We start from the raw sequence: 113,727 nt of genomic DNA, 5'->3' as shown, positions 1-113,727 counted from the left end.
GCGCCGCCCGGCGCGGACGATTTCGTCTTCGGCGGCTGGGGGCCGGAAGGTTCTGGTTTGCCCCGACCCGTCAGCACACGAGTCGCAATGGCCACTGCGATGGTCGCGGCAGTCGCGGCTCCTAGGGCCTGTGCCCAGCCGAGCGGTCCGAGTGGGGTGCAGCCCAGCAGCTGGCTGACCACCGGAATGCTGATCAGGATCGCCACCAGGGCGAGTGAGCCCAGCGCGGTGAGCACCACCATCGGGGCCTGGGACTCCAGCAGGGTTTGGCCCAATTCCGCGGCCACCAGCGCAACCAGGGCGACGGTGGACGCGTGTCGTGGCAGCCCGGTGACGCCGGCCATCGCCCACGCCGCCGTCGCCGCTGCCGCCGTGGTGACACCGCGGATCGCGACGGCGTGCCACAGCGCCGGCTGATCCGCGCCGCGCAGCCTGGGGTCCACTGTGCCGCGCGGCTTGCTGACCGCGAGGGCAGCGGCCGGCAGCGCATCGGTCAGCGTGTTGACCAGCAGCAATTGCCGGGTGTTCAGCGGCGAGGTCCCCGTGATCGCGCTGCCGATGACCGCGAAGATCACCTCGCCGGCGTTGCCGCCGAGCAGGACCGACACCGCCGCCTGCACCCGCCGCCAGAGCTGGCGTCCTTCTTCGATGGCCTCCAGGAGAGCATCGATCCGGCCGTCGACCAGCACGACGTCGGCCACCAAGTGTGCCGGGTCGCTGCCGTGGGCGACCACGCCGACACCGACCGTGGCGGCGCGGATGGCGGCGGCATCGTTGGCCCCGTCGCCGACCATCGCGGTGCGCACACCGGCGTTCTCGAGCGTCTGAACGACCTGGACCTTGTTCTCCGGTGTCATCCGGGCAAAGATCACCCGCTCGGTCACGACGCGCTCCTGGTCCTTGCGCGACAGCGAATCCCACTCCGCACCGGTGATGACCGCTGCGGCCATCACCGGCAGGCCGAGTTCCTCGGCGATGGCCTTGGCGGTAATCGGATGGTCACCGGTGATGAGCTTGACGCCCACCCCCTGCCGGTGCAGGGTCGCCAGCACGCCGGCGGATTCGGCGCGCGGGGTGTCGGACAATCCGAGGAACCCGGCCAGGGTCAACCCGTCGGCGCAGAATCCGGCGATCTCGTCTGGGTTGTCCTGGATCGCCCGGGCCTGTTGTGGGCTCAGCCGGCGCCGCGCCACGGCAATCACCCGCAACCCGCGGGCGGCCAGCCCCGCGACGGTGGTGTCCATCGACGTGACGTCCCCGCACGCGGCCAGCACCACCTCGGGTGCGCCTTTGACGGTCAGCTCGGTGCCCGTCACCGAGGCCGAAAACGACCTGCCGGAGCGGAACGGTAGGTGCGCGGTAGGGCCCGAGCCTTCGAAGCCGACGGGGGCGCCCGCTGCGGCAGCGGCCTCGACGATGGCGACGTCGGTCGCGTGCGCCTGGCGGCCGCCGTTCGTCACCGGCGCGGCGTGCGCCGCGCAGCGCAGTACCTCCGCACGCGAGTAGCCCGGCGCGGGGTGGACCTGCGACACCCGCAGGCGGTTCTCGGACAGCGTCCCGGTCTTGTCGAAGCAGACCACCTCGATACGGCCAAGCGCCTCCACCGAACGCGGAACACGAACTAGCGCACCGAATTTCGTCAACCGTCGGGCCGACGCAGCCTGCGCCAGCGTGGCCACCAGTGGCATCCCTTCGGGAACCGCGGCGACCGCGATGGCGATGGCGCTGGACACCGCCTGACGTAGCCCGATGCGGCGCACCAGTCCGAGCGCGCCGACCAGCGCACCGCCGGTCACGCTGACGGGAAGCGCCCGACTGGTGAGCTGACCGAGCTGATGTTGCAGGCCGATATCCGACGACAACTCCCCGGATATGAGATCGGCGGCGCGCCGCTGCTGGGTGTCGGCGCCGACCGCGGTCACTAGCGCGACCGCGGTACCGGCCACCACGGTGGTTCCGGCGAACAGCATGCAGCGACGCTCGGCGAGCGGGACGCCCGGCGTGGCCTCGACCTGCTTGTCCACCGACAGGGACTCACCGGTGAGTGTTGACTCGTCGACCTCGACGTCGACCTCCTCGACGACCCGGGCGTCGGCGGGCACCACCTCGTGGGTGCGCACTTCGATGACATCGCCGGGCCGCAGGTGCGCGGCGTCGACATGGGCGTATGCCCGTTCGCCGTCGGCGCCGGCGACCACTTTCCGGGCCGGCGGAACCTGCTGGGCCAGTAGGTGATGCAACCGTTTCTCGGCTCGTAACCGCTGGGCAGCGGCCAGTATCGAGTTTCCCGTCAGGACCGTCCCGACCAGCACCGCATCGACCGGCGAGCCCAGCACCGCACTGGCCGCCGAGCCGAGCGCCATCACGGGGGTCAGCGGGTCGGACAATTCGGCGCGGACGGCTTTGACGAGCTGCCAGACGGGTTGTATCGGCGATGCAGTCAATATCGGCGCCCGCTTGGCGACCGCTGCATGTCGGTCGGCCTCCGCGCGCGTGTCGGGCTCGGGCGGGGGCAATGCCTTGCGGACTTGTTCGACCGACATGGCGTGCCATTCGTGGCTGGCGGCCGGGCGCGGCGTTTGTGCGCCGATGACCCCGCGCGCGAGCAGATATCCCGAGAGCATGCCGGCGGCCGCACCCACGGAAACCGGGCCGGTCCCAAGGCCGCGGACACCGGGAATCAGAAAAAGCGAGCCCATAGCCGTTGCGCCAGCGGATATTCCGACGCCCCGCTGGGTTGCCGACCTGGCCGCCGGCAGCGCGTGCAGGACCCGCCAGGCGGCGGCTAGGTCGGGCAGCAAGAGGTCGGCATCCCAGGGTGGTGGACCTTGCCGGGGCATAACACCCAGCGCCACGTCGGCGGACGACATCGCTTGCGCGCCAGACGATGACAACACGGCCACCGTCCGGCCCGCCTGCTGCAGGTCGGTCACCGCGCGGGCGAGCGCCCTGTCGAGGGCCTTGTCCGGGGATCCGTTCGCGGCGCTTCTCAGGGGCCGGATGTCGTCGAACGCGGGTCGCAAGTCGTCCAGCGAGTCGGCGTCCACCGTGATCAGATCCGCCCCGGTGCGATGTGCCTCGGCAACCACGGCCGCGGCCAGCGGGTCGTGCGCGGGAAGAAGAAGCGCCTCGACTTTGGAATCCGGCGGAGCACCCGACACGCCGGGCACCGGCCGCCAGCCCGGGCGCAGACCGTTTCCCTCCAGCACGAGCTGGGCACGGTGCCAGGCCGCCGACAGCTCGTGCTCGTCGGCACCCCGGATGCGCGCCACCCGCATGCTGTCGGTGCACAACACCCGGGGATCGACGACGATCGCATCGACCCGGTCCAACCGTCTCAGGCTGTTTGCCCGCAACGGCAGTACCCCGTGGCGGTCGGCCAATCCCTGCCCGAGCGCCGCGGCGAACGCCTCGGGCGTGGTCCGGCTTGCCTTGGGGGCGGTCACCAGCGCAGCTGTGGCAGCCATATTCACGTTGCGGGTGCCCACCCCGATGAGGCCGGTGCTGAGCGCCTGGAGCAGCGCGAAACGACCGGCGTTGCCTTCGGCGGCGGCTGGCGGCGGCCGCTTTGCACGTGGGGCCGGTTGGTCGGCGTGCCGCGCCAGCTCCGGTTCATGCCGTTGCCACGCCCGCGCCTCGGCACGGCATTCGGCCGCTTTGAGCGACTGCATCACCAGGCCCACCGACAATGACGCCGGTGACTGGGTGAGGGTTTCGGCGGCCGCCAGGGCCAACGTCATCACCGTGTCCGTGGCGGGCCCGCCGATGCGGTCCTCGATCAGACGGCGCAGCCGGGGCTGGTAGTCCACCGCCACCACGCCCGCGAGGACGCTGATCGGCAATCGGGGCAAACGCAGCATCCGGCCGGTGAGCGCCGCCCCCAACCCGGCCGCGTTGGCCGCCACGGTCAGCGCTCGAGTTGCCAGCACCACGCCGTCGCCCGGCAGACTTGTCGGAGGTGCCGTGTCAACGTCTTGGTCAGGGCCGCAACGCTTTTCGGCGTCGTCAACAATGCGGCAAAGATCGCGCAGCGAGGTGTCCTTACCGTCGATGCCGACAACGACGCGCGACAACGGATAATTCAGGCTGGCCGACGTGACACCGGGGTGGGCGCGGACCGCGTCGAGCACGACACGCCCTAGTTCACCGTCTCCCGTGTCGTCGAGACCGCGCACCTCGATCCAGGCGCGGTGCTCGCCACGCCAACAGTGCCGGCTGAGTGTCTCGCGGGAAAGCTCACCGGAAAGCGCCCTGGCCCCTTCCCGCAGCGGGATGCTGGCGATCTCGATTCCGGCCTTGGCGAACGAACCCGCCTTCTGCCCCAGGGTCCCCGCGGTTGCCTGCACGCTTGTCGCGACGGCACGAAACGGCACAGACCTTCTGATGGACGCGGCAATGCTCAACGGCTGCTCAAGGGTGCCGACTAGTTGGTGCTGCGCAACTCGGTGGTGCCCGCCCGGCGGCCGGCCGCCTTCTTGGCCGCGGTCTTACGTGGGGCCGGGGCCTTGCGCGGCGCGGCCTCTTCGTCCTCCTTCGCGGTGGGTACCGTCGTCAGCTTCGCCTTCACCGGCGGTGCGGACACCTCTGGTTTCTGGCTCAACTTGTGCAACAACAACGCTCCGCCGCCGACGGCCAACAGGATTGGCCAGTCGACGAGGCCGGCCACCCCGATCGCACCAATGGCCAACGCGGCCGCCGCGGTCGACTTGCTGCCGCTGCTAAGCCCTTTCTTGATGCCTTTGGTGGCGCCGGTGACGCCGCCGGCGATCCCGTTGACCGCCGCGCCGCCCACCGCGCCCGCGGCGGCTGCGGTCGCATCCGCCGCGCGACCTACCGTTCGACCCACCCCGCGAACTGCCCCGCCGACGACACCCATCATGACTCCCTGGCCCAGATTAGTTTTGTTCCAAAAGGGTATAACTACCGTTTTACACTTGTTAACCCGCGCACTGCGCTCGCAGCGCTGAGATTCTGGTCAAACGCATGTGCCATGCAAGCCTGCCACGCCGTGAACTCACAGGCAACGCGACGCCGCTGCGCGGCCGCGCATCCCGGCGGCTTCTCACCCGGCGCGAAAGTCGGCCAACACCGGAGCGTGATCACTGGGCGCCTTGCCTTTGCGCTCCTCGCGGACGATCTGCGCGTCGGTCACCCGGTGGGCCAACGCCGGCGAGGCCAGGATGAAGTCGATGCGCATGCCCTGCTTTTTCGGAAACCGCAGCTGCGTGTAATCCCAGTAGGTGTAGACCCCGGGCCCGGGGGCGAAAGGCCTTACCACATCGGTGAATTGCAAATCGACGATAGCGTTGAACGCCTTGCGCTCCGGCTCGGACACGTGTGTGCAGTCCCGATAGAACTCGGTGCTCCAGACGTCGTCGTCGGTCGGGGCGATATTCCAATCACCGACCAGTGCGATCGGTGCCGCGGGATCATCGCGCAACCAGCCTGCAGCCGTATCACGCAGTGCGGCAAGCCAATTGAGCTTGTATGTGTAGTGGGGGTCGTCCAGGGTGCGGCCGTTGGGCACGTACAGGCTCCACACCCGCACACCGGCGCACGTGGCGCCCAGGGCGCGGGCTTCTGCCGTGGCTGCCGCCCCTGGCTTACCGCCCCAGGTGGGTTGACCGTCGAACTCCACCTCTACGTCCTCGAGGCCGACGCGCGACGCGATCGCCACGCCGTTCCACTGATCGAACCCGACGTGCGCGACCTCGTAGCCGAGTTCGAATAGCGGCAGGGTGGGGAACTGGCTATCGGCGCACTTGGTCTCCTGCATGGCCAGCACGTCGACCTCGGCGCGCGCGAGCCAATCGACGACACGGTTCAAGCGGATGCGAATCGAGTTCACATTCCAGGTGGCCAGCCGCAGCTGCGGCGATCGCTTGCGCGGCGAAGCCGGGCGCTGGGGGTCGCTGCCATCAACTGCGCCGTCAGGCAAGGGTGTCTCCTATCTCCAGTTATCGGGCGGTCGGACATAGCGGCTGCGATGGTGCAGCCGGAAACCGAGCGACTCGGCGGCGGTGTTCGCTTCGGTGTCGGAGACGCGTAGGTAGCCGCGGGTTGCGCCGCGACTCGCCCCCCAAGCCAATAGCGCCTCATACAGCCGGCCGTGGTCGGCGTCCGCGCCGCGGATCTCCGACAGGCCCACCCAACGGGTGCCGTCCGGTGCGCCGGTCACCGCCGCGCGTGCGGCCGCAACGCCCGGGTAGGCGCCGAACGCCAGCTCGCCGTCGAGGACCGCGGTAAGGACATCGACCGGTATCTCGCGCTGGTAGAGCTGCAGCCAGGTGTCGTCGGGGCGGGCCGACAGGGTGATCGACGGGTCGGGTTCGTGGGCAGAAAGGTCGCGGACGTCGCGCACCAGGACTCGTTCCGTGTGTTCGCTCGTCAGCCCGGCCGGCAGCGGCAACAGACGGTCGGGGATGGCCAGCCGCGGCGTCAGGTCGCGGTGCGCGTACCAGGCGACGATCGCGGGGATCGCACCGGCGTGAGCCGAAATGTCTAGCGGCACCGCTGAATTGGCGGCGAATGTGGCGCCGTGTCCGGCCCGCAGTAGCCAGCCGTCCAGCCAGGCCTGTTCGATGCCGGGCCAGCCGGCGGCCGCGGCGCGCTCGAGCGCCCGGATCTGGGAGGTGCGCACCGGCGCGTCGGTGAGTGCCCGCACTGCCACCACGTCGGCGGCGGCGAATTGGACTACCGTTCCGGTCTTCGTCCGCACCCGCACCATCGGGTCGAGCGCGAGCAGCTGGCCGACCGCGTCGGTCAGCGGCGGGACCGAACCGGCCGGCCGACGATAGCGGACGGTCACCCGTGTCCCGAGGTCCGGCCACGAGACCATCAGTGGCCGAACGGGTCGGCTACCTCGCCCGGCATCCACGACAGCCCGGGAACGCCCCAGCCGTGGGATTTGACCGCCCGCTTGGCGGCGCGTGCATGCCGGCCGATGAGACGGTCCAGGTAGAGAAATCCGTCGAGGTGCCCGGTTTCGTGCTGCAGCATCCGCGCGAACAGGCCGGTGCCCTCGATGGCGACCGGATTGCCGCCGGCGTCGAGTCCGGTGACCCGTGCCCATTTCGCGCGTCCCGTGGGGAAGGACTCGCCGGGAACCGACAAGCAGCCTTCGTCGTCATTTGTCGGGTCGGGCATGGTCTCCGGTATCTCGGAGGTTTCCAAGACCGGGTTGACGACCACGCCGCGGCGGCGGTTGGTCAGACCGCGATCCTCCGAACAGTCGTAGACGAAGAGCCGTAGCCCGTAGCCGATCTGGTTGGCCGCCAGGCCGACGCCGTTGGCGGCGTCCATGGTGTCGTACATGGTGGCGATCAACTCGGCCAGGTCGGCCGGCAGCGATCCGTCGGCGGCCACCGGTACCGGCTTCGTCGGAGTGTGCAAGACCGGATCTCCCACGATGCGAATGGGTACGACTGCCATGGTCGGCTAGCTTATGCCCGCAGACCCCGGACTCTTGAGCGGGCCGGAACGGCCCGAGGTGGGCGCGGGCAATCCGGGCAAGTCGGCCGACTCGCGGGTCTGGATTACAGCTTGAGGGTTCCCGGCATGGTTCAATATTCGCCGGAACATGCCCCTTTGTAGGTCAAGTCATTCGAGCTAATTGAGCATTCGCCGGAAGGGTCCAGGGGAAGCGATATGGACGGCGCCATGGCGCGGGCAAATCGATCGGGGGACGACTCTGAAATCACGGACGGGCTGACCCGCCGCGAGCACGACATCCTGGCCTTCGAACGTCAGTGGTGGAAGTTCGCCGGCGTCAAGGAAGAAGCCATCAAAGAGTTGTTCTCGATGTCGGCGACACGCTATTACCAGGTACTCAACGCGCTGGTCGATCGGCCCGAGGCGCTGGCCGCCGACCCGATGCTGGTGAAACGGCTCAGGCGGCTGCGTGCCAGCCGCCAGAAGGCGCGGGCGGCGCGTCGACTGGGCTTCGAGGTGACCTGACAACCTCCGTGCGGGTTTTGCGGGTTCTGGCGCTCCCCTGGCTACAGTGGGCTCGATGAGTGAACGCGTACCCGACTCTTCTGGGCTTCCCCTGCGCGCCATGGTGATGGTGCTGCTGTTCCTCGGCGTCATCTTCCTGCTGCTCGGCTGGCAGGCCCTGGGTTCGTCCGGGAACACCGACGATGACTCGTCGGCGGTGTCCACCATGACCACGACGTCGCCGCCGAGCTCGACCAGCGGCAAACCCGCGCCGAACCACGCCGAGGTGCGCGTCTACAACATCTCCGGGAAAGAGGGCGCCGCCGCGCGGGCGGCGGACCAGCTCAAGGCGGCCGGCTTCAAGATCACCGACGTCGGGAACCTCTCGCTGTCCGAGGTCTCGGCCACCACCGTGTACTACAGCGATGCCGCCGGTGAGCGCGCCACCGCCGATGCGGTCGGCCAGAACCTGGGAGCACCGGTCGAGCCGCGCATTTCCGCGCTTGCCGACCAGCCGCCCGGCGTCATCGTCGTGGTGACCGGCTGAGTTAGGCTCTCGCTATGCCTAAGCCCGCCGGTCGCCGCCATGCCGCCGCTGTCACCGTGTCCGCGTTGTCTCTAGCCGCGTGCGTCGCGCTGCTCAGCGCGTGCTCGTCGCCCCAGCACGCGTCGACAATCCCGGGCACCACGCCGTCGGTCTGGACGGGGTCACCCGCGCCGTCGAGCATCTCGGGTCGTGAGGGGCCGGCGGCGTCAGAGAGCCTGACCACCGTGCTGAAGGGACCTGACGGCACGCAGGTCGCGACGGCGAAGTTCGAATTCGCCAACGGGTTCGCGACCATCACCCTCCAGACGACGACCGTCGGCGTGCTCTCGCCCGGTTTCCACGGCGTGCACATCCACAAGGTCGGCAAGTGCGAGCCCAACTCGGTCGCCCCCACCGGTGGCGCACCCGGCGACTTCCTGTCCGCCGGTGGGCACTTCCAGCCGGGGCGTACCGGACGCTCCGCCGGTGACCTGACCTCGCTGCAGGTGCGCGGCGACGGTTCCGGGACGTTGGTGACCACCACGGACGCGTTCACCATGGAGGACCTGTTGGCCGGGAGCAAGACGGCGATCATCATCCATTCGGGCGCGGACAACTTCGCCAACATCCCGGCGGAGCGCTACACCCAGGCCAACGGGACTCCGGGACCCGACGAGACCACGATGACCACCGGTGACGCCGGAAAGCGGGTGGCGTGCGGTGTCATCGGTGCCGGCTAGCCCGCCGGTAAACAGGGCCAGCACCCGAATCGATTTCGCCCGCTCACCGCGGCCGACCGTGGGCGTGGAATGGGAGTTCGCGCTCGTCGACGCGCAGACCCGCGACCTGAGCAACGAAGCCACGGCGGTCATCGCCGAGATCGGCGAAAACCCGCGCGTGCACAAGGAGCTGCTGCGCAACACCGTGGAAATCGTCAGCGGCATCTGTGACTGTGCCGCGGAGGCGATGGAAGATCTGCGCGAAACGTTGGGTTCCGCCCGCCAGATCGTCCGGGCCCGCGGCATGGAGCTCTTCTGCGCCGGCACGCACCCCTTCGCAACGTGGTCCGCCCAGAAGCTCACCGACGCGCCGCGCTACGCCGAGTTGATCAAGCGCACCCAGTGGTGGGGCCGGCAGATGCTGATCTGGGGGGTGCATGTTCACGTCGGGATCTCCTCGGCCAACAAGGTGATGCCGATCCTGTCGTCGCTGCTCAACTACTACCCGCATCTGCTGGCGCTGTCGGCGTCGTCGCCGTGGTGGGCCGGCGAGGACACCGGATACGCGAGCAACCGCGCGATGATGTTTCAGCAGTTGCCCACCGCCGGGCTGCCGTTCCAGTTCCAGACCTGGTCGGAATTCGAAGGGTTCGTGTACGACCAGAAGAAGACCGGGATCATCGACCATATGGACGAAATCCGTTGGGACATAAGGCCTTCACCGCATCTGGGTACCCTCGAGATACGGGTTTGCGACGGGGTGTCCAACCTGCGTGAGCTCGGCGCGCTGGTCGCGTTGATGCATTGCCTCGTGGTCGACCTGGACCGCAGGCTGGACGCCGGCGAGACGCTTCCGACCATGCCGCCCTGGCACGTCCAGGAAAACAAGTGGCGTGCCGCCCGCTATGGGCTGGACGCGGTGATCATCCTGGACGCCGACAGCAACGAGCGGCTGGTCACCGACGATCTCGAGGACGTGGTGACCCGGCTGGAACCGGTCGCCAGGTCCCTGCATTGTTCCGACGAGCTGGCCGCGGTGTGCGACATCCCTCGCGTCGGCGCGTCGTACCAACGGCAACGGCGGGTGGCCGAGGAGCACGACGGCGACCTGCGCGCCGTCGTTGACGCGCTGGTTGCCGAGCTGGACATCTAGCCATGGCGCCAGAGCCCTTTGAGCTGGCCATGTTTCCGCTCGAAGCGGCGCTGCTGCCCAACCAGGATCTGCCGCTGCGCATCTTCGAGCCCCGCTATAGCGCGCTGGTGGCGGACTGCATCGCGACCGGTGATCCGCGCTTCGGGGTAGTACTCATCTCGCGCGGCCGCGAGGTCGGCGGCGGCGAGTCACGTTGTGACGTCGGGACTTTAGCCCTGATCGACGAATACGTCGATCAGGGTGCGGGCCGATATGTGCTGCGCTGTCGAACCGGCGAACGGATCCGGGTGTGTGACTGGCTGCCCGACGATCCCTACCCGCGGGCGACCGTGCGAATCTGGCCCGACGAGCCGGGAGATCCGGTGACCGAACCCCAGCTGCTGGAGCTCGAGGACCGGGTGATGGCGCTGTTCGAGCGGATCGCGACCGCCCGCGGCGCTCGGTTGCCCGACCGCGATGCGGTGCTCGGCCACCGCGACGCCGACGCCGGGCAGCGGCTCTACGCGTTGGCCTCGCGCGTCCCGATCGGTGCGGCCGACCGCTACGCGGTACTCGCGGCGCCGTCGGCCGCCGATCGGCTGGCCGCGCTGCACGAGGCTGTGGATTCCGTCGCCGCCATCGTGGAGTTCGAGCTGTCCGAGTAACGCTCCGGCGGCGGCCCGAGCGCTACAGGGCTTTGCCGAACGCGCGTAACGATGCCACCTGCACGGCATCCAGTGAGGGGCGCACGGTTTCGCGCGCGGCGGCCAGATCGGCGGCGGTGACGTCGGCAGCATCGATGGAACGCCGCATCGCGGTGAGCGCGGCCTCCCGCAGCAACGCCACACAGTCGGCGGCGCTGTAACCGTCGAGTTCGGCGGACACGACGTCGAGGTCGACGTCGTCGCTCAGGGGGATCGACTTCCCGGCGGTGCGCAGGATTTCCCGGCGCGCGGTCGCGTCGGGCGGTTCGACGAACACCAGCCGTTCCAGCCGCCCCGGACGCAGCAACGCCGGGTCGATCAGATCGGGCCGGTTGGTCGCGCCCAGCACGACGACGTCTCGTAGCGGGTTGATGCCGTCGAGCTCGGTCAACAACGCGGCCACCACCCGGTCGGTCACACCCGAGTCGAAACTCTGGCCGCGGCGGGGCGCCAACGCATCGACCTCGTCCAGGAACACCAGCGACGGTGCGGAGTCACGGGCGCGGCGAAACAGCTCGCGCACCGCCTTTTCCGACGAGCCCACCCACTTGTCCATCAGCTCGGAGCCTTTGACGGCGTGCACGCTGAGCCGCCCGGTGCTGGCCAGCGCGCGGACCACGAAGGTCTTGCCGCAGCCGGGCGGGCCGTACAGCAACACCCCACGGGGCGGGTCAACCCCCAACCGCGCGAAGGTGTCCGGGTGCTGCAACGGCCACAGCACCGCTTCGGTCAGGGCCTGCTTGGCGCCGGCCATGTCGCCGACGTCGTCGAGCGTGACGCTGCCGACGGTGACCTCCTCGCTCGCCGAGCGGGACAGCGGCCGGATGACGGTCAGCGCACCGGCCAGGTCGTCCTGGTTCAGGGTCGGTGGCCGGCCGTCGGCGCTGGCCCTTGACGCCGCCCGCAGCGCGGCTTCACGCACCAGCGCGGCCAGGTCGGCGACCACGAAACCCGGTGTGCGGTGGGCGATTTCGTCGAGATCGAGGTCACGTGTGGGCACCGGCTTCAGCAGCGCCTCCAGCAGCGCCTTGCGGGTGACGGCGTCGGGCAGCGGCACGCTCAGCTCGCGGTCGCACAGCTCGGGTGCGCGCAGCCGGGCATCGAGCTGGTCGGGCAGGGCCGACGTGGCGATCAACGCCACCCCGTCGGTGGCCACCGCGGTGCGCAGCTCGCCCAGGATGAGGCTGGCCACCGGCTCGACGGTGGCCGGCAGCAGGGCGTCGACGTCGGCGATCAGCAGCACCCCGCCACCGTTGCGCACCGCCGCCACCGCCGAGGCCACGGCCTTGAGCCGGTCGTCGGCGGCCAGCGCGCCGACCTCCGGGCCGTCCAGCTCGACAAGCCTGCGGCCCGCGCACACCGCGCGCACCAGGGTCACCTTGCCGACGCCGGCCGGACCCGACACCAGGACGCCCAGGTTCGTGCTCGCGCCCAAGGTCTTCAGCAGGTGCTGCTCGTCGAGGGCAAGCTTGAGCCATTCGGTCAGCTTGGCGGCCTGGGGCTGGGCGCCCTTGAGTTCCTCGACTTGGATCTGCGGGGTGGCGGCGCTGTCCAGTTGGTGCGAGGACGCCCCGGCGCTGTGCGGGATACCGGTACCCCACGTCACCAGCGTGTTCGGTTGCACGCTAACCGGTCCGTCGGGGTCGACGCCGGTGACGGTCAGCAGCTCGGATGTCCAGCTGATCCCGACCGCCGAGGCCAACGCGCGGCTGGCCGCCGACGTGGATGTGCCCGGACCCAGGTCGCGGGGCAGCAGCGACACCGCGTCGCCGACCGTCATCACCTTGCCGAGCAAGGCCTGCCGCAGGGTGACCGGCGGAATCGACTGCGTGGTCAGTGCCGAGCCGCTCAGCGTCACCCACCGCGCGCCGTAGACCGTGACCGTGCCGACGATCACCGCGGTGCCCTCCCGCAGGCCGGCATTGGACAGCGTCACGTCGTCCAGCAACACGGTGCCGACCGGGGTGTCCTGGCTCGCCAGCCCGGCCACCGCCGCGGTGGTCCGCGACCCGGTCAGCGACACCGCATCCCACTCCCGGATGCCAAGGGCGGCAACGGCGCTCGGGTGCAACCGGATGACCCCGCGCCGCGAGTCGACGGCCGACGTGTTCAGCCGGGCCGTGAGCGTGAGCTGACGCGCCAACTCAAAGCCGCCCGCCCGGCTTACGCAGGCCCAGCCGCGCCATCGACCGGCGATGGGGCTGCGCCCGGCGGATCGCGCGCCGCGCGGCGCGCCGCTGCTTGGGCTTGTCGCCCCATGCTTCGGGATGTGCGGCGAGCCAGCGCCGGTTGCGCACCGCGAACGGGATATGGCACAGGTAGGCGATGATGATCACCCAGATCAGCATGTAGGGGACCAGCACCGCGGCCGCCGCGCAGATCGCCAGCAGCGCGAGCAGCGCGGCCGCGTAGTTGGGCGGCACCGACACGGCGTGCATCTTTTTCATCGGGATCCCGCTGACCATGAGAATCGACGTCCCCGTGACCCAGACGCACAGGAACCACACCGAGGTCCACCAGCCTTCGCCGAACTGCATCTTGAGGGCCAGCAGGCCGATCATGGAAACCGCGCCCGCCGGCGCGGGCATTCCGACGAAGAATTCACGGGCGTACGCGGGCTGGGTTCCGTCGTCCTGCAGCGCGTTGTACCGCGCCAGCCGTAACACCACGCACACCGCATAGAGCAGCACGACGACCCAACCGACCGGCCACTTCGACAACATCGTCACGTAGAGCACCAGCGCGGGTGTCACTCCGAAGTTCACCGCGTCGGCCAGTGAGTCGATTTCCGCGCCCAACCGCGACTGGACGTCGAGGATGCGGGCCACCCGACCGTCGAGTCCGTCGAGGATGGCGGCCGCGGCGATCAGTGCCATCGCGGGCACCGGCTGGTGGTCCAGGGCGAACCTGATCGCGGTCAAGCCGGCACAGATCGACAGCACCGTCATGGCGCTGGGCAGTATCTGCAGGTTTACCCCTCGCCTGCTCCGAGGCTTGGTCGTCATGGCAATTCGGCCAGCACGGTCTCGCCGCCAGTCGCGCGCTGGCCCACTCTGACGGCCGGTTCCGCGCGTGGCGGCAGGTAGGTGTCCAGCCGGGAGCCGAATCGGATCAGGCCGTAGGTGTCGCCGATCGACAGCTTGTCCCCGACGTGTGCGTCGCACACGATCCGGCGCGCCAGAAGCCCGGCGATCTGGACCGCGACCACCTCGGCACCGCTGGCCGTGCGGATCCGCACGCTGGTGCGCTCGTTGTCGTCGCTCGCCGCGGGCAGATCGGCGGAGCCGAATCGGCCCGGCCGGTGGTGCACGGCGATCACCTCGCCGGTCACCGGGGCCCGCTGCACGTGGGCGTCGAACACCGACAGGAAGATGCTGACGCGCGGCAGCGGCGCGTCACCCATGGCGAGTTCGCGGGGCGGGGCCGCGGAGTCGATGACGCAGATCACGCCGTCGGCGGGCGCGACCACCACACCGGGCCGGGTGGGTGGCACCCGCGAGGGGTGACGGAAGAACGCCGCGCAGGCGGCCGCCGCCAACAGACCCGCCCGGCGCAGCCACCGGTAGCGGTATCCGACGGCAGCCACGGCCAGGCCGGCGGAAATGAACGGCCGTCCCGCCGGGTGCACCGGCGGAATGGTGGATCGCGCCAATGCGAGCAGGTGCGCGGGGCCTTCCGGGCGGGGGCGTCGTGCCACGCGGTCATCTTACGGACGCCGCGGTCCGCGTGGTGTCGCGGAATGCGCGCTAACTCAGATCCCAGACTTGCAGCTGGGTACCGGCGGACACCTGCTCGACATCCTCCGGGATATCCAGCAGGCCGTTCGCCGATGCCAGCCAACGCAGATGATGCGATGCCGGCGGGCCGTAACTGATGACCGTGTCGACCCCGCCTTTGGAGCTATCGAGTATCGCGCGCCGAAACTGGCGCTTGCCCCGCGGCGAGGTCAGCGACTCGGTGAGGATCGCGGCCCGGTGCGGACGCTCGGGATTCGGCAGGCCCATAGCCCTGCGCAGCGCGGGACGGAGGAAAACCTCGAAGGACACCAGCGCGCTGACCGGGTTGCCGGGCAGCGTGACGATCGGTGTGCCGGCCACGCGCCCGATGCCCTGCGGCATTCCCGGCTGCATCGCCACCTTGACGAATTCCACTCCCCGATCGCCGTCGCGGCCGAAGGCGTCCTTGACCACCTCGTAGGCGCCGGCGCTGACTCCACCGCTGGTGATGATCAGGTCGGCCTCGGCGGCGTACCGGTCGAGGACCGCGCCGAACTCCGCGACGTCGTCACCGGCGGTCGCGGTGGCGACCACGATGCCGCCCGCATCGCGGACGGCGGCGGCCAGCATGATCGAGTTGGACTCATAGATCTGCCCCGGGCGTAGCGGGTGGCCCGGCGCCACCAGCTCCGAGCCGGTGGAGATCACCAGCACCCGCTGCCGTGGGATCACCGTCAGCTCGGCCAGTCCCAGCGCCGAGGCCAGGCCGAGCACCGGCGGCGTCACCGGCTGACCGTTGCGCAGCACGGTCGTCCCGGCGGCGACGTCCTCGCCGGCCCTGCGGATGTGCCTGCCGGGCTCGCAGTGCTGCCGGATCGTCACCGACTGCACGCCGCCGTCGGTGGCTTCGACCGGCACGATGGCCGTGGCCCCGGCCGGCACCGGCGCCCCGGTCATGATCCGGTGTGCGGTACCGGGCCGCAGCGTCAATTCGTCGGTGCGGCCGGCGGGAATGTCCTCGGCGACCGGCAACACCACCGGGTGTTCCGGCGTCGCACCCGACGTGTCCTCGGCGCGCACCGCGTAGCCGTCCATCGCGGAGTTGTCGAAAACCGGCAGCGACAGCCGCGCGACCACGTCGTCGGCAAGAACCAGCCCTTGAGCCTCGGTCAACGACACCGTGACCGCCGGGCGGGCACGGATCATCTCTCCTACGACGCGCTGATGTTCTGCGACGGACCGCACCCGGCCATTATCGGCCCGTCAGATCGGAAACCCGACGCCGGTGGCTCTTCGGAGACGGTGCAGGGCCGGCGTTGCGGGTCCGCGTCATGGGCCTGGGGGCTGGACTGGACGACCTTCGAGTGAACAGCAGGTTGGCCAACTTGGACTGCCCGTAGGCGGCGATCCGGTCGCAACGGCGTTCCCGGTGCAGATCGTCGAAGTGGATCGTGGCGCGAATCCGGTGGCCCACGCTGCTGACGGTCACCCCCCGCGACCCGCGCACTGGCAGCAGGTGGTCGAGGAGCGGTCCGGTCAGCGCGAAATGGCCGGGTGAGCAGACGCAGAATCGCACGATTTCGCCCGGCGAAATGCGATTCTGTGTCTGTTCGCCCGGCTTGCCAGTTCACCGGCAAGACGGCGATTACTCGATCCAGTAGTTGTCGTGGCGGATGAACCACTCGCGGCGTTCGTCGTCGGTCATATCGGCCAATGCGGTGAAACCTTCGAAATAGGCCTCGCGCGGTGCGCCGGGAGCGAACAACATCAGGGTCGATGCCGGCTCGTCAGCCTCGTTGCGGAAACCGTGGATCCCGCCGGGTGGGACATAGAGGAAGTCGCCCGGACGCCCGTCGGCCCACTCGTTGCCGTCGTAGAGCTTCATCGTCCCGGAAAGCACGAAGAACGCCTCGGACATTGCGCGGTGGAAATGCGGCCCAGGTCCACCTGCAGCCGGCGCGATGTCGACGCGGTAGAGCCCGTAGTCGCCGGTGGTGGCTTGCTGATTGGCCAGGTAGTGGTACTTGACTCCGGCAACCTCGTAGTCGGGTGCCTCGTCGGCCCGCTTGAGCCAGGCGCTGACTTCGGGTTCGGCCTCGGTGTAGCGGGGTTTCGGGTAAGGCGGCACGACGAGCGACATATCCCTAGCTTGCCCGCTGACTCGCCGAGCGTAACGGCACGGCGAAAATCCGCGCGGAAAATCACCGTGCCGTTGCATTCGCGGCGGTGTATTGGTGACGGACTGGGCGTCCTTGCACTCGGCATAGGCGAGTGCTAAGAATGACGTTGGCACTCGCGACGGGTGAGTGCTAGGTCGGGACGGTGAGGCCGGGCCGTTGTCGCAGCGACGACGACCTGAGCCGTCCGTCGCGGGCACTGCGCCCGGCCAGCGTAAGTAACGGGGTTGTCGCCACCCGGTGGCCCCAGTTTCATTCCCAATCCGGAGGAAGCACTTCGCAATGGCCAAGACAATTGCGTACGACGAAGAGGCCCGTCGCGGCCTCGAGCGGGGCCTGAATGCCCTCGCCGACGCGGTAAAGGTGACGTTGGGCCCCAAGGGTCGCAACGTCGTCCTCGAGAAGAAGTGGGGTGCCCCCACGATCACCAACGATGGTGTGTCCATCGCCAAGGAGATCGAGCTGGAGGACCCATACGAGAAGATCGGCGCCGAGCTGGTCAAGGAGGTCGCCAAGAAGACCGACGACGTCGCCGGCGACGGCACGACGACGGCCACCGTGCTGGCCCAGGCGCTGGTCAAAGAGGGCCTGCGCAACGTCGCGGCCGGCGCCAACCCGCTGGGCCTCAAGCGTGGCATCGAGAAGGCCGTCGAGAAGATCACCGAGACGCTGCTCAAGGGCGCCAAGGAGGTCGAGACCAAGGAACAGATCGCTGCGACCGCGGCCATCTCGGCCGGTGACCAGTCGATCGGCGATCTGATCGCCGAGGCGATGGACAAGGTCGGCAACGAGGGCGTCATCACCGTCGAGGAGTCCAACACTTTCGGCCTGCAGCTCGAGCTCACCGAGGGTATGCGCTTCGACAAGGGCTACATCTCCGGCTACTTCGTCACCGACCCGGAGCGGCAGGAGGCGGTACTGGAGGATCCCTACATCCTGCTGGTCAGCTCCAAGGTGTCCACCGTCAAGGACCTGCTGCCGCTGCTGGAGAAGGTGATCCAGGCCGGCAAGCCGCTATTGATCATCGCCGAGGACGTCGAGGGTGAGGCATTGAGCACCCTGGTGGTCAACAAGATCCGCGGCACCTTCAAGTCGGTGGCGGTCAAGGCTCCCGGCTTCGGTGACCGGCGCAAGGCGATGCTGCAGGACATGGCCATCCTCACCGGCGGCCAGGTCATCAGCGAAGAGGTCGGCCTGACGCTGGAAAACGCCGACCTGTCGCTGCTGGGTAAGGCCCGCAAGGTCGTGGTCACCAAGGACGAGACCACCATCGTCGAGGGCGCCGGTGACACCGACGCGATCGCCGGCCGAGTGGCCCAGATCCGCCAGGAGATCGAGAACAGCGACTCCGACTACGACCGCGAGAAGCTGCAGGAGCGGCTGGCCAAGCTGGCCGGCGGCGTTGCGGTGATCAAGGCCGGCGCCGCCACCGAGGTCGAGCTCAAGGAGCGCAAGCACCGCATCGAGGACGCGGTCCGCAACGCCAAAGCGGCCGTCGAGGAGGGCATCGTCGCCGGTGGCGGCGTGACCCTGCTGCAGGCGGCCCCGGCCCTGGACGAGCTGAAGCTCACCGGCGACGAGGCGACCGGCGCCAACATCGTCAAGGTGGCGCTGGAGGCTCCGCTGAAGCAGATCGCCTTCAACTCCGGCCTGGAGCCGGGCGTGGTGGCCGAGAAGGTGCGCAACCTACCGGCGGGCCACGGTCTGAACGCGGCCACCGGCGAGTATGAGGACCTGCTGAAGGCCGGCGTCGCCGACCCGGTCAAGGTGACCCGTTCGGCGTTGCAGAACGCGGCGTCCATCGCGGGGTTGTTCCTGACCACCGAGGCCGTCGTCGCCGACAAGCCGGAAAAGGAGAAGGCCGCGATGCCCGGTGGCGGCGACATGGGTGGCATGGACTTCTAGTCCGACGACGATGCGGGCCGCGCAGTGGCCCGAGGAGGAGTCGGACAATCGGCAGAAGTCCGCACCACGAAGAAGCCCGGTCCCCCGAAAAGGCTTGTGGGGCCGGGCTTCTTCGTTTAGGCCGGTTCGGAGAACACGACGCAGTCGTGCAGGCAGCCTTTGGCCGCCGTGGGGGAGTCGGCGTCGCGGTGCAGTAGCGCACGGGTGGGCACGACCCGCAGCCGGGCGGTCTCGGCGCCGGAATCAGTGACCACGGCGCTGCCATCAACGATCAGCGAGTAGCCGCCGGGTTTGGACGGCGGCCACAGCAAGGTGACGTCGCTGCGGTGGGCCAGATTTTTGCGGGTGCGCCCGCCGATGAGCCCGACGTCGAGGAGGGCTCCGCGCAGCACCGGTTCGACCGTCACGGTGTGGATGCGATAGCCCTCATCGACGGTGATCAGGTAGGCGAACGGGAAGTCGGGTAGAGCGCCCGCGAGTCGTTCGAGGTCAACCTTCTTCGCGTGCTTGTCGCTCATGGTTTCGAGGATAGGCCGCGCTACTCGGACGGAATCGGCTGCCTGATGCCCGGGTCGGCGTCAGCGGACTGGCGGTCGCCCGTCAGGTAGAAGTTCGATTTGGGGATGCCCGAGCCAGGGGCACCCGAGCTGGCGATGCCTGGCTCACGAGCGGCCGTGCCGCGCGGGCCTGAGTCGCTGCCGCCGGAGTTGTAGAAGCCCGTGTAGCCGCTGCCGACGTTTCGCAGGCCGGCGTTGGCGGCGTTGCTCGCATTAGCGACACCGCTGCCCGGGTCCAAGCTGCCGGTGGGGGTGGCGACGGGCGTGCCGGCCGCGTTCGGGGTGACGGCGCTCGAGCCCGCGATGGCTGGGTTGAGGCCACCCGTATGGGCGAGGGCCGAGTTGAGGATGCCGGAGCTCATCGTTGCGGTGCCCAGGCCGCCCGTGGCGTAGCCGGCGGAGCTGAGCAAGGCCGCCTGTGAGCTGGCCTGGGTCGCCCCGATGGCGTCTGGCGTCCCCGAGTGCCCGAAGCCGGCGTTCATGCTCCCGGCATTGGCGAAGCCCGCATTGACGGCGCCCGAGTTCCCCAGACCGGTGTTGAGAGACCCCGAGTTGCCGAGGCCCAGGTTTCCGCTGCCGGAGTTGAAGAAGCCGACGTTTCCGGTGCCCGAGTTCCCGAAGCCCAGGTTTCCGCTGCCCGAGTTGAAGCCGCCGAAGCCGATCTGGTGGTCACCGGTCAGACCGAAACCGATGTTGCCGGTGCCCGTGTTGCCGAAGCCGATGTTTCCACTGCCGGTGTTGCCGCTGCCCAGGTTGCTATCGCCGCTGTTCCCGAGGCCTAGGTTTCCGCCGCCGGAATTGCCGAAGCCCAGGCTGATTTGGCCGTTGCTTTCGATCTGGATGCCCAGGCTCTGCAGGACCTTCTGCCAAGGCGCCAGCTGTGCGGCCGCCGCCGAAGCGTCGACGTGGTAAGCCGCCATCGCCGCGACGTCCAATGCCCACATCTGTTCGTATGCGGCCTCGATGTCCATGATCGCCGGGGTGTTGAACCCCAACCAATTCGTGTTCGCCAAGACTTGCATCAGGCCGCGATTGGCCGCCACTACCGCGGGTTGCACCGTGGCGGCCAGGGCTGCCTCGAACGCGGCCGCGGTGGCCATCGCCTGCCCCGCCGCGAGTTCCGCTTGCGCGGCCGCGGCACTGAGCCACCCCAAGTATTGAGTCGCCACAGCCATCATCGCTGCCGACGACGCACCCATCCACGCGCCACTGGCCAGGTCGGAGGTGACCGATCCAAACGCCGCCGCAGCTGACGCCAGGTCCGCGGCCAGCCCGTCCCAGGCCGCGGCCGCGGCAAGCAGCGGCCCCGCTCCGGGGCCGGCGTACATGAGTGCCGAATTAATCTCTGGCGGCAACCACGCAAAATGCGGGTTTGTCACTAATCAAACTTAACCGGCTGAGGCCGTCGCCGTGGCCATATCGGCCGAGCGCGTGCGATCTGGCTACCAGGTTGTCTCAGCCGGCGGGGCGAACCGACGCCCGCGGACCAACTTGCCCGGGCGGGCGCTGGTCGGCACCCCGTTTTCGGCGATGATGTGACCGGAAACCACGGTCGCGACGTAGCCGTCGGCGGCCTGGTCGAGCCGGCGCCCTCCGGCGGGCAGGTCGTAGGTGATGACCGGCTTGTGCAGCCGCAACGCGGCGTGGTCGATGACGTTGAGGTCGGCCTTGTAGCCGACGGCGATGCGCCCGCGGTCGCCCAGCCCGGCGACACGAGCCGGCACGGAGGTCAGCTCGCGCACGGCTTCGGCCACCGAGAACCGCCCCGACGCCCGATCGCGCGACCAATGCGCCAGCATGAACGTGGGGTAGCTGGCGTCGCAGATCATGCCGTAGTGCGCCCCGCCGTCACCGAGGCCGAGCACCACGTCCTCGCGGTGCAGCAGCTCGCCGACCGTGTCCAGCGAATTGTTGTGCAGATTGCTGGTCGCGACCAGCAGCATGGCGTGGCCGTCGTCGTCAAGCAGTCGGTCGTAGGCCTCCTCCATCGGGTTCACCCCGCGAGCGCGGGCCCGGGCCCCGATGCTGTCCGACGGGTCGGGCTCGTAGTTGGGGTTGTCGCCCAGCGGGAAGATCCAATCCCACGCCTGAGCCACATAAAGGATCGGATGACCGACGCCGGGCTTGTCCGCCAGGATGCGGGCGCGGACCCCGGGCTTGCGCATCTCGGCGACCCGCTCGGCCAGCGGCAGGTGCGCGATCTCGCGGTAGCTGGGGTAGAGCACGAACGGGTTGGCGGACAGTTGCAGCCCGATGATCAACCCGATCGGGCGCGGCAGCAACTGCGCGGTAAAGTGTGCGCCACCGGCCCCCGCATTTTTGTTCGCCTTTTCGATCATGGTGATGGCGTCCGGCCAGGTCGGGTCGCCGGCGTTGGCGACAACGAGCGTGAAGGTGACCGGCAGCCCGACCTCCTCGGCAACGTCGAACACCGTCTGCAGCACCGGCTGGTAGCCGCCGGCCGGGATGTCGGGCACGAACTGCAGCAGACCGCCGCCGCCGTCGACGACGCCCCTGGCGATCTCCTGGATCTCCTCCCGGGCGGCGTCGTAGCTCGGGATCGGTGCACCGCTCTCGGTCTTGTGGATCATCAGCCGCGACGACGCGAAGCCCAGCGCGCCGACCTCCATCGCCTCCTTGGCCAACGCCCGCATCTTGGCGAGGTCGTCGGGGGTGGCCGGTTCGCGGTCGGCGCCGCGCTGCCCCATCACGTAGACCCGCAGCGGGGAGTGCGGGAGATAGGCGGCGACATCGATGTCCCGCTGTCGCGACTCCACTGCATCCAGGTACTCCGGGAAGGTTTCCCAGGTCCACGGCAGGCCGTCGGTCATGACGACGCCCGGGATGTCCTCCACCCCGGCCATGACGTCGACCAGCACGTCATGGTCCTCTCGGCGGCACGGCGCAAAGCCGACCCCGCAGTTGCCCATCACCACCGTGGTCACCCCGTGCGCCGACGACGGCGTCAGCCGATCCGACCAGATCGCCTGGCCGTCGTAATGGGTGTGCAGGTCGACGAAGCCCGGGGTGACCAGCAGCCCGGTCGCGTCGATCTCGCATCGTGCCGTGGCGCCATCGATGGCACCCACCGCTTTGATGATCCCGTCTTGCACCGCGACGTCGCCAACATACGGTTCACCTCCCAGTCCGTCGACGATGGTGCCCTTGCGGATGAGGAGGTCGTAGGTCATCTAAATAATCTACGACCGTGTCGGCGGGGGGCGCACTCCCGTAATGTCGCCGGTATGGCCAGCATCGACGCCGCCGCGGCCGCACAGGAGTTGCTGCGCGACGCGTTCACCCGGTTGATCGAACACGCCGACGATCTCACCGACGGCCTGACCGACGAGCTGGCCGGTTACCGGCCGGCACCGGGTGCCAACAGCATCGCCTGGTTGCTTTGGCACAGCGCCCGGGTGCAGGACCTGCAGGTTGCCCATATCGCTGGCGTCGAAGAGGTGTGGACCCGCGACGGCTGGGTGGACCGCTTCGGGCTGGACCTGCCGCGGCACGACACCGGATACGGGCACAGCGCCGACGACGTCGCGAAGGTGCGGGCGCCCGCCGGTTTGTTGTCGGGCTACTACCACGCCGTGCACAAGCTCACCCTCGAGTACATCGCCGGCGTCACGGCGGACGAGTTGGCCCGGGTCGTGGATACCAGCTGGGATCCACCGGTGACCGCCAGCGCGCGATTGGTGAGCATCATCGACGACTGCGCCCAACACCTCGGCCAGGCCGCCTACGTGCGCGGGATCGCGCAGTAGATTTCTGGGCGTGCGATTCGCGGTGACCCTGTTGTTGTGGCTGGCCACCACGGCCGCCCTGGTGGTGGCGGTCCCGGCGGCCTGGGCGCAGCACAACCTCGTCGATGAGGACGGCTACGCCGCGATGGCACAGCAGGCGGCGCGCGATCCGGCCCTGCAGTCCGCCGCGGCGGCCGAGCTCACCACTCGCGCGACGGCACTCATCGCCGAGCACGGCAGCCGCTACCCCGTCGACAGCTCACGTGTGCACGATGCCGCCGCGGCTTTCACGGCCAGCCCGTCGTTTCCGCCGCTGTTCGCTGCGGCGAACCGGGCGGCGCACGGCTGGTTGTTCTCCGACCCGCGGTCCGGCACCGGGGACGCCTGGGTGGTCGACCTGGCCCCGATGCTCAACGACAGCTCGTTGCAGCGGATGTTGAGCGATTACGGCGTGAGCGTGCCCGCGAAGCTGACGGTTCCGCTCACGGTTTCGGTGCCGTCAAGGGCCGAGGCCCTGCACCAGGGCCAGCTGAGGCGGCTGGCCGCGTGGGGGCCCTGGGCGACCGCTGGCCTGCTGGCCCTCACTGGCGGCTGCGGGCTGCTGACGCTGGTCGCCGCGCGGCGCCGGGGCAAGGCGCTGAGCAGCCTCGGCGTCTCGGCGTTGCTGGTCGGCGCGGGTGGCTGGGCGGCCATCGAGGTCGGCGGTCGATACGTCAACGACGCGCTCAATCGCACCACCGGAGACATCCGCCGGATCGCCGACGTGATGGTCAGTCACGCCGAGGGCAGCTTGCACCGATGGCTCAACCTGACGCTGCTCGCCGGCGTCACCCTGGTGGTGGTGGGCGTGTTGGTCGCGATGTTGGGAACGTTGTTCAAGCGGGGTTAGCTCAGCGGCAGCTCGGCCAATATGGGGGTGGTCGGCTGTGGCGATCCTTTGCCGGGTTCGACGGTGAACGCCAGCGCCGTAGCGGCGCCGAGGTTGTCCAGCGTGGCCTTCGTCGAGGGCGACACGGCCGCGGTGCCCATGGTCCCGGCCGAGGTCGGGCCTTGGGCGCCCAGCAGCCACATCTGATACACCGTGCCCGGCGACGGCGGCGGCACATTGTTCATCACCAACACCCCGGCGTTGCGGTCGCGGGAAAACATGACCGTGGCCGTCCCGTTGGCCAGCGGGCGAGAGACCGTCCGCACGTCCGGCGCCGCAAGGACTTGCTCGGCGACCGTCGGTGTCGCGGACGGTCGCGTCAGCACGCCGACGCCGAACGCCGCGAGCCCGATCGCGACCGCCGCTGCGGAAGCCAAAATGGCTGTGCGCCAACGTGACTGGCTCTTGGCAGGTGGTGCTACAGGTTCGGCCACGGCCAGAATGGCCGCACGCAGACGCGTCGGTGGTTCCGCGGCCGTCGCAGCCGACACGACGGCCATGGTCTCGCGCACGGCGCGCACCTCGTCGCTGAAGGCCGCCGCGATCGCCGACGGCGCGCCGGCAACCCGGCGGTCTATCTCGGCCCGTTCGTCGTCGGACACCGCGTGCAGGGCATACGGGGTGGCCAGCTCGAGCAGTTCGAAGTCGGTCGGCTCAGTCATGAGCGCCGTCCCCGGCAAGCGGGAGGTGCCCCCACTGCATCGTCGCCGGCGCGGTCACGGCGCGTCCAGACAGTTACGCAGGCCGCGCAGCGCATCGCGGATGCGCGACTTGATCGTCGACAGGTTGGCCGCCAGCCGCCGCGACACCTCGGCGTACGTCAGCCCTCCGTAGTAGGCGAGCTCGATGCACTGCCGTTGCGCGTCGGTCAACCCGTCCAGGCACTCGGCGACCCGTCGACGCTCGTCGGTGGCGATCGCCGAGTCGGCGACGACATCGGATGCCGTGACGACGTTGGCCACGCCAAAGCGTGATTCCCGCCGGCTGCCGGCCTGCTCGGTACGCACCCGGTCGATGGCGCGCCGGTGCGCCATGGTCAGCAGCCAGGCCAGGGCGGAACCCTTGGCGGAGTCGTACTCGGACGCCGTCCGCCACACCTCGAGGTAGACCTCCTGGGTGGTTTCTTCGCTGTAGCCGGCGTCACGCAGCACCCGTATCACCAATCCGTACACTCGGTTCTTGGTGTGGTCGTAGAACGCGGCGAACGCGTCGGCGTCGCCGCGCGCGATCCGGCGCAGCAAGGCGTCCAAGTCGCTGCTCAGCCGTGGCGGTCCGGTCATCGATCGGTAGCCTAACGCCGCCCGGGGCAAAGGTCGGCATGCTGGTTGTCATCGGCGTGCCCATCTTGGCGGCCGGGGGATGAAATATGCTGTCCGCCGCTGGTATTCGGCGAAGCCGGGACGGCCCTTCATGTACTTCTCGGTCAGCCGGGCCCCGCTGACGTCCACCAGGAAGTAGGTCATCAGCAGCGGCGAGGCCACCGTGAGCAGCGGTACCCAGCCGTTGATGGTGATCAGCCACAAGCCCCACCAGACGCAGGCGTCGCCGAAGTAGTTGGGGTGGCGCGTCCACGCCCACAGGCCGCGGTCCATGATGGCGCCGCGATTGGCCGGGTCGGTTTTGAATGCCCGCAGCTGGTGATCGCCGACCGCTTCGAAGGTGACACCCACCAGCCACCCGACCACGCCGAGCGCCGTGATAACCAGGAAAGGCTTGGGCGTCGGCCCGGTCACCGCCGACAGCTGCAACGGGAATGAGACGAACAGCGTCATGAAACCCTGCAGCAGAAAGACCTTGCGAACCACCTGGCCCACCGAGGCGCCCCGGAGCAGGTCGGCGTAGCGCGGATCCTCACCCTTACCGGCGGACTTGCGGCACATGTGCCAGCTCAGCCGCAGGCCCCAGATCGCTACCAGCGCCACCAGCAGCCACCGCCGGACCGGATCGCCACGACCGAATGTCGCGGCCACGACCGCGACGGCCACGAAGCCCAGGCCCCAAGCCACGTCGACGACGTTGTAGCGCCCCAGCCGCCTGCCGATCAGGAACGCGACCGAATGCACCGCGGCCAGGGCCAGAGCCGAAATGCCTGATACCACAAGAATGTTCATCGCAAGCCTCTCGCGAAGGTCCACTGGTAGACGTCGAGATAGCCCGACCGGAACCCCGCCTCCGAATACGCCAGGTACAGCTCCCACATCCGCCGGAACACCTCGTCGAAGCCCAAGCGCGCCAACGCCTCTCCGCGTTCCGTGAACCGTTCCCGCCACAGCCGCAGGGTCTCGGCGTAATGCGGACGCAGCGACGTCATGTCGACCGTGCGCAAACCGGCGTGGCGCTCGGCGATCCTGGCGATCGCCTGGGTGGACGGTAGCAGTCCGCCGGGGAAAATGTACTTCTGGATCCAGGTGTGGGTGTTGCGGGTCGCCAGCATCCGGTCGTGTGGCATGGTGATCGCCTGGATCGCCACCCGGCCGCCCGGCCGCACCAGCCGCTCCAGGGCGGCAAAATAACGCGGCCACGAGCGGTATCCCACCGCCTCGATCATCTCGACCGACACTATCGCGTCGTAGGCGGCATTCGCCGCGTCGACGTCGCGGTAATCGCACAGGTCGATTTGAACCCGGCCGGACAGGCCGGCGTCCGCGACGCGCTGCCGCGCCAGCCGCTGCTGCTCGATCGATAGCGTCACCGAGCGGACGTGAGCGCCGCGTGCGGCCGCCCGGATGCACAGCTCGCCCCATCCCGTGCCGATTTCCAGGACGCGGCTGCCGCGCCGAACTCCGGCCATGTCGAGCAGCCGATCGATCTTGCGCTGTTGAGCGTTGGCAAGGTCGTCCCAGGATGCGGGTAGCTGAGCAAACAACGCCGAGGAGTACGTCATGGTCTCGTCGAGGAACTCGGCGAACAGATCGTTGGACAGGTCGTAGTGCTGGGCGATGTTGCGCCGCGCCCGTTCTCGGCTGGTGTCGCGCGCGCGTGGTTGGGCGGACAGCGCGATCGGCCGCAGCCACTGCAGCCAGCGCGGCACGAGGTCGGTCACCGACTCGGCGAGCACCGTCAGCGCCTCGGTGAGGTTCGGCGATGACCATTCGCCGGCCATGTAGGACTCGCCGAACCCGATCAGGCCGTAGCGCCCGATCCGCCGGGTGAGTGCGTCCGGCCGGTGGATCACCAGGGCCGGCGACATGGGGTCGGCGGCGCCGATCACCGTTGCGGGGTAGACCAGTCGCAGCGGCAGGCGAGCGGCCGCGCGCCGCAGCAGCCGGGCGGCGATCGCCCCCGATGCGGCGGCCAGCGGGCCCGACGGCACCATCGCAACCGCGGGCCAACGCTGCGAATCGATTGTCGCCGGGCGTGTTCCGACAACTTCGGCGGTCATCGCGGCACTACTGGGACTCGACGTAACCACAATGTGATCCCCTGTATCCGGATGCGTGCGGCGACCATCAGTGGCGCCAGTGGCGAAATGAGTTGCATGATCGCGACCTGTCGCGTCGTTGCCGGTCGCCGCTCGCCACGCAGGGTGGCGGTGAAATCCGGGAATTTCGGGAACGCCGGCCGGCGCTCGCGGTGCAGCGACACGGTGACGTCGACCTCACGGTCGGGACGCGGCGCGTGCACCAGGTAGTAGCCGTCGACCCGGTTGAACGGCGAGACGTAGAACTCCTTGGCCGTCACGACGGGCAGGTCCGCTGGCGGTAACAGGTAGGCGTGCCGTTCGCCGTAGGTGTTGTGCACCTCGGCGACCACGTGCCGCAGCAGGCCGTCGCGGTCGTGGCACCAAAAGATGCTCAACGGGTTGAAGACATAGCCGAAGACGCGCGCCTGCAGCAGCGCGGTGACACGCCCGTCGGGGAGGGCCATGTCGTTGTCGGCGAAGAAGGCGTCCAGCCGCTCGCGCAGCGAGCCGTGCCCTGATGACGAGTGATGCCCCGACGCCGGGTCAACGAAGTGGTCGTCGGCACGGAATCGCGCGAAGGGTCGCAGCCACCACGGCAATCGGGGTAGGTCGTCGACGTCGACATACCAGCTGTAGCTTCGGTATTCGAACGAGTGGCGCACCGGGGTCCGTCGCGAGTGGGTGATGGTGGTGCGGTAGATCGCCGGGGTCGGCGCGTGAGTCAGCACAGGACGGCCTCCTCGCGCCGCGTTGCCGCGGGCCAGTCGGCGCCGAGCCGACGGGCCGCGCGTAACCCCGAGGCGGCGCCGTCCTCGTGGAATCCCCAGCCGTGGTAGGCGCCGGCGAAAACCACCCGATCATCATCGAGTGTCGGCAACAAGCGTTGCGCGGCAACCGATTCGGGCGTGTAAAGCGGATGGCTATAGGTCATCTCGGCGATCACCGACTCCGGGTCGACGCGGTTATCGACCCCGAGGGTCACCAGAAACCGGGGGCGCGCGTCGATGCGCATTAGCCGACTGATGTCGTAACTGACCACTACATGGTCGTTCCCGGGTGTCACCAGGTAGTTCCAGGATGCCCTTGCCCTGCGGTGTCGGGGCAGCACCGATTCGTCGGTGTGCAGCCGGGCGAGGTTGGTGGAGTATGGAATCGCCCCCAGGACGGCGCGCTCCCATGGGGTCGGCTCGTCGAGCAGCAGCAGCGCCTGGTCGGGGTGGACGGCGACGACGGCGGCATCGAAGAGGCGCGGCGCGTTGTTGCCGGCTTGCACCAGCACCCCGCCGGGAACTCGGCACAGCGAGCGCACCGGTGTTCGGGTCAACACCTCGTGCAGCCGGGATGCGATGGCCCGCACATAGGTGGCCGAACCTCCCGTCACCGTGCGCCACGTCGGTGAGCCGAAGACCGTCAGCATGCCGTGATGCTCAAGGAAGACGAACAGGTACCGGGCCGGATAGCGCAAGGCGTCCGCTCCCGCACACGACCACACCGCCGCCACCAGCGGCGTGATGAAGTAGTCCACGAAGTACGGCGAGAAACGGTGGCGGTTCAAGAAGTCTTCCAATGTCACCAGGTCGCTATCGGCCCCATCGTGCAGCATTGCCGAGGCGACACGGTGGAACCGCAGGATCTCGCCGAGCATCCGCAGGTAGCGGGGCCGCAGCGACTGCCGGCACGCAAACAGCCCGCGAACTCCCCGGGCCCCGGCGTATTCGAGTCCACTGCCGTCGGAGTCGTCGGCTCGCACCGACATCGACATGTCCGACTCCTGGGTGGCCACACCGAGTTCGCGGAACAGCCGGCACAGCGTCGGATAGGTCCGGTCGTTGTGCACCAGAAACGCGGAGTCGACGCCGACGAGCCTGCCGTCACCAACGTCCACGAAGTGGGTGTGTGCGTGGCCGCCGAGCCGGCTGTCGGCCTCGTACAAGGTGACCCGGTCCCGCCCGGACAGGACGTAGGCGGCGGTGAGGCCGGCCACGCCGCTGCCGATGACGGCTACCGAGCGTCCCGAGGGGTGTGATTGCTGCACACCAGCTATTCGGAGCTGCCGGGTGGGCGGACGGCCGGGCCGGCGCCGCCTCCGCCACTAGCTAGTCGCTGTACACCAGGGCACGATCCGGTGTGGGTTGGACCGGCGCGGACGGGATCCGGGCAGGTCGTGAGCGCACCCTCATCGGCCACCAGAACCAGCGGCCCAGCAGCGCGGCGATGGACGGCGTCATGAAGGAGCGCACGATCAACGTGTCGAACAGCAGACCCAGGCCGATGGTGGTGCCCACCTGCCCGATGACCCGTAGATCGCTGACGGCCATCGACGCCATGGTGACGGCGAACACCAGGCCGGCATTGGTCACGACCTTGCCGGTGCCGCCCATCGACCGGATGATGCCGGTGTTCAGCCCGGCGCCTATTTCCTGTTTGAACCGGGAGACCAGGAGCAGGTTGTAGTCGGAACCCACCGCCAAGAGAACGATGACCGACATCGCGAGCACCAGCCAGTGCAGTTGGATCTCAAGAATGTGTTGCCAGAGCAGCACGGACAGGCCAAAGGAAGCGCCGAGTGACAGCGCCACCGTACCCACGATCACCGCGGCCGCAATAAACGCCCGCGTGATGATCAGCATGATGATGAAAATGAGGCAGAGCGAAGAAATTCCCGCGATCAGCAGATCCCATTGGGCGCCTTCAGAGATGTCGTGGAAGACGGCCGCCGTGCCGGCTAGATAGATCTTTGCGTCCTCCAATGGAGTTCCCTTGAGCGATTCCTCTGCCGCCGTGCGTATCGCGTCGATGCTTTTTATGCCCTCGGGCGTTGCGGGATCTCCCCGGTGCAGGATGATGAACCGAGCCGCGTGCCCGTCCGGTGACAGGAACGAGTTCATCGCACGCTGGAAGTCCTTGTTTTTGAAAACCTCGGGCGGAAGGTAGAACGAGTCGTCGTTCTTGGCGGCGTCGAAAGCCTTCCCCATGGCCGTCGCGTTGTCGCTCATCGCGTCCATCTGATCGAAAATCCCGGACATGGTGCTGTGCATGCTCAGCATCAGGATCCGCATGGTCTCCATGGCTTCGATCTGCGGCGGGAGCTGGGCGACCATCTGCGGCATCAGTCGATCCATGTTGCGCAGGTCGCCCAGCAGGAAGCCGATTTGCTCGCTGAGTTTGTCGACGCCGTCCAGCGCATCGAAGATCGATCGGATCGACCAGCAGATGGGGATGTCGAAGCAGTGCTTTTCCCAGTAGAAATAGCTGCGGATCGGGCGCCAGAAATCATCAAAATCCGCGATATGATCACGCAATTCGTCGGTGATTTCCTTCATCTGCTCGGTGTCGCCGACCATCCGGTGAGTAGTGTCGGCCATCTCGGACATCAAGCTGTGCATCCGCTTCAAAATCGCGATCGTCTTGGCCATCTCATCGGCCTGCTTCAGCATGTCGTCCATACGTTTGCGCTGGTAATGCATGGTCTGCAGTTGGCCGGCGTTTTGCATGCTGATCTGGAACGGTATCGACGTGTGATCCATCGTCGTGCCGTCGGGCCTGGTTATTGCCTGTACCCGGGAGATGCCCGGAACACGGAAGACCCCCTTGGCCAGCCTGTCCAAGACCAGAAAGTCCGCCGGATTTCGCATGTCGTGGTCGGACTCGATCATCAAGATCTCCGGCTTCATCCGGGCCTGGGAGAAATGGCGATCCGCGGCCGCATAGCCTTCGTTGGCTGGGATGAATCCCGGCAGATACGCCCGGTCGTTGTAGTTGGTCTTGTATCCGGGCAGCGCGAGCAGGCCGACCAGGGCGATGGCGCACGTGGCGGCGAGGATCGGTAGGGGCCAGCGGACCACCACGGTGCCGACGCGTCGCCAGCCACGAGTCTTGAGCAGCCGCTTGGGGTCGAACAGGCCGAAACGGCTACCGACGTGAAGGACCGCGGGCCCCAGCGTCAACGCCACCGCCACCGCGACCAGCATCCCCACCGCGCAGGGGATACCCAGGGTTTCGAAGTAGGGCATCCGGGCGAACCTGAGGCAGAAAGTGGCCCCGGCGATGGTCAATCCCGAGCCCAGGATGACGTGAGCGGTCCCGCGGTACATGGTGTAGAAGGCCGCTTCCCTGTCCTCGCCGGCTTGGCGCGCTTCTTGGTAGCGCCCGATGATGAAGATCCCGTAGTCCGTACCGGCGGCGATCGCCAGCGAAGTGAGCAGGCTGACCGCGAAGGTGGAAAGCCCGATGGCCCCGGTGTGGCCGAGCACCGCGACGACCCCCCGCGCCGCCGTCAATTCGATCCCGACCGTGAGCAGCAGCAGAATCACGGTGATGAGCGAGCGGTAGACGAGGAGCAACATGAGGAAAATCACGGCGATCGTCACCGCGGTGATCCTGATCATGGATCTGTCGCCGCTGTGGTGCATATCGGCAACGAGCGGCGACGGCCCGGTGACATAGGCCTTGATCCCGGGCGGCGCGGGCGTTTGTTCGACGATTTTGCGGACCGCGTCGACGGACTCGTTGGCCAGCGGCTCGCCCTGGTTACCACCGAGATTCAACTGGACATAGGCGGCCTTGCCGTCGTTGCTTTGCGCGCCCGCGGCCGTGAGTGGATCCCCCCAGAAGTCCTGGATGCTCTGGACGTGTTTGTGATCGGCTCTCAACCGGCGAATCAGGCCGTCGTAGTACCTGTGGGCTTCGTCGCCGAGGGGCTGATCACCCTCGATGACGATCATCGCCACACTGTCGGAGTTCCCCTCCTTGAACGCCCGGCCGATCTCCTTCATCGACGCGAACGACGGCGCTTCCTTGGGGCTCAGCGAGACCGATCGCTCCTGGCCGACTTCTTCCAGCGACGGGACGAACACGCTGACGACCACGCACAGTGCCAGCCAGCCAAGGATGATGGGCACCGCAAAGGCGTGGATCATCCGCGCGATGAACGGCCTTTCGGGCTCGGTGCTGGCGCCGGGGTCGTTCGCGTATCTGGTAGTCACGCCGACTTCACCACGCAAAAGGTGTAGGCGTTGACCTCGTTGGAAATTCTCTCGGCTTTGACGACGCCGTCCACGGTGATCCGGCAGCCAATGCTGTCGCTATCCCCCTGCGCCACGATGTTTCCCATGACCGCCGCCAAGTTTGTCGTGATGTGCAACGACCACGGCAACACCGCTCCATCGATCCGCTGTGGCTCGGAATTGACGTCGAAATAGCTGATATCCGCGACGGTTCCGGGCGGTCCGAAGACTTCGTAAGTCAGCTGCTTGGGGTTGAATGGCTTCGTGCTTTCCAGGTTGCTGTCGGCGTACGACGGGCGCTTCTCGGAGGCGAAGAAGCCACGGACGCGGTACACGGTGAATCCCCCGACGATGACCACCGCCAAGATGACCAACGGAATCCAAATCCGCGACAGCACCCTGAGAATCTCGAGTCCCTTTCATCGGTCGACATTTCTACGGGCGGACGCTACGTCGCCCGCTGGCACGTGTGCAACTGCACATCACGGCGCACGACTATCGCACGTCGATCGCGATGCCCGCGGCGACTCCGCCGTGCGTGAAGACGTTGCGCGAGGCCGAAGCCACTGTGGTTCAGGCCGAGTCGGCAGCGCACCAAGCACAGCCAAGCCTTGCCTAAGTAAATCATGACCGGCTGGAATCGTTAACTCCTTCCCCTCGCGCACTGAAGTGTAACGCATATCACGTGCGTAACGGTAAGGTTTGCCGCTCCCAAATCACGCAATGTGCGTTATCCTCGGCCGGTGGCGCAACTTGCCTTTCGGCGCGCGCGCACCGAGGAAAACAAGCGCCAACGTGCGGCGGCGTTGGTGGAAGCCGCTCGCTCGCTGGCCCTTGAGACCGGTGTCGCGTCGGTGACGTTGACGGCGGTCGCGGGCCGCGCCGGGATTCACTATTCGGCGGTGCGCCGCTACTTCACCTCCCATAAGGAGGTGCTGCTGCATCTCGCCGCCGAGGGTTGGGTGCGGTGGTCGGACACGGTGTCCGCGCAGTTGGCGGAGCCCGGTCCGATGTCGCCGTCGCGGGTGGCGGAGACGTTGGCCAACGGTCTGGCCGCCGATCCGCTGTTTTGCGACCTGCTGGCCAATCTTCACCTCCATCTCGAGCACGAGGTCGACGCCGAGCGGGTTGTCGAGGTCAAACGGACCAGCACGACGGCCGTCCTCGCCCTGACGGGCGCGATCGAGCGGGCGCTGCCGGCGCTCGGGCGTGCGGGCGCCTTCGATATCCTGTTGGCCGCCTACTCCCTGGGGGCGACGCTGTGGCACATTGCCAACCCCCCGGAACGGCTCACCGACGCCTACGAGGAACCGGACGTCCTCCCACCGGAGTGGCAGCTCGACTTTGCTCCCGCGCTCACCCGACTGCTCACGGCTACCTGTATCGGGCTCATCTCGGAATCACCGGATAGGAGGTGACTGGCCGTGGTGCTGGACCGTACATCGCGCCGCGGTAGCGGCGCGCCATCTGCGACATGGACGACTCCGGCCGATGCCGGGCCGAGTCGTGGCGCCAGCGCTCGGATAGGCCCCGCGCCCGGCAAGCGGAAGGTGATTGGGCTGGCGAACTTTTCGGTTGCCAGCGTCCTCAAGCGGGTGTGGATCGTGCTGATCATCGCGATCGTCGTCGCGGTGGCCGGGTTTTGCGTGGCTCGGCTACGCACATTCTTCGGCGTGCATGACAGGGGCCAGATCACCAGCGGCATTTCCGATGACATCAAGCCGTTTAACCCCAAGCATGTGGTCTATGAGGTATTTGGCCCACCCGGGGCGGTAGCCAACATCAACTATCTGGACATCAACGCCCAGCCGCGCCGCGTGGACAATGCGCCGCTGCCCTGGACGCTGTCGGTCACCACGACACTTCCCTCGGTGAGTGTCAACGTGATCGCGCAGGCCGACGCCGACCAGGTCGGCTGCCGGATCATCGTGAATGACGTAGTCAAAGACGAAAGGTCGGCGAGCGGAGTGAAAGCTCAAACCTTCTGCATAGTGAAGTCCGCATGACCGTCAACCCGACCGCACAGCTTCCGACGAGCCCGAAATTCGCGCGGTTTGTGCACACCTTCGCGGTCCCGATCGTCTTGTTCTGGGTGGGACTTGTCGTCGTCCTCACCGTTTTCGTCCCGTCGCTGGACCAAGTCGGAAGAGAACACACGGTGTCGATGAGTCCCAACGATGCGGAGTCGATGCAGGCGATGAAACGCGTCGGCAAGGTGTTCAACGAATTCAGCACCGACAGCGCGATCATGATCGTCCTGGAGGGCGAGAAGCCGCTTGGCGATGACGCCCACCACTTCTACGACGAGCTGATCAGGAAGCTCTCGCGGGACACCAAGCACGTGCAGCACATCCAGGACTTCTGGGGGGATCCGCTCACCGCGGCCGGCTCGCAAAGCTCCGATGGCAAGGCCGCCTACGTCCAGGTGTACCTCGCCGGTAACCAGGGTGAGACGTTGGCCAACGAGTCCGTCAAGTCGGTGCGCCAGATCGTCGACAGCACGCCGCCGCCGCCCGGGGTCAAGGCTTATGTCACCGGCGCGGCGGCGCTGAATGCCGACCAGTCGTCGGCCGGTGAGAAGGGCGTCAAAAGGGTCACCGCGATCACCTTCCTGGTGATCATCGTGATGTTGCTGTTTGTCTACCGCTCCATTGTTACGGTGATTCTCACCCTGCTCATGGTCACACTTGAGCTGATGGCGGCCCGCGGCGTTGTCGCATTTCTGGGCCATAACGACATCATCGGATTATCGACTTTCGCGGTTAATCTGCTGGTGTTGATGGCCATCGCCGCGGGGACGGACTATGCGATCTTTGTCCTTGGCCGATATCAAGAGGCCCGTGGGCTCGGCCAGGACCGGGAAAAAGCGTTCTACACCATGTTCCACGGCACCGCGCACGTGGTAATCGGCTCGGGTCTCACCATTGCCGGTGCGATGTATTGCCTCAGCTTTACCCGGCTGCCCTATTTCCAGACGCTCGGCGTGCCATGCGCGGTGGGAATGCTGGTAGCCGTGGCTGCGGCGATCACGCTGGGTCCGGCCGTGCTGACCATCGGCAGTCATTTCGGGCTGTTCGACCCCAAGCGAACGATGAGGACGCGGGGATGGCGACGGGTGGGCACCGCGATCGTCCGCTGGCCCGGGCCGATTCTGGCGGTGGCGGTTGGCATCGCCTTGGTCGGGCTGCTCGCCCTGCCGGGGTATCGGACCAATTACGACAGCCGCAAATATTTGCCAGCCAGCACGCCGGCGAATATCGGATATGCTGCCGCCGACCGCCACTTTTCCCAAGCCCGGATGAATCCGGAATTGTTATTGATCGAGACCGATCATGATCTACGCAATCCGGCCGGCATGCTGGTATTGGACAGGATTGCCAGGGGCGTTTTTCACATTCCCGGTGTCGCGCGGGTGCAGGCAATAACGAGGCCGTTGGGAACGCCGATCGAGCATACTTCCATACCGTTCCAAATCAGCATGCAAAACACCACGCAGGTGGAGAACCAGCAGTATATGCACCTACGCATGGACGACATGCTCAAACAGGCCGACGCGATGCAGCAGTCGATCGACACCATGCAGCGCATGTACGACATCATGTCCCAAACCGTCGCCGTCACGCACAACATGGACAAACTGACGCAGGAAATGGTGGGTATTACGAACGAACTGCGGGATCACATCGCCGACTTCGATGACTTCTGGCGTCCGATTCGCAGCTACTTCTACTGGGAGAGGCACTGCTTCGACATTCCCATCTGCTGGTCGCTGCGATCCATATTCGATGCACTTGACGGTGTGGACCAGGTCACCGAGAAGCTGACGGAACTCTCCGGCCAATTGGACAAGCTGGATGTTTTGATGCCGCAAATGCTCGCCCAGCTGCCGCCGCAGATCGAGACGATGAAGACGATGAAGACAATGATGCTGTCCATGCACAGCTCGATGTCCTCGCTGTATGACCAGATGGACGTGATGAGTCAAAACTCGACCGCCATGGGTCAGGCATTCGATGCCGCCAAGAACGACGATTCTTTCTATATACCGCCGGAAGTATTCGACAACCCCGATTTCAAGCGGGGCCTGAAGATGTTCGTGTCGCCGGACGGGCACGCCGCTCGCTTCATCATCTCCCACGAGGGCGATCCGGCAACCCCCGAAGGGATTTCGCACGTCGACCCGATCATGAGGGCCGCGAAGGAAGCCATCAAGGGAACCCCGGTGGAGGGCGCCCATATCTGGCTTGGCGGCACCGCCGCGGTGTTTAAGGATATGCGCGACGGTTCCAAATATGACCTCATGATCGCGGGAATAGCCGCTGCCAGCTTGATTCTGATCATCATGCTGGTCATTACCCGAAGCCTGGTTGCCGCGATCACCATTGTGGGCACCGTGCTGCTTTCGCTTGGTGCATCATTCGGTCTTTCCGTGCTGGTCTGGCAGCATATTCTGGGCTTCGAATTGCACTGGATGGTGCTGGCGATGTCCGTCATTCTGCTTCTGGCGGTGGGATCCGACTACAACCTGCTGCTGGTGTCCCGCTTCAAAGAGGAAATCCATGCCGGTTTGAAGACCGGGATCATCCGGTCGATGGCCGGCACCGGCGCCGTGGTGACGAACGCCGGCCTGGTCTTCGCCGCCACCATGGCCTCGTTCATCTTCAGCGACCTGAAAGTCATCGGGCAGGTCGGCACCACGATCGGCCTGGGTCTGTTGTTCGACACGCTGATCGTGCGCTCGTTCATGATGCCGTCCATCGCCGCGCTGATGGGCCGCTGGTTCTGGTGGCCGCAGCAAGTGCGCACCCGCCCCGCCAGTCAGCTACTCCGGCCGTTCGGGCCGCGACCATTAGTGCGGGCCCTGCTGCTGCCCCCGGAGCCTGACCGCAACGGTGAGCCTTCCGGCGGTCAAAGCACCGACCGGTTGCCGACGGCCACACCTCACTACTGATCCAACGGCGCTAGGCCGCCCAACCGACCTCCAGGAGGTCATCCGGTCGCGCCGCGACACGAGTGCCGAACCCGCGGCTGGCGTGCTCGATCGTCGCGCGCAGCCACCCGGTGTCGGTCGTTGAGGCCCGCTCGAGCCGCATCCTCCGCACGCGCAGCGGAATCATCCGCAGCGAGACCAGTTCGCCGCGGCGGGGATCGGTGCGGGTCAGATACAGCAGCCTGAGGTCGGCGCGAAACGATTCGTGCCCGCCGATGCCCTCGTAGTCATCGATGACGTCACCGCAGCCGTAGAGGATCGGTTTGCCGCGGTATACCTCGATCGGCCTGGGATGGTGCGAGGAGTGTCCGTGAACGATGTCGACTCCGGCGTCGATCAGCCGGTGCGCGAATGCGATGTCGCTTGGCGCGATCGCATAGCCCCAATTCGATCCCCAATGCAGCGAGACGATAGCGACATCGCCGTCGCGTTTGTGCGCCAGCAGGCCCGCCGCCACGTCGTCGACGCCGGCCCGCTGCGAAGGTTCCCGGATCAGCCACACCCCGGGCCGGTCGCGGTGCGCGGCCCAGGATTCGGGTACGCCGGCGGTCTTCATGGCGATCGAGCCGACAAGGACCCGGTGCCCATCATGCGCGTTGACCACCGCGGGGCGACGTGCTGTGGGCAGGTCGGCCCCCGCCCCGACGCCCTGGATCCCTGTCCGGGTGAGACCCGCCACGGTATCGGTCAGCCCCGAGTGGCCGAAGTCGAGAATGTGGTTATTCGCGAGGGCGCACACATCCGGCCGTAACGCGGTCAGCGCTGGCACGTTCTCCGGGTGCATCCGATAGCACACCGTTTTGCGCTCTGCGAATTCACCGCCGGAGGTGATCGTGGTCTCCAGGTTGATCAACCGGACATCGGGGGCTACCTCCTCGAGGAGCTGCAGCACCTCGCCCCAGGGCCACCGCCAATCGACCGGGCGCGGGATCGGCCCGTTCGCCTCCTCGGCGAGCCGGACGTACTCCCGCGCGTCACGCACATACGGCTCGCGGAGCTCCGGATCGCCGGGATGGGGCAGGATCTGATCCACGCCCCGCCCGAGCATGACGTCACCACCCAGCAGCACCGTCACCACATCCGGTTCACCGGCCATGTCACCCCCACATTCGATCGTTGCCGCGCACCATCCACCGCCTCCCTCAAGGATGCGCCCAAAAGTCATTGCCCGCGCGCAACATCCGTAGATATCGCCCACGTCGAATACCCTCCCAAAGGCGTTGCCGGACAATGTATTAGCGTTTGCGGGCGACGATCATCGGGGTGCGGGCGGCGGTTACCACGGCGCTGCCGGCCGAATCGGGCGGCATTCCGGCGAATCCGCCCCGACCGTGGCCGCCGACCACGACGGCCCGCAAGCTCACGACCACATAAGGCCCGCAACTTCTATGCCCGCGGCAAGGCGATCGCCGAACCCGTTTTCGGCCAATTGCACACCCTGCAAACGCCGAGCAGCGGCTGCTTCTCGGGTTGGATCAGGCCCGCGGCGAATGGCTACTGCTGGCAACCTGCCACAACCTGCGCAAACTGCACGCCCACGTCGGCGTCACCGGACTGGCCGCCCTAGCCTGGCGATCGGCTGACCCGTGCGTCGTTTCCCGGGCGCCTGACGAACGAGTCTGTATCCACGGCGTCCAAACTGCATCCACGGCGCCGCGATATCGCGACTCGTCGCACTCAGCGCAGAATGAACACCCCACTCATTTTTCACCGAATCCCGCGTGGCGGAGAGCGACACCGGTTCATCCAATACATGACCTTCGACTCTCGCCAATCGCGGCCCGGCCACACACACTGCACACCATGAGCACACCTGAGGACACCGCCCAGAGCTGGCGCGACATGGCCGACCGGCTCACCGCTGCGCAGATCGCCCAGCTCGATAGGCTCGAACGCGACGAACCGCAGGCGCTGTTAGAGATGGCGCGGCAGTGGGCGGTCAAGAACATGACCGCCGCGGCGTCATTCGAGGATGTGCCACCGCCCGCCGGCGCCGTGCGCACGTTCGCCTGGCAGCTTGACAGTAACTGGTTCCGCGACTTCGAGGGCACCACACGCCGCGGTAGGCGGGCCCGGGTTCAGATCTGCGGCCGCCAGCAGGCCGACGGCTCGGCGCGGCGGTGGATCGCCGTGCATGCCCGCTACTTGGACGCGCTTGACGTGGTGGGGGCCCGCGAATTGGCGGCAGCGCTGAACGAAGCGGCCGACGAGATCGAGCGGCTCGGTTGACCCGCTCAGGCCGCGACGCGGTTATCGCTCAGCGATGGGCATGAGCATGCGCGAGGACCGATTGCACCGATGCCATTCGCGATCGCGCCCGCTCGTCGGCGTGCTTTTGTTCGGCGGCGGTGACGATGACGGCATCCGGGCCGGGAAACACCGTTGCCTCGTGTCCAGTGGTCAGCCAACGCACGACGTATGGCGGCTTGCCGTCCACCCCGCGCACCTCGGTGATCAGCCCGCGCTGATCGGCTCGCTCCGTCGCGCTGCCCTTGATCACCAACCAATCACCCACGTCAGCCTTCATTGCCGGACTCCCCTCGCGCACCGAGTTACCAACCCGATCCGACCACCCCGCGGCGGACGGCTGTAGAGACGGAAGTCCCTCAACAGCGGGTCGTTTGGCGCGGATGCTGACGTCCGCCCACCGCTGCTTTACAGCGTGGCCACGCCCCGCAGGATGTCCGTTACCTCGCATACCGGCGTCCCGCAGGTCAGGCAGTGCGGCACGCCGTAGCGCGCAAGCCGTCTCACCTCCAGCATGACTTGGGCCTCCAGGCTCCACAGGCAGGCGACGCACAGTATGCCGACGGCGTTCCCGTACGGGTCTAGCCCGGGTGTGTTGCATGCGTCGACGGCATGCAGATGCACGGTGTGCGTCGCCCGGTTGGTGCATCCAGCGTCCGATTGGCAGGTGATGTCGTCCCAGTCGAGGGTCATGAGCGTGTCGGGGATCTCGTTGCCGGGCGCGCGGCTGCTCATGCGGCGCGCTGCTCGGCCAGATGACGAGATATGCTGACGAGGCGCCGAACCGGCGGCAGCCACGTCAGGTCGCTGCCGCATCTGGTGAGCTGGTCAAGCCCGCTGAGCAGCGATGTCGCCGGCGGCGAATCGACAATGATCCGTTCGTCGAGGACGCGTCCCTTGGATTCGATCGTCAGCCGGTGCCTGTCTTGCGGAAGGCCATACCCATCGACCGTGGTCACCGGATCGAATTCGGTGGTCAGTACCGTGTCACCAAACTGCACCTTGGCATACCGGTGCCGGGCTGGCGAATGAGTTATGCGTTGCCAGTGGCTGGGCAACCCCGGCGGGGCGCCCTGCCCGGAAAGATCTTTGGTGATCGTTGAGTACATGGACACGCGCGTCGGGCCAATCCAGCTGTGTTCCCGAAGACCCGTCACGGATCCACCGCTGTCTCGGGTCGCGGTGAAGCGGCTGTACTCCATCGGGCCGGTCAAATACTGCTGCCATGCCGCGCGGGGCAAAAGACCCTCGAGTACCGAGAGCATGTGGATCCACTCGTAGCCCAGGACGTGGTAATCAGTGTCGGAGACGTCACTGAACCGCCCGGTCGGATTGTCGAGCCTGTGGTCCCTGGTAAAGGCGATTTCGATACTGTCGGGACAGCGGCCACCCGCGTGCGGCATCGCGGCACGCAACAGCGACACCACCCGTGAGTGGCGGTACAGCTGATTCACCATCAGGCGCGCCTGCGGGTGTTCGGCCAGCAGGCCCCGAATCTCGTCGATCTCTTGGCTGGAAAATGCCGGCTTTTCCAGCATGATTCGCGCATTCGGTTGCCACCTGAAGACGCTTCGCAGCGTGGATAGATGATCCGCCGTGGGATTGCTCACCACCCACATATCGACGTCGGACCTTGTCCGGCAAGGGATTTCATCGATCGCATGCCACACTTGCACGTCGACCGGGTGCTCGGCGGGCTGGGGATCTACGACGCTGACCTTGAACCCGGCGCGCCGCAGTATGCCGGCATCTAACTTGCCGGTCGTTCCGTAGCCGACGACTGTGACGTGCATGGAGAAGCCCCGGTGATGAGCAGTGCGGTGGGTGCCCCGCCGCGGTGAGGACCACCCTTCCGTCGTGGTGGGGCCTGGTCCATCCACCGAACAGCCCCTAAGGGGATGAATTGCCATGTCCCCCAATCGGGGGACATGGCGCCTCAACGCGCGATGAGTCGCGGCCTAGCTCCAGTTCCACACCGACATGTCGCCGGGTGGGTAGTTGTTGCACACCTCGGTGGACTTGGCGACAACGCCCTTGTTGTTGAAGAAAATCTTGAAGTGGTTGGGCCAGGCGAACCACAGCGGATCGCCGCCGGACCCGAGGGGTGGATAAAAGTTCTCCGAATAATCCCTGCGCTCCGCCGGTGACAACGAGAAGAACCAGTGGATCTTGTCGATCGTCGCCTGCTGGACGTTCGGGTGGTTGTTGAAGTCGATCATGTACCGCTGGTAGTACACCGGGCTGGTATCGCGGGTGGCCGCCAGGATCTGCTCGGCGTCGCAGGTGGTCGCGATCATGCGGCGCGGGATGGGAAAGTCCTCCGTGGAATCGGCCGCCGCGGTCTTCGGGAAGGTCACAGCGGCGATGGTGAGAGCGACAAAAACAGCGCCTGCGCGCAGGGCGATATTCGGCCGAGACATGGTAGCTACCGTAACACTTTCGGGGTTCTCATGAGCGGTCGGGGACTGATTCATAGCCCACCTTACTATCGGTCGCCATCAGTAACGATCACGTGCGCGGGGTCGGGCCGCAGCTCCGGCGGCGCCTGGCTGTAGTCGCCGAATGGGCCGTCGCGGCGCTCGACCGCGGCCCGCACTCCCTGGGTCTGCGCGACCCGGATGAACTCGAGCGCGTCGGGTGTGTTGCGCATCAGGCCGTCGAGAATGCCGCCCAGCATCTGGGTGGTCGCCAGGCCCATGTTCTCGTAGGCCTGGTTGACGATCAGCTTCTGCGCCCGCAACTGCGACAACGGGATCTGCGCCAGCTCGGCGGCGATCTCGGCGACGCGGGCTTCGAGTCGCTCGAATGGCACCGCCTCGTTGATCAGCTCGACCTCGGCGGCCTGGACGCCGGTCAGTGGTCGGCCGGTCAGCGAGTGCCATTTGACCCGGGCAAGGCTCAACCGGTAGAGCCACATCCCGGTCAGATAGGCGCCCCACATCCGGCTATACGGCGTGCCGATCACGGCGTCGTTGCTGGCGATCACGATGTCCGCGCACAGCGCGTAGTCACTGGCGCCGCCGACGCACCAGCCGTGCACCTGCGCGATCACCGGTTTCGATGCCCGCCAGATGGCCATGAACTTCTGCGTCGGCCCGGTCTCGCGCGCGGTGACCATCGCGAAATCCTTGCCCGGATCCCACCGTCCGTCGGTCATCATCGCGTCGCCCCAGTGCTGAAAACCGCCGCCGAAGTCGTAGCCGCCGGAGAACGCGCGGCCGGCCCCGCGCAACACGATGACCCTGATATCCCGATCGCGCTCGGCCAGCCCGACGGCGGCCTCGATCTCGTCGGGCATGGGCGGGACGATCGTGTTGAGGTGCTCCGGGCGGTTGAGCGTGATCGTGGCGACCGGACCGGCGGTCGTGTACAACAGCGTTTGAAAGTCGGGTGTCCGCATGTTCAGCGACGATATCCGCGTTCATCCACCCGTGGCACCGGGGTCGAGGGCTTGCACCACGCCACCGGTGACACCGGCGATGAACAGTCGCCCGGTCACCGGGTCCACGCCCAGCGAGTAGGGATTCTGCACGGTGGGAATTCGGGCGACTTCTTGAGGGGTTGGCTCGCTCAGGCTGTAGCCGATGACGTCATTGGTCCCCGAGGAGGCGACCCATAGGCGCTCGCGAGTCGCGTCGTAGGCGATGCCGTACGGTCCGCCCGGCTGTGGTGCGCTGCCGATTTCGTGGGGCGCCGGTAGCGGATCGAACACCCTGACGGTGTCGCCCCGAGTGTCGGTGGCGATCATGCGGCCGTCCCGGTCGGCGACCAGATGCGTGGGGCCGGCGCCGGCCTGGGTCGAGCCGACGACGGTCAGCTTCTCGGCGTCGTAAATCGTCAACGTGTTTTTCCGCGCATCGACCACGCCAACGGTGTTGCCGAAAGCCGCCAGCCCGGCAGGCTGGACGGTGTCGTCGAAGACCTTCACCGTCTCGTCGCCGCGCAGAACGCTCACCGTGCCGTCGCGTTCGTTGCCGACGAACACGGTCCCGTTGGACGCCGCCGCGGCGTCGTGCGGAAAGGTGCCGGTCGGGATCGACGGCAACGCTTTTCCCCGTGATCCGGCCGTTAGTTCCACCCGCACCAGGGCGTTGGCGGATTCCACCGGCACCAGGACCGGGCCGCCGGGCGCGGCCAGCTTGAGGTGGCGAGCGGGCCCGGGCAGCGGAACCCGCGCCGTGATGGCTACCGATTCGATATTGATCAACACCAGTTCATTGGGGAACCGAGTGGCGACCGCGACGGTGCGGGTCACTTCGTCGACGGCGACGCCTTCCGGGTAGGTGCCGACCGCAACCATGCGCCCGGACGGCGTGATGGTCGGCGGCGGCGCGAACTGCGGTTCGGCCGCCGGGGGAAATGTCTTTGTTCCCTTCTGGCCGCTGCGACGACCGCATCCGACCAGCACCGCCGCGGCGCCGACAGCCGCAAGTTTCAGGTGATCGCGCCGGTTCATCGCCGCGGCGACAACATCCGGTGCAGGAAGGCGAAACTCAGTGCCGACGTGAACGCGGCCTGCTCGTTGTCGGCCGCACCGGCGTGCCCGCCCTCGATGTTCTCGTAGTACCAGACTCGATGGCCCGCGGCCTCTAGGGCCGCCGCCATCTTGCGGGCGTGGCCCGGGTGGACCCGATCGTCGCGGGTGGAGGTGGTGAATAGCACCGGCGGGTAGGGGCGATCAGCCGAAATGTTTTGGTACGGCGAGTATTCGGAGATGAACTCCCAATCGGTCGGGTTGTCCGGATCGCCATACTCGGCCATCCACGACGCCCCGGCCAGCAACAGGTGATAGCGCCTCATGTCCAGCAGGGGCACGTCGCAGACCAGCGCGCCGAACTTCTCCGGGTACATGGTCAACATGATGCCCATCAGCAGCCCGCCGTTGCTGCCGCCCCGGGCGCCCAGCTGGTCGACGGTGGTTATGCCGCGGTGCACCAAATCGCTGGCCACGGCGACGAAGTCCTCGGCCACCTTGTGGCGGCCCTCGCGCATCGCCTGCGTGTGCCAGCCGGGCCCGTACTCGCCGCCACCCCGGATATTGGCCAGCACGTAGGTGCCGCCGCGGGCGAGCCACAGCCGGCCCAGCACGCCCGCGTACGCCGGCGTGTTGGACGTCTCGAAGCCGCCGTAGCCGCTCAGCAGCGTCGGGCCGGGCCCAGCCGAGTCGGCGGGCCGCACCACGAAGTAGGGGATCGATGTACCGTCCTCGGACGCCACGAAATACTGTGCCACGGTAATGTTTTCGGCGTCGAAGAACTCCGGCGCCGCCTTGATCTGGTCCAGCTGCCCGGTGCCAGTGCCACGCAGCAGCCGTGACGGCACGTCGAATCCGCTGGAGTCGAGAAAGAACTCGTCGCCGACGTCGTCGGCGGCGACGATCACGGTGTTGGTTGCCGCTGGGATACCCGACATCGGCTCGCGCTGCCAGTTGCCCGGTGACGATCGCAAGCCCGGCAAAGCGGGGCGCTGGGGGTATTTCCCGCCTGCGGGGGACGGGTCATCACCCAACGAGCCGAGGGTGACGATTTCGACACGGCTGGCCACGTCGGCCAGGGTAACGACCAGTAGCCGGTCTTTGGTAAACGCGTACTGGTGCAGCGCGGTGCGCTCGTCGGGTTCGAAGACCACGACCAATTCCGCTGTGCCGGCGAGGAATTCGTCGTAGTCAGCGGCCAGCAGCGAGCCGGCGGTGTAGGTCTTGGGGTCGAAGGGCGTGCCCCTGGACCAATCGCTGCGCAGCTCGATCAGCAGCCACTCGCGGTGCACCGACACGCTGGCGTCGGTGGGTGCGTCGATCCGAATCAACTCCGAGCCGCGCAGTTCGTAGACCTCGTCGTTCCAGAAGTCGAGGGCGCGCAGCAGCAGGGTCCGCTCGAAGCCGGGCGTCCGGTCCACGGACGCCACGACGCGGACGTCGGCGCTGGTCCCCTCGAAGACCGTTTCCGCGTCGGTCAGCGGTGTGCCGCGCCGCCATCGCTTGACGATCCTCGGGTAGCCGGATTCGGTGAGCGAGCCGGCGCCGAAGTCGGTGCCCACCAGCACGGTGTCCGGGTCGGCCCAGCTGACCTGCGACTTGGCCTCCGGCAGCCGGAACCCGTCGGCGACGAATTCGCGTGTCCGCATGTCGAATTCACGCAGGATACTTGCGTCCGAGCCACCCCGGGAGAGCCAGACCAGAGCACGTGTGTGATCCGGTTCGATGACATCCGCGCCGGCCCACACCCACTTTTGATTGTCGGCTCGGCCAAGTTCATCAACGTCGATCAGCACGTCCCAGTCGGGGGCGTCGGTGCGGTAGCTGTCCAGCGTGGTGCGCCGCCACAGGCCGCGCGGGTGGGCGGCGTCGCGCCAGAAGTTGTAAAGGTATTCGCCGCGGCGGCGCACGTAAGGGATCCGGGCGTCGGTGTCGAGCACCTCGAGCGCCTCGGTGCGCATGCGCTCGAATTCCGCATCGCACAGCTGTCCCAGCGTCGGTTCGTTGTGCGCGCGCACCCAATCCAACGCCTCCGCACCCGTGACGTCCTCGAGCCACAGGTAGGGATCACCGCTATCGTCGTGCGCTTCGGCCGCGTGAGAAGTCGTGGATGCCATGGAAAACAATTGTGGTCCCCGGCGGTAGTGTGAGTTGTATTACACGATCGAAAGAGGAGCCGAGCCGATGACTGTCTTTGCACGTCCGGGTTCCGCTGGGGCGCTGATGTCGTATGAATCCCGGTACGACAACTTCGTCGGGGGGGAGTGGGTCGCGCCCGTTCACGGCCGCTATTTCGAAAATCCGACGCCGGTGACCGGCCAGCCATTCTGTGAGGTGCCCCGCTCCGACGAGGCCGACGTCGAAAAAGCGCTCGACGCCGCGCACGCCGCCGCCCCCGCTTGGGGCAGGACCACCCCGAGCGAGCGGGCGGCGATCCTGACCAAGGTCGCGGACCGCATCCAGGAAAACACCGCCGCGCTGGCGCTGGCCGAAGTCTGGGACAACGGCAAACCGATCCGCGAGGCGCTGGCCGCCGACATCCCGCTGGCGGCTGACCACTTTCGGTATTTCGCCGCCGCGATCCGCGCCCAGGAGGGCTCGCTGAGCCAGATCGACGAGGACACCGTCGCCTACCACTTCCACGAGCCGCTCGGCGTGGTGGGGCAGATCATCCCGTGGAACTTCCCGATCCTGATGTGCGCCTGGAAACTGGCGCCGGCCCTGGCGGCGGGCAACACGGTGGTGCTCAAGCCCGCCGAGCAGACGCCGGCGTCGGTGCTCTACTTGATGTCGCTGATCGGCGATCTGTTGCCGGCGGGGGTGGTCAACATCGTCAACGGCTTCGGCGCCGAGGCCGGCAAGCCGCTGGCATCCAGCGACCGGATCGCCAAGGTCGCGTTCACCGGGGAAACCACCACGGGGCGACTGATCATGCAATACGCCTCGCACAACCTGATCCCGGTCACCCTGGAACTTGGCGGCAAGAGCCCCAATATCTTCTTCTCCGACGTGCTGGCCGCTCACGACGATTTCCAGGACAAGGCGCTGGAGGGGTTCACCATGTTCGCCCTCAATCAGGGCGAGGTGTGCACGTGCCCGTCGCGCAGCCTGATCCAGGCCGACATCTATGACGAGTTCCTGGAGCTGGCGGCGATCCGGACCAAGGCGGTCCGGCAGGGCGATCCGCTGGACACCGAGACCATGCTGGGTTCTCAGGCCTCCAACGACCAGCTGCAAAAGGTGTTGTCCTACATCGAAATTGGCAAGGGCGAGGGGGCCAAGATCATCACCGGCGGCGAGCGCGCCGAACTCGGCGGCGACCTGTCCGGCGGCTACTACATGCAGCCGACGATCTTTTCCGGCACCAACAAGATGCGGATCTTCCAGGAGGAGATCTTCGGGCCGGTGGTGGCGGTGACCTCGTTCCGTGACTACGCCGATGCGATCGGCATCGCCAACGACACCCTCTACGGCCTGGGCGCGGGTGTGTGGAGCCGCGACGGCAACACCGCCTACCGGGCCGGCCGGGATATCCAGGCGGGCCGCGTGTGGGTGAACTGCTACCACGTGTATCCGTCACATGCGGCGTTCGGTGGCTATAAGCAGTCTGGTTTCGGCCGGGAGGGCCACAAGATGGCGCTAGAGCACTATCAGCGGATCAAGAACCTGATGGTGTCCTACTCGGACAAGGCGCTGGGATTCTTCTGATGACCGGGCGGCAGAGCGCCCCTCCCGGGGTGCTCATCACCGCCGCCGCGGCCGCGTTGCTGGCCCGACTGCAGGACCGACACGGTCCGGTGTTGTTTCACCAATCCGGCGGCTGCTGCGACGGGTCGTCGCCGATGTGCTATCCGCGTGCCGATTTCCTCATCGGTGACCGCGACGTCCTGCTCGGCGTGCTGGACGTGGGGACCGACGGGGTGCCGGTGTGGATCTCCGGTCCGCAGTACCAGGCCCACTATCGGGGAGCCCAGCCCACCCAGCTGGTCATCGATGTGGTGCCGGGGCGCGGCGGCGGGTTCAGCCTGGAGGCACCCGAGGGGGTGCGGTTTCTCAGTCGCGGTCGGGTGTTCAGCGAGGACGAGAGAGCGCTGCTGCGGGCCGTGCCGGTGATCACCGGCGCCGACTACGAGCGCGGTAAACGCCCTTCGGTACGGGGCCATGTCGTCGCTGACAACGCGCCGGGAGGGTGCCCGGTCACTCGGCCGTAACCGCAGTAAGGTCGTACACCGTGATCCCGCTACCCCGATCATGGCTGTTGACCAGCGCCATGCTGGTGGGTAATGCGGTCGGCTTGTTGGTGGGGGTCGGCGCCACCGTGCTTGTCCATGAACGGCTCCGGCCCGACGTCGTCATGGCGCTGGTGGTCGGGATTCCCAGCGTGGTCGGGCTGCTGGTCATCCTATTTTCCGGGCGTCGATGGGTAACGATGCTGGGCGCGTTCATCCTCGCGCTGGCGCCGGGTTGGTTCGGGGTGCTCGTTGCGATCCAGGTGGCCTCTGGTGGCTGACAAAGGGGTTGACCAAGACCGCGAATCGGCGCCCGGTACCGAGCCCTTCGTGCCGGATTGGGATGACACGGGCCCGCGGCCCTCGCTGACGTTGAGCGGACGTGAACAGGAGGCGGCTCAGGCGCCCTCGACGGCCGAGACGGCCGCGGCCCCGGTCGCGGTGCCCGGCCGGTACCAGTATGTGAAGTGGTGGAAACTGCTGCTGGTGGTCCTTGGCGTGTGGCTCGCCGCCGCCGAGGTCGGGCTGATCCTGTTTTATTGGTGGTATCACACGCTCGACAAGACGGCGGCCGTGTACGTCGTCCTGGTCTACGTCGTCGCGTGCAGCGTGGCCGGCCTGATGCTGTCGATGGTGCAGGGCAGGCCGCTGATCACGGCGTTGTCGATCGGGGTGATGTCGGGGCCGTTTGCCTCCCTGGCCGCCGCGGCTCCGCTCTACGGCTATTACTACTGCGAGCGAATGGGTCACTGTCTGGTCGGCGTCATTCCGTATTGAAGGGCTGACTAGCCGTACCGAGGCCCGTTCCCGTTAGTGTGGTGGCCGTGACTCACTATGACGTCGTCGTTCTCGGAGCCGGTCCCGGTGGATATGTCGCAGCGATTCGAGCCGCACAGCTTGGTCTGAACACCGCAATAGTCGAATCGAAATATTGGGGCGGGGTCTGCCTTAACGTCGGCTGCATTCCGTCCAAGGCCCTGCTGCGCAACGCCGAACTCGTGCACATCTTCACCAAGGACGCCAAGACCTTTGGCATCAGCGGCGAGGCGAGCTTCGACTACGGGATCGCCTTCGACCGCAGCCGCAAGGTGGCCGAGGGCCGCGTCGCCGGTGTGCACTTCCTGATGAAGAAGAACAAGATCACCGAGATCCACGGTTACGGCCGATTCACCGACGCCAATACGTTGTCGGTGGAGCTCAACGATGGCGGTACCGAAACGGTCACGTTCGACAACGCCATCATCGCGACCGGCAGCAGCACCCGGCTGGTCCCCGGCACGTCGCTGTCGACGAATGTGGTCACCTACGAGGAACAGATCCTGTCCCGCGAACTGCCGGACTCGATCATCATCGCCGGAGCCGGCGCCATCGGCATGGAGTTCGGTTACGTCCTGAAGAACTACGGCGTCGACGTCACCATCGTGGAGTTCCTGCCGCGCGCACTGCCCAACGAGGACGCCGAGGTGTCCAAGGAGATCGAGAAGCAGTTCAAGAAGCTGGGCGTCAAGATCCTCACCGGAACGAAGGTCGAGTCCATCGCTGACGACGGTTCGCAGGTCACGGTGACGGTCAGCAAGGACGGCCAGTCGGAGGAGCTCAAGGCCGCGAAGGTGTTGCAGGCCATCGGATTTGCGGCCAACGTCGAGGGCTACGGGCTGGAGAAGGCCGGCGTCGAGCTGACCGACCGCAACGCGATCGGCATCAACGACTACATGCGCACCAACGTCGGCCACATCTACGCCATCGGCGACGTCACCGGGCTGGCAATGCTGGCGCATGTCGCCGAGGCCATGGGCGTGGTGGCGGCCGAAACCATCGCCGGCGCAGAGACTTTGGCCCTGGGCGACTACCGCATGTTGCCCCGCGCGACGTTTTGTCAGCCGCAGGTCGCTAGCTTCGGGCTCACCGAGCAGCAGGCCCGCGACGAAGGGTACGAGGTCCTGGTCGCGAAATTCCCGTTCACCGCCAACGGCAAGGCGCACGGCCTGGGCGACCCCAGCGGTTTCGTCAAGCTGGTGGCCGACGCCAACCACGGCGAGCTGCTCGGCGGGCACCTGATCGGCCACGACGTGTCCGAGCTGCTGCCCGAGCTCACGTTGGCGCAAAAGTGGGACCTGACGGCCAACGAGCTGGCCCGCAATGTGCACACGCATCCGACGATGTCCGAGGCGCTGCAGGAGTGCTTCCACGGCCTGACCGGCCACATGATCAATTTCTGAGTGGCCCATGGCTCGCGCCGAAAGCGTTGTGGGTGCCATCGGCGGTGTGGCCACCGGCTACGTCGTGTGGCTGGTGGCGATCTCGATCGGCGATGACCTCGCGACGGTGAGTGTGTGGAGTCCGACGGTGCTGATGCTGGCGGGCGTGCTGGCGATCGCCGCCGGGGTGTGGGGCTGGTGGCTGCGCCTGCGCGGCAACCACCTCTGGGCGGCGTTTGCCCTCGGCCTGCCCATTCTGCCCGTGGTGCTCACGTTGGCCGTGCTGGCCGACATCTACCTATGACCGGGGTTGTCCAACGGGATCTCCAGGGCGGTTATCGTCGCGGCGAGCCCGTCGTATTGGCTTGCCAGCATGCAGAATTCGATCAGCTGACGCCGGTCGAGGTGGGTGGCCAGCCGCTGCCAGGTACCGTCGCTGATCGACCGGTCCTTGACGAACTCGTCAGTCGCCCGCAACAGCGCCTCTTGTCGGGCGCTCAACACTCGCCGGGGCCCTGGACCGTCCGGAACGTCGGGCCAGGCGAAGATCGCGGCCTGCATGTTCGCATCGAGCCCCCGGCTGCGCGCCATCCGGCGATGATGCTGCAGTTCGTATTCGCAGGCGCGCAAGTGCGCGACCCGCAGGATCACCAACTCGGTATCGACTCGTGGCAGCCGCCCGCGCAGCAGTCGGCCGCCGTACACCAGCCAGGCCCAGAACAGCAGCTGGCGGTATCCCAGGGTGGTGAAGAGATGCATCTCCGGCGCCCCGACGGTGCGCGCGCCCAGCTTGGCCAGCACCCAGTTGACCGGCCCCAGCTGGCGGAACCCGCCCGGCGGGACACGGCCGACGGGGCCGGATTGGCTGCCGCTCACGCCTGCTTCACCAGGTAGGGCGACACCGTGCTGCGATGTTCGTCGAGATCGAGGGCGCGCCCCAGCGCGGGGAAGGCCCGCTGTGGACAGTTGTCGCGTTCGCAGACCCGGCAACCCGCGCCGATCGGTGTGGCTGCAAGGTTCCGGTCCCCCGACAAGTCGAGTCCTTCCGAGTAGACGAGCCGGTGAGCGTGGCGGAGTTCGCAGCCCAGCCCGATCGCGAAGGTCTTACCGGGCTGACCATACCGGGCCGCGCGGCGCTCGACGGTACGGGCCACCCACATGTAGTTGCGGCCGTCGGGCATCTCGGCGATCTGAACCAGGATCTTGCCCGGGTTGGCGAACGTTTCGTAGACGTTCCACAAAGGGCAGGTGCCGCCGTGTGAGGAGAAGTGAAAACCCGTGGCGGACTGGCGTTTTGACATGTTGCCGGCTCGGTCGACCCGGACGAACGAGAACGGTACACCGCGCATCGACGGCCGCTGCAGCGTCGACAGCCGGTGCGCGATGGTCTCGTAGCTCACCGAGTAGAACGCGGACAGCCGCTCGATGTCGTAGCGGAAGTTCTCCGCGACGTCGTGGAACTGGCGGTACGGCAGCACGGCTGCCGCGGCGAAGTAGTTGGCGAGTCCGAGCCGGGCCAGCGTGTGCGACTCCCGGCTGGTGAACTTGCCGTCTTCGACCATGCGGTCGATCAGGTCGCCGAACTCGAGATACGCCAACTCGGCGGCCATCTTGAATACCTGCTGACCCGAGGACAGGTGATTGCTGATTTCCAGCGTCTTGGTCTTGGGGTCGTAGCGGTGTAGCACCGTGTCGCCGAGGTCGATCCTTCTGTTGATGCGGACCCCGTGTACCTCGGTGAGCCGCCGGGTCAACTCGCGGGCCAGGTCGCCGTGATGCAGCCGCATCTGGATCGTCAAGTCTTCGGCGGCGGTGTCCAATTCGTGCAGGTAGTTCTGCCGTTGATAGAAATAGTCACGTACTTCCTCGTGGGGCATGGTGATCGACCCGCTGCCGCTGCCGTCGGAATACCGTTCCTCGGTGGCGGCGGCCAGCTGTGCGGTGGTGATTCGGTAACGCCGGTGCAGATTGACCACCGCGCGCGCAAAGGCGGGATGAGCCCCAACCAATTCGGCCACTTCGGTTGGGTCGACGTCGATATCCAGATCGCGGTCCATCGTCACCTCGCGGAGCTCGGCGACCAGCCGGGTGTCGTCCTGAGAGGCGAAGAAGGTGGCATCCACCCCGAACACCTCGGTGATCCGCAGCAGCACGGCCACCGTCAGCGGGCGGACATCGTGCTCGATCTGATTGAGGTAGCTCGGTGAGATCTCGAGCATCTGCGCCAGCGCGGCCTGGCTGAACCCGCGCTCGTTGCGCAGCTGACGCACCCGGGAGCCGACGAACGTCTTGGACACTCAACTGAGCGTACGCGCGGCTGTGAAGGCACGGTTAGCAGAGTTGGCATGGCCCGGCGATTGGTGTTTCGGGGACGTCATTGGCATGATTCGCACCGAAAGCCTGGGTCAACCTGGGAGGCGGACGAGGAGGAAACGGGGAGCGAAGCCGTGAGCCTGGACAAAGAGCTGATGCCGGTACCGGACGGTCACCCCGATGTATTCGACCGCGAATGGCCGCTGCGCGTGGGGGACATCGACCGCACGGGCCGCCTGCGGTTGGACGCCGCCTGCCGCCACATCCAGGACATCGGCCAGGACCAGCTGCGCGAGATGGGTTTCGAGGACACCCACCCGCTGTGGATCGTCCGGCGCACGATGGTCGACCTGATCCGACCGATCGAATTCCAGGACATGCTTCGGCTGCGGCGGTGGTGTTCCGGCACCTCGAACCGGTGGTGTGAGATGCGCGTCCGCGTCGATGGACGCAAGGGAGGTCTGATCGAATCCGAGGCCTTCTGGATCAACATCAACCGGGAGACCCAGATGCCGTCACGCATCGCCGACAACTTCCTGGAGGGCCTGCACAGGACGACTTCGGTTGATCGGCTGCGGTGGAAGGGCTACCTGAAGGCGGGCAGCCGTGACGATGCGACGGAAATCCACGAGTTCCCGGTTCGCGTCACCGACATCGACCTGTTCGACCACATGAACAACTCGGTGTATTGGAGCGTCGTCGAGGATTATCTGGCGTCCCACACCGAGCTGTTGCAGGCGCCATTGCGGGTGACCATCGAGCACGAGGCGCCGGTCGCGCTCGGCGACAAGCTGGAGATCATCTCGCACATTCATCCGGCCGGATCTACCGATCAATTCGGCTCTGGACTGGTTGACCGGCCTGTTACAACGCTCACATACGCGGTCGGCGACGAGACGAAAGCCGTCGCTTCGCTGTTCAACATCTAACGGGACAAGTGTCCCGGTAAATTGCGGGTTTACCTGCACATTCTGGTCACCGAGCGGTAATTTCTGAAACGGTTCAGTAAATTCTTGCCTTCGCAAAATTCGCAAAATGACCGCAAGTCATAGCGGAAATTTGCAAGTGAAACGGGTAGACCAGCGTGAATGAGCTATGCCATCGTCGAGTTAGCACACCAGTGAAGTTGAGCCATCGCACTAGCTGGTTGGTGCGGCTTTAAGCAACTTAGCCATCCTCGTTAAGGAGTTATCGATGTCTGTCGTTGGCACGCCGAAGAGCGCCGAGCAGATCCAGAAGGACTGGGACACCAACCCCCGATGGAAGGGCATCACTCGCACCTACACCGCCGCGGACGTCGTTGCCCTGCAGGGCAGCGTGGTCGAGGAGCACACGCTGGCCCGCCGCGGCGCCGAGGTCCTGTGGAGCCAGCTGCACGACCTGGAGTTCGTCAACGCGCTGGGCGCGCTGACCGGCAACATGGCCGTCCAGCAGGTGCGTGCCGGGCTGAAGGCCATCTACCTGTCGGGCTGGCAGGTCGCCGGCGACGCCAACTTGTCCGGCCACACCTACCCCGACCAGAGCCTGTACCCGGCCAACTCGGTCCCGCAGGTCGTCCGTCGCATCAACAACGCGCTGCTTCGCGCCGACGAGATCGCCAAGGTCGAGGGCGACCGGTCGGTGGACAACTGGCTGGTCCCGATCGTCGCCGACGGCGAGGCCGGCTTCGGCGGTGCGCTGAACGTCTACGAGCTGCAGAAGGCCATGATCGCCGCGGGCGTCGCGGGTTCGCACTGGGAGGACCAGCTTGCGTCGGAGAAGAAGTGCGGTCACCTCGGTGGCAAGGTGCTCATCCCGACCCAGCAGCACATCCGCACGCTGACCTCGGCTCGGCTGGCGGCCGACGTCGCCGACGTCCCGACGGTGGTGATCGCCCGGACCGACGCGGAGGCGGCCACCCTGATCACCAGCGACGTCGACGAGCGCGACCAGCCGTTCATCACCGGCGAGCGCACCAAGGAAGGGTTTTACCGGGTCCGCAACGGCCTCGAGCCGTGCATCGCCCGGGCCAAGGCGTACGCGCCGTACTCCGACCTGATCTGGATGGAGACCGGCACGCCCGACCTCGAGCTGGCGGCCAAGTTCGCCGAGGGCGTCAAGGCGGAATTCCCGGACCAGATGCTGGCTTACAACTGCTCGCCGTCGTTCAACTGGAAGAAGCACCTCGACGACGCGACCATCGCCAAGTTCCAGAAGGAGCTCGGTGCGATGGGCTTCAAGTTCCAGTTCATCACCTTGGCCGGCTTCCACGCGCTCAACTACTCGATGTTCGATCTGGCCTACGGCTACGCCCGCAACCAGATGACCGCGTACGTCGAGCTGCAGGAGCGCGAGTTCGACGCCGAGGAGCGTGGCTATACCGCGACCAAGCACCAGCGCGAGGTCGGTGCCGGTTACTTTGACCGGATCGCCACCACGGTGGACCCGACTTCGTCGACGACCGCGCTGACCGGCTCCACCGAAGAGGGCCAGTTCCACTGAGCTAGTCTGCCGAGGCTAGTCTGCCGAGCAGACGCGGAATCGCACGCTTGCAGCCCAATTGATGCGATTCTGCGTCTGCTCGCGCGTTTGAGGAGGAATAGTGAGCAACGCAGCCATCCAGCGAGTTGGGGTTGTCGGGGCCGGGCAGATGGGGTCCGGCATCGCCGAGGTCTCCGCGCGGGCCGGCGTCGAAGTGACCGTGTTCGAGACCACCGACGCGCTGATCACTGCGGGACGCAACCGCATCGTGAAGTCGCTAGAACGCGGTGTCAGCGCCGGGAAGGTGACCGAGCGTGAGCGCGACCGCGCACTCGGCCAACTGACCTTCACGACCGACCTGGCTGACTTGGCCGACCGGCAACTGGTGATCGAGGCCGTCGTCGAGGACGAGGCGGTCAAGGCCGAAATCTTCGCAGAACTCGACCGGGTTGTCACCGATCCCGACGCGGTGCTGGCGTCGAACACCTCCAGCATTCCGATCATGAAAATCGCCGCCGCCACCAAGAACCCACAGCGCGTCCTTGGCCTGCATTTCTTCAACCCGGTACCGGTTCTGCCGCTGGTCGAGCTCGTCAGCACGCTGGTCACCGACACCGCCGCCGCCGCGCGCATAGAAGAGTTTGCCAGCACCGTCCTCGGCAAACAGGTCGTGCGCTGCTCCGACCGATCCGGCTTCGTGGTGAACGCGCTGCTGGTGCCGTACCTGCTCTCGGCGATCCGGATGGTCGAGGCCGGGTTCGCCAGCGTCGAAGACGTCGACAAGGCCGTGGTTGCCGGGCTCTCGCATCCGATGGGCCCCCTGAAGCTTTCCGACCTTGTCGGCCTGGACACCCTGAAACTGATCGCGGACAAGATGTACGAAGAATTCAAGGAGCCGCACTACGGTCCGCCCCCGCTGTTGCTGCGGATGGTCGAGGCCGGACTGTTGGGCAAGAAGTCGGGCCAGGGTTTCTATACCTACTGAGGCGGCGGCCTTCCGCCCTGGCTACTTTTCCAGCGTGAACTGGGCGATGTCGGTGTAGCCCTCACGGAACAGCTTCGCGCAGCCCGTCAGGTACTTCATGTACCGGTCGTACACCTTCTGCGATTGGAGCGCGATGGCCTGCTGCCTGTTGGCTTCGAGCGCGGCGGCCCACATGTCCAGGGTCCTCGCATAGTGCAGCTGTAGGGACTGGATACGGGTCACCTTGAAACCGACCTTTTCGGCGTGCTCCTCCACCGTTGGGATCGACGGCAGCCAACCGCCCGGGAAGATTTCGGCCAGGATGAATTTGGTGAAGTGAACCAGCTCGTGGGTCAGCGTCAGGCCCTTTTGCCTGGCTTCCCGGAAGGTGGGGCGCACGATCGTGTGTAGCAGCATCACGCCGTCCGACGGCAATGCCCGATACGCCACCTCGAAGAAATGGTGGTAGCGCTGGTGGCCGAAGTGCTCGAACGCGCCGATCGAGACAATGCGGTCGACTGGCTCGTGAAACTTCTCCCAGCCCTCTAGCAGCACTCGCCTGGTGCGCGGGGTGTCCAGCTCGTCGAACATCGTCTGGACGTGGGCGGCCTGGTTCTCCGACAACGTCAGGCCGACGACGTTGACGTCGTACTTCTCGATGGCCCGTCGCATCGTGGCGCCCCAGCCGCAGCCGATGTCCAGCAGAGTCATCCCGGGCTCGAGCTTCAGCTTGCCCAGCGCCAGGTCGATCTTGGCGATCTGGGCTTCTTCCAGCGTCATGTCGTCACGTTCGAAATAGGCGCAGCTGTAGGTCTGGGTGGGGTCCAGGAACAGCCGGAAGAAATCGTCGGATAGGTCGTAGTGGGCTTGAACGTTTCCAAAATGCGGCGTGAGCTGCACGGACATAACGAGATGGGCCTTTCTGTGTCTCGGAGGCGCTCAGACAATTGCCAACGACGCACTCTGCCTTGCCCCCGATGCATCTCATGCATGCTAGCCGCTGCAGGCGGTCCTGGTCTCTTCCTGACCCAGACTTCACGTCACCGACGGCTCACAATGCGCGCAGGATGGCGCCGATCGCGAGGCCCACGACCAGCAGTACACCGGCCTGACGCACGTGCACCCACGCCAGTGCCGCATACCACAGCGGCCACACTGGAAACTCCGGTGGCGGCTGGTCGGGCCGCTGGCGCCGGAAGTGCGGCCACACCTTGGCCAGCCGGGGCAGCGCCAAAGCGACCAGCAGGGCGGGCCACGGCATGGCCTCCACCGCGACGTCGACGACCACCAGCACGTAGAACCCGAGCATCATTGCCAGCGTCACGGTGCGGGCGCGGGACTCGCCGAGCAGGACCGGCAGTGTTCGGATACCAAGCGGTTCGTCATACGGAATCTTGTCGATGTGCTTGCCCATCAACACCGTGGTGCATAGCAGGCCATAGGGCAGCGACGCCAGGACGATCTCCCAGCCAACCGCGCCCACTGCCGAGTAGTACGTGCCGCACACCATCAACGGACCCCAGACGACGAAAACGTCGGGCTCGCCGAGCCCGCGCTTCTTCAGCCGTAGTGGGGGCGCCGTGTAGGCGACGCTCAACGCGAACCCGCTCAGCGCAAAGGCGACCACGGGCCAGCCCCTGGCAAGCGCCAGCGTGATGAGGATCGCCAGGTCGGCGAGATTGACCAACAGGATTGCCAGGCCCAACGTCCGGCGCCCGATCAGGCCCGACAGCACCGGGTGCGGGGCGTAGCGGGCACGGGGGTAATTGGCGCTGTCGGTGCCGACCCGGGTGTCGTAGAGGTCGTTCATCAGGTTGTTGGCTGCATGCGCGCATGTGATCCCCACCACGGCCAGGACGAGCCAGCGCCAATCCAGGCCTGGCTTGCCGACCGCGAGCAGCGCCGCGACCAGGCCAGCGACCAGGGTCATCGGTAACACCGCCGCGCGGGTCACGACGAGCCAGCGCGTGACGCCGTCGATCGGTCCATCGGGCGGGGGATTGGTGGTGCGAAGTGCGTATGCCCACGACCTCAGCCGTGAACTCGCCCTCAGCTCAGACATTCCTCAAGCCTAGGCCGGCGACGGTGAGCGCCGGAACGGCGCGAGTGAGGAGCCGGGCAATCAAGCCTAGGCCGGCGACGGCGAGCGCCGGAACGGCGCGAGTGAGGAGCGGGCAATCAAGCTTAGGCCGGCGCTTAGCCGTCGCGCGGCGGGACAATCGGAGACGGATGCGGCTCCGCGCGGAACTTCTCCAGCGATCCGCCGACCTCGACGATTCCTTTCAACGCGTTCCAACTGAGCATGGTCAGGTAGTCGATCAGCTCGTCGCGGCTCATTCGCGGATCCGACATCCACGAGTGGGTGGCCAGCTGCACGCCGCCGACGATCAGGTAGGCCCATGGCTCCACTCCGCCGGTGTCCATCCCGGCCTGTTGCATGCGGCGGCGCATCATCACCGCGAGCATGCGGGCGATGATCCGCTCCGAGTCGGCAATCACTTTGCTCTTGCTGGCCGAGCTGTTGGCCATCACGAACCGGTACGGCTCCGGCTCGGCCGCCACGGTTTCGACGTATACCCGGATGATTTCGCGGGCCAGGTCGAAACCGTCGAGATTGGACGATAGCGCCGCGGCCATGTTGGGAATCAGGGTGGTCTGCGTGAAGCGCATCATCACCGCGGTCGTCAGGTCGTTCTTGTCGACGAAGTAGCGGTAGAGCACGGTCTTGGAAACGCCGATCTCCGCCGCGATCTCGTCCATGCTCAAGAAGCGGCCGTGCCGGCGGATCGCAACGATTGTGCCGTCCACCAGCTCATTGCGGCGCTCCACCTTGTGCTGGTGCCAGCGCCGCTTGCGACCATCCGTCTTCACGGTCCGGGCCTGGATTTGCTCTGCCACTTTGCGGGTTCCAATTCATCAGACGCCTCGATACTACGGTTCCCCAGGGCCCTTTTGGCACACCGGCCGCATGTGCCGTGGCTGACGAGAACAGTCCCGTCACGTTAACTGGTGTCCCCCCATAGCGGATGATGGTGTGGTGGCACACAGAGCCTCACAGTGGGCACGGGCGTCCGGCTCGCCGACGCCGGCGCTGGACGTGCGGACGCCACCGACGTCGGCGCGGCGCGCCCACCCGTCCTTCGCGGAGTCGTTCGCCGGGGCTGATCCGGAGGCGGATGCCGAGCGGCGAGTGGCACTGCGCCGGATGAAAGTAGTGGCACTGAGCTTTTTGGTCGGTGCCACCGGCGCCTTTCTGGCCTGCCGCTGGGCGCAGGCCCACGGCGTCACCGCGGCTTGGGTTGGTTATGCCCGGGCCGCCGCCGAGGCCGGCATGGTGGGTGCTCTGGCGGACTGGTTCGCCGTTACCGCGCTGTTCAAGCATCCGTTGGGCATACCGATCCCGCACACCGCCATCATCAAGCGAAAGAAAGACCAGCTGGGCGAGGGCCTGGGCACGTTTGTGCGGGAGAACTTCCTGTCGCCGCCCGTCGTGGAGACCAAGCTGCGTGACGCGCAGGTGCCCAGCCGGCTGGGTAAATGGCTGTCCGAGGCCGCACACGCTCAGCGGGTCGCGGCGGAGGCAGCGACGGTGCTACGGGTGCTCGTTGAGCTGCTGCGCGACGAGGACGTCCAGCACGTGATCGACCGCATGATCGTGCGCCGTATCGCCGAACCACAGTGGGGCCCGCCGGCGGGCCGGATGCTGGCGACGCTGCTGGCGGAGAATCGGCAGGAGGCTCTGATCCAGTTGCTGGCGGACCGGGCATTCCAATGGTCGCTGAACGCCGGAGTGGTCATCCAGCGGGTGGTGGAGCGCGACTCGCCGAGCTGGTCGCCGCGATTCATCGACCACCTTGTCGGCGACCGCATCCACCGTGAGTTGATGGACTTCACCGACAAGGTGCGCCGCAACCCCGACCACGAATTGCGTCGTTCGGCGACCCGCTTTCTGTTCGAATTCGCCGACGACCTCCAGCACGATCCGGTCACTATTGCGCGCGCCGATGACGTCAAGGAGCAGCTGATGGCGCGCGACGAGATCGCCAACGCCGCCGCGACGGCGTGGAAGACGCTCAAACGATCGGTGCTCGAGGGTGTGGACGACCCGTCCAGCGCGCTGCGCACCCGCATTGCCGACGCGGTGATTCAAATCGGGGAATCGCTGCGCGACGATGCCGAACTGCGCGACAAGGTCGACAACTGGATGGTGCGGGCCGCCCAGCACCTGGTCTCGCAATACGGGGTGGAGATCACCGCGATCATCACCGAGACGATCGAACGCTGGGACGCCGAGGAAGCCAGCCGACGCATCGAACTACACGTCGGTCGCGACCTGCAATTCATTCGGATCAATGGGACCGTGGTGGGTGCGCTGGCGGGGCTGGTGATCTACGCCGTCGCGCAATTACTGTTCTGAGGTGCTAACAAGCGCTTGCAAAAGCAAGCACCTGGCCGTACGCTGTTGCCGGTAAGCACCACGTCCAATGCATCAAGGAGGGCGCGCAATGGCCGCGGAGGAGAAGCTGGCGACCAAGGTGTCCAGTGCGGCCTCCGACATTGGCAGCTTCATCAGGTCGCAGCGCGAGACGGCACACGTCTCGATGCGGCAGCTTGCCGAACGGTCCGGTGTCAGCAATCCGTACTTGAGCCAGGTAGAGCGCGGATTGCGCAAGCCGTCGGCCGACGTCCTGAACCAGATCGCGAAGGCGTTGCGGGTCTCCGCTGAGGTCCTCTACGTGCGGGCGGGGATTCTCGAGCCCAGCGAGACCAGTCAGGTTCGCGACGCGATCATCACCGACACCGCGATCACCGAGCGTCAGAAGCAGATCTTGCTGGACATCTACGCGTCGTTTACCCAGCAAAACGAAGCTATCCGTGAGGAGTGTCCGAGCGATTCGACATCGACGACCGATTAGCCCGTTGGCTGGAACCGAGCCGTCGAACCCCGGCAGTCAATGTCGCGCGAATGGTGCCGGTGGGGTCTAAAGCGCCGGCCTATCCACCAGCGGGGAAGTCGCCAACACCGGCGACATGACAAGAACTCGACCAGCAACCGACCCGATGAATCAGGAGGTTCTCCGCAAGTCGCGTGCCACGTCAATCCGCGGGTCTTGACTCTCCTCTCGGAGGAGCCGACGCTTGCCTCAACTCCAGACCACAGACGCAACAACACGGATAACGGAAAACAAATAACGAAAACAAACAGCGAAAGGAAAAACCATGGCCGAAAGCTCGAACATCGAGGATCTGCGGGCTCCGTTGCTTGCTGCGCTGGGCGCGGCCGACTTGGCCCTGGCCACAGTCAACGACTTGATCGCCAACCTGCGTGAGCGTGCCGAAGAGACCCGTTCCGACACCCGCAGCCGGGTCGAGGAGAGCCGCGCTCGCCTGTCCAAGCTGCAGGAGGAGCTGCCCGAGCAGATCACCGAGCTGCGCGAGCGGTTCACCGCCGAGGAGCTGCGCAAGGCCGCCGAGGGCTACCTCGAGGCCGCGACCAACCGGTACAACGAGCTGGTCGAGCGCGGCGAGGCCGCCCTCGAGCGCATCCGCAGCCAGTCGGCCTTCGAGGACGCGTCGGCACGTGCCGAGGGCTACGTGGACCAGGCTGTCGAGTTGACCCAGGAAGCGCTGGGCACCGTCGCCTCGCAGACCCGCGCGGTTGGTGAGCGTGCCGCCAAACTGGTCGGCATCGAGCTGCCCAAGAAGGCTCCGGCCGCCAAGAAGGCTCCGGCCGCCAAGAAGGCTCCGGCCAAGAAGGCCGCCGCGAAGAAGGCGCCTGCGAAGAAGGCTTCGGCCAAGAAGGTCACCCAGAAGTAGGGCCGGAAACCAATCGACTCCGAGTCGCCCTGTTGGGCGGCTCGGAGTCGACGTTTGGGAGGGTCCCCGCATAGTCTTAAGACGTGAGTCACCTCGTGGGTACCGTCATGTTGGTCTTGCAGATCGCCGTCCTGGTGACGACGGTGTATGCGTTTGTGCATGCGGCGCTGCAGCGACACGACGCCTATACCGCCGCCGACAAGCTGACCAAGCCGGTTTGGTTGATCATCCTGGGCGTGAGCGTGGCGCTCACGTCCATCCTGGGTTTCGTTTTCGGCGTGCTTGGGATCGTCATAGCCGCCTGTGCAGCGGGCGTGTATTTGGTCGATGTGCGGCCCAAGCTTCTCGACATTCAGGGCAAGTCGCGCTAACGGGATGAAAGCGCTCGTAGCCGTGTCGGCGGCGGTGTTTGCGCTGCTCGGCGCCGCCCCAGCGGCGGCTGATCCAGGGGCCGAACCGGACACCGGCGTGTCGACCCCCCGGTATTCGCCCCCGTTTGTCGACCACACCGAATGGATGCACTGGGGTCGCATGACCAGCCTGCGGGTGTATCCGACGCCGTCTGGGCGTGTGGCTGCCCGGCAGCTCGGGACGGGCGCGGCCGCCGACGAAGCCTGGGCCGAGGTGCTCGCGCTCTCACCGGACGCCGACACCCCCGGCCTGCGCGCTCAGTTCGTCTGCCACTGGCAGTTCGCCGAAAGCGCGCAACCCGGCAAAGCCAGCTGGAACCTCGAGCCGTGGCGGCCGGTTGTCGACGACTCCGAAATGGTCGCGTCCGCATGCAATCCGGGCGGCCCCTCAGAGCCGTTCTAGTGGCGAGCCAACACACGCGGGGGCGGCTGGCCGCACTGATCGACCACACCCTGCTCAAACCCGAGGCGACCAATGCCGATGTGGCCGCCTTGGTCGTCGAAGCCGCCGAGCTCGGCGTCTACGCGGTATGTGTGTCGCCGTCGATGGTCCCCGTCGCGGTCGCGGCCGGTGACGTGCGGGTGGCGGCGGTGGCGGGTTTCCCGTCGGGCAAGCACCTGTCCGCCGTCAAGGCCCACGAGGCCGCCGCGGCCGTGGCGTCCGGCGCCAGCGAGGTCGACATGGTCATTGACATCGGAGCGGCGCTGGCCGGGGACCTGGACGCGGTCCGGGCCGATATTTTGACGGTGCGTGCCGCGGTGGCCGGGGCCGTGCTCAAGGTGATCGTGGAGTCGGCGGTGTTGTTGGCCCGGGCGGACGCCCACACGCTGGCGGCGGTGTGCCGCGCAGCCGAAGAGGCCGGCGCCGACTTCGTCAAGACCTCGACCGGGTTTCATCCCGCGGGCGGGGCGTCGGTGCGTGCCGTGGCGTTGCTGGCCGAGACGGTCGGGGGGCGGCTGGGGGTCAAAGCCAGCGGTGGCATCCGCACCGCCGCCGACGCCATCGCGATGCTGGACGCCGGCGCAACCAGGCTGGGCCTATCCGGCACCCGAGCGGTGCTGGACGGGCTCGGCCAGGCCTGACCCGTCAGATGTTGGCGAAGCAGGGGTTTTGGCTGCCGGCGGGGATGGTGGCGTCGCGGGTGGAGAAGTGGCTCACCACGCCCGTCGAGGTCACCTGCACGCTGTCGGCGTGAATACCCAATGGGTAGTTCTTGGTGAGATTGGAGGTGAAGTCGTTCAGCGTCGACTGCACGGTCTCTCTGGGCATCGAGAAGCCGAGGGTGTTGAAGCTGAGGATCTGCAGCTCGATGCCGTTGCCGGCCACCACGGGCTTGGCGGTGATGTCGTTGAGCATGCCCTTCAACTCGACGGTTCCGTCCTTGGGGTGAGTGGTCACGCTGCTGGTGACGAAGGCGCCCAGAACCGGAACCGCGTTCTGCACTGACTCCTTGATGCCCTCAGAGGTCCACGTGATGGTGGCATCCAGCGCGCCAATCGTGCCCTTGGCGGCCGGGGTCGACTTCAGCTGGACATTCTGAATCGTGATCTGGATCTTCATGCCCTTGGCGTCGCGGATCTGGTTGCCCGCGGTCTCCACCGAGATGTTGGTGAAATGCTTCGTGGCGACCTGCCACAGGACCAACGGCGCCACCCCGAAGGACGCGGTGGCTTGATCCTTGACCTCGCATGCCACCGCCTGGGCGACCTTGGTGTTCGCTCGATTACGGACGTACAGCTCGGCGCCGATCAGCCCGGCGACGACCAGCGAAACCACGATGATCAGGACCAGCGCGATGGATAGTGGGTCGCGGAGGCGTCGTTTGGTCTTCACGGCTGCCGGCTCTTCTTCCGGCGCGGCGAGCTGAGTCGTTGGGCCCGCGGGTGGCCTGGGCGGAGGTGGATTGCCGGGCCGCTGCTGGTTGGCATTGGCCGCAGCCAGGTGCTCAGTTTGCGAGTCCGCCAGCGGTACCGGCTCGACGGGTCGAGTCGGAGGTTCCGCGGCTCGGCCGCCCTGGGGCTCGCCGGTGTGCAGCCGCTGGGTTGAGGTCTCAGGCGGTGCCGGTGGTTGACCGAGGGGATCCCACCCGCTTGCGGGGGACGGACCTTGACTGCCAGGACGTGCCCACACCGTCGGGTCGTTCGGTGGTCCTTGCGGGTTGGTCACCTACGCGATTGTGCCTCATCAATCTGAACGAAGCTTGAGCGGTTGCGTAGCACCGCGATGTTGTCGCGAGCCGCGGCCACGCTGTCGGGGTCGATATCGGCGACCACCAGCTGCGGCTGAGAGCCGGCCGAGGCCACCACCTCGCCCAGCGGTGAGGCCACCAAGCTGCCGCCCACGCCGAGCGGCGCTCCCGGGCCGGATAACGGGCTGCCGGGATCGGCCTGACCGGCCGCGGCAACGTAGCTCATCGAGTCCAACGCGCGGGCCCGGGCCAGCAGGGTCCACTGCTCGAGTTTGCCCGGACCCGAACCCCAGGACGCGCAGACCGCGATGAGCTGTGCCCCGCGCCGGGCCAGCTCGGTGTAGAGCGCCGGGAAGCGAATGTCGTAGCAAATGGTTAATCCCACGTGGACGTCGTCGACCGAGATCACCACCGGTTCGTGTCCAGGTGCGACGGTGCGCGACTCGGTGAAGCCGAAAGCGTCATACAGGTGGATCTTGTGATAGTGGGTGTCCGGCTGGTTTGGTGTGCCGGGCCCGGCCGCGATCAGCGTGTTTGTCACCCGCCCGTCGTCGGCGGGGGTGAACATCCCGGCGATCACGGTGATGTCGGCCTCGGTCGCGATCCGTCGGACGCCGTTTGCCCAGGGGCCGTCGACGGGTTCAGCGATCGGTCCCAGCGGGACGCCGAACCGGCACATGGTCGCCTCGGGGAAGACCACCAGCTTCGCGCCGGCGTCGGCGGCCCGGGAAGCGTACTCGCCGACCAGCGACAGGTTTGCCGCTGGATCGGCGCCGCTGAGGATTTGCGCCAACGCGATCCGCATGCGCGCCAGCTTAGGCCCGGCGACGATACGCGCCGCTTGCGGCGCGAGAAGGAGCTGGGCAATCCAGCTTAGGCCCGGCGACGATACGCGCCGCTTGCGGCGCGAGAAGGAGCTGGGCAATCCAGCTTAGGCCCGGCGACGATACGCGCCGCTTGCGGCGCGAGAAGGAGCTGGGCAATCCAGCTTAGGCCCGGCGACCCGAAGCATCCGAGCGCGCCGCTGGCGGCGCCTCAGGCGTTGTTCATAATCCATTGCGTGGTGAAGCGCTGTTCTGCGGCCACCAGGTTGGCTAGTTGGGTACCGATCATCCTTTCCAGCTTGCCGCCGATGATCGGGACCCGGACATGGATGCTGACCCAGTAGGTCAGCCGTGCGCCGCCCGATTCGGCGATTGGGGCGAGCACCGCGGTACCCGTCAGATGAACAGGAGCATCCACGATCGATCCCGCAACGGACGCCGTCGCGGAGCCCTCAATGACCGGGCCCCAGATCTCCTCGCGCCGGACACAGAGATCGCCCCGATGCAACTGTGTGACCAGTGCCGGCAAGTGGTGACTGCGCACCATCTGCAGGGTGGCCACCGCGATGGTGCCGTCGTTCCCGGTCTCGCCGCCTACTCGTATCGACTCAATGGATGCGACGTCGACCGGGGTATCTTCCAGCCTGGCCCGCCAATAGTCCGCTTCGCGGAAGGCCCGGTGCACCTCTTCGACGCTGCCCTCGTAGTCGGCCGACATGTCGAATGAACGCGGCATAGCTAGTCAGGCTACCGTTACGGGCCGTGGTCGGTTTGCCCTTTGCCGGTGCGCGCGTCGCCGAGTCGGTTCCGCTGGCGCCGTTGACCACCTTGCGGCTGGGACCGGTGGCGCGGCGGGTAATTACCTGCGACAGCACCGATCAGGTGGTCGCCGTGCTGCGGCAACTGGATGCGGAGGCGCGCGGCGGGGGCTGCGGCCCGCCGCTCGTGTTTGCCGGCGGCTCCAATTTGGTGATCGCGGAGACGCTGACCGAACTTACCGCGGTGCGGCTGGCCAATAGCGGCATCACCATCGACGGCAGCCTCGTGCGGGCGGAGGCGGGCGCGGTGTGGGACGACGTCGTGGTCAGGGCCATCGAGCATGGTCTCGGTGGGCTGGAATGCCTGTCGGGCATTCCCGGATCGGCCGGTGCCACCCCCGTGCAGAACGTCGGGGCGTACGGCGCCGAGGTATCGGACACCATCACCCGAGTCCGGCTCTTAGATCGCATCAGCGGCACCGTGAGCTGGGTACCGGCCCGCGAGTTGCGTTTCGGTTATCGCACCAGCGTGCTCAAACAAGCCCACGGGCTGCATATTCCGGCTGTGGTCCTGGAAGTCGAGTTCGGGCTGGATTCGTCGGGCCGCAGCGCGCCGTTGCGCTACGGGGAGCTGACGGCCGCGCTGGGCGCGACCAGCGGCGAGCGCGCCGACCCGCAACTGGTCCGCGAGGCGGTGCTGCGCCTGCGGGCCCGCAAGGGCATGGTGCTCGACCCGGCCGACCATGACACCTGGAGCGTGGGGTCGTTCTTCACCAACCCCGTGGTGGCGCCAGCCGTCTACGACCGGCTGGCCAGCAAGTGCGACGGATCGGTGCCGCACTATCCGGCACCCGACGGCGTCAAGCTGGCCGCCGGTTGGCTGGTCGAGCGGGCGGGCTTTTTCAAGGGCTACCCGGATCGGACCGCCCGGTGCCGGCTGTCCACCAAGCATGCGCTTGCGCTGACGAACCGTGGTGGTGCCACCGCCGACGACGTGGTGGCCCTGGCCCGCACGATTCGCGACGGGGTTAGGGATGTGTTTGGTATCACACTCAAACCTGAGCCCGTCCTGGTCGGGTGCGGGTTGTAGCTGCTACTTTCGTGCTTGCGCCCCCCGCCACGAGTAATTATGGCGGGGCACAAGACGTTACAAGGGCATGTGGCGCCTGTTTGGCCCGGTATCTTTGTCTTCCGTGAACGCTTTCGACGGCCCGCCGCTCAACCGGCGCCTGGCCTTGACGGCCCTTGGGGTCGGTGTGTTCGCACCCAGCTTCCTGGCCGCCTGTTCCGGTAGAACGATTGCCCAAGCGACGAAGAAGCCGCCGCCGTCGCCCCAACTGACGTACCGGCCGACCGACGGCACCGGCGACGTGGCGCCGATCGCGGCGATCAGCGTCGAAGTCAGCGACGGCTGGTTCCAGCGGGTCGCGCTGACGAATTCGTCGGGCAAGGTCGTCGCCGGGGTGTTCAACCAGGATCGCACCGCCTACACGATCACCGAGCCGCTCGGCTACGACGCGACTTACACCTGGAGCGGTTCGGCCGTGGGCCACGACGGCAAGGCCATTCCGGTCGCGGGAAAGTTCACCACCGTGACGCCGACGAAGACGATCGACGGCGGATTTCAGTTGGCCGACGGTCAGACCGTCGGGGTCGCCGCGCCGGTCATCATTCAGTTCGATGCGCCGATCAGTGACAAGGCTGCCGTCGAGCGAGCGCTCACCGTCACCACTAACCCCCCCGTCGAGGGCAGCTGGGCTTGGCTGCCCGACGAGGCGAAGGGCGCTCGCGTGCACTGGCGTCCTCGCGAGTACTATCCGGCCGGTACGACGGTCGACGTCGACGCCAAGCTGTATGGGCTGCCGTTCGGCGACGGCGCATACGGCGCGCAGGACATGTCGCTGCACTTCCAGATCGGTCGCCGGCAGGTGGTCAAGGCCGAAGTCTCGTCGCACCGCATCCAGGTCGTCACCGACGCCGGCGTGATCATGGACTTCCCCTGCAGCTACGGTGAGGCCGACAAGGCGCGCAACGTCACCCGCAACGGCATCCATGTGGTCACCGAGAAGTACTCGGACTTCTACATGTCCAACCCGGCCGCCGGTTACAGCAATGTCCACGAACGCTGGGCGGTGCGGATTTCCAACAACGGCGAGTTCATCCACGCCAACCCGGCGAGCGCGGGCGCGCAGGGCAACACCAACGTCACCAACGGCTGCATCAACCTGTCCACGAGCGACGCCGAGGAGTATTACCACACCGCGATGTACGGCGACCCGGTTGAGGTGACCGGCAGTTCGATCCAGCTGTCGTACTCCGACGGCGACATCTGGGACTGGGCCGTGGACTGGGATACCTGGGTGTCGATGTCGGCGCTGCCGCCGCCGACGGCACACCCGCCGGCGACCCAGATCCCCGTCACCGCGCCGATCACGCCGTCCACCGCTCCTACCCTGTCGGGCGCCCCCACCACCCCGACGACTAACGGACCGGGTGGCTAGCCCGGCGGGTGGCTGACGCTTGGTCGCGCGGCCGGATGACGATCTGGTCCAGATTGACGTGCGAAGGTCGGGAGGCCACGAACCCGATCACCTCGGCGACGTCGGCGGCCACCAGTGGGGTCATGCCCGCGTAGACGGCGTCCGCCCGCTGCCGGTCACCGTCGAAACGGACCAGCGAGAACTCGGTTTCGACCGCGCCCGGGGCGATCTCGGTGAGTCGGACCGGCTTTCCCAGCAGTTCGCCCCGCAACGTGCGGTGCAGCGCGCCCTGCGCGTGCTTGGCCGACGTGTACCCGGCGCCGCCGTCGTAAACCTCCATCGCGGCAATCGAGGTGACGGTGACGATCAAACCGTCCCCGGAGTCGATCAGCTTGGGCAGCAGCGCGCGAGTCATCCGCAGCGTGCCCAGCACGTTGGTCTCCCACATCCAACGCCAGTGCTCGAAATCGGCATCGGCGACGAATTCCAGCCCCCAAGCGCCACCCGCGTTGTTGACCAGCACGTCGACCCGGCTCAATCGGCCCGCCAGCGCCTCGACGGCCCGGTCGTCTGTGACGTCGGTCACCGCGGCCGTCCCGCCGATCTCGTCGGCGAGGGAGCGGAGCCGGTCCGCCCGGCGCGCCACCGCGACGACGTGAAACCCAAGGGCGGCTAGGGTTCTGGCGGTCGCTTCGCCGATTCCGGAACTGGCTCCGGTGACCACCGCGACTCGTTTTTGCGCATCAGCTGATGTCATCGGGCCAACTCTAGTAAACATGCTAAATTTCCCGTGTGTACCGCAGCGCCCTGTTCGGCATGACGACCGTGTGTCATAGCGCGGGCGCGTGTTGTTGCCGTGCAGTTTGCCGCGCCTGACCCAGAACAAGTCAGCAAAGTGCGGCCAGACCGGCCAATCAAACTCGGACATAAAGGACGCCCCGTGCACACGACTACCCTCACTGCCCATTCACCCAGCCGGACACCGGGCCACAAGGGCCCGCTGCGCTCCCATCGTCAAGTGGTGGCCCCGTCGCTGCATCTGTCCGACTCCGCGGCGGCCGCGGTATTCCGCGCCGTACGGTTGCGCGGACCGGTCGGCCGCGACGTCATCGCTAAGGTGACATCGCTGAGCATCGCGACGGTGAACCGTCAGGTTATCGCGCTGCTGGAGGCGGGTCTCCTGCGGGAACGTGCCGATTTGGCGATTTCCGGGGCGATCGGACGCCCCCGGGTGCCCGTGGAGATTAACCACGAACCGTTCGTCACACTGGGCCTCCACATTGGCGCGCGGACCACGAGCATCGTCGCCACCGACCTGTTGGGCCGCACGCTCGACACGGTCGAGACCCCGACACCGCTCAAAGCGCAGGGCCCCGCACTGGCAGCGCTGGCCGACAGCGCGCGACGGTACCTGAGGCGCTGGCATCGGCGGCGGCCGCTGTGGGTCGGGGTGGCGATCGGCGGTGCTGTCGACAGCGCCACCGGCCACGTCGACCACGCGCGGCTGGGCTGGCGGCAAGCACCGGTGGGGCCCGTGTTGGCCGACGTCCTGGGTCTGCCGGTTTCGGTGGCGTCTCACGTCGACGCCATGGCCGGAGCCGAACTGTTGCTCTGCATGCGGCGGTTCGCGCCGACTTCACCGACCAGCCTGTACGTCTACGCGCGGGAAACCGTGGGCTATGCGCTGGTGATCGGCGGTCGGGTGCATTGCCCGGCCAGCGGCCCTGGCACCATCGCGCCGCTGCCTGTCCACTCTGAGCTGCTCGGCGGCACCGGGCAGCTGGAATCCACCGTCAGCGATGAGGCGGTTTTGGCCGCTGCCCGTCGGCTGAAAATCATTGCCAACATCCTGCCCGGCGTCAGTACCGCGACCCGCACCGGCGGGTCCGCCACCGCGATCACCGACCTGCTGCGGGTAGCTCGGGCGGGTAACCAGCAGGCCAGAGACTTGCTGTCGGAGCGGGCCCGGGTGCTCGGTGAGGCGGTGGCGTTGCTGCGTGACCTACTCAATCCCGACGAGCTGGTGGTCGGCGGCCAGGCATTCACCGAGTACCCCGAGGCGATGGAGCAGGTGGAGGCGGCGTTCGCGGCGCGTTCGGTGCTTGCGCCGCGCGACATCCGCGTCACCGCGTTCGGCAACCGCGTGCAGGAGGCCGGGGCGGGCATCGTGTCGCTGGGCGGCATCTACGCCGATCCGCTGGGCGCGATGCGTCGTTGTGGGGCGCTGGATTCCCGACTGCCCGATGCCGCACCCGAGGCTCTCGCTTAGCCTCGATTTTTCGCGCTGCTTGATGGGTGGGGTGTGAGCGGGGTTCTGGCCGGCTGGTGACGCCGATTCTGGCAGGTGGGTGCGACAGGTCGCCGGCTGTCGTGCCGGTGGGCGGGCTTCCTGGGGGCCGGGGTCTTTCGTCTGGTCGGGTCAGGGAGGTCGGGTGGTTAGGCCGAAGTTAAGGCTGTTCTGATAGGCGAATCCGCGGTTTGACCTGGGGGTTTGTTGGTTTTGGTGGGTGGTTGTTGTGGCTACGCGGCGATGGTCAGTGGGATGGGGGCCTCGATAAGGTCGAAGGCGCGGCGCTGGTGGGGGGTGGGGTCGGTGAGCTTGTCGATTTCGATGTCGGTGTCGTGGTAGCGGATCCGGTCGCGGGTGAGGGTGCCCAGGTGTGTGAGCAGGTCGCGGAAGCTGCCGACCGGGTTGCCGTCGTCATCGTGTTTGGTGGAGGCCTTGGCTTGGGCGGTGGCGGAGCGGCGTGCGGGGCTACGGGTTGTCCCGTTGTGGGGTGCTTGGTCGGTGAAGGTCAACGGTGCCCAGGCCTTGCGTAGATGCCAGGTGAGGTAGCAGGCGAGCATGCAGATGAGCATGTGGGCTTTGACCCGGTCTTGGAGGCGGTGGTGGATGGGCCGCAGGTCGAGGTCGTCGGATTTGATGATGCGGAAGTCGCGTTCGACGTTGGCGAGTTTCTTGTAGCTTTCGACTATGGCGGCGGGGTCGAGGGCCTGGGCGTCGACGCTAGTGCGCAGGACATAGATGCCGTCGAGGGCCGCTTCGGCGTCGATGGCGGCCTGGTCGCGGTGGTAGGTGAAGGCGGTGTCGGTGATGGTGAGGTGGAAGTGTTTGCCCACCTTGAATTTTCCGCTGACCCTACCGACCTCGATGCCGATCTTGTCGGCGCCGGACAGGGTGCCCTTGGTGACGCGTTCGGCGATGTGGGCCAGCTCCTTGTCGGTGGCGGCCAGCAGGTCTTGGCGCTTGCGGGCGCGTTCGGCGGCCAGTGCTGGGTTGCGGCAGGCGATCAGCCGTTCGCCGGGGTAGTCGGGGTGGGTGATCTCGGCGAGGTCTTGCTGGTCGAACAGGCTCATCTGCAGCGGCCCGTCGTCGCGAGCGAGTTTGGCGATCGACGGGGCGCGCAGCGCGGTGATCCAGTCGAAACACGCTGCGTCGTCGGGGGTGTCGTTGAGTTCGCGCAGCTTGTCGATGCGCGCGCCGGTGATCATGCCGCGGTCACCGACCAGGATCAGCCGCTGGATGGCGAGCTTGTCTTTGATCACCTCAACGATCTGGGTGAACGCGCTCGGGTCGCTGGTGTTGCCCGCGAACACCCGCACCGCGACCGGGCGCCCGTCGGGGTCGGTGAGCACACCGTATTCGATCTGCTGGCACCCTTTCTTGCCGTCGCGGGAATAGCCGTGTGCGGCCAGCTCGCAGCAGCGCCCGGTCACCCACGAGGAACTCAGGTCGAACAACGCCATCCGGCCCGGGTTCACCGACTCCGCGAGATGCTTTGCGGCCAGCTTCTTTCGATCGTCTCCTGGCGGCTGACAAGCCAGTCCATCGCCGCGTAGATCTCATCGGTGGATGCGTCGGCCACACCCAGGTCGACCCCGAGGGTGGTATCAGACCACCAGCCCAGGGTGGATAGCTTCGATTTTGGCCGCACCACCCGCGAGATGATCAACGCGACAGCAATGTCGCGGGCCCGGCATGGCGGGCCTAGCAGTGCGGCCAGCTTGAGCTTGCCCGCCATCGCCGCCACCGCTGCGACATCACCGTGCGGCAGCGACCGCGTCTTGCTGAACTCGCTGCCGGCCGCCACGAGCGTGTGCCCCTTAAGCGTCGCCTCGATGGCGGCGATCGCCTCCGGCGGGAGCTTGGACAGGTTCGCCAGAGTTTGGTGGCGCACCTTGCCCCCGTCGCGGAACGAGCGGCGCAGCAGGATCGTCTCGTAGAGACGTTGCTCGCCTGACTTCGTCACGTATCCACGCAGATTCCGGGCTACGTGCATCGAACCTGAGTATGCCGCCACGCCGTTATCCTAACGCATTCTCATCACACAACGTCGTAACGACACACCATATTCGTGGCTACACTCGCCAACTGTGATTCTACTGATTTCCCAGGTCGGCTACACAATCCTCGAGTACCAGCGGTCGGAACTTCGGGTTAGGTGAAGGCGGCGCGGATGCGAATCCAGGCGGCGGTGATGGCCTTGGCCCAGCGCCAGGTGGCGTCGATGCGCAGGCGAACCTGGCGGGCGCCGCGGGTGATGCGGGCGGCCACGTGCAGCACCCGGTAGCGGAAGGCGGCGATCTCGCAGCGCGCCAGGTCCGGGTCCTCGGTGAAGCCGATCAGTTTGGTCCAGGCGATCAGATCGGTGGCTGCCAGGACGATTTCAAGCCAGGCGGCATTGGCGTCAAAAGCACTGAACGGTAGATTCCGCAGGCCGGTGGCTTTGGCTTGGCGGATGCGGTCTTCCACCCGGGCGTGTTGGCGGTGGCGCAACTCCAGGCCGGCCAGCTGGCCGGGGATGGCCCCGTCGGCGGTGTCGGTGAGAAACCCGGTGACCCGGTGGCCGTCAGAATCGGTGAACCGCAACTGGGCGCCGGGGTGCGGGCGCTCCTTGCGTAGGACCAACCGCGTGCCGGCCGGCCAAGCCGACAGATCCACCAGATCGGTGGCCTCGGCGACCAGGCGCCGTCGCGGATGGCGCCGTCGGTGTCGATGGCCGGATACCAGGCATCGGCGTCGTTGAGGATCTCGACAGCGTTTTGCACGCGGGAGTCGATGACCGCGCCCAAGGAGAACCCCACGTGCGCGGTACGGCAGGCCGCGGCGAACCCGTAGGTGGCCCCGGCCGAATCCGAGCGGATCAACACCGCCGGCCCGTCGGGGTTGTCCGGGTCGGGACGGTAGGCCGCCGGTAGCGATTCCAGCGCCTGCTCAAGAACGGTGATGTGGTCGGCGGTGGTGTTCGAGCCGGCGTTGCCTGCGCGCAGCAACCCGGCCAAGGCCTCCCCGGCGGCGATGTCGGGACGGTCCAAAAACACCAGCAGCGGGTGGAATCCGAAGGTTTTCTTCCAGGTCGCTGCCGCGTTTTCCTTGTTGTCGGAATGATCAACGCAGATGGTGGCATCGACATCCAGGTGCAGCCACCCACCGTGCTCGGGGGCCGCCCCGGCCGCCCACGCCTGGGCGCGGGCATGCGCGCGGGCCGCCCGAATCCCCGGCAGATGCGCGGCGTCGATGCGCTCATCAACCAACCGCCACAGCGTGCTCGTCGAGGCCACCGGCCCGAACGCCTGCTGGCGGTCACCCCACAATGCGCCGACCGAATCGATGCAGTCCGCGCCGTCGGCCACCGCCGCGGCCAGATCAGCGAACACCACCCCGGGTGCATGCATCCACGGCCCCCGGTAGGTATCGGCCAACACGGCTGTGACCTGCGACGACAGCCCGGTCAGATCGGCGACCTCCCGCAGCATGCCCACCCCGGCATGCGACACGACACCGGCACCGTCGGCTGATACTTTCACCCGCGGACCCGCTGCGCTACCGTTCACTTAGAAAGTGCCTCCCCGCTGGATACTGACGACTTGAAGAAACCTCATTATCCATTGCAGGACAGGCACTTTCGCTAACTCAACACCGTGTCACGCACAGTTTCGCGAAAAATCCGGGTTAGCGGGTGCAGATAACGTTGCGTAGCGTCCTGTAAAGAGGACGTCGCGTAGCGTCCTGTAAAGATGACTGTGTGCGGCACCATGGTTCGGCAGTGAACGGCCCGCGCCGGGTCGCGCTGTTGGCGGTGCACACCTCACCGCTTGCCCAGCCAGGAACCGGCGACGCCGGCGGCATGAACGTCTATGTGCTGCAAAGCGCGCTGCATCTGGCCAGGCGAGGCATTGAGGTGGAGATCTTCACCCGGGCCACCGCATCCACAGATCCGCCGACCGAACGGGTGGCACCTGGCGTGGTGGTACGTAACGTGGTCGCGGGGCCATTCGAGGGCCTGGACAAATACGACCTGCCCACCCAGCTGTGCGCGTTCGCGGCGGGGGTGCTGCGCGCCGAAGCCGCCCACGAACCGGGTTATTACGACATTGTCCACTCGCACTATTGGCTGTCCGGTCAGGTCGGCTGGCTGGCCCGCGACCGTTGGGCGGTGCCGCTGGTGCATACCGCGCACACGCTGGCCGCGGTCAAGAACGCGGCGCTGGCCGACGGTGATACCCCGGAGCCGCCGTTGCGCACGGTCGGCGAGCAGCAGGTCGTCGACGAGGCCGATCGGCTCATCGTCAACACCGAAGATGAAGCGCGGCAATTGATTTCGATTCACCACGCCGATCCGGCGCGCATCGACGTGGTCCACCCCGGTGTCGATTTGGACGTGTTCCGCCCGGGCGATCGCCGGGCGGCCCGGGTCGCGCTGGGGCTGCCGCCGGACGAGCACGTGGTGGCATTCGTCGGACGCATCCAGCCGCTGAAAGCGCCCGACATCGTGCTGCGTGCCGCCGCGAAATTGCCCGGGGTGCGCATCGTCGTCGCCGGCGGCCCGTCGGGCAGCGGTCTGGCCTCCCCGGACGGACTGGTTCGGCTCGCCGACGAACTCGGCATCACGGCGCGGGTGACGTTCCTGCCGCCGCAGTCGCGCACGGATCTGGCCACCTTGTTCTGCGCCGCCGATCTGGTCGCGGTGCCAAGCTATTCGGAATCTTTTGGATTGGTCGCCGTCGAGGCCCAAGCTTGCGGCACCCCGGTGGTGGCGGCCGCGGTCGGTGGGTTGCCGGTTGCGGTGCGCGACGGGATCACCGGCACCCTGGTGTCCGGGCACGAGGTCGGTCAGTGGGCGGAGGCCATCGATGATTTGTTACGCCTGAACGGCGGGCCGCAGCAGTGGGCGATGCGCCGCGCGGCGGCCAGACACGCGGCCACGTTCTCCTGGGAGAACACGACCGACGCGCTGCTGGACAGCTACTGTCGCGCGATCGGCGAGTTCACCACCGCGCGCCAGCGCCGGGAGACCGACAGAATATCTGACCTGGTTGCGGTGCGCGGGCCGCGTGGCTGGACATTGCGTCGCGGGGTGGGAGCATGACTCCTGCCTCGGAGGCGGTGCGACGAGTCATCGAGGATGCGCTTGACGCCAGCGAGCTGAAATACTCGCGTCACCCTGGCGCGCGAGGTGGGCCGCCGGCGCTAATCGTGGAGTTGCCCGGCGAGCGCAAGCTCAAGACCAACACCATCCTGACCATCGGCGAGCATTCGGTGCGCATCGAGGCGTTCGTGTGCCGCAAGCCCGACGAGAACCACGAGGGCGTTTACCGGTTCTTGCTCAAGCGCAACCGCCGACTCTACGGGGTCGCCTACACGCTGGACAACGTGGGCGACATCTACCTGGTCGGGCGGATGTCGCCGGCCTCGGTCGACGCCGACGAAATCGACCGGGTGCTCGGGCAGGTGGTCGAGGCGGCGGATTCCGATTTCAACACGTTGCTGGAGCTAGGTTTTCGGTCGTCGATTCAAAAGGAGTGGGAGTGGCGGGTGTCGCGCGGGGAGTCGCTGCAGAACCTGCAAGCCTTCGCGCACTTGATCGACGACGACTAGCGCCGCGAGCGTAAGCGTGCTGCGAAAAATCAAGCCGCAATTCGCAGTGACGTTACGCTCGCGACGACTCTGACGCCCCGTGAGAGACTTGCCGGCATGGGACACACCGCCACGCTGGTCCTGCTCCGCCACGGCGAGAGCGATTGGAACGCGCGCAACCTGTTTACCGGCTGGGTCGATGTCGGGCTGAGCGAAAAGGGCCGGGCGGAGGCGGTGCGCAGCGGCGAGCTGATCGCCGAACACAATCTGTTGCCGGATGTGCTTTACACGTCGCTGTTGCGACGCGCGATCACCACCGCGGATCTCGCGCTCGACGTCGCCGACCGGCTGTGGATCCCCGTGCGGCGTAGCTGGCGGCTCAACGAGCGCCACTACGGAGCGCTGCAGGGTCTGAACAAGGCCGAGACCCAGGCCCGCTACGGCGAAGAGCAGTTCATGGCCTGGCGGCGCAGCTACGACACGCCGCCACCGCCGATCGAGAAGGGCAGCCAGTTCAGCCAGGACGCCGACCCGCGTTATGCCGACATCGGCGGCGGCCCGCTCACCGAATGCCTGGCCGACGTGGTGGCCCGGTTTCTACCGTATTTCACCGACGTGATCGTGCCGGACCTGCGGTTCGGTAAGACAGTGCTGATCGCCGCGCACGGCAACTCCTTGCGTGCGCTGGTCAAGCACCTGGACCAGATGTCCGACGACGAGATCGTCGGACTGAACATCCCGACCGGCATTCCCCTGCGCTACGACCTGGATGCCGGCATGCGGCCGCTGGTGCCGGGCGGAACGTATCTCGACCCGGAGGCGGCGGCCGCAGGTGCCGCCGCGGTGGCCAGTCAAGGTGCGGCTAAATCCTGATTTGCGGCGGCAATTAGGCCGTTTGCCAAACACCGCGTGAACGGCAGCCGAACACCTGTAGCGCAACGTGTGACTTGTGCGATTTTGGCCTCGCTCCGCTAGGGCGGGTTCAGAAGGATTTGTAGGATTTTTCATGTGACTGTGTTCTCGGCACTGTTGCTGGCCGGGTTCTTGTCGGTGCTGGCGCTGGCCGTGGGCGTAGCGGCCGGAACCCGGCTGGCGCCGCGGGCGATTGAACGCCGCAAGCGAGTGGCCGCCGAGTGGGCCGGGATCACCGTCTCGCAGATGCTGCAACGCATCGTCGCGCTGATGCCGATGGGCGCCGCGGTGGTGGATACCCATCGCGATGTGGTTTACCTCAACGATCGGGCCAAGGAGTTGGGTCTGGTACGCGACCGGCAGCTCGACGACCAGGCTTGGAAGGCAGCGCGGCAGGCGCTGGACGGAGATGACGTCGAGTTCGACCTGGCGCCGAGCAAGCGCCCGAACCCGGTCCGTTCCGGACGGTCCGTGCACGGTTACGCCCGGTTGCTGAGCGAGGAAGATCGCCGGTTCGCCGTGGTCTTCGTCCACGACCAATCGGACTACGCCCGTATGGAGGCCGCCAGGCGCGACTTCGTGGCCAACGTCAGCCACGAGCTCAAGACCCCGGTTGGCGCCATGGCGCTGCTGGCCGAGGCGCTGTTGGCGTCGGCGGAGGACTCCGAAACCGTTCGCCGGTTCGCCGAGAAGGTGCTCATCGAGGCCAACCGCCTGGGTGACATGGTTGCGGAGCTGATCGAGCTATCGCGGCTGCAGGGCGCCGAGCGGTTGCCCAACATGACCGAAATTGACGTCGATACCATTGTGTCCGAAGCGATTTCACGCCACAAGGTGGCCGCCGACAACGCCAACATCGAGGTTCGCACCGACGCGCGCAGCGGCTTGCGGGTGTTGGGCGACGAAACATTGCTGATTACCGCGCTGGCCAACCTGGTGTCCAACGCGATCGCCTATTCACCCCCCGGGTCGCCGGTGTCGATCAGCCGTCGCCGCCGCGGTAACAACGTCGAGATCGCCGTCACCGACCGGGGCATCGGGATCCCTCTCGAAGATCAGGAGCGGGTGTTCGAGCGGTTCTTCCGGGGCGACAAGGCGCGATCGCGGGCCACCGGCGGCAGCGGGTTGGGGCTGGCCATCGTCAAACATGTCGCGGCCAACCACAACGGCAGCATCGGAGTGTGGAGCAAGCCGGGAACCGGATCGACGTTCACATTGTCTATTCCGGCATCGCCGGCGTTGGTACCGGCGGAGCAGGACGACAACGATCAACCCGAGCAATCCCGGGTGCACGAAACGCGGCCCAACAGGTCACAACGAGAGGAAGAGCTAAGTCGATGACCCGCACTAATAGCCATCCTGAGCGAAGCGATGAGGTGGGGGCACGCCCGCACAAGTGGGAGGTACCCACACCCGCTCGCGGGGGAGAGCGGCGCCGATGACCAGCGCTAACGACGATGCAGAGCGAAGCGATGAGGAGGAGTGGCGTCGATGACGACCGTGTTGATCGTGGAGGACGAGGAGTCGCTGGCTGATCCGCTGGCATTCCTGCTGCGCAAGGAGGGGTTTGAGGCCACCGTGGTGACCGACGGCCCGGCTGCGCTCGCCGAGTTCGATCGCGCCGGCGCCGACATCGTGCTGCTGGATTTGATGCTGCCGGGGATGTCAGGAACCGACGTGTGCAAGCAGCTGCGCGCCCGTTCCAGCGTGCCGGTGATCATGGTGACGGCCCGCGACAGCGAGATCGACAAGGTGGTCGGCCTGGAGCTGGGCGCCGACGACTACGTCACCAAGCCCTACTCGGCGCGGGAGTTGATCGCCCGGATCCGGGCGGTGCTGCGCCGCGGCGGCGACGACGACTCCGAAATCAGCGACGGCGTGCTGGAGTCGGGGCCGGTGCGGATGGATGTCGAGCGGCACGTCGTTTCGGTGAACGGCGACGTTATTACGTTGCCACTCAAGGAATTCGACCTGCTCGAATACCTGATGCGCAACAGCGGGCGGGTGCTGACCCGCGGACAGCTGATCGATCGGGTCTGGGGCGCCGACTACGTCGGCGACACCAAGACGCTCGACGTTCACGTCAAGCGCCTACGGTCCAAGATCGAGGCTGATCCGGCAAACCCGGTGCACCTGATCACGGTGCGGGGGCTGGGCTACAAGCTGGAGGGCTAGCCCGGCGACGACGCGCGCCGCTGGCGACCTCGCCCGCCACGGCCAGCGCCAGCGCCATGATCGACAGCTGCGGATTGACCTCCGGGCAGCTCGGCAGGATCGACGCGTCGGCCACCCACACCCCGTCGACGCCACGCAGTCGACCGTTTTCATCGACCGGACAGGCCTGTCCGTCGGAGCCGGCGGCCGCGGTGCCCGTCGGGTGGAAGGCAGCCAGATGCAGGCTGCGCGGGTTGCTCCGGCGCAGTAGGTCCTGCAGCGCTTCCGGCGTTCGCACCGTGCCCGCGCCGGCCAGGCCGGTCAGCACTTCGACCGCGCCGGCGGCGAAGAGCAGACGTCCCATCGCCGCCATCGCCACCCGCAGCTTGGCGAGGTCGGCCCGGGTGATGTCGTAGCGGATCAACGTCTCGCCGCGCACGGAGCGCACCGAGCCGACACCCTGATCCGCCACCATCGCACCGAACGTCGCGACATGAGGCGCCCGGTCGAGCCAGCCGAGCAGCTCGGCGCCGTACCCGGGGAACACCATCGACCCCATCCCCGGCGGCGTGGAGGTCGCTTCGATCAGCACACCGTCTGACTCGTGAAACTCGTGCACGGCGGCGCTCTGCAGCACACCGCGCCACGCGAAAACGTCGCCCTCGAAGCGCCCGGCCAGCATGGTCGCCGGATGCAGCGCGAGGTTTCGGCCCAGCCGTGGATGCGCGCCAAGTCCGCTGCGCCGCAACAGTCCTGGCGTCTCGGTGGCACCGGCGGCGACGATGACGATGTCCGCGAGCACGTCGATCGCGGTGCCGTCGGGCCGGCGGGCCCGCACGCCGCGGGCGCGGCCGTGCTCGTGCAGCACCCGTTCCACCCGTGCCTCAGCGAGGATCCGCGCGCCGGCCGCGCACGCCTGCGGCAGCGCGTTGAGGTGGACGCCGAACTTGGCGTTGTTTGGGCAGCCGATCGCGCACTGGCAACAGCCAGCACAGCCCGGCGCGTTGCGCGGGATGGGCGCAGCCGGCCAGCCCAGGGCCGTGGCGGCGTCGAGCAGCAGGCGCCCATTGCGGCCCATGATCTCGAGCGGCACTGGCGCGACCCGCAGCGTGCGCTCGACGTCGTCGAGCTGGCCGGCCAGCCGGTCTGGGTCGGCGAGGCCGAGGCCGAACTGGTCGCGCCAGCGCAGTTGCACGGCGAGCGGCGGCCGGTAGCAGGTGCCGGAGTTGACGACGGTGGTGCCGCCGACCGCCCGGCCGATCGGCAGCACCACCGAGGGGCGTCCCAGCGCGACTGTGGACCCGGCGCCGCGGTACAGGCCGGCATAGCGGTCGATCGGGTGAGCGGTCCGGAACTCCTCGACCGTCCAGCGGCGTCCCTCTTCGAGCACGACGGTGTCGCAACCGGCGCGTGCGAGGGTGCGGGCCGCCATCGCGCCGCCGGCCCCGGACCCGACGATCACCGCGTCGCTGGCGATCACCGAGTGGCTCTCGGTCGATGGGATGACGGTCATGGCGGCGTCGGGGCGGGCCGGGTCGTGCTCCTGGGCGCGGGAGAGCAATTCCTGGGCGTAGGCGTCGGCGCCGTTGGCGAGCAGCATGATGGCCTTGAGGCCCTCGACGGCCGCGCCGGCCTCCGGGCTCAGCGCGGCGACCCGGCGGAGCACCCCAGCGCGCGCGTCCGGACTCAACCTCGACAGGGACCGCCCGGTGGTGAGGTAACTGGCGGCCGCCATTGACAGCAGCCCGGTGCGCACCGCCAGTCGCGATGTCGCGGGCAGTCGCGTGACGTAGCGGTCGACGCGCTCGACGAACTGAGCCGGTGTCGGACCGCCCTGCTCTGGGGGGAGTAGCGCGGTGCCGAAGGAGGCCAAGGAAAAGGTCCAAGCCCGGTCGGCGAGACGGCTCATGTGAGGCGCCCGAGCCGCCGGCCCAGCTTGATAAAGAGCGGATACGTGGCGAAGATGGCCCCGGCCGCGGCGTGCATCGGCCAATCCAACTGGTCGGTCTGCACGTGAAAGACCCCGCTGTTCCACATGAAGTCGCGGCCGTTCCGCGCGCGGAAGGGGCGCCACAACACCCCGAGTCCGGGCACGTTGTTGTAGAGGCCGAAGGAGCCGCCGAAGAACACGCCGAGCGTGGCGGCCTCGGCGGCATCGCGCTGGTCCTCGCGAAGCGCGCGTTCGATGAGGATGCCGAAGGCGACCAGCATCGGCGGGTCCAGCAGAAAACTCATGACGGAATCCTTTCTGTTGGTGCTTCCGCGCCGCGCAGGCCGACTTCGGCGTGGCCGGTGCCCAGCACCTCCCACCGCCGATCGCCGACCTCGACGTGGATGTCGGCCTGCTCGGTGTTGGTGCACACCGCGGTGCCGCCGTCGGGGTCGGTGTATTCCAGGCTCACACAGCGTTGCGCGGGCTGGTCGACGCGGATGAGCACGTTGCGGCCCCCGATGCGCCCCTCCAGCTGCCAGTGCCGCAGGCCGAGCGTTGTTTTCATCCGCAGCGACGGTAACGGGCTTGCGGGCCAGTCCTTTTCGTCGATCCGGAAGCGGACGAACGCTAGCGGCGCGAGTTTGCGCAGCCCAGGCCGCTGCGACACCGCGGTGACCACCTCGAGGACGTCTCCGCCGCCGAGGTCGGCGTGGATCCACCCCCACCGCTTGGCGTTACCGTGCCCGTAGATATGCGCCACGCCGCCCCGCCAGCCGTCGAGGCGGTGGTCGGCGTCGCCGAAGGTCAGCGAGCCGGTGAACCGTGCGGTGGGCGCGAGCACCACCTGGGCGCCGGGCAGCAGCTCGCGCTCCCAGGCCACGCGCGGGAACGTCCACAGCGGGGCGCCGCTGTCCTTCCACCGCAGGTCCCACGCGAATGACTTGGTCCGTCCCGCCAGTTCTTCGGGCGCGATTCGCGCGCCGGCGACGTCGAACCAGGCAGGGCCGGTCGCGGGCCGGGCCGGTTCGGGGCCGAAGCGTTCGGTGCGCGGCGGGTCATCCGTCGACACCGCCGGAAACCAGGTCAGCCAGCCGTGCGCGTATGGCGACCCGCCGTCTGTCGGCGCCACCGTTTCGTAGTGGACCCACAGCCCGGCCTGCGTCACCGGGTCCGAGAGGGTGGCGTACCAGACTTCCAGCCGGCCGGCCCTACCCCGCCACCGCGGGGCGGCGGCCGATTGCATTGCGTTTTCCACCGCACTACCTCTGCGCTCAATTCCGCGACCCGTGGCCCGGGGGTGAGTGCGCGACGCGGGGCGCCGAACCTCACCCGGGTCCGTTCACTATATTGGTTGAGCCAATGAACCAGTCAAGTATCTTTCGGCCGCCGGACCGTCAGCGCCTCGATGAACAGATCGCGACGTCGATCGCCGACGCCATCCTCGATGGTGCCTTCCCGCCCGGCTCGACGCTGCCGCCCGAGCGCGAGCTGGCCGAGCAGCTTGGTGTCAACCGCACGTCGCTGCGGCAGGCCCTGGCGAGGCTGCAGCACATGGGGCTGATCGAAGCCCGGCATGGCAGTGGCAACGTGGTACGCGACCCCGAGGGTCTCACCCATCCCGCGGTGGTCGAGGCGCTGGTGCGAAAACTCGGCCCAGGCTTTCTCGTCGAGCTGCTCGAGATCCGCTCGGCCTTGGGTCCGTTGATCGGCCGGCTGGCGGCGGACCGGAGCACGCCCCACGATTCCGGGGCCTTACGAGCCGCGTTGGCGGCGGTACAGGAGGCCGACACCGCCGCAGCGCGGCAAGCCGCCGACCTCGCGTTCTTCCGGGTGCTGATCCACGGCACCCGCAATCGGGCGCTGGGGTTGCTCTATCGCTGGGTCGAGCACGCCTTCGGCGGTCGCGAACACGAGCTCACCGGCGCCTACGCCGACGCCGACGCAGTGGTCGCCGACCTGCGGGCCATCACCGAAGCCGTATCGGCGCGCGATGCGACGGCCGCCGCGGCCGCCGCCGAGGCCTACCTGAATGCCAGCGCGCTACGGATGGTCCAGTCTTACGAGAACGCCGAGACCTGTTAGCCGATTGGAGCCTGGTCAGGTCAACCTGGCTACTTGGCCGCCCGCGTTGCGGGATGCACAGCGATGAGCCCCAATTGGCTGCGACGCTTGCACATTGCCGCCAGCTCCGCGTAGGCCTTTTCGCCGAGTAGCTCGGTGAGTTCGTCGGCGAGGCTCTCCCACACCTGCTTGTTGCCCACGTGGGCGGCCGGATCGCCGGTGCAATACCAGTGCAGGTCGGCGCCGCCGGAGCCCCAGCCACGGCGATCGTATTCGGTGACGGTGGTCTTGAGGATTTCCGTGCCGTCCGGCCGGGTCACCCACTCCTGGCTGCGCCGGATCGGCAGCTGCCAGCAGACGTCGGGTTTCATCGTCAGCGGCGGCACCCCCAACGTGAGGGCCTTGCTGTGCAACGCGCAGCCGGCCCCGCCGGGAAATCCGGGCCGGTTCAAGAAGATGCATGCGTTCTTGTGCTTGCGGGTGCGGAGTTGGGGCTGGCCGTCATGTTCGTCGAGTTCCAGATAACCCTTGCGGCCCAAGCCTTTCTGGCGGAATTGCCAGTCTTTGTCGGTGAGCTTTTGCACCGCGTCGTCCAGCCGGGCGCGGTCGTCGTCGTCGGACAAAAACGCACCGTGCGAGCAGCACCCGTCATGCGGTCGGCCCGCCACGGTGCCGCGGCAGGCGGGGGTGCCGAACACACACGTCCACCGCGACAGCAACCAGGTAAGGTCGGCCGCGATCAGGTGCTCGGGATTGTCGGGGTCGTAGAACTCCACCCACTCACGGGGGAAATCCAACTCGACCTCTTGCCCCGGGTGCACCGAGCTCAGGCGCGAGTTTGCCACGGGGTCAACGTTAGACCACGATTCTGGCCGGACCTGGGCTGCCGGGTCCGGTTGGCTTCGATTACCGGGCTTGTATGCGGGTCGCTGAGCGCCGGTGTCGTCGCCCGGCTAGTTTGGTTTTCGTGCGCTTGGGTGTGCTGGACGTGGGTAGCAACACCGTCCATCTGTTGGTGGTGGATGCCCATCGAGGGGGGCATCCGACGCCGATGAGTTCGACGAAGGCCACGCTGCGGTTGGCCGAGGCCACCGACAGCTCGGGCAAGATCACCAAACGCGGTGCCGACAAGCTGATTTCGACGATCGACGAGTTCGCCAAAATCGCGGTCAGCTCCGGCTGCGCCGAGTTGATGGCCTTCGCCACGTCCGCGGTGCGTGAGGCCGAGAATTCCGACGACGTGCTGTCCCGGGTGCGCAAAGAGACGGGTATCCAGTTGCAGGTGCTGCGCGGGGTGGATGAGTCGCGGCTGACGTTCCTGGCGGTGCGACGGTGGTTCGGGTGGAGCGCGGGGCGCATCATCAACCTCGACATCGGCGGCGGCTCGCTGGAGGTGTCCAGCGGCGTGGACGAGGAACCCGAGGTCGCGTTGTCGCTGCCGCTGGGTGCCGGACGGTTGACCCGCGAGTGGCTGCCCGACGATCCGCCGGGGAGGCGACGGGTGGCGATGCTGCGTGATTGGCTGGATGCGGAATTGGCGGATGCCAGCGCGACCCTTCTCGAGGCCGGCGAGCCCGACCTGGCGGTTGCGACGTCGAAGACCTTTCGGTCGTTGGCGCGCCTCACCGGTGCGGCGCCCTCAGCCGCCGGACCGCGGGTGAAAAGGACGCTCACGGCCAACGGCCTCAGACAACTCATATCTTTCATCTCTAGGATGACCACCGCTGACCGGGCAGAACTGGAAGGAGTGAGCGCCGAGCGAGCGCCACAGATCGTGGCGGGTGCACTGGTGGCCGAGGCAAGCATGCGAGCGCTGTCGATAGAAACCGTGGACATCTGCCCGTGGGCGCTACGGGAAGGCCTCATCTTGCGCAAACTCGACAGCGAAGCCGACGGAACTGCTCTCGTGGAGACCTCGGTGGGCGATGCTGGAGGTCAGGTAGTTGATCGGAACGTGGTTAACCGATCGAGAGGCAGCAAACCATGACCGGACCACACTCGGAGGCAGAGATCCCCGGTACGCGGCAAATCTCGGTGGCCGAATTGCTGGCAAGGAATGGAACCGTCGGTGCCCCGGCGGTCACCCGGCGGCGCCGCCGCCGGCGCGGCGATGCCGACGCGGTCACCGTCGCCGAGCTGACCGGTGAGATCCCCGTCATCCGTGATGATCGCCGCGACACAGCCGACCATCCCAAGCCGGCACCGGCCGAGCCGGCCGCCGAGCACCGGGCTAAGACCGTGTACTGGTCTGAACCCGAGCCACGGTGGCCCAGGTCGTCACCACACGCGCGACCCGCATCCGGGCCGGAACGTAGCGAATATCCACGCCCCCTGCGTCGCACCGACGACGGCGATGCGGACGGACCCGGGCAACAGTCGGGTGCCGAGCATATGAGTCCCGACCCGGTGGAGCATTACACCGACATCTCGGTCGACGTGATGGACAGTGAGGTGCGTGAGGCCGAGCCGTCGACCGAGGATTCCGCGTACGTGCGCTCTTACCTGCAGATTTCGGAAGGGACGCTTTTCGGTGGGCAGAGCCTCGCCGACGAGGTGGCGCGACGGCGCGCCGACGAGCAGGTCGCGGCGGGTCTGGCGGATTCGCTGGTGGCCGAGACCGAACTCGACGAGGGCCATCTGGATTTCGAGCGCGACCTTGCGCCCGAAGCTGCCCGCCGGTCGACGGGCAAACTCCAGGCGCTCTGGCGCGCCAGCGTGATCGTGCTGCAATCGATGCTGGCCGTCGCGTTCGGCGCCGGGCTGTTCATCGCCTTCGACCAGTTGTGGCGGTGGAACGGCATGGTGGCGTTGGTGCTCGCAGTGTTGGTCATCCTCGGACTCGTGGTTGGGGTGCGGGTGGTTCGCAAGACCGAGGACATCGGCAGCACGTTGATCGCGGTTGCGGTGGGGGCGCTGATCACGCTGGGGCCGTTGGCCCTCCTGCAATCGGGCTAGGGCCACACACAGCCAGTGCGCCCCGCGATCAAAGTCGGCTTGTCGACGGCCTCGGTCTACCCGCTACGGGCCGAGGCCGCATTCGAGTATGCCGACAGGCTCGGCTACGACGGGGTGGAGCTGATGGTCTGGGGCGAGTCGGTAAGCCAGGACATCGATGCCGTCAAGAGGCTGTCGCGGCGCTACCGCGTACCCGTGTTGTCCGTGCACGCGCCCTGCCTATTGATCTCGCAGCGGGTGTGGGGCGCCAATCCGATTCTCAAGCTGGAACGCAGTGTGCGCGCGGCCGAACAACTGGGCGCGCCGACGGTGGTTGTGCATCCGCCGTTCCGGTGGCAGCGTCGCTACGCCGACGGATTCACCGACCAGGTGTCCGCCCTGGAGGCATCCAGCGACGTGCGGGTGGCAGTCGAGAACATGTTCCCGTTCCGGGCCGACCGGTTCTTCGGGGCCGACCAGTCTCGGGCACGGATGCGCAAACGCGGCGGTGGTCCCGGCCCGGCGATCTCGGCGTTCGCGCCGTCCTACGACCCGCTGGACGGCAACCACGCGCACTACACGCTGGACCTGTCGCACACCGCGACCGCGGGCACCCACGCGATCAACATGGCGCGGCGGATGGGTTCGGGACTGGTGCATCTGCACTTGTGTGACGGCAGCGGCTTGCCCGCCGATGAGCACCTGGTGCCGGGGCGCGGCACACAACCCTGCGCCGAGGTGTGCCAGATGCTGGCGGGCGGTGGCTTCGCCGGTCACGTCGTGCTGGAGGTATCGACCTCAAGTGCGCGTTCCGGCCACGAGCGCGAAGCCATGCTGACCGAATCGTTGCAGTTCGCCCGCACGAACTTGATGCGCTGATATCCCGGGGAGATCATCAACGCGTTATTCACTGCCGCAATGGCGCTGCGGCAGGTTGATCTTGGCCGCTGCTGTCCGCGCCCGGTGTCGCGCCAACTGGCCCTGGTACCTCCCCGGATGCCCTCCCGGTAGCGCGGCTCGGCCGAGCTGTCTGCGATGCTTTCCGACATGGCAAGAATCGCGATCGTCGGAGGCGGCAGCATCGGTGAGGCCTTGCTGTCGGGTCTGCTGCGGGCGGGGCGGCAGGTGAAAGACCTGGTGGTGGCCGAGAAGGTGGCTGATCGCGCCAAGTACCTGGCAGACACCTATTCGGTGTTGGTGACGTCGGTGAGCGAGGCGGTGGAGAACGCGACGTTCGTCGTCGTCGCCGTCAAACCAGCCGACGCCGAAGCGGTGATGGACGATCTTGCCGCTGCCGCCGCCGCGGCCGAGCATGATAGTGCCGAGCAGGTATTCGTCACCGTCGCGGCAGGTGTCACGATCGCGTACTTCGAATCCAAGCTCCCAGCCGGGACACCGGTGATCAGGGCGATGCCGAACGCGGCGGCATTGGTGGGCGCGGGGGTTACCGCGCTCGCCAAGGGCCGGTTCGTGACCGCACCACAGCTCGAGGAGGTCTCGGCCTTGTTCGACGCGGTCGGCAGCGTGCTGACGGTTCCCGAGTCGCACATGGATGCGGTGACCGCGGTGTCCGGTTCGGGTCCCGCGTATTTCTTCCTTCTGGTCGAGGCCCTAGTGGATGCGGGTGTCGCCGTGGGTCTCAGCCGCCAGGTGGCCGCCCAGCTGACCGCGCAGACGATGGCCGGGTCGGCGGCAATGCTGCTGGAGCGGATGGATCAAGACCGGCGATCCGCCGATGGCGAGCCGCTGGGCTTGCGGGTGGCCTCCTCGGCGTCACAATTGCGGGCGGCGGTTACCTCGCCCGGCGGTACCACCTCCGCTGCGCTGCGCGAACTCGAACGCGGCGGGTTGCGGGCAGCCGTCGACGCGGCGGTCCAAGCCGCCAAAAGCCGCTCTGAGCAGCTAAGAATTACATCTGAATAATTCACGATTCTAAACTGATTTTCCCCCACCAGTACCAGTAACCCCACTAGTCCCGCTATTCTCCTCCTTGTATGCGCGTGTTGGTGCCGGCGGAGGGGAAGCCGCTGGCATTGGGCGTGCCTGACACGATTGGGTTGCGATGACGTCTACGAACGGACCATCGGCACGGGATTCCGCGGCTAAACCGCGGGACACCGGTTCCGTCGAGGGTCAGCAGGCCAGGACTCAATTTCTCACCGTGGCCGAGGTCGCGGCGCTGATGCGGGTCTCCAAGATGACGGTGTACCGGCTGGTGCACAACGGCGAGCTCCCCGCGGTTCGGGTTGGGCGGTCGTTCCGGGTGCATGCCAAGGCGGTCCACGACATGCTCGAGACGTCGTACTTCGACGCGGGCTAGCCGAATGTCAGTCGCCGGCCCCCGTGGGCCTGTGGCGCCGGTTTGGTGTTCCACGTGGGCAGCCGGGTAAGGTGTCCGGGTCATTTCACATCAGCCGGTCACGGGTCAGATAGCGGAGTCCATGGGTTCAGTCATCAAGAAGCGGCGCAAGCGCATGTCGAAGAAAAAGCACCGCAAGCTGCTGCGTCGCACCCGGGTGCAGCGCAGAAAACTTGGCAAGTAAGACCCGCCGGCGCGTACCGTCACCCGGCTGTAACGTTCCTGTTTCTCCTCGCGGCTAGGCTATCGGAGTGGATTCGTCGAACGGCCGGGGCGGCGGCGGAGCGAGCGGCAGCGACAATGTGCATTACCCCAAGGTTGTGCTGGTCACCGGTGCGTGCCGGTTTCTGGGCGGCTACCTGACTGCTCGGCTTGCGCAGAATCCCCTGATCAACCGTGTGATCGCCGTGGACGCGATTGCGCCGAGCAAGGACATGCTGCGCCGGATGGGCCGGGCTGAGTTCGTTCGCGCGGATATTCGTAATCCGTTTATCGCCAAGGTGATTCGAAATGGCGACGTCGACACGGTGGTGCACGCCGCGGCAGCGTCATACGCGCCGCGGTCCGGTGGCAGCGTGGCGTTGAAGGAACTCAACGTGATGGGTGCGATGCAACTGTTCGCGGCCTGCCAGAAGGCGCCTTCGGTGCGCCGCGTCGTGCTGAAGTCGACGTCGGAGGTCTATGGCTCGAGTCCGCACGATCCGGTGATGTTCACCGAGGACAGCAGCAGCCGTAGACCTTTCCGCGAGGGTTTCCCCAAGGACAGCCTCGATATCGAGGGCTACGTGCGCGGGCTGGGCCGGCGCCGGCCCGATATCGCGGTGACCATTTTGCGGCTGGCCAACATGATCGGCCCGGCGATGGACACGACGCTGTCGCGATATCTGGCGGGGCCGCTGGTCCCGACGATCTTGGGCCGCGATGCGCGACTGCAGCTGCTCCACGAGCAGGATGCGCTGGGTGCGCTGGAGCGCGCGGCGATGGCCGGCAAGGCTGGCACGTTCAACATCGGCGCCGACGGGATCATCATGCTGTCGCAGGCGATCCGGCGAGCGGGCCGAATCCCGTTGCCGGTACCAGGTTTTGGGGTCTGGGCGCTTGATTCGCTGAGGCGAGCTAATCGCTATACCGAACTCAATCGTGAACAATTCGCTTACCTGAGTTATGGCCGCGTGATGGACACCAGCAGAATGCGCTCCGAACTGGGATTTCAGCCGAAATGGTCGACGGCTGAGGCCTTCGACGACTACCTGCGCGGCCGCGGCTTGACTCCCATTATCGACCCGCATCGGGTACGCTCCTTGGAGGGTCGCGCAGTTGCATTGGCGCAGCGCTGGGGTAGCCGAAATCCAATTCCATGGGGTGGAGTCAGGTAGATATCGTGGCGGGCGAAACCAGAGCGAATGTCATTCCACTGCACACAAATCGGGGCCGGGTAGCGGCGCGTCGGCGTGCGGGTCAACGGGTGGAGGCGTCCCGTCAGCATCCCTCGTTGCTGTCTGATCCAAGCGGGCGGGCGTCGGCCGAACAGATCGCCGCCGTCGTCCGCGAGATCGATGAACACCGCCGCCTGGCGGGTACCGCCGGCAAGTCGGGGCCGGCGGAGGCGCCCCTCAACGATCTCGCTCGGCACGTCGCCGCGGTTGCCGCATTCCTCCGCCAACGGCTGACCGGCGACTACAGCGTCGATGAATTCGGGTTCGATCCGCACTTCAACAACGCGATCGTCCGGCCTTTGCTGAGGTTCTTCTTCCGGTCCTGGTTCCGGGTTGAAGTCAGCGGCGTCGAGAACATTCCGAGCGATGGTGCCGCGTTGTTGGTGGCCAATCACGCCGGGGTGTTGCCGTTCGACGGGTTGATGCTCTCGGTGGCGGTTCACGATGAACATCCTGCGCATCGGGATCTGCGGTTGCTGGCCGCCGACATGGTCTTCGACCTCCCCGTGGTCGGCGAGGCCGCGCGCAAGGCGGGCCACACCATGGCCTGCACTACCGATGCGCAGCGCCTGCTCGCCTCCGGTGAGCTCACCGCGGTGTTCCCAGAGGGCTACAAGGGTTTGGGCAAACGCTTCGAGGACCGCTATCGGCTGCAGAGGTTCGGCCGCGGCGGGTTCGTGTCGGCGGCGCTGCGCACGAAGGCGCCGATTGTGCCGTGCTCGATCATCGGCTCCGAAGAGATCTACCCGATGTTGGCCGATGTCAAGTTGCTGGCGCGGCTGTTTGGCCTGCCGTACTTCCCGATCACACCGTTGTTCCCGTTGGCCGGGCCCGCCGGGTTGGTGCCGCTGCCGTCGAAATGGCGCATCGCGTTCGGTGAGCCGATTTACACCGCCGACTACGCATCCACCGACGCCGACGACCCGATGGTCACCTTCGAGTTGACCGATCAGGTGCGTGAGACGATCCAGCAGACGCTGTACCGGTTGTTGGCCGGCCGCCGCAACATCTTCTTCGGCTAAGCGTTACTTGACCAGGGTGAACTGGCAAACGTCCGTGTAGTGGTCACGGAAAAGGTCCGAGCAGCCGGTCAGGTAGTGCATGTAGGTGTCGTAGATCTGCTGGCCCTGCAGCTCGATCGCCTTTTCCTTATGTGCTTCCAGCGCTGCGGCCCATGCGTTGAGCGTCGGAACATAGTGCGACCCGATTCGGTGGTAACGCTCGACCTTGAAACCGGCCCTGGACGAGTATTCGTCGACCTGCGGGATCTGGGGCAACCGGCCGCCGGGGAAGATCTCGGTCAGGATGAACTTGATAAAGCGCAGCAGACTCATCGGCGCCGTCAGTCCGAGCTCCTTGGCTTCCTCGGCGCTCGGCACGATGATCGTATGCAGCAACATCCTGCCGTCGTCGGGCAAAACGTTGTAGCACATCTTGAAGAACCGGTCGTAGCGTTCGAAGCTGGCGTCACCCGCGCCGTCGGCGAAGTGCTCGAAGGCGCCGAGCGACACGATGCGGTCTACCGGCTCGTCGAATTGCTCCCAGCCTTGCAGGCGCACGTCCTTGGTCCGTGGGCTGTCCATCTCGGCGAACTTCTGCTTGTTGTGGGCGAGCTGGTTCTCGCTCAGCGTCAGGCCGATCACGTTGACGTCGTATTTCTCGATCGCGTGCCGCATGGTCGAGCCCCAGCCGCAACCGATGTCGAGCAGCGTCATCCCGGGCTCGAGACCGAGTTTGCCCAGCGCGAGTTCGCGCTTCGCGTACTGCGCCTCTTCGAGCGTCATGTCGGGGCGTTCGTAGTAGGCGCAGCTGTACGTCATCGACGGGTCGAGGAACAGCTTGAAGAACTCGTTCGATCGGTCGTAGTGCGACTGGACGGCTTCGATCGGTGGAGACAGTTGATCCGGCAGAACGTCTTTACCCCGTTGTGTCATTGAACGGACCCTACTTCCCCCATCAGATGGATGCAATTGCCGCCACGGTCGCCTCAGCGTCTGCCTCGTGATGGGCCGCTTCTCCCAACATGGTGACGACACTGGTGACCACGGGTTTGCCTTCGGCATCTGTGATTTCGCTGCGGATTTCGGCGATCACCGTACCGTGCGACTCGATGACGGAGTCGAGATAGGTGTCGAAATACAACTTGTCGTTGGCAAGAATCGGCCGGTAGAACCGGAACTTCTGGTCGCGATGGAAGACCCGGGCGATGTTGATCGGGATGTTGAACTTGGTGAAGATCTCTAGCTGTACGCGCCGCCCCGCGATCGCCAGGAACGTCAGCGGGGCCACCAGCGCGGGGTAACCGGCCTCGGCGGCGGCGGCCTCGTCGTAGTGCGACGGGTGTTCGTCCTTGATCGCGGCCGCGAACTCGCGGATCTTTTCGCGCCCGACTTGGAAGTAGTCGAGTTGCCGGTAGTGCTTACCGATGAGGCCTCGGGCTTCTTCGGGAGTTGTCATGCTGCGCGCCGTTCTCCGCTCGAATAGTTGCTGGGTCCCGATTGCCCGGCTCCTCCTCGGCCGTTCCGGCCGCATCGTCGCCGGGCTGGGTCCCGATTGCCCGGCTCCTCCTCGGCCGTTCCGGCCGCATCGTCGCCGGGCTAACGGCGCAGCTTATCAGTGTGATTGCCGACGTGAGGCCAAAGCCGCCAGCGCGCCGCCGGCCGCGCCCAGTGCCAGGGCCGACGGGACCCCGATCCGGGCGGCCTTGCGCGCGGTTCGGAAGTCGCGGATCTCCCATCCGCGTTCGCGGGCCAGGCTGCGCAGGCGGGCGTCTGGGTTGATGGCGACGGCGGTGCCGACCAGCGACAGCATCGGTACGTCGTTGTAGCTGTCGGAATAGGCGGTGCAGCGTTTGAGGTTGAGCCCCTCCCGGATCGCCAGCGACCGGACTGCGTGGGCCTTGCCGGTGCCGTGCAGGATCTCACCGACCAATCTGCCGGTGAAGACCCCGTCGACCGACTCGGCGACGGTGCCCAGGGCGCCGGTCAGGCCGAGCCGGCGCGCGATCGTCGCCGCCAGCTCGTACGGCGTAGCGGTGATCAGCCACACTTGTTGCCCGGCATCGAGGTGCATCTGCGTGAGTTCTCGGGTGCCGGCCCAGATCTTGTCGGCGATGAACTCGTCGTAAATCTCCTCGCCGAGGGCCACCAGCTGCTCGACGGAGCGACCCTCGATGAACGCCAGCGCCTTGCGCCGGCCGGCGGCGACGTCGTCGCTGTTCTCCTTGCCGAGCAGCTGGAACTTGGCCTGCGCGTAGATGAATCCGAGGACATCGCGATAGGTGAAGTAGTCGCGAGCGGCCAGCCCTCGGCCGAAGTGCACTGCCGACGAGCCTTGCACCAGCGTGTTGTCCACGTCGAAAAAGGCGGCGGCGGTCAGGTCGATGGGCGGTTGCGGGCGACCTTGCTCGGGGGCGGCGGCGTGCATGCCGTCAAGCGCGCGTTCGGCGCTGGCATCGCCGGCCAGCGACTCCGGGTCGACGCGACCGGTGTGGCCCGCGCCGCCCGGGTCAGGGGAAGCCATCGGAAACCTCCTAGATCGCTGGGCCCGCCCGGTGGCCGATTCTTTTTCTTTGTTGCTGTGGCCAGTATCAACCCTATCCGGCAAACGTATCGAGCAGGTTGACCCGCCTGGGCCTGGGAAATGACACACTGGTCGCCATGACCGAGCCCGCCGGCCGACCCCAGGTGCAGCTGCTGACCCGCGACGGGTGCGCGATCTGCCAGCGGGTGCATGCCCGGTTAGCCGAACTGGCTCAAGAGCTGGGCTTCGATCTGTCAACGACCGACGTCGACGCCGCCGCATCTGCGGGCAACACCGCGCTGCGGGCCGAGTTCGGCGATCGTCTGCCGGTAATCCTGCTGGACGGCCGCGAGCACAGTTATTGGGAGATCGATGAGCCCCGTCTGCGCGCGGACCTGGCCCGAACCCATAGTTGGTAGCTCACCTGACAAACGTCTACCGTAGACACCAGTTCACTAACTGAGTAAGGCAAGGGAGCGCGCCAAGGTGATGCTGCCGTGAGCATCCTGCTCTTCGGGGTTTCGCACCGTAGTGCGCCGGTCTCCGTCCTGGAACAACTCAGCCTCCCTGAGTCCGATCAAGTCAAGGTCGTCGATCGGATTTTGCAGTCGCCGCTGGTCACCGAGGCGATGGTGCTCTCGACGTGCAACCGGGTCGAGGTTTACGCCGTGGTGGACGCGTTCCACGGCGGGCTGGCGGTAATCGGGCAGGTGCTGTCCGAGCACTCCCGCATGTCGATGGGCGAACTGACCAAACACGCGTACGTGCGCTACAGCGAAGCCGCCGTCGAGCATCTGTTCGCGGTTGCCAGCGGGCTGGATTCGGCGGTCGTCGGTGAGCAGCAGGTGCTTGGTCAGGTGCGCCGCGCCTATGCGGCTGCCGAGGCCAACCGCACCGTAGGCAGGGTGCTGCACGAACTGGCCCAGCGGGCGCTGTCGGTCGGCAAGCGGGTGCACTCCGAGACGGCCATCGACGCCGCCGGCTCGTCGGTGGTGTCCGTCGCCCTGCAAATGGCCGAACGCAAACTTGGCACGCTGGCCGACAAGACAGCGGTGGTGATCGGCGCCGGGGCGATGGGCGCATTGTCGGCAGCGCAGCTGACCCGCGCCGGGGTCGCGCACGTCCACGTCCTCAACCGGTCGTCTCCCCGGGGGCAGCGGCTGGCCCGCAAGATCCGCGAATCGGGCGTGCAGGCCGACGCGCACACACTGGATCGCCTGGCCGACGCGTTGGCCGATGCCGACGTGGTGGTCAGCTGCACCGGGGCGGTGAGCCCCGTGGTGTCGCTGGCCGACGTGCATCATGCGCTTGCCGCGGCACAGCGCAGTGGGGTCCAAGAAGCTACCCATCCGCTGGTGATGTGCGACCTGGGCATGCCCCGTGACATCGATCCGGCGGTGGCCGGACTGCCCGGCGTCTGGGTCGTCGATGTGGACCGCGTGCAACATGAACCGTCGGCCCATGCCGCGGCCGCCGACGTCGACGCCGCCCGCCACATCGTCGCGGCCGAGGTTGCCGCCTATCTGGTGGGACAGCGGATGGCCGAGGTCACCCCCACCGTGACTGCGCTACGCCAACGAGCCGCGGAGGTGGTCGAAGCGGAGTTGCTGCGCCTGGACAACCGGCTGCCGGGCCTGCACAGCGCCCAGCGCGAGGAGGTGGCCCGCACCGTGCGGCGGGTGGTGGACAAGCTGCTGCACGCGCCCACCGTGCGGATCAAGCAGCTCGCGAGCGCCCCCGGCGGTGACAGCTACGCCGAGGCGCTGCGCGAACTCTTCGAACTAGACCAGACCGCGGTCGATGCCGTCGCCACCGCGGGTGAATTGCCGGTGGTATCAAGCGGATTCGATGGTGGCATGCACGCACACCGCGCGGCCAGCCCAAAGCGATCCGCCGAGTAGCCGAGTAGCCGATTGGCCCACGTGATCCGGATTGGCACTCGGGGCAGCCTGCTGGCCACCACCCAGGCCGCGACCGTCAGGGACGCCCTGATCGCCCACGGCCACCCCGCGGAGTTGGTGACCATCACCACCGCGGGCGACCGGTCCTCGGCGCCGATTGCCGATCTCGGGGTCGGCGCCTTCACCACGGCGCTGCGCGAGGCCATCGAAGATGGCCGCGTGGACGCGGCGGTGCATTCCCACAAGGACTTGCCGACCGCGGATGACCCGAGGTTCACGGTGGCCGCGATACCTCCACGAAACGACCCCCGCGACGCGGTGGTGGCGCGCGACGGGTTGGTGTTGGCGGAATTGCCGGCCGGATCGCTGGTGGGCACGTCCTCCCCGCGACGGGCCGCACAGCTTAGAGCATTGGGTCTCGGTTTGGAAATCCGCCCCCTTAGAGGCAACCTAGATACCAGGTTGAACAGGGTAAGTAGTGGTGATCTTGACGCCATCGTGGTAGCTCGGGCTGGACTGGCTCGGCTGGGCCACCTCGATGATGTCACCGAGACGCTTGAGCCGGTGCAGATGTTGCCGGCGCCGGCTCAAGGCGCCCTCGCGGTCGAATGCCGCGCCGGTGACAGCCGGCTGGCGGCAGTGCTGGCGGAGCTGGACGACGCCGACACACGCGCGGCGGTCACCGCGGAGCGAGCCCTGCTGGCCGAACTGGAGGCCGGTTGCTCCGCACCGGTGGGCGCGCTCGCGGAAGTGGTCGAGTCCATCGATGAGGACGGCCGCCTCCTCGAAGAGCTTTCGCTGCGTGGCTGCGTGGCGGCGCCGGACGGATCCGACGTGATCCGCGCGTCCGGCGTCGGCACCTGCGGTCGGGCACGGGAGCTTGGGCTATCGGTCGCTGCGGAGCTGTTCGAGCTGGGCGCCCGGGAGCTGATGTGCGGAGCGCGGCGGGACCCGCGCGAGGAAGTTGAATGAGAAGAATTACGTGGGAGCGACAATGACGACGCGAGGGCGCAAGCCGCGACCGGGCCGCATCACGTTCGTGGGCGCCGGTCCGGGCGACCCGGGATTGCTGACGACTCGGGCCGCCACGGTGCTGGCGAACGCGACCCTGGTGTTCACCGACCCCGACGTACCCCAGCCAGTGCTAGCCCTGATCGGCAAGGATCTGCCACCGGTCTCCGGACCGGCGCCCGCCGAACCGGCCCCCGGAAACGCCCACGCTGCCGGCCCCGACGGAGACCAAGGCACCGCCCCGGCGGTGATGGCGGTGATGTCCGGGGCCCCCGACATCCGTCCAGCGGTGGGTGACCCCGCCGAGGTCGCCAAGACGCTGACCGCCGAGGCCCGGACGGGTAGCGACGTGGTGCGGCTGGTGGCGGGTGATCCGCTGACGGTCGACGCCGTCATCACCGAGGTGAACGCCGTCGCACGCACCCACCTGCACATCGAGATCGTTCCGGGCCTGGCTGCGACCACCGCGGTTCCGACCTATGCCGGGCTGCCGCTGGGCTCGTCGCACACGGTTGCCGACGTCCGCCTCGACCCCGACAACACAGACTGGGAAGCGCTGGCCGCCGCACCCGGGCCGCTGATCCTGCAGGCCACCGCGTCGCATCTGGCCCACGCGGCACGGACCCTGATCGACCACGAATTGGCCGAGTCCACCCCGTGCGTGGTGACCGCGCACGGCACTACCTGTCAGCAGCGTTCGGTCGAGACCACCCTGCAGGGACTGACCGACCCGGCCGTCCTGGGGATCACCGACGCGGGGCCGTCGCCGGCAAGCGGCGGCGTTCCGTTGACCGGCCCGCTGGTGGTGACCATCGGCAAGACGGTGGCCAGCCGGGCGAAGCTGAATTGGTGGGAGAGCCGGGCCCTGTACGGCTGGACCGTCTTGGTGCCGCGCACCAAGGACCAGGCCGGCGAGATGAGCGAGCGGCTGACGTCCTACGGCGCCCTGCCGATCGAGGTGCCGACCATCGCCGTCGAGCCGCCGCGCAGCCCCGCCCAAATGGAGCGCGCCGTCAAGGGTCTGGTCGACGGCCGGTTCCAGTGGGTGGTGTTCACCTCGACCAATGCGGTCCGTGCGGTGTGGGAGAAGTTCGGTGAGTTCGGCCTGGACGCGCGCGCCTTCTCCGGGGTGAAGATCGCCTGCGTCGGCGAGTCGACCGCGGACCGGGTCCGTGCCTTCGGGATCAGCCCCGAGTTGGTGCCATCCGGGGAGCAGTCCTCGATCGGTCTGCTGGACGACTTCCCGCCCTATGACAGCGTTTTCGACCCGGTGAACCGGGTGCTGTTGCCGCGCGCGGACATCGCCACCGAAACGCTCGCCGAAGGACTGCGCGAGCGGGGCTGGGAGATCGAGGACGTCACCGCCTACCGGACCGTGAGGGCTGCCCCGCCGCCGGCGACTACCCGCGAAATGATCAAGACGGGTGGGTTCGACGCGGTGTGCTTCACCTCGAGCTCGACGGTGCGAAACCTGGTCGGCATCGCGGGCAAGCCGCACGCGCGGACGATCATCGCCTGCATCGGTCCGAAGACCGCAGAGACCGCCGCCGAGTTCGGCTTGCGGGTGGATGTCCAGCCCGATACCGCCGCGGTGGGTCCGCTGGTCGATGCGCTGGCCGAACACGCCGCGCGGCTGCGCGCAGAGGGGGCGCTGCCACCGCCGCGCAAGAAGAGCCGCAGGCGTTAGTGGCGATCGCAAGCGCGGCGGAGCCGGGCGCCGCGGGTCGCCACCAGTTGGGTCCCGTGGCGATCGCAAGCGCGGCGGAGCCGGGCGCCGCGGGTCGCCACCAGTTGGGTCCCGTGGCGATCGCAAGCGCGGCGGAGCCGGGCGCCGCGGGTCGCCACCAGTTGGGTCCCGTGGCCTACCCGCGGCAGCGACCGCGCCGGCTCCGGTCGACCCCCGCGATGCGCCGCTTGGTGGCGCAGACCTCGCTGGAGCCAAGGCATTTGGTGCTGCCGATGTTCGTCGCCGACGGTATCGACGAGCCGCGGCCGATTGCCTCCATGCCGGGCGTGATGCAGCACACCCGCGATTCGCTGCGTGCCGCCGCCGCCGACGCCGTCGCCGCCGGGGTGGGCGGGCTGATGCTGTTCGGTGTGCCCCGCGAGGAGGACAAGGACGCGTCCGGCTCGGCCGGCGCCAACCCCGACGGCATCCTCAACGTCGCCCTTCGCGACCTGGCCAAGGACCTCGGCGACGCCACGGTGTTGATGGCGGACACCTGCCTGGACGAGTTCACCGACCATGGCCACTGCGGCGTCCTCGACGACCGGGGCCGAGTCGATAACGACGCCACCGTGGCCGCTTATGTGGAACTGGCTGTGGCGCAAGCGGAATCCGGCGCACACGTGGTGGCGCCGAGCGGAATGATGGACGGTCAGGTCGGCGCGATCCGCGACGGCCTGGATTCCGCCGGCCACATCGACGTGGTAATCCTGGCTTACGCCGCGAAATTTGCCTCGGCGTTCTACGGCCCGTTCCGTGAGGCCGTCGGCTCCAGCCTGTCCGGCGACCGGCGGACGTACCAGCAGGAAACCGGCAACATGCGGGAGGCGCTGCGCGAGATCGAGCTGGACCTCGCCGAGGGCGCCGACATCATCATGGTCAAGCCCGCGATGGGTTACCTGGACGTGGTCGCGGCCGCGGCGGACATCTCGCCGGTGCCGGTGGCGGCCTATCAGGTTTCGGGGGAGTACGCGATGATTTGTGCTGCGGCCGCGAACAACTGGATCGATGAGCGGGCGGCGGCACTGGAGTCACTGACCAGCATCCGGCGCGCTGGGGCTGGCATCGTGCTCACCTACTGGGCCGCCGATGCGGCGGGATGGCTTTCGTGACGGAGGGGTCGCGTGACGCCAGGGGATAGCAAACCCAGGCCGTTGTTCTACGAACCCGGCGCCACCTGGTATTGGGTGCTCGCGGGGCCCGCGGCGGCGGCGTCGATGATTCTGATCGAAATGTCCAGCGGCGCCGGTGTTGGGCTGGTCGTTCCGGCGCTCTTCCTGGTGATGGTGTCGCTGTTCGTGGCATTGCAGGTGAAGGCGGCGCGCATCCACACCTCGGTCGAGCTGACCAAGGACGCGTTGCGCCAGGGCACCGAAACGATCCCGGTCGCCGAAATCGTCAAGGTCTATCCGGAGGCGGAGAATTCGGTGGACTCCGGTAAGCCGCTTCAGAAGTGGCAGACGGCGCGGACGCTCGGCGAACTCGTCGGGGTCCCGCGCGGCCGGGTCGGCATCGGCCTGAAGCTCACCGGGGGCCGCACCGCGCAGGCGTGGGCGCGTCGCCATCGTCACCTTCGGGCAGCGCTGACTCCGCTGGTCCAGGAGCGGGTCAAGCCCGCGTCGTCCGACTTGGCCGACCCCGACGGTGACGACTACACCGGGTCACCGCGGTGACGGCGCGCTACCGAGCTCTGGTCGAACTCGTCGTGGCGTGCGCCGCGCTGGTGGGCGCCGCGGTGTGCTGGGCGCAAACGCGTTCCATGGTGACGGTCGGGCCCGTCGCCGACGGGCAGCCGGTCACCTTTTCGGTGGTCTATCACCCGCAGGCGCTGTTGTTGACGCTGTTGTTGGCGATGTTGGCCGGGGTGTTGGTGGTGGTGGCGGCGGCCCGGCTGCTCCGCGTGTGGCGCAGCGCGCGCCCTAAGCCGTCTTCTTGACGAGCGGCAGCACGAGCTGGCGGCGGCGCACGATGGCGTCGGCCAGGTTGCGCAGCGCCTCGTGCACCGAGCGTGCAATCGGAAACATGGCACCGTTGTCGTCCTGGTCCTCGTCGGCACCCAGTAGCTCGACGACCGCCGGGCTCGCGACCAATATCCACTCCACCCCGACGGCGCGGCAGTCGTCATCGAGCGTGTGCAGGAGTGAGATACCAGCTGCGGCAAAGTAACTCACTTCGCTGACGTCGAGCACCACCGGGTTGTGTCCCAGGATGAAACGCCGGATGTATTCGCTGACCGGATCCACGTTGACGACGTCGATTTCCCCTCGGATGGTCACCACCGTCGCCAGGTGACGACACTGGGCCCGAATCTGGGCGCCGCAGCAGTCAACGGTGCCGTTTGCCTGGCGATCAGTGCGACCAGTGACGTTCGAAGCCGGTGTGGTGATAGTCATAAGCAGCCCCAATCCCCATGGCGTTGCGGGAGCCGACACGACGCCGAGAAACCTGTCCCCAACGTTGACAGCAAGATCTAAGGAGATCGGCAGCTGGATCTAACTCTTTGCTAAGAACCGACTTTCGGGGTGCAGGCGGCGAGCCGCTCCCAGCCCGCACGCCCCTCGGGGCGATCGCGCTGTTAGGCTGCGATGGCTGCCGGTTGCCCGTCGGGGGCTTGTGAGACGGCCAGATCGCCCGGTCAGCAAGGCCAGCGGGCCATCAGATCACCAAACAGCAGGGTCGAGACGGGCAGAGCCCGGGAAGAGCACAATGCGCAGCGGAGAAATCAAGGGTGAGATCAAAGCCTTGACCGGACTCCGTATCGTCGCCGCGGTCTGGGTCGTGCTGTTTCACTTCCGGCCGATGCTGGAGGATGCGTCGCCCGATTTCCGCGATGCCCTCGCGCCGGTGCTGAACTGCGGCGCGCAGGGGGTCGACTTGTTCTTCATCCTCAGTGGGTTCGTGCTGACCTGGAACTACCTCGACCGCATGGGCCGCTCGTGGTCGGCGCGCGCCACCCTGCAATTCCTGTGGCTGCGGCTGGCCAGGGTGTGGCCGGTGTACCTGGTCACACTCCATCTCGCCGCCGTGTTGGTGATCCTCACCCTCCACGTCGGCCATGTGCCGCTGCCCGAAGCGAGTCAGCTCACCGCGACCAGCTATGTACGCCAGGTCCTGCTGGTGCAGTTGTGGTTTCAGCCGTATTTCGACGGGTCCAGTTGGGATGGGCCGGCCTGGTCGATCAGCGCGGAATGGCTGGCCTACCTGCTGTTCGGCCTGGTCGTGCTGGTGATTTTCCGGATGATGCACGCCACGAGGGCGCGGAGCCTGATCTGGCTGGCCATCGCGGCGTCTATGCCGCCGGTTGTGCTGTTGTTGGCCAGCGGCCAGTTCTACACCCCGTGGAGCTGGCTGCCGCGAATTGTGACGCAGTTCGTCGCGGGCGCGCTGGCCGCTGCCGCGGTGCGAAGGTTGCGGCTGACCGATCGCGCTCGGCGCGTCGCCGGGTACTGTTCCGCACTCCTGATCGCCGCCATCGTGGGAATCCTCTACCTGTTCGACGCGCATCCGATCACCGGAGTGGTGGACAGCGGCGGGGTGGTCGACGTCCTGTTCGTTCCGTTGGTGATAACGCTGGCGGTCGGCGTGGGGAGCCTGCCTTCGCTGCTGTCGACGCGACCGATGGTTTACGGCGGGGAAATCTCGTTTTGCCTCTACATGGTGCATGAACTGGTGCACACCGCCTGGGGATGGGCCGTGGCACAATTCGAGCTCACGCCGCAGGACAACCCGTGGAAATGGAACGTCGTCGGGCTGCTCGCGATCGCCGTGGGCGCTTCGGTCGTGTTGTATCACGGCGTCGAGGTGCCCGCCCGCCGTTGGATGCGCAGGATGGTCGACATTGGGACAGTGAACGCGAGCCTCGAGCCCGATGGCTCGGTGGGCGCCAAGCTTCATCAGATCGACGGTGCGCTGGAAGCGGTGTCGGTCCGCGCGGTGTGACGCTCGCGGGACGTGAGCGCGTTGACGGCGACTCGCCTCAGTTTCCTCGTACGATTCCGTTGATTTGGATGCGGAGGTAGCGGTGAGTCGTCTGGCCACGCTCGTCATTGGTCTCGCTCTGCTGGTCGACGTGGTCTTGCCGCACCCGGCACACCCAGCACGGGTGCGGGTCTACGACACACTGACCAAGGATTTTCGGCTGAACCAGCTCGCAGTGATCGGCGACTCCTACACCACCGGCACCGATTTGGGTGGCCTGGGCCCGAAATCTTGGACCGCCGTGGCCTGGCAGACGCTCACCGAGCGGGGCGTGCGGATCGCCGCCGATGTGGCGGCCGAGGGCAGAGCGGGCTACGGCGCGCCCGGCGACCACGGCAGCGTCTTCGCGGATCTGACCGCCAGGGCGGTCAAGTCTGACGACGTGCTGGTGGTGTTCTTCGGCTCCCGCAACGACCAGCGGGCTGATCCCGAGCTGCTAGCCGAAAGGGCCCGCGATACCTTCGATCTGGCGCGCCGCCTGGCGCCGTCCGCGCGGTTGCTGGTGATCGGACCGCCGTGGCCAAACGCCGACGTACCCGACTGGATGCTGCAGATTCGCGACGTGCTGGGCGCCGCGGCCGGGGGCGCGGGGGCAGCCTTCGTCGACCCGATCGCCGAACGCTGGTTCGTCGACAGGCCCGACCTGATCGGCGCGGATGGCGTGCACCCCAACGACGCAGGGCATGAGTACCTGGCGGACAAGATCACGCCGCTGATTCGTACGCAGTTGAGTGACTAGGGCCAAAGCGCCAGCCGCACAAGGTGTTTAGTGTGGGCGCGGGTAGCGGTTCAGTCCTCGGCGTGCCGCTCGTAGTCCCAACGCTCAAGGCGCGCTTGCAGCTGCAGCAGGCCAACCCCGACGACTGGCATTACCGCCGAAATGAAGACCAGCAGCAGCGCCGACATCTCAAACCTCCAGAACTCTTTCATTGGTACCACGTTCGTCGTCGCCGCGAGGTTCATTCGCCAAGAAACTCACCGGAACTACCGCTCCGCCAGGGTGCGATCGGCCAGCGCGCCGATAACGGGTGCCAGCAGCTGCGCGTACTCGGTCGTCACGTGGTGGTCGTCGCGGAACACTAGGGTGTTGCCGACGATCACCGGGCAGATAGGCGCTGCATGGCCGGTCCCACATGGCCGCATGCGAGTCGCCGATCAGCGCCACCGTCGTCGTTGAGGCGGCGTCGCCCGTCGCACACTCGCTTTGGCCCGCGTCATGCCCGGAACGCCTGCAGCCGTTGACGAATACCGGCGCCTTGGCAGGGCCACCGCGGTGGCCGCGCCGCCCACCGCGAGGCTGGCCGCCGCCGATCGACGCAACCGAGCCCAACGCGCCGCATTCGCCGCTCCCCTGCGGGGGCAGAGCCGGTGGTGGCTTGCTGCCGGACTGTCATCGCCTCGTCTAGGACGCCATCCAGGCCAGCTCGCCGGGCAGCTGCTCGCGCCAATAGTCCGTGTCGTGTCCGCCGTCCGAGAAGCCGCCTGCCGGTGGCTTTTTCAGTTGGTTGACGAACTGACGGGTGGCGAAATAGAAGCGATCGCTAGTGCCGCAATCCACGCGAAGGGGAATCTGATTCAGTGCCGGCAGGCCCACCACGCTGTGCTGCACCCAGTCGTCGTAGCTGTCGAACGCCCCGGGCGCGCTGCCAGTGAACGATGTGTACAACGCCGGGCTGATCGCGCAGATCCCCGCCGTCCGGGCTGGGCCCAGCCGCGCGCCCAGCAGCAGCGCGCCGTACCCCCCCATCGACCAGCCCAGGAAGCCCACCCGGGAGGTGTCCATGCCCATCGATGCCAGCATCGGCAACAGCTCTTCGAGCACCATCGCCCCGGAGTCCCCGCCCGCAGCCCTCTTGTGCCAGTAGGTATTGCCGCCGTCCACGCCGACCACCGCGAACGGCGGCTTGCCCGCCTTGACCAGCTGGGCCAGCCCGTCCGCGACACCGAGGTCGAGCATCATGCCCGCGTTGCCGTCCTTGCCGTGTAGGGCGATCACGGGACGCAGCAAGCCGGTCTGGCCGGGCGGCATGGCGATCACCCAGTTCGTCTTGACGCCGCCGCGAGCCGCCGAAATGAACGAGCCGGACAGCTTGGTCGGCAAGCCGCTGCCCGCGGTCGGCGGCTCGAACGGGGCGGGAGCAAGCGGCGGCGCCGCCTGGGGTTCGAGCGGATCGAACACAGCGCTCAAAGCCCACACGCCGGCGGCTGCAGCGCCGACGCCGGCGCCCATACGCAGCACCGCACGGCGGGTCAGCTCAGGCACGAGCGTCATAATGCCGCGCCGAGAGGCTTTTTCCGGCCGAGCCACGCCGTATCGGTAGGCAATCGTGACGAGAGTTGGGGTGGCTGGAAAGTCGCTCAGGTTGTGCGTGCGTTGACCGTCCGGGTGATCCGTTGATCGGCAACGGCATTCGGCAAACCCGGGACAGCTAATAGCGCAACTCGATATCATTTGCCCCGCCGAGTGGGTGTCGAAGGTGACCGCGCGATTACCGGTCGTCGCTAGGGCGCGGGAGGTGCGGAATGTCGTTTGTGTTCACGGCGCCGGAGATGCTGATGGCGGCGGCGACGGATTTGGCGGGTATCGGGTCGGCACTTGGCGCGGCCAACGCGGCCGCGGCAGCCGCGACGACTGGAGTGTTGCCCGCCGCCGCCGATGAGGTGTCGGCTCAGATTGCGGCGCTGTTCAGTCAGCACGCCCAGAGTTACCGGGCGCTCAGCGCACAAGCGGCGGCGTTCCACGACCAGTTCGTGGGGGCTCTGACCACGGGCGGGGCCTCGTATGCCAGCGCCGAGGCCGCCAACGCGCAGCAGAATCTGCTCAATGCGATCAATGCGCCTACCCAGGCGTTGTTGGGCCGCCCGCTGATCGGCAACGGCGCCAATGGGGCGCCAGGGACCGGGGCCAACGGCGCGCCCGGCGGCATACTGATCGGCAACGGCGGAGCCGGCGGGTCCGGCGGGCCCGGCCAAAACGGCGGTAAGGGCGGGGCCGCCGGGCTGTTCGGCCTCGGCGGAGCCGGCGGAGCCGGCGGGACCGGAACCACCGTCGGGGGTGCCGGGGGTGCGGGCGGGCTGCTAGTCGGCGCCGGCGGGGCCGGTGGGGCCGGCGGGACCAGCGTCACCGCCGGGGGCGCTGGCGGTGCTGGTGGTGCTGGCGGGCTATTCGGCGCTGGAGGGATCGGCGGGGCCGGCGGAGTCGGTGGCTCCGTTGGGGGTGCTGGCGGTAACGGCGGCAGCGGCGGGCTGTTCGGCAGCGGCGGGATGGGCGGGGCCGGCGGGGCGGGCACCACCGACGGCGGTGCAGGTGGTGCTGGCGGCACGGCAGGCATGCTGTTCGGCGATGGCGGTGCAGGCGGTGTCGGCGGCGCCGGTACCAACAACGGCGGCGCCGGCGGGGCCGGCGGGAACGCGCGGCTGATCGGTGCCGGCGGTGATGGTGGGGTCGGTGGCATCAGCCTCGGCTTGGGGGGAACGGGGGGAACCGGCGGTACCGGCGGCGCCGGCGGGGTGTTCGGTGCTGGCGGGGCCGGCGGGCTGTTCGGTGCCGGCGGGGCCGGCGGTGACGGTGGTGCCGGCGCCACCAACGGGGGCGCCGGCGGGGCCGGTGGGGCTGGCGGGCTGTTCGGCCCAGGTGGGTCCGGTGGCACCGGCGGGACCGGCCTGTCGAACGCAGGTATTGGCGGGGCAGGCGGTGTTGGTGGGACCGGCGGGCTGTTCGGCGCCGGCGGTGACGGTGGCGCAGGCGGGCGTGGCATCACCACCGGGGGCGCCGGGGGGGCCGGGGGACTTGGCGGCATGCTGTTCGGTGCCGGTGGTGCCGGTGGCGACGGTGGTGCAGCAACCACGAACGGTGGTGCCGGCGGGGCCGGCGGGAACGCGCGGCTGATCGGTGCCGGCGGGGCCGGCGGCACCGGTGGGACCGGCACCAACCTCGGGGCCGGGGGTACCGGCGGGGCCGGCGGCAATGCCGGGATGCTATTCGGTGCGGGGGGTGCCGGGGGCACCGGCGGTTTCGGTGCGTTCAACGGCGACGGGGGAGCGGGCGGTGCCGGCGGCACCGGCGGGCTGATCGGCAACGGTGGTGCCGGGGGCACCGGCGGTTTCGGCGCTGGCGGTGCCGGCGGGACCGGCGGTGCCGGCGGCAACGCCGGCGGGCTGTTGGGAGCCGGTGGAGCCGGCGGTGCCGGTGGGGGTAACGTCGGCGCTAACGTTGCGGGCGCGGGCGGTGCCGGCGGTAACGGCGGCGGGCTGTTCGGTGATGGCGGTGCTGGCGGTGCCGGTGGCACTAGCACCGGCGGTGACGGAGGTGCTGGCGGTGCCGGCGGCAGCGCCGGGATGCTCTTCGGGACCGGCGGTGATGGCGGTGTTGGCGGCACTGGCTCGATCGGTGGGGGTGCCGGAGGTGCCGGCGGCAAGGCCGCGCTGATCGGCAACGGCGGTGACGGAGGTGCCGGCGGCGGCGGCGGGACGGGCGCCGGTGGCGACGGCGGCGACGGCGGCGACGCGGTGCTGATCGGCAACGGCGGTAACGGGGGCAACGGCGGGGTGGGCGCGACCACGGGCACCGCCGGCACCGGCGGCACCCGTGGGCAGCTGCTCGGCGAGAACGGGATGAACGGGTTGTCGTAACCTGCGGGCCGGCGCCGGTTTGTTCTGCAGATTCGCCTTGACGACCTTGGCGATGCCTCCTACCACCAGCGACTGACCGCGGGTGACTCCCGACCCCAAGCTCTGCGCCGGTTGTACATGTTCTTGTTCAGCTTCACAACGTCAATGGCATCCAGTGGGCGGGCATCCCGGCCGACATCTTCGAGCGCGTGCTCGGGGCAGCGGGTGGCGCGTGGACTACCTGGGTGGCACCACCTCTCAGTCCCGCTTCGACGCGAGACGTTCGATGCCATCGACGATGTCGATTCCGAACGTCGCGACGCGATCATGGAGCGGGTGCAGCTGCTGATGCTCAGCTCGGTGTTCTCGAGCCGCTGCCGGAAGACTACGGGGTGCGTAGCTACCCGCCTGGACTGACCGGCGCGCGTCGGCCCGCCGGAGCGCCGCGGGCTGGTGCCCCGCCCACGGATGTGTTGTGGTTAATGAACACCACTTCGTGGCCGGGGCACGCCGGGAGGACCGACAGTATGGCCAGAGATGGCTAGCTCTGGGAGCGCTTCGCAGCTGCGCCAAGGACTATCGCAGCGGCAGCTCAACATGATCGCCATCGGCGGGGTCATCGGCGCCGGATTGTTCGTCGGTTCTGGCGTGGTGATCCACGAGACCGGGCCCGCCGCGTTCCTGACCTACGTGGTCTGTGGCCTGCTGATCGTTCTCGTCATGCGCATGCTGGGCGAGATGGCCACCGCGAACCCGTCGACCGGATCATTCGCCGAGTACGCGGCTAGGGCGCTGGGTGGTTGGGCGGGCTTTTCCGTTGGCTGGCTGTATTGGTACTTCTGGGTGATCGTGGTCGGTTTCGAGGCGGTCGCCGGCGGAAAAGTCCTCGGTTACTGGGTTCATGCGCCGCTGTGGCTCTTGTCGCTGTGCCTGATGGTGCTGATGACGGCGACCAACTTGTTCTCGGTGACATCCTTCGGCGAGTTCGAATTCTGGTTCGCCGGAATCAAAGTCGCGACCATCCTGATATTCCTGGGCGTCGGCGCGGCCTTCGCCCTCGGATTGCTGCCGGGCCACGGCATGGACTTTTCCAACCTGACCTCACACGGCGGCTTCTTCCCCAAGGGCGTCGGCGCCGTCGTCGCCGCCATCGTGGTGGCGATCTTCTCCATGGTCGGTGCCGAGGTCGTCACCATTGCCGCCGCCGAGAGCCGCGAACCCGAGCGCGCGATCCAGCGAGCGACCAACTCGGTCGTCGCGCGCATCGTGATCTTCTTTGTCGGTTCGGTCTTTCTGCTTGCGGTGGTCCTGCCGTGGAATTCGGTGGAACCCGGCGCGTCGCCGTACGTCGCCGCGCTCAAGCACATGGGTCTGCGCGGCGCGGATCAGATCATGAACGCGGTGGTTCTCACCGCGGTGTTGTCGTGCCTGAACTCGGGCCTGTACACGGCGTCGCGAATGCTGTTCGTGCTCGCCGGCCGCCGGGAGGCGCTTGCGCGGCTGGTCAGGGTCGACCGGCGTGGGGTCCCCTCCGTCGCCATCCTGTGCTCGTCGCTGGCGGGCTTCGGCTGCGTGATCATGGCGCGGATCGCGCCCGGCACAGTGTTTCTCTTCCTGCTCAACTCGTCCGGCGCCGTCATCTTGTTCGTCTACTTGCTGATCGCCCTGTCGCAGATCGTGCTGCGCCGCCGCACGCCCACGGAAAGGCTGCGGGTGAAGATGTGGCTCTTCCCGGTGCTGTCGATACTCACCGTTGCCGGAATCATCGCCGTGCTGGTGCAAATGGCGTTCGACCGTGCGGCACGCACACAGCTCTGGCTCAGCCTGCTGTCCTGGGTGGTGGTGGTTGCGCTCTATTTCGTCACCAAGGTGGCGACGCGCAAGAGGGCGCGCCACAGCTAAATTCTTCGGCGCCATCCGGTCTCGGGCCCCTGTCGCGTGTGATACTGCAGGGCATGAGGGCGGCCGGTGTTCGTCGCGGAACGGATCTGTTGTTGTCCCCCGGGTCGCCCCCGGCGACCGGCGGCCTGATCGCGCTGTCCGGCCTGCGGCTGCTGGCCGGGCTGATCTGGCTCTACAACGTGGTCTGGAAGGTGCCACCGGACTTCGGCGAGCGCAGCCGCGGTGGGCTGTACCACTTCACGCACCTGGCGGTCGAGCATCCGGTGTTCAAACCGTTCAGCTGGGCGGTCGAGCACCTGGTGCTCCCGAATTTCACCGCATTCGGGTGGGCAGTGTTGGTCACCGAGTCCGCGCTGGCGGTGCTGCTGCTGACGGGCACGGCTGTGCGGCTGGCCGCATTGATCGGCATCGGGCAGTCACTCGCGATAGGGCTGTCGGTGGCCGAGTCGCCCGGGGAATGGCCGTGGTCGTACGCGATGCTGCTCGGCATCCACGTCGTCTTGTTGCTCACCCCGTGTGCCCGCTACGCCGCCGTCGACGCCGTGCGCGCGGCGAGAACGCCTGTCGCGGGCCGCCGGCTGCTTGGCGGCTGGGGGATCGTGCTGGGGCTGATCGGTCTTATCGGCGTTTGGCGTAGTCTTGCCAGCGGCAAACCCGCCAACGTCGGCATCAGGCCCTTGGAGTTTTCGCTCGGCGATTACAACGTTCGCGGCGCGCTGTTGCTGATCGGGATCGCGCTGCCGATGCTGGCCGCGACACAAGTGCGCGTGCTCGCGATCGCCGCGGCCGCGGTCGCGGTGGTCGCCGCCATTTCGATCTATGCGCAAGTCGGCAGGGCTTCAGTCTGGCTCGGCGGAACAAACACCACCGCAGCGATTTTCGTGTGCGCCGCGGTGGTAGGCCTGGCGGCAGGTTCCAGGATGACACGGGTGAAAGGGGCGTAATGGTCGCACCCGAGGCGTTACAGGACGCCATTGCGATCGCTGCAGAACACGCCGAGCGGGTGGATGCCGACGGTTCCTTCCCGGCCGAGTCCGTGGATGCGCTGCGGGCGACCGGGCTCCTTGGCCTGGTGCTGCCCCGCGAGGTCGGCGGAATGGGTGCGGGCCCAGTGGAATTCACCGAAGCCGTCGCCCAACTTTCGGCCTCCTGTGGATCGACCGCCATGATCTACTTGATGCACGTCGCCGCCGCCGTCACGGTCGCCGCGGCGCCGCCGACGGGTCTGCCGGATCTGTTGGCGGACATGGCTTCCGGAAAACAACTCGGCACCTTGGCGTTCAGCGAGAAGGGCTCCCGCTCGCACTTCTGGGCGCCGGTGTCCACCTCGACGGCCGACGGTGACCACATCGTTGTGCGGGCCGACAAGAGCTGGGTGACCTCGGCGGGCTTCGCGGACGTCTATGTCGTGTCAGCCGGTTCGGCGAACGGCACCGCGGGAGACGTTGATCTCTACGCTGTTCCGGCCGACACACCGGGCCTGCGCGTGTCCGGCAGCTTCACCGGCATGGGTATGCGGGGAAATGCTTCTGCGCCAATGGCTGTCGACATCCGCGTCCCGTCCTCATATCGCCTCGGCGCACTCGGCGGCGGATTCGGCACCATGATGGAAACGGTGCTGCCGTGGTTCAATCTCGGAAACGCCGCCGTCTCACTGGGTTTGGCCACGGCTGCCACCTCCGCCGCGGTCAAGCACGTCGCGAGTGCCCGGCTGGAACATCTCGGCGGGAGTCTGGCCGAGCTGCCGACGATCCGCGCTCAGATCGCCCGGATGGGGACCGCGCTGGCGGCGCAAAAGGCGTATCTGGCCCTGGTCGCCGACAGCGTGAGCTCGCCCGACGACGCCACCTTGACGCACGTGCTGGGCGTGAAGGCATCGGCCAACGACGCCGCGCTGACCATCACCGAGTCGGCGATGCGGGTGTGTGGCGGTGCCGCGTTCTCCAAGCATCTGCCCATCGAGCGTGCCTTCCGTGACGCTCGGGCGGGGGCGGTGATGGCGCCAACCGCCGACGCGCTGTACGACTTCTACGGCAGGGCCGTCACCGGCCTGCCGCTCTTCTAGGAGGGGTTATGTCAGCCGATCCGCTCGTCATCGGGGCAGTCGCTTACACACCCAACGTCGTACCGATCTGGGAGGGAATCCGAAGCTACTTCCAGGAAAGCCCGGACGGGCAAATGGATTTCGTGCTCTACTCCAACTACGCGCGGCTGGTCGATTCGCTGATCGCCGGGCACATCGACATTGCGTGGAACACTAATCTCGCCTACGTGCGGACCGTGCTGCAGACGGGTGGGCACTGCACGGCGCTGGCCCAGCGCGATACGGACGTCGACTACACCACCGTGTTTGTGGCCCGTGCGGGCAGTGGGCTGCGGGGGGCCGGTGACATCGCCGGAAAGCGCCTCGCGCTCGGGTCCGCCGACTCCGCGCACGCGGCGATCTTGCCGCTCTATTACCTGCGCCGGGCTGGTGTAGCCGAGTCGGAGCTGCAGATCGTCCGCTTCGACACCGACATCGGCAAACACGGCGATACCGGCCGCAGCGAGCTGGACGCGGTGGACGCCGTGCTGGCGGGTGCGGCCGATGTGGCGGCGATCGGCAGCTCGACGTGGGCGGCGATGGGCGCCTCGGAGCTGATGGGGGATTCGCTGGCCGAGGTGTGGCGCACCGACGGCTACTGCCACTGCATGTTCACCGCACTGGACACGCTGCCCGCCGACCGCTACCAGCCGTGGCTCGACCGGTTGCTGGCGATGAGCTGGGATGACCCTGAGCATCGAAAGATCTTGGAGCTCGAGGGTTTACGACGCTGGGTGTCTCCGCACCTGGACGGGTACAAGCCGCTTTTCGAGGCCGTTGAGGAGCAGGGTATCGACCCGCGATGGTGATCCTGGATCTGATGCGCCGGGTGGGTGGTCTCGCGCAGGGAGCCACCGCCGAGGTTGCGGTCCGCAGCGAACGGGACCGTGAGCTCGCCGAGCGGTGGTGCGCGCGGACCGGGAACACCCTGGTGCGCGCCGACGTGGACCAGGGGGGAGCCGGCACCCTCGTGGTGCGGCGCGGCCGTCCGCCCGACCCCGCGAGCGTCCTGGGCGCTGACCGGCTGCCCGGAGTGCGGTTGTGGCTGTACACCAACTTCCACTGCAACCTGTCCTGCGATTACTGTTGCGTGTCGTCGTCACCGAGCGCTCCGCACCGCGAACTCGGTGCGGAGCGCATCGGCCGGCTGGTCCGCGAGGCTGCGGCTTGGGGGGTGCGCGAATTGTTCCTCACCGGCGGTGAGCCGTTTCTGCTGCCCGACATCGGCACGATCATCCGGAGCTGTCTCGACACGCTGCCCACCACCGTGCTCACCAACGGCATGGTGTTCAAGGGCCGCGGGCTGCGCGCGCTGGAGTCGCTGCCCAGGACTGGGCTCGCCTTGCAGATCAGTCTGGACTCGGCGACACCGGATCTGCACGACTCGCATCGAGGTGCCGGGACGTGGGCCAAGGCCGTCGCCGGGATCCGTGTGGCGTTGTCACTCGGCTTCCGAGTGCGCGTGGCCGCCACGGTTGCGGCGCCCGGACCCGGCGAACTAGCGGCGTTTCACGACTTCCTGGATGGGCTCGGCATCGCCCGGGCCGATCAGCTGGTCCGGCCGATCGCCTTGGAGGGCGTTGCGTCCGAGGGGTTGGCGCTCGCGCGCGAATCGCTCGTTCCGGAGGTGACGGTCACCGCCGACGGCGTGTACTGGCACCCGGTGGCCGCCACGGACCAGCGGGCCCTGGTTACCCGCACCATCGAACCGCTGACCCCGGCGCTGGACGAGGTGAGCCGGCTGTTTGCCGAGCAGTGGGCGCGGGCTGCCGATGCGGCCGCCCTGTTCCCGTGCGCATAGTTACTGCGCGAGTGACGTGTCCGGCCCACCGGTGCCGGCACCGACACGCGCCCGCCGGTGATCGTCTCCAGCTCGCGTGGGGCAACGATTGCGCCGGTCGCCAATTAGTTGGCCGCCGTGTGCGTCATATACCTAGTAAAGCTTGCCGGTTGTACTCCAGCCAAGCTGTTTAGCAGTCCTCGTCGTCGGTGAGGAGGCGTTCGGGGTGGTGGTAGTCGTTGGTTCTTGCCTGGCCGTGGTCGTGGTGTGGTGGTGGGATCCATTCGGTGCGGCCGTTGGGGAGTTTTCTTGTGCGCCAGCCTTGTCCGGCCTGTTTGTGGTTGGGGGTGCAGGCGAAGGTGAGCTTGTCGGCGTTGGTTTGGCCGCCGGCGGCCCAGTCGTCGACGTGGTGGACTTCACACCAGTAACCGGGGACGTCGCAGCCGGGGTGGGTGCAGCCGCGGTCCTTGGCATATAGGACCACGCGCTGATCCGGTGTGGCCACGCGGCGTGTGCGGCCGAGATACAGGGGGCGGCTGGAATGCTCGTCGAACACGGCTAGATAGTGGTAGGCGTGGCGGGCCATGCGGATCAGGTCGGGCATCGGGATGAGGGTTCCGCCGCCGGTCACCGCCCGGCCCGCACCCGAGGTCAGCTCGGCCAGCGTGGTGGAGACGATGACGGTCACCGGCAGGCCGTTGTGCACGCCGAGTTTCGGATCGCCCAGCTGGCCGCGGACTAGAGCGTTGAGGGCGTCGT

Annotated in this window: 108 protein-coding genes and 5 pseudogenes (2 of these 113 only partly in view); 59 read left to right on the top strand and 54 right to left on the bottom strand. The window is 67.3% G+C overall.

Going from position 1 to position 113,727, the window contains the following annotated elements:
- From G6N24_RS26110 to G6N24_RS18315, 5 genes are all read right to left on the bottom strand, one after another.
- Positions 1–4,373 carry the 5' portion of a cation-translocating P-type ATPase gene (locus tag G6N24_RS26110; protein ID WP_232070599.1) on the bottom strand. The gene continues 148 nt to the left of window position 1, outside the view, so the window shows 4,373 of its 4,521 coding nt (coding positions 1–4,373); the start codon lies at positions 4,371–4,373; the stop codon falls past the left edge of the window.
- Positions 4,374–4,423: 50 nt separating this feature from the next.
- Positions 4,424–4,876, bottom strand: coding sequence for a hypothetical protein (locus G6N24_RS18330; RefSeq protein WP_085158045.1), 453 nt, complete (start codon positions 4,874–4,876; stop codon positions 4,424–4,426).
- 186 nt (positions 4,877–5,062) lie between these two features.
- On the bottom strand, positions 5,063–5,869 hold the full coding sequence (locus G6N24_RS18325) for an exodeoxyribonuclease III (RefSeq protein WP_179963507.1): 807 nt from the start codon (positions 5,867–5,869) through the stop codon (positions 5,063–5,065).
- Between the two features lie 78 nt (positions 5,870–5,947).
- Positions 5,948–6,838, bottom strand: a complete 891-nt coding sequence (locus tag G6N24_RS18320) for an N-acetylglutamate synthase, CG3035 family (protein ID WP_085157906.1) — start codon at positions 6,836–6,838, stop codon at positions 5,948–5,950.
- Entirely contained in the window at positions 6,838–7,431 is a 594-nt protein-coding gene (locus G6N24_RS18315; protein WP_085157908.1) for a peptide deformylase, read from the bottom strand. The genes G6N24_RS18320 and G6N24_RS18315 overlap by 1 nt, the downstream gene beginning before the upstream one ends.
- A 216-nt stretch (positions 7,432–7,647) precedes the next feature.
- On the opposite strand from G6N24_RS18315, the gene G6N24_RS18310 reads away from it, so the two are divergent.
- Genes G6N24_RS18310 through G6N24_RS18290 form a run of 5 tightly spaced genes read left to right on the top strand, consistent with a single transcriptional unit; the run spans position 7,648 to position 10,977 of the window.
- Positions 7,648–7,956: a DUF3263 domain-containing protein gene (locus G6N24_RS18310; RefSeq protein ID WP_085157910.1), complete on the top strand. Its 309-nt coding sequence runs from the start codon at positions 7,648–7,650 to the stop codon at positions 7,954–7,956.
- A 55-nt stretch (positions 7,957–8,011) separates the two neighbouring features.
- The gene (locus G6N24_RS18305; protein WP_085157912.1) at positions 8,012–8,482 is read left to right on the top strand and encodes a LytR C-terminal domain-containing protein; all 471 of its coding nucleotides are present in this window, start codon (positions 8,012–8,014) and stop codon (positions 8,480–8,482) included.
- A gap of 14 nt (positions 8,483–8,496) precedes the next feature.
- Positions 8,497–9,201, top strand: a complete 705-nt coding sequence (gene sodC / locus G6N24_RS18300) for a superoxide dismutase[Cu-Zn] (protein WP_085157914.1) — start codon at positions 8,497–8,499, stop codon at positions 9,199–9,201.
- Positions 9,182–10,333 carry a glutamate--cysteine ligase gene (locus G6N24_RS18295; protein WP_163745652.1) on the top strand — a complete coding sequence of 384 codons (1,152 nt, stop codon included), beginning with the start codon at positions 9,182–9,184 and terminating at the stop codon, positions 10,331–10,333. The genes sodC and G6N24_RS18295 overlap by 20 nt, the downstream gene beginning before the upstream one ends.
- A 2-nt stretch (positions 10,334–10,335) precedes the next feature.
- Positions 10,336–10,977, top strand: a complete 642-nt coding sequence (locus G6N24_RS18290; RefSeq protein WP_085157916.1) for an LON peptidase substrate-binding domain-containing protein — start codon at positions 10,336–10,338, stop codon at positions 10,975–10,977.
- Positions 10,978–10,999: 22 nt separating this feature from the next.
- Here G6N24_RS18290 and G6N24_RS18285 read toward each other — a convergent pair whose 3' ends face one another.
- The 6 genes and pseudogenes from G6N24_RS18285 to G6N24_RS18260 form a co-directional block, all read right to left on the bottom strand.
- The gene (locus G6N24_RS18285) at positions 11,000–13,159 is read right to left on the bottom strand and encodes an AAA family ATPase (RefSeq protein ID WP_139822235.1); all 2,160 of its coding nucleotides are present in this window, start codon (positions 13,157–13,159) and stop codon (positions 11,000–11,002) included.
- A 1-nt stretch (position 13,160) separates the two neighbouring features.
- Positions 13,161–14,021 carry a CDP-diacylglycerol--serine O-phosphatidyltransferase gene (gene pssA / locus G6N24_RS18280; protein ID WP_085157920.1) on the bottom strand — a complete coding sequence of 287 codons (861 nt, stop codon included), beginning with the start codon at positions 14,019–14,021 and terminating at the stop codon, positions 13,161–13,163.
- Complete coding sequence (locus G6N24_RS18275) at positions 14,018–14,713, bottom strand: phosphatidylserine decarboxylase (protein WP_085157922.1); 696 nt, start codon at positions 14,711–14,713, stop codon at positions 14,018–14,020. The genes pssA and G6N24_RS18275 overlap by 4 nt, the downstream gene beginning before the upstream one ends.
- 49 nt (positions 14,714–14,762) lie before the next feature.
- Complete coding sequence (gene moeA / locus G6N24_RS18270; RefSeq protein ID WP_085157924.1) at positions 14,763–15,977, bottom strand: molybdopterin molybdotransferase MoeA; 1,215 nt, start codon at positions 15,975–15,977, stop codon at positions 14,763–14,765.
- Between the two features lie 118 nt (positions 15,978–16,095).
- Positions 16,096–16,284: pseudogene (locus tag G6N24_RS18265) on the bottom strand (short-chain dehydrogenase); the annotation flags it as partial.
- Between the two features lie 93 nt (positions 16,285–16,377).
- Complete coding sequence (locus G6N24_RS18260; RefSeq protein ID WP_085157926.1) at positions 16,378–16,872, bottom strand: cupin domain-containing protein; 495 nt, start codon at positions 16,870–16,872, stop codon at positions 16,378–16,380.
- A 319-nt stretch (positions 16,873–17,191) separates the two neighbouring features.
- Here G6N24_RS18260 and groL point away from each other — a divergent pair, with 319 nt between their 5' ends.
- Positions 17,192–18,814 (top strand): chaperonin GroEL, encoded by a 1,623-nt coding sequence (gene groL, locus G6N24_RS18255; RefSeq protein WP_085157928.1) that lies wholly within the window; start codon positions 17,192–17,194, stop codon positions 18,812–18,814.
- Positions 18,815–18,930: 116 nt separating this feature from the next.
- Here the strand turns inward: groL and G6N24_RS18250 are convergent, their stop codons facing one another.
- The 3 genes from G6N24_RS18250 to G6N24_RS18240 all read right to left on the bottom strand — a co-directional run bounded on the left by G6N24_RS18250 (position 18,931) and on the right by G6N24_RS18240 (position 22,562).
- A complete protein-coding gene (locus tag G6N24_RS18250) occupies positions 18,931–19,332 on the bottom strand; it encodes a hypothetical protein (RefSeq protein WP_085157930.1) in 402 nt (133 codons plus the stop codon).
- 20 nt (positions 19,333–19,352) lie between these two features.
- The gene (locus G6N24_RS18245) at positions 19,353–20,750 is read right to left on the bottom strand and encodes a PPE family protein (protein ID WP_085157932.1); all 1,398 of its coding nucleotides are present in this window, start codon (positions 20,748–20,750) and stop codon (positions 19,353–19,355) included.
- Positions 20,751–20,813: 63 nt separating this feature from the next.
- Complete coding sequence (locus G6N24_RS18240) at positions 20,814–22,562, bottom strand: N-acyl-D-amino-acid deacylase family protein (RefSeq protein ID WP_085157934.1); 1,749 nt, start codon at positions 22,560–22,562, stop codon at positions 20,814–20,816.
- 54 nt (positions 22,563–22,616) lie between these two features.
- On the opposite strand from G6N24_RS18240, the gene G6N24_RS18235 reads away from it, so the two are divergent.
- Entirely contained in the window at positions 22,617–23,138 is a 522-nt protein-coding gene (locus tag G6N24_RS18235; protein WP_085157936.1) for a mycothiol transferase, read from the top strand.
- Positions 23,139–23,148: 10 nt separating this feature from the next.
- Positions 23,149–24,006: a hypothetical protein gene (locus G6N24_RS18230; protein ID WP_085157938.1), complete on the top strand. Its 858-nt coding sequence runs from the start codon at positions 23,149–23,151 to the stop codon at positions 24,004–24,006.
- Here the strand turns inward: G6N24_RS18230 and G6N24_RS18225 are convergent.
- The 8 genes from G6N24_RS18225 to G6N24_RS18190 all read right to left on the bottom strand — a co-directional run bounded on the left by G6N24_RS18225 (position 24,003) and on the right by G6N24_RS18190 (position 32,852).
- Positions 24,003–24,707: an anti-sigma factor gene (locus G6N24_RS18225; RefSeq protein WP_085157940.1), complete on the bottom strand. Its 705-nt coding sequence runs from the start codon at positions 24,705–24,707 to the stop codon at positions 24,003–24,005. The genes G6N24_RS18230 and G6N24_RS18225 overlap by 4 nt on opposite strands.
- Before the next feature lie 54 nt (positions 24,708–24,761).
- Positions 24,762–25,325 (bottom strand): sigma-70 family RNA polymerase sigma factor, encoded by a 564-nt coding sequence (locus tag G6N24_RS18220; RefSeq protein WP_085157942.1) that lies wholly within the window; start codon positions 25,323–25,325, stop codon positions 24,762–24,764.
- Positions 25,326–25,373: 48 nt separating this feature from the next.
- Entirely contained in the window at positions 25,374–26,144 is a 771-nt protein-coding gene (locus G6N24_RS18215; protein WP_139822241.1) for a DUF1295 domain-containing protein, read from the bottom strand.
- An 8-nt stretch (positions 26,145–26,152) separates the two neighbouring features.
- A complete protein-coding gene (locus G6N24_RS18210; protein WP_085157947.1) occupies positions 26,153–27,427 on the bottom strand; it encodes a class I SAM-dependent methyltransferase in 1,275 nt (424 codons plus the stop codon).
- On the bottom strand, positions 27,424–28,176 hold the full coding sequence (locus G6N24_RS18205) for a DUF1365 domain-containing protein (protein WP_085157949.1): 753 nt from the start codon (positions 28,174–28,176) through the stop codon (positions 27,424–27,426). Before G6N24_RS18205 ends, G6N24_RS18210 begins: the two co-directional genes overlap by 4 nt.
- The gene (locus tag G6N24_RS18200; protein WP_085157951.1) at positions 28,170–29,483 is read right to left on the bottom strand and encodes an NAD(P)/FAD-dependent oxidoreductase; all 1,314 of its coding nucleotides are present in this window, start codon (positions 29,481–29,483) and stop codon (positions 28,170–28,172) included. Before G6N24_RS18200 ends, G6N24_RS18205 begins: the two co-directional genes overlap by 7 nt.
- 61 nt (positions 29,484–29,544) lie before the next feature.
- Complete coding sequence (locus G6N24_RS18195) at positions 29,545–32,433, bottom strand: MMPL/RND family transporter (RefSeq protein ID WP_085157953.1); 2,889 nt, start codon at positions 32,431–32,433, stop codon at positions 29,545–29,547.
- Complete coding sequence (locus G6N24_RS18190; protein ID WP_085157955.1) at positions 32,430–32,852, bottom strand: MmpS family protein; 423 nt, start codon at positions 32,850–32,852, stop codon at positions 32,430–32,432. Before G6N24_RS18190 ends, G6N24_RS18195 begins: the two co-directional genes overlap by 4 nt.
- A gap of 327 nt (positions 32,853–33,179) precedes the next feature.
- Between G6N24_RS18190 and G6N24_RS18185 the strand changes: the two genes are divergently transcribed.
- The 3 genes from G6N24_RS18185 (at position 33,180) to G6N24_RS18175 (ending at position 37,405) form a co-directional block, all read left to right on the top strand.
- Positions 33,180–33,872, top strand: coding sequence for a TetR/AcrR family transcriptional regulator (locus G6N24_RS18185; RefSeq protein WP_085157957.1), 693 nt, complete (start codon positions 33,180–33,182; stop codon positions 33,870–33,872).
- Between the two features lie 141 nt (positions 33,873–34,013).
- Positions 34,014–34,460, top strand: a complete 447-nt coding sequence (locus G6N24_RS18180; protein ID WP_085158049.1) for an MmpS family protein — start codon at positions 34,014–34,016, stop codon at positions 34,458–34,460.
- Complete coding sequence (locus G6N24_RS18175) at positions 34,457–37,405, top strand: MMPL/RND family transporter (protein WP_085157959.1); 2,949 nt, start codon at positions 34,457–34,459, stop codon at positions 37,403–37,405. The genes G6N24_RS18180 and G6N24_RS18175 overlap by 4 nt, the downstream gene beginning before the upstream one ends.
- A gap of 10 nt (positions 37,406–37,415) precedes the next feature.
- On the opposite strand, the gene G6N24_RS18170 is transcribed toward G6N24_RS18175, so the two are convergent.
- Both G6N24_RS18170 and G6N24_RS24880 read right to left on the bottom strand, forming a co-directional pair.
- Positions 37,416–38,540 carry a CapA family protein gene (locus G6N24_RS18170; RefSeq protein ID WP_085157961.1) on the bottom strand — a complete coding sequence of 375 codons (1,125 nt, stop codon included), beginning with the start codon at positions 38,538–38,540 and terminating at the stop codon, positions 37,416–37,418.
- A gap of 139 nt (positions 38,541–38,679) precedes the next feature.
- Positions 38,680–38,805, bottom strand: a pseudogene (locus tag G6N24_RS24880) (universal stress protein); the annotation flags it as partial.
- Between the two features lie 442 nt (positions 38,806–39,247).
- On the opposite strand from G6N24_RS24880, the gene G6N24_RS18165 reads away from it, so the two are divergent.
- On the top strand, positions 39,248–39,673 hold the full coding sequence (locus G6N24_RS18165) for a hypothetical protein (protein WP_085157963.1): 426 nt from the start codon (positions 39,248–39,250) through the stop codon (positions 39,671–39,673).
- 28 nt (positions 39,674–39,701) lie between these two features.
- On the opposite strand, the gene G6N24_RS18160 is transcribed toward G6N24_RS18165, so the two are convergent.
- From G6N24_RS18160 to G6N24_RS18130, 7 genes are all read right to left on the bottom strand, one after another.
- A complete protein-coding gene (locus G6N24_RS18160) occupies positions 39,702–39,971 on the bottom strand; it encodes a DUF1918 domain-containing protein (protein ID WP_085157965.1) in 270 nt (89 codons plus the stop codon).
- A 128-nt stretch (positions 39,972–40,099) separates the two neighbouring features.
- A complete protein-coding gene (locus G6N24_RS18155; protein WP_085157967.1) occupies positions 40,100–40,426 on the bottom strand; it encodes a hypothetical protein in 327 nt (108 codons plus the stop codon).
- Complete coding sequence (locus G6N24_RS18150) at positions 40,423–41,484, bottom strand: Gfo/Idh/MocA family oxidoreductase (RefSeq protein ID WP_085157969.1); 1,062 nt, start codon at positions 41,482–41,484, stop codon at positions 40,423–40,425. Before G6N24_RS18150 ends, G6N24_RS18155 begins: the two co-directional genes overlap by 4 nt.
- Positions 41,485–41,649: 165 nt before the next feature.
- The gene (locus G6N24_RS18145) at positions 41,650–42,111 is read right to left on the bottom strand and encodes a DUF5078 domain-containing protein (protein ID WP_085157972.1); all 462 of its coding nucleotides are present in this window, start codon (positions 42,109–42,111) and stop codon (positions 41,650–41,652) included.
- A gap of 65 nt (positions 42,112–42,176) precedes the next feature.
- Positions 42,177–43,091, bottom strand: a complete 915-nt coding sequence (locus tag G6N24_RS18140) for a crotonase/enoyl-CoA hydratase family protein (RefSeq protein WP_085157974.1) — start codon at positions 43,089–43,091, stop codon at positions 42,177–42,179.
- 21 nt (positions 43,092–43,112) lie between these two features.
- A complete protein-coding gene (locus G6N24_RS18135; RefSeq protein WP_085157976.1) occupies positions 43,113–44,147 on the bottom strand; it encodes a YncE family protein in 1,035 nt (344 codons plus the stop codon).
- Positions 44,144–46,282 (bottom strand): prolyl oligopeptidase family serine peptidase, encoded by a 2,139-nt coding sequence (locus tag G6N24_RS18130; RefSeq protein ID WP_085157978.1) that lies wholly within the window; start codon positions 46,280–46,282, stop codon positions 44,144–44,146. Before G6N24_RS18130 ends, G6N24_RS18135 begins: the two co-directional genes overlap by 4 nt.
- A gap of 67 nt (positions 46,283–46,349) precedes the next feature.
- Here G6N24_RS18130 and exaC point away from each other — a divergent pair, with 67 nt between their 5' ends.
- Genes exaC through G6N24_RS18100 form a run of 6 tightly spaced genes read left to right on the top strand, consistent with a single transcriptional unit; the run spans position 46,350 to position 50,896 of the window.
- Positions 46,350–47,873: an acetaldehyde dehydrogenase ExaC gene (gene exaC / locus G6N24_RS18125; protein WP_085157980.1), complete on the top strand. Its 1,524-nt coding sequence runs from the start codon at positions 46,350–46,352 to the stop codon at positions 47,871–47,873.
- Positions 47,873–48,376, top strand: a complete 504-nt coding sequence (locus tag G6N24_RS18120; RefSeq protein ID WP_085157982.1) for a DUF779 domain-containing protein — start codon at positions 47,873–47,875, stop codon at positions 48,374–48,376. The genes exaC and G6N24_RS18120 overlap by 1 nt, the downstream gene beginning before the upstream one ends.
- Positions 48,377–48,396: 20 nt before the next feature.
- Positions 48,397–48,675 (top strand): putative holin, encoded by a 279-nt coding sequence (locus G6N24_RS18115; RefSeq protein ID WP_179963445.1) that lies wholly within the window; start codon positions 48,397–48,399, stop codon positions 48,673–48,675.
- A complete protein-coding gene (locus tag G6N24_RS18110) occupies positions 48,668–49,171 on the top strand; it encodes a hypothetical protein (RefSeq protein WP_085157986.1) in 504 nt (167 codons plus the stop codon). Before G6N24_RS18115 ends, G6N24_RS18110 begins: the two co-directional genes overlap by 8 nt.
- Before the next feature lie 47 nt (positions 49,172–49,218).
- Positions 49,219–50,613, top strand: coding sequence for a dihydrolipoyl dehydrogenase (gene lpdA, locus G6N24_RS18105; protein WP_085158051.1), 1,395 nt, complete (start codon positions 49,219–49,221; stop codon positions 50,611–50,613).
- Positions 50,614–50,620: 7 nt separating this feature from the next.
- Positions 50,621–50,896: a hypothetical protein gene (locus G6N24_RS18100; protein WP_085157988.1), complete on the top strand. Its 276-nt coding sequence runs from the start codon at positions 50,621–50,623 to the stop codon at positions 50,894–50,896.
- Here G6N24_RS18100 and G6N24_RS18095 read toward each other — a convergent pair.
- Together G6N24_RS18095 and ramB are read right to left on the bottom strand one after the other, a co-directional pair.
- Positions 50,887–51,468, bottom strand: a complete 582-nt coding sequence (locus tag G6N24_RS18095; protein ID WP_085157990.1) for a carboxymuconolactone decarboxylase family protein — start codon at positions 51,466–51,468, stop codon at positions 50,887–50,889. The two genes, G6N24_RS18100 and G6N24_RS18095, sit on opposite strands and share 10 nt — an antisense overlap.
- Positions 51,465–52,889 carry an acetate metabolism transcriptional regulator RamB gene (ramB, locus tag G6N24_RS18090; protein ID WP_085157992.1) on the bottom strand — a complete coding sequence of 475 codons (1,425 nt, stop codon included), beginning with the start codon at positions 52,887–52,889 and terminating at the stop codon, positions 51,465–51,467. Before ramB ends, G6N24_RS18095 begins: the two co-directional genes overlap by 4 nt.
- Positions 52,890–53,039: 150 nt before the next feature.
- Here ramB and G6N24_RS18085 point away from each other — a divergent pair, with 150 nt between their 5' ends.
- The 3 genes from G6N24_RS18085 to G6N24_RS18075 all read left to right on the top strand — a co-directional run bounded on the left by G6N24_RS18085 (position 53,040) and on the right by G6N24_RS18075 (position 56,350).
- Positions 53,040–53,834, top strand: a complete 795-nt coding sequence (locus tag G6N24_RS18085; protein ID WP_085157994.1) for an acyl-[acyl-carrier-protein] thioesterase — start codon at positions 53,040–53,042, stop codon at positions 53,832–53,834.
- Between the two features lie 265 nt (positions 53,835–54,099).
- The gene (gene aceA / locus G6N24_RS18080) at positions 54,100–55,386 is read left to right on the top strand and encodes an isocitrate lyase (protein ID WP_085157996.1); all 1,287 of its coding nucleotides are present in this window, start codon (positions 54,100–54,102) and stop codon (positions 55,384–55,386) included.
- Between the two features lie 148 nt (positions 55,387–55,534).
- Positions 55,535–56,350 carry a 3-hydroxybutyryl-CoA dehydrogenase gene (locus tag G6N24_RS18075; protein ID WP_232070822.1) on the top strand — a complete coding sequence of 272 codons (816 nt, stop codon included), beginning with the start codon at positions 55,535–55,537 and terminating at the stop codon, positions 56,348–56,350.
- Between the two features lie 21 nt (positions 56,351–56,371).
- Here the strand turns inward: G6N24_RS18075 and pcaA are convergent, their stop codons facing one another.
- The 3 genes from pcaA to G6N24_RS18060 form a co-directional block, all read right to left on the bottom strand.
- A complete protein-coding gene (pcaA, locus tag G6N24_RS18070) occupies positions 56,372–57,235 on the bottom strand; it encodes a cyclopropane mycolic acid synthase PcaA (RefSeq protein WP_085158000.1) in 864 nt (287 codons plus the stop codon).
- Between the two features lie 145 nt (positions 57,236–57,380).
- Positions 57,381–58,391 (bottom strand): prenyltransferase, encoded by a 1,011-nt coding sequence (locus G6N24_RS18065; protein WP_085158002.1) that lies wholly within the window; start codon positions 58,389–58,391, stop codon positions 57,381–57,383.
- Positions 58,392–58,525: 134 nt separating this feature from the next.
- Positions 58,526–59,227: a TetR/AcrR family transcriptional regulator gene (locus G6N24_RS18060; protein ID WP_085158004.1), complete on the bottom strand. Its 702-nt coding sequence runs from the start codon at positions 59,225–59,227 to the stop codon at positions 58,526–58,528.
- Positions 59,228–59,363: 136 nt separating this feature from the next.
- Between G6N24_RS18060 and G6N24_RS18055 the strand changes: the two genes are divergently transcribed.
- From G6N24_RS18055 to deoC, 6 genes are all read left to right on the top strand, one after another.
- Entirely contained in the window at positions 59,364–60,746 is a 1,383-nt protein-coding gene (locus G6N24_RS18055) for a DUF445 domain-containing protein (protein WP_085158006.1), read from the top strand.
- 88 nt (positions 60,747–60,834) lie between these two features.
- On the top strand, positions 60,835–61,245 hold the full coding sequence (locus G6N24_RS18050; protein ID WP_085158008.1) for a helix-turn-helix domain-containing protein: 411 nt from the start codon (positions 60,835–60,837) through the stop codon (positions 61,243–61,245).
- A 304-nt stretch (positions 61,246–61,549) separates the two neighbouring features.
- The gene (gene hbhA / locus G6N24_RS18045) at positions 61,550–62,146 is read left to right on the top strand and encodes a heparin-binding hemagglutinin HbhA (RefSeq protein ID WP_085158010.1); all 597 of its coding nucleotides are present in this window, start codon (positions 61,550–61,552) and stop codon (positions 62,144–62,146) included.
- A gap of 83 nt (positions 62,147–62,229) precedes the next feature.
- A complete protein-coding gene (locus G6N24_RS18040) occupies positions 62,230–62,517 on the top strand; it encodes a DUF2516 family protein (RefSeq protein ID WP_085158012.1) in 288 nt (95 codons plus the stop codon).
- Between the two features lie 4 nt (positions 62,518–62,521).
- On the top strand, positions 62,522–62,959 hold the full coding sequence (locus G6N24_RS18035) for a DUF2599 domain-containing protein (RefSeq protein ID WP_085158014.1): 438 nt from the start codon (positions 62,522–62,524) through the stop codon (positions 62,957–62,959).
- Positions 62,959–63,639, top strand: coding sequence for a deoxyribose-phosphate aldolase (deoC, locus tag G6N24_RS18030; RefSeq protein ID WP_139822236.1), 681 nt, complete (start codon positions 62,959–62,961; stop codon positions 63,637–63,639). The genes G6N24_RS18035 and deoC overlap by 1 nt, the downstream gene beginning before the upstream one ends.
- Positions 63,640–63,643: 4 nt before the next feature.
- Here the strand turns inward: deoC and G6N24_RS18025 are convergent, their stop codons facing one another.
- From G6N24_RS18025 to G6N24_RS18015, 3 genes are all read right to left on the bottom strand, one after another.
- Positions 63,644–64,723 (bottom strand): LmeA family phospholipid-binding protein, encoded by a 1,080-nt coding sequence (locus G6N24_RS18025; RefSeq protein WP_085158018.1) that lies wholly within the window; start codon positions 64,721–64,723, stop codon positions 63,644–63,646.
- A complete protein-coding gene (locus G6N24_RS18020; RefSeq protein ID WP_085158020.1) occupies positions 64,720–65,550 on the bottom strand; it encodes a carbon-nitrogen hydrolase family protein in 831 nt (276 codons plus the stop codon). The genes G6N24_RS18025 and G6N24_RS18020 overlap by 4 nt, the downstream gene beginning before the upstream one ends.
- Positions 65,551–65,780: 230 nt before the next feature.
- Complete coding sequence (locus G6N24_RS18015; RefSeq protein WP_085158022.1) at positions 65,781–66,305, bottom strand: DUF2505 domain-containing protein; 525 nt, start codon at positions 66,303–66,305, stop codon at positions 65,781–65,783.
- A gap of 26 nt (positions 66,306–66,331) precedes the next feature.
- Here G6N24_RS18015 and G6N24_RS18010 point away from each other — a divergent pair, with 26 nt between their 5' ends.
- Positions 66,332–67,417 (top strand): UDP-N-acetylmuramate dehydrogenase, encoded by a 1,086-nt coding sequence (locus G6N24_RS18010; protein ID WP_085158024.1) that lies wholly within the window; start codon positions 66,332–66,334, stop codon positions 67,415–67,417.
- Positions 67,418–67,484: 67 nt separating this feature from the next.
- Positions 67,485–68,828 carry a L,D-transpeptidase gene (locus tag G6N24_RS18005; RefSeq protein WP_085158026.1) on the top strand — a complete coding sequence of 448 codons (1,344 nt, stop codon included), beginning with the start codon at positions 67,485–67,487 and terminating at the stop codon, positions 68,826–68,828.
- Here the strand turns inward: G6N24_RS18005 and G6N24_RS18000 are convergent.
- Positions 68,809–69,564, bottom strand: coding sequence for an SDR family NAD(P)-dependent oxidoreductase (locus G6N24_RS18000; RefSeq protein ID WP_085158028.1), 756 nt, complete (start codon positions 69,562–69,564; stop codon positions 68,809–68,811). The two genes, G6N24_RS18005 and G6N24_RS18000, sit on opposite strands and share 20 nt — an antisense overlap.
- A gap of 183 nt (positions 69,565–69,747) precedes the next feature.
- Between G6N24_RS18000 and G6N24_RS17995 the strand changes: the two genes are divergently transcribed.
- Complete coding sequence (locus G6N24_RS17995) at positions 69,748–71,076, top strand: ROK family protein (protein ID WP_085158030.1); 1,329 nt, start codon at positions 69,748–69,750, stop codon at positions 71,074–71,076.
- Between the two features lie 251 nt (positions 71,077–71,327).
- Here the strand turns inward: G6N24_RS17995 and G6N24_RS17990 are convergent.
- Positions 71,328–73,108 (bottom strand): annotated as a pseudogene (locus G6N24_RS17990) (IS1634 family transposase).
- Positions 73,109–73,245: 137 nt separating this feature from the next.
- A pseudogene (locus G6N24_RS17985) lies at positions 73,246–74,642 on the bottom strand (IS1380 family transposase).
- Between the two features lie 191 nt (positions 74,643–74,833).
- Here G6N24_RS17985 and mshA point away from each other — a divergent pair.
- The 5 genes from mshA (at position 74,834) to regX (ending at position 79,752) form a co-directional block, all read left to right on the top strand.
- On the top strand, positions 74,834–76,177 hold the full coding sequence (gene mshA / locus G6N24_RS17980) for a D-inositol-3-phosphate glycosyltransferase (RefSeq protein ID WP_341276724.1): 1,344 nt from the start codon (positions 74,834–74,836) through the stop codon (positions 76,175–76,177).
- Entirely contained in the window at positions 76,174–76,686 is a 513-nt protein-coding gene (locus G6N24_RS17975; RefSeq protein ID WP_085157278.1) for a type III secretion system chaperone family protein, read from the top strand. Before mshA ends, G6N24_RS17975 begins: the two co-directional genes overlap by 4 nt.
- A gap of 96 nt (positions 76,687–76,782) precedes the next feature.
- Positions 76,783–77,538, top strand: a complete 756-nt coding sequence (locus tag G6N24_RS17970; RefSeq protein ID WP_085157275.1) for a phosphoglyceromutase — start codon at positions 76,783–76,785, stop codon at positions 77,536–77,538.
- A 135-nt stretch (positions 77,539–77,673) separates the two neighbouring features.
- Positions 77,674–78,918 carry a sensor histidine kinase gene (locus tag G6N24_RS17965; protein WP_139822217.1) on the top strand — a complete coding sequence of 415 codons (1,245 nt, stop codon included), beginning with the start codon at positions 77,674–77,676 and terminating at the stop codon, positions 78,916–78,918.
- A gap of 150 nt (positions 78,919–79,068) precedes the next feature.
- Positions 79,069–79,752, top strand: coding sequence for a two-component sensory transduction protein RegX (regX, locus tag G6N24_RS17960; RefSeq protein ID WP_085157269.1), 684 nt, complete (start codon positions 79,069–79,071; stop codon positions 79,750–79,752).
- Here the strand turns inward: regX and G6N24_RS17955 are convergent.
- From G6N24_RS17955 to G6N24_RS17945, 3 genes are read right to left on the bottom strand one after another with little or no spacing between them, the layout of a single operon-like run.
- A complete protein-coding gene (locus G6N24_RS17955; protein WP_085157266.1) occupies positions 79,715–81,640 on the bottom strand; it encodes a GMC family oxidoreductase N-terminal domain-containing protein in 1,926 nt (641 codons plus the stop codon). The two genes, regX and G6N24_RS17955, sit on opposite strands and share 38 nt — an antisense overlap.
- Positions 81,637–81,966: a hypothetical protein gene (locus G6N24_RS17950; RefSeq protein ID WP_085157263.1), complete on the bottom strand. Its 330-nt coding sequence runs from the start codon at positions 81,964–81,966 to the stop codon at positions 81,637–81,639. Before G6N24_RS17950 ends, G6N24_RS17955 begins: the two co-directional genes overlap by 4 nt.
- A complete protein-coding gene (locus G6N24_RS17945) occupies positions 81,963–82,907 on the bottom strand; it encodes a hypothetical protein (protein WP_139822219.1) in 945 nt (314 codons plus the stop codon). Before G6N24_RS17945 ends, G6N24_RS17950 begins: the two co-directional genes overlap by 4 nt.
- Before the next feature lie 116 nt (positions 82,908–83,023).
- On the opposite strand from G6N24_RS17945, the gene G6N24_RS17940 reads away from it, so the two are divergent.
- Positions 83,024–83,746 (top strand): FadR/GntR family transcriptional regulator, encoded by a 723-nt coding sequence (locus tag G6N24_RS17940; RefSeq protein ID WP_085157257.1) that lies wholly within the window; start codon positions 83,024–83,026, stop codon positions 83,744–83,746.
- A gap of 29 nt (positions 83,747–83,775) precedes the next feature.
- Here G6N24_RS17940 and G6N24_RS17935 read toward each other — a convergent pair whose 3' ends face one another.
- The gene (locus G6N24_RS17935) at positions 83,776–84,570 is read right to left on the bottom strand and encodes a hypothetical protein (protein WP_085157254.1); all 795 of its coding nucleotides are present in this window, start codon (positions 84,568–84,570) and stop codon (positions 83,776–83,778) included.
- A 122-nt stretch (positions 84,571–84,692) separates the two neighbouring features.
- Here G6N24_RS17935 and G6N24_RS17930 point away from each other — a divergent pair, with 122 nt between their 5' ends.
- The 8 genes from G6N24_RS17930 to G6N24_RS17895 all read left to right on the top strand — a co-directional run bounded on the left by G6N24_RS17930 (position 84,693) and on the right by G6N24_RS17895 (position 91,476).
- Complete coding sequence (locus tag G6N24_RS17930) at positions 84,693–85,712, top strand: Ppx/GppA phosphatase family protein (protein WP_085157251.1); 1,020 nt, start codon at positions 84,693–84,695, stop codon at positions 85,710–85,712.
- Positions 85,709–86,680: a hypothetical protein gene (locus G6N24_RS17925; RefSeq protein WP_085157248.1), complete on the top strand. Its 972-nt coding sequence runs from the start codon at positions 85,709–85,711 to the stop codon at positions 86,678–86,680. The genes G6N24_RS17930 and G6N24_RS17925 overlap by 4 nt, the downstream gene beginning before the upstream one ends.
- Positions 86,681–86,695: 15 nt before the next feature.
- Complete coding sequence (locus G6N24_RS17920) at positions 86,696–87,538, top strand: sugar phosphate isomerase/epimerase family protein (RefSeq protein ID WP_085157246.1); 843 nt, start codon at positions 86,696–86,698, stop codon at positions 87,536–87,538.
- A gap of 168 nt (positions 87,539–87,706) precedes the next feature.
- On the top strand, positions 87,707–88,582 hold the full coding sequence (proC, locus tag G6N24_RS17915; RefSeq protein ID WP_179963443.1) for a pyrroline-5-carboxylate reductase: 876 nt from the start codon (positions 87,707–87,709) through the stop codon (positions 88,580–88,582).
- Positions 88,583–88,721: 139 nt separating this feature from the next.
- Entirely contained in the window at positions 88,722–88,979 is a 258-nt protein-coding gene (locus G6N24_RS17910; protein ID WP_085157240.1) for a cell division/environmental response transcriptional regulator, read from the top strand.
- A gap of 121 nt (positions 88,980–89,100) precedes the next feature.
- Positions 89,101–89,202, top strand: coding sequence for a 30S ribosomal protein bS22 (locus G6N24_RS17905; protein ID WP_003402602.1), 102 nt, complete (start codon positions 89,101–89,103; stop codon positions 89,200–89,202).
- Between the two features lie 67 nt (positions 89,203–89,269).
- Complete coding sequence (locus G6N24_RS17900) at positions 89,270–90,394, top strand: SDR family oxidoreductase (protein ID WP_085157237.1); 1,125 nt, start codon at positions 89,270–89,272, stop codon at positions 90,392–90,394.
- On the top strand, positions 90,376–91,476 hold the full coding sequence (locus tag G6N24_RS17895; protein WP_139822215.1) for a lysophospholipid acyltransferase family protein: 1,101 nt from the start codon (positions 90,376–90,378) through the stop codon (positions 91,474–91,476). The genes G6N24_RS17900 and G6N24_RS17895 overlap by 19 nt, the downstream gene beginning before the upstream one ends.
- A 3-nt stretch (positions 91,477–91,479) precedes the next feature.
- Here the strand turns inward: G6N24_RS17895 and cmaA2 are convergent, their stop codons facing one another.
- From cmaA2 to G6N24_RS17880, 3 genes are all read right to left on the bottom strand, one after another.
- Positions 91,480–92,388: a cyclopropane mycolic acid synthase CmaA2 gene (cmaA2, locus tag G6N24_RS17890; protein WP_085157234.1), complete on the bottom strand. Its 909-nt coding sequence runs from the start codon at positions 92,386–92,388 to the stop codon at positions 91,480–91,482.
- A gap of 22 nt (positions 92,389–92,410) precedes the next feature.
- Positions 92,411–92,911, bottom strand: a complete 501-nt coding sequence (locus G6N24_RS17885; protein ID WP_085157231.1) for an FAS1-like dehydratase domain-containing protein — start codon at positions 92,909–92,911, stop codon at positions 92,411–92,413.
- Between the two features lie 156 nt (positions 92,912–93,067).
- A complete protein-coding gene (locus G6N24_RS17880; protein WP_085157226.1) occupies positions 93,068–93,976 on the bottom strand; it encodes an HAD family hydrolase in 909 nt (302 codons plus the stop codon).
- Between the two features lie 137 nt (positions 93,977–94,113).
- Between G6N24_RS17880 and G6N24_RS17875 the strand changes: the two are divergent.
- The 7 genes and pseudogenes from G6N24_RS17875 to G6N24_RS17840 all read left to right on the top strand — a co-directional run bounded on the left by G6N24_RS17875 (position 94,114) and on the right by G6N24_RS17840 (position 100,550).
- Positions 94,114–94,420: pseudogene (locus G6N24_RS17875) on the top strand (glutaredoxin family protein).
- Between the two features lie 53 nt (positions 94,421–94,473).
- Entirely contained in the window at positions 94,474–95,877 is a 1,404-nt protein-coding gene (locus G6N24_RS17870) for a glutamyl-tRNA reductase (RefSeq protein ID WP_085157223.1), read from the top strand.
- A gap of 21 nt (positions 95,878–95,898) precedes the next feature.
- Positions 95,899–96,849: a hydroxymethylbilane synthase gene (gene hemC, locus G6N24_RS17865; RefSeq protein WP_085157220.1), complete on the top strand. Its 951-nt coding sequence runs from the start codon at positions 95,899–95,901 to the stop codon at positions 96,847–96,849.
- Positions 96,850–96,871: 22 nt separating this feature from the next.
- Complete coding sequence (locus G6N24_RS17860; RefSeq protein ID WP_085157217.1) at positions 96,872–98,575, top strand: bifunctional uroporphyrinogen-III C-methyltransferase/uroporphyrinogen-III synthase; 1,704 nt, start codon at positions 96,872–96,874, stop codon at positions 98,573–98,575.
- A gap of 218 nt (positions 98,576–98,793) precedes the next feature.
- Positions 98,794–99,726 carry a porphobilinogen synthase gene (gene hemB, locus G6N24_RS17850; RefSeq protein ID WP_372514548.1) on the top strand — a complete coding sequence of 311 codons (933 nt, stop codon included), beginning with the start codon at positions 98,794–98,796 and terminating at the stop codon, positions 99,724–99,726.
- 12 nt (positions 99,727–99,738) lie between these two features.
- Positions 99,739–100,287 carry a DUF3093 family protein gene (locus tag G6N24_RS17845; protein WP_139822214.1) on the top strand — a complete coding sequence of 183 codons (549 nt, stop codon included), beginning with the start codon at positions 99,739–99,741 and terminating at the stop codon, positions 100,285–100,287.
- The gene (locus tag G6N24_RS17840; protein ID WP_085157211.1) at positions 100,284–100,550 is read left to right on the top strand and encodes a hypothetical protein; all 267 of its coding nucleotides are present in this window, start codon (positions 100,284–100,286) and stop codon (positions 100,548–100,550) included. Before G6N24_RS17845 ends, G6N24_RS17840 begins: the two co-directional genes overlap by 4 nt.
- On the opposite strand, the gene G6N24_RS17835 is transcribed toward G6N24_RS17840, so the two are convergent.
- Positions 100,534–101,007 carry an STAS domain-containing protein gene (locus tag G6N24_RS17835; RefSeq protein ID WP_085157208.1) on the bottom strand — a complete coding sequence of 158 codons (474 nt, stop codon included), beginning with the start codon at positions 101,005–101,007 and terminating at the stop codon, positions 100,534–100,536. The genes G6N24_RS17840 and G6N24_RS17835 overlap by 17 nt on opposite strands.
- Positions 101,008–101,320: 313 nt before the next feature.
- Here G6N24_RS17835 and G6N24_RS17830 point away from each other — a divergent pair, with 313 nt between their 5' ends.
- Positions 101,321–102,553 (top strand): acyltransferase family protein, encoded by a 1,233-nt coding sequence (locus tag G6N24_RS17830; protein ID WP_085157205.1) that lies wholly within the window; start codon positions 101,321–101,323, stop codon positions 102,551–102,553.
- Between the two features lie 82 nt (positions 102,554–102,635).
- Complete coding sequence (locus G6N24_RS17825) at positions 102,636–103,331, top strand: Rv0518 family GDSL lipase (protein WP_085157202.1); 696 nt, start codon at positions 102,636–102,638, stop codon at positions 103,329–103,331.
- A 50-nt stretch (positions 103,332–103,381) separates the two neighbouring features.
- Here the strand turns inward: G6N24_RS17825 and G6N24_RS17820 are convergent, their stop codons facing one another.
- The 3 genes from G6N24_RS17820 to G6N24_RS17810 all read right to left on the bottom strand — a co-directional run bounded on the left by G6N24_RS17820 (position 103,382) and on the right by G6N24_RS17810 (position 104,864).
- Positions 103,382–103,522: a hypothetical protein gene (locus G6N24_RS17820; RefSeq protein ID WP_163745368.1), complete on the bottom strand. Its 141-nt coding sequence runs from the start codon at positions 103,520–103,522 to the stop codon at positions 103,382–103,384.
- A 54-nt stretch (positions 103,523–103,576) separates the two neighbouring features.
- The gene (locus G6N24_RS25915; protein WP_372514549.1) at positions 103,577–103,735 is read right to left on the bottom strand and encodes a hypothetical protein; all 159 of its coding nucleotides are present in this window, start codon (positions 103,733–103,735) and stop codon (positions 103,577–103,579) included.
- 259 nt (positions 103,736–103,994) lie between these two features.
- Entirely contained in the window at positions 103,995–104,864 is an 870-nt protein-coding gene (locus G6N24_RS17810; RefSeq protein WP_085157199.1) for an alpha/beta hydrolase, read from the bottom strand.
- Between the two features lie 251 nt (positions 104,865–105,115).
- On the opposite strand from G6N24_RS17810, the gene G6N24_RS17805 reads away from it, so the two are divergent.
- From G6N24_RS17805 to G6N24_RS17780, 6 genes are all read left to right on the top strand, one after another.
- Positions 105,116–107,224 carry a PE family protein gene (locus tag G6N24_RS17805; RefSeq protein ID WP_163745552.1) on the top strand — a complete coding sequence of 703 codons (2,109 nt, stop codon included), beginning with the start codon at positions 105,116–105,118 and terminating at the stop codon, positions 107,222–107,224.
- A gap of 516 nt (positions 107,225–107,740) precedes the next feature.
- On the top strand, positions 107,741–109,105 hold the full coding sequence (locus tag G6N24_RS17800) for an amino acid permease (RefSeq protein ID WP_085161700.1): 1,365 nt from the start codon (positions 107,741–107,743) through the stop codon (positions 109,103–109,105).
- Positions 109,106–109,158: 53 nt separating this feature from the next.
- The gene (locus G6N24_RS17795; RefSeq protein WP_085161735.1) at positions 109,159–110,049 is read left to right on the top strand and encodes an Rv1678 family membrane protein; all 891 of its coding nucleotides are present in this window, start codon (positions 109,159–109,161) and stop codon (positions 110,047–110,049) included.
- On the top strand, positions 110,049–111,170 hold the full coding sequence (gene fadE16 / locus G6N24_RS17790) for an Rv1679 family acyl-CoA dehydrogenase (RefSeq protein WP_085161701.1): 1,122 nt from the start codon (positions 110,049–110,051) through the stop codon (positions 111,168–111,170). The genes G6N24_RS17795 and fadE16 overlap by 1 nt, the downstream gene beginning before the upstream one ends.
- Positions 111,171–111,178: 8 nt before the next feature.
- On the top strand, positions 111,179–111,997 hold the full coding sequence (locus G6N24_RS17785; RefSeq protein WP_085161702.1) for an Rv1680 family SBP-like protein: 819 nt from the start codon (positions 111,179–111,181) through the stop codon (positions 111,995–111,997).
- Positions 111,994–112,989: an Rv1681 family radical SAM protein gene (locus G6N24_RS17780; protein WP_139822479.1), complete on the top strand. Its 996-nt coding sequence runs from the start codon at positions 111,994–111,996 to the stop codon at positions 112,987–112,989. Before G6N24_RS17785 ends, G6N24_RS17780 begins: the two co-directional genes overlap by 4 nt.
- Positions 112,990–113,158: 169 nt before the next feature.
- Here G6N24_RS17780 and G6N24_RS17775 read toward each other — a convergent pair whose 3' ends face one another.
- A protein-coding gene (locus G6N24_RS17775) for an HNH endonuclease signature motif containing protein (RefSeq protein ID WP_085161704.1) crosses the window boundary here: on the bottom strand, positions 113,159–113,727 show its final stretch. It continues 775 nt past the right edge of the window; only the last 569 of its 1,344 coding nucleotides appear in the window; its start codon lies off the right edge, out of view; it ends in the stop codon at positions 113,159–113,161.

The sequence above is a fragment of the Mycobacterium lacus genome, assembly GCF_010731535.1.
GTDB lineage: Bacteria > Actinomycetota > Actinomycetes > Mycobacteriales > Mycobacteriaceae > Mycobacterium > Mycobacterium lacus.
Note: the sequence above shows the minus strand (reverse complement) of the source record. Positions and strands in the feature narration are given on the sequence as shown.

Coding starts and splice junctions, on each gene's coding strand:
- G6N24_RS18330 (WP_085158045.1), bottom strand. CDS start 4,876: ATGGGTGTCGTCGGCGGGGCAGTTCGCGGGGTGGGTCGAACGGTAGGT.
- G6N24_RS18320 (WP_085157906.1), bottom strand. CDS start 6,838: ATGGTCTCGTGGCCGGACCTCGGGACACGGGTGACCGTCCGCTATCGT.
- G6N24_RS18315 (WP_085157908.1), bottom strand. CDS start 7,431: ATGGCAGTCGTACCCATTCGCATCGTGGGAGATCCGGTCTTGCACACT.
- G6N24_RS18310 (WP_085157910.1), top strand. CDS start 7,648: ATGGACGGCGCCATGGCGCGGGCAAATCGATCGGGGGACGACTCTGAA.
- G6N24_RS18305 (WP_085157912.1), top strand. CDS start 8,012: ATGAGTGAACGCGTACCCGACTCTTCTGGGCTTCCCCTGCGCGCCATG.
- sodC (WP_085157914.1), top strand. CDS start 8,497: ATGCCTAAGCCCGCCGGTCGCCGCCATGCCGCCGCTGTCACCGTGTCC.
- G6N24_RS18290 (WP_085157916.1), top strand. CDS start 10,336: ATGGCGCCAGAGCCCTTTGAGCTGGCCATGTTTCCGCTCGAAGCGGCG.
- pssA (WP_085157920.1), bottom strand. CDS start 14,021: ATGACGACCAAGCCTCGGAGCAGGCGAGGGGTAAACCTGCAGATACTG.
- G6N24_RS18260 (WP_085157926.1), bottom strand. CDS start 16,872: ATGTCGCTCGTCGTGCCGCCTTACCCGAAACCCCGCTACACCGAGGCC.
- groL (WP_085157928.1), top strand. CDS start 17,192: ATGGCCAAGACAATTGCGTACGACGAAGAGGCCCGTCGCGGCCTCGAG.
- G6N24_RS18250 (WP_085157930.1), bottom strand. CDS start 19,332: ATGAGCGACAAGCACGCGAAGAAGGTTGACCTCGAACGACTCGCGGGC.
- G6N24_RS18240 (WP_085157934.1), bottom strand. CDS start 22,562: ATGACCTACGACCTCCTCATCCGCAAGGGCACCATCGTCGACGGACTG.
- G6N24_RS18235 (WP_085157936.1), top strand. CDS start 22,617: ATGGCCAGCATCGACGCCGCCGCGGCCGCACAGGAGTTGCTGCGCGAC.
- G6N24_RS18225 (WP_085157940.1), bottom strand. CDS start 24,707: ATGACTGAGCCGACCGACTTCGAACTGCTCGAGCTGGCCACCCCGTAT.
- G6N24_RS18220 (WP_085157942.1), bottom strand. CDS start 25,325: ATGACCGGACCGCCACGGCTGAGCAGCGACTTGGACGCCTTGCTGCGC.
- G6N24_RS18210 (WP_085157947.1), bottom strand. CDS start 27,427: ATGACCGCCGAAGTTGTCGGAACACGCCCGGCGACAATCGATTCGCAG.
- G6N24_RS18175 (WP_085157959.1), top strand. CDS start 34,457: ATGACCGTCAACCCGACCGCACAGCTTCCGACGAGCCCGAAATTCGCG.
- G6N24_RS18170 (WP_085157961.1), bottom strand. CDS start 38,540: ATGGCCGGTGAACCGGATGTGGTGACGGTGCTGCTGGGTGGTGACGTC.
- G6N24_RS18165 (WP_085157963.1), top strand. CDS start 39,248: ATGAGCACACCTGAGGACACCGCCCAGAGCTGGCGCGACATGGCCGAC.
- G6N24_RS18160 (WP_085157965.1), bottom strand. CDS start 39,971: ATGAAGGCTGACGTGGGTGATTGGTTGGTGATCAAGGGCAGCGCGACG.
- G6N24_RS18155 (WP_085157967.1), bottom strand. CDS start 40,426: ATGAGCAGCCGCGCGCCCGGCAACGAGATCCCCGACACGCTCATGACC.
- G6N24_RS18150 (WP_085157969.1), bottom strand. CDS start 41,484: ATGCACGTCACAGTCGTCGGCTACGGAACGACCGGCAAGTTAGATGCC.
- G6N24_RS18145 (WP_085157972.1), bottom strand. CDS start 42,111: ATGTCTCGGCCGAATATCGCCCTGCGCGCAGGCGCTGTTTTTGTCGCT.
- G6N24_RS18140 (WP_085157974.1), bottom strand. CDS start 43,091: ATGCGGACACCCGACTTTCAAACGCTGTTGTACACGACCGCCGGTCCG.
- G6N24_RS18135 (WP_085157976.1), bottom strand. CDS start 44,147: ATGAACCGGCGCGATCACCTGAAACTTGCGGCTGTCGGCGCCGCGGCG.
- G6N24_RS18130 (WP_085157978.1), bottom strand. CDS start 46,282: ATGGCATCCACGACTTCTCACGCGGCCGAAGCGCACGACGATAGCGGT.
- exaC (WP_085157980.1), top strand. CDS start 46,350: ATGACTGTCTTTGCACGTCCGGGTTCCGCTGGGGCGCTGATGTCGTAT.
- G6N24_RS18120 (WP_085157982.1), top strand. CDS start 47,873: ATGACCGGGCGGCAGAGCGCCCCTCCCGGGGTGCTCATCACCGCCGCC.
- G6N24_RS18100 (WP_085157988.1), top strand. CDS start 50,621: ATGGCTCGCGCCGAAAGCGTTGTGGGTGCCATCGGCGGTGTGGCCACC.
- aceA (WP_085157996.1), top strand. CDS start 54,100: ATGTCTGTCGTTGGCACGCCGAAGAGCGCCGAGCAGATCCAGAAGGAC.
- G6N24_RS18075 (WP_232070822.1), top strand. CDS start 55,535: ATGGGGTCCGGCATCGCCGAGGTCTCCGCGCGGGCCGGCGTCGAAGTG.
- pcaA (WP_085158000.1), bottom strand. CDS start 57,235: ATGTCCGTGCAGCTCACGCCGCATTTTGGAAACGTTCAAGCCCACTAC.
- G6N24_RS18065 (WP_085158002.1), bottom strand. CDS start 58,391: ATGTCTGAGCTGAGGGCGAGTTCACGGCTGAGGTCGTGGGCATACGCA.
- G6N24_RS18050 (WP_085158008.1), top strand. CDS start 60,835: ATGGCCGCGGAGGAGAAGCTGGCGACCAAGGTGTCCAGTGCGGCCTCC.
- hbhA (WP_085158010.1), top strand. CDS start 61,550: ATGGCCGAAAGCTCGAACATCGAGGATCTGCGGGCTCCGTTGCTTGCT.
- G6N24_RS18035 (WP_085158014.1), top strand. CDS start 62,522: ATGAAAGCGCTCGTAGCCGTGTCGGCGGCGGTGTTTGCGCTGCTCGGC.
- G6N24_RS18020 (WP_085158020.1), bottom strand. CDS start 65,550: ATGCGGATCGCGTTGGCGCAAATCCTCAGCGGCGCCGATCCAGCGGCA.
- G6N24_RS18015 (WP_085158022.1), bottom strand. CDS start 66,305: ATGCCGCGTTCATTCGACATGTCGGCCGACTACGAGGGCAGCGTCGAA.
- G6N24_RS18005 (WP_085158026.1), top strand. CDS start 67,485: ATGTGGCGCCTGTTTGGCCCGGTATCTTTGTCTTCCGTGAACGCTTTC.
- G6N24_RS18000 (WP_085158028.1), bottom strand. CDS start 69,564: ATGACATCAGCTGATGCGCAAAAACGAGTCGCGGTGGTCACCGGAGCC.
- G6N24_RS17975 (WP_085157278.1), top strand. CDS start 76,174: ATGACTCCTGCCTCGGAGGCGGTGCGACGAGTCATCGAGGATGCGCTT.
- G6N24_RS17970 (WP_085157275.1), top strand. CDS start 76,783: ATGGGACACACCGCCACGCTGGTCCTGCTCCGCCACGGCGAGAGCGAT.
- regX (WP_085157269.1), top strand. CDS start 79,069: ATGACGACCGTGTTGATCGTGGAGGACGAGGAGTCGCTGGCTGATCCG.
- G6N24_RS17955 (WP_085157266.1), bottom strand. CDS start 81,640: ATGAGCCGTCTCGCCGACCGGGCTTGGACCTTTTCCTTGGCCTCCTTC.
- G6N24_RS17950 (WP_085157263.1), bottom strand. CDS start 81,966: ATGAGTTTTCTGCTGGACCCGCCGATGCTGGTCGCCTTCGGCATCCTC.
- G6N24_RS17945 (WP_139822219.1), bottom strand. CDS start 82,907: ATGCAATCGGCCGCCGCCCCGCGGTGGCGGGGTAGGGCCGGCCGGCTG.
- G6N24_RS17940 (WP_085157257.1), top strand. CDS start 83,024: ATGAACCAGTCAAGTATCTTTCGGCCGCCGGACCGTCAGCGCCTCGAT.
- G6N24_RS17925 (WP_085157248.1), top strand. CDS start 85,709: ATGACCGGACCACACTCGGAGGCAGAGATCCCCGGTACGCGGCAAATC.
- proC (WP_179963443.1), top strand. CDS start 87,707: ATGGCAAGAATCGCGATCGTCGGAGGCGGCAGCATCGGTGAGGCCTTG.
- G6N24_RS17910 (WP_085157240.1), top strand. CDS start 88,722: ATGACGTCTACGAACGGACCATCGGCACGGGATTCCGCGGCTAAACCG.
- G6N24_RS17905 (WP_003402602.1), top strand. CDS start 89,101: ATGGGTTCAGTCATCAAGAAGCGGCGCAAGCGCATGTCGAAGAAAAAG.
- G6N24_RS17895 (WP_139822215.1), top strand. CDS start 90,376: ATGGGGTGGAGTCAGGTAGATATCGTGGCGGGCGAAACCAGAGCGAAT.
- cmaA2 (WP_085157234.1), bottom strand. CDS start 92,388: ATGACACAACGGGGTAAAGACGTTCTGCCGGATCAACTGTCTCCACCG.
- G6N24_RS17885 (WP_085157231.1), bottom strand. CDS start 92,911: ATGACAACTCCCGAAGAAGCCCGAGGCCTCATCGGTAAGCACTACCGG.
- G6N24_RS17880 (WP_085157226.1), bottom strand. CDS start 93,976: ATGGCTTCCCCTGACCCGGGCGGCGCGGGCCACACCGGTCGCGTCGAC.
- G6N24_RS17860 (WP_085157217.1), top strand. CDS start 96,872: ATGACGACGCGAGGGCGCAAGCCGCGACCGGGCCGCATCACGTTCGTG.
- hemB (WP_372514548.1), top strand. CDS start 98,794: ATGCGCCGCTTGGTGGCGCAGACCTCGCTGGAGCCAAGGCATTTGGTG.
- G6N24_RS17835 (WP_085157208.1), bottom strand. CDS start 101,007: ATGACTATCACCACACCGGCTTCGAACGTCACTGGTCGCACTGATCGC.
- G6N24_RS17830 (WP_085157205.1), top strand. CDS start 101,321: ATGCGCAGCGGAGAAATCAAGGGTGAGATCAAAGCCTTGACCGGACTC.
- G6N24_RS17820 (WP_163745368.1), bottom strand. CDS start 103,522: ATGAAAGAGTTCTGGAGGTTTGAGATGTCGGCGCTGCTGCTGGTCTTC.
- G6N24_RS25915 (WP_372514549.1), bottom strand. CDS start 103,735: ATGCGGCCATGTGGGACCGGCCATGCAGCGCCTATCTGCCCGGTGATC.
- G6N24_RS17810 (WP_085157199.1), bottom strand. CDS start 104,864: ATGACGCTCGTGCCTGAGCTGACCCGCCGTGCGGTGCTGCGTATGGGC.
- G6N24_RS17805 (WP_163745552.1), top strand. CDS start 105,116: ATGTCGTTTGTGTTCACGGCGCCGGAGATGCTGATGGCGGCGGCGACG.
- G6N24_RS17800 (WP_085161700.1), top strand. CDS start 107,741: ATGGCTAGCTCTGGGAGCGCTTCGCAGCTGCGCCAAGGACTATCGCAG.
- G6N24_RS17795 (WP_085161735.1), top strand. CDS start 109,159: ATGAGGGCGGCCGGTGTTCGTCGCGGAACGGATCTGTTGTTGTCCCCC.
- fadE16 (WP_085161701.1), top strand. CDS start 110,049: ATGGTCGCACCCGAGGCGTTACAGGACGCCATTGCGATCGCTGCAGAA.
- G6N24_RS17785 (WP_085161702.1), top strand. CDS start 111,179: ATGTCAGCCGATCCGCTCGTCATCGGGGCAGTCGCTTACACACCCAAC.